Genomic DNA, 86,206 nt, shown 5'->3' with positions numbered 1-86,206 from the left:
TCAAGAGCCCGGATATAAGCACGCAATCACACTAATAATGCTAAAAGTGGCTTGTACAATTGGAGGAGTCCATATAAGGTGGTTTACCCGCCGATGGCTTGATTTCCTTTTGATGACAGTGAAGAACGTACATGTACATCAAAACCCGTTTCAACACTCGCTCCCAGCAGATACACAGCGTTAACTCTCATTGAAGTTTTGTATTCTTTCTTTAATTTTAGTGCTAGAAATTCCTTGGGTATAAGAAATATAAACAACCCGAATATTTTGTGGTGCTAAAGCTGCTTCCAACGCTTGCCAGCGGGGCGTGTGTTGCCATTCATCACCGCAGATCACAAGGTTTACACTTTGTTGTGCGATCCAGTGCGCTGCTCGCTCAGTATCGGCCATTGGTGCACCGACTAAAACCGCTTTATCTACGCATGCTAATGCCTTAATAATACTTAAGCGCTCGTCTTGATCCATTATTGGCGGTCGCCCCTTACTTTTTAACGCAAAAGCATCCGGTGCGACCCCAACAACTAAGTAGTCTCCGTGTGATTTCGCTAACGACAAATACGTTAAGTGACCAGGGTGAAGCAGATCAAAAAAACCAAGCGCTAAAACACGGCACGGCTGTTGTGATTTCATCTGCTTTTGTACGAACTGCATAAGATTTTTTAAAAGACCGTCATGAGGTTTGAATTGTAATAGCACCTTAAGCATGGCATGCATTTTTTTGAAGTTGCCTTTTTTCCACTCAGTGTAGAGGTGAGAGTAGGCATAACAGTAATATAAGTAGGAATCTTGCATAATATTCGGGGCGCAGACAATGGTATCAAAATTTGCGTCAGGTATTTTCCAATCCAGCCCATATAATGCTTGTAAGATTTGTTCTGGATACTGGGGATAACAAATTTCTCCAGCAGGTGAGCTGATGCTCACAACTTGAATAGCAGAGAAGCGCGTCACTCTATTCCAAGTAAAAGGTACGTCTTGCATCCATAAACCTGATATGGTGTCTCCAGTGCTTTGCTCTGTGGCATAACCGCAAAGGTCAAGCACTAAGCCTGATTGGTGGCGAAAACATCGAGGGTTTATAAGTCCATAGGATTGCGCTTCTTCCTGCCAGCCAAAATGCTGTAAATGTTCGATTGCGCTTTTCATGTGAGACCAGTCGATACCAATATCAACATCTTTATCATTTTCTAAGAGTTGACCTTCACGCTCTAACCCAAGCAAAGTGCCAGCCGTAGGAAAAGCATAAAATCCCGCCTTTTTTAAGGATGACAATGTTTGTAGTAATAGGTGTAATGCATTTTCAGGAGTTAGTTTAGTTGAGCTCGCGCTTTCATGTATTGGTACTTCGGATGATTGAACTGCTGCAATGTTTGTCAGTGCGTCATGCTGCAAGCGCCATCCTAGCGCTTGATAGAAGGTTTGAGCGGCGAGTGGTAGTTGTCTGTTTTGTTGATAACTGCGAGCGAGAATATAATAGCTATCTGGTACATCTGGGTGTTTATGTAGCAGAGCTTCAAGTTGTTCAATCCATTCACTCCCGGCTTGTCTACGCTGCGCCAATTGTGCGAGATATAAAATGACCTGCTGGGTGGGCTGCTGTTGGTATAGTTGCTGAAATGCTTGCTCTGCTGCTTGATCTTGGCCCGAAGTAAAATACTCGATGGCCTGTGTCATCTTTCTATTAAGTTGTGACTGTTTAATTGCTGTGTCTTTCTGCATCGAGTAAATACCTTGTTGTGCTGCTTTTAGTTTTTGTAGTCACAGAGTCCATATTTTGATGACCCACTTTAATGGATTTGATGTGTTTAATGTGAAGTCGCTAGCGGTTTTATACTTCTGCACGCTCGGGCATTTTGCTAACCGGCGGAAGCTCCACTATGATTACTTTAAATCAGGAAATCGGAGAGCGAAAGTGCTACCAGTTTTAATTATTGTTTCTTCTCTGACAGTACTCGCCCCTGATGAATTGTTTAAGACATTACAGGTTATTCAAGATTTAAACATCTCAAACCCAACACAAGCAACTCGAGTATATGAAGCTGCGTTACCCAAACTTCCAGAACAGCCCTCTAAAGGTATCTATGAGTTACATCGCGCCGGTTTAGAAGCTGCAATTAAAACAAACGATACGATCAGAATTCGTGAAATAGTAGCGCTATTTTCCGACAATACTGAGTGGCTTGCGTATTTGCAGTCCGAAAAGGGGCAAATTGCAAATTACCTCGCGATTTATTATCGCCGGATCGGTAAGCCTGCGCTTGCGCAAAAAAACTATGAATGTGCTCTTAAGTACTCAACTCACGAGCAAAGGCCACTTATCGTTAATAATCTTGCCGTTTTATATCGAACAACAGGGCAGTTAGAAGAAGCAATCAATATTTTAGCGCCGACATTGTCTGAGGTGAAGGATGAGCAACTGGAAGCGGCACTTAACAATAACTTAGCTAATGTTTATTTTGATATGAGTAAATATCAGCATGCTGCGAGACTATATAGGCAAGCTTTCCTCTATCATCAAAAAGCAGAGCAAGCTTACGAAGCGAGCTATACGGGGTTAAATTTATTAAATGTTTATTTGCTTGCCAATCAGTGGAAAAACTTTAGGCGCTATATGAATACAGTGAAAACTCAGCTAAGTGCGGTAGAGGATAAAGAATTATCCATTGTGTTTACTTGGCAGGAGCTGATTTTTCAAAAAAGTAGAAATGGCATACAGCCAAAAGGAGATCAAGTTGAGTTTCTTATTTCGACTTTACCCATATTGCTCCAAAGTGATTACGGCAGTAATATGGAGAAATATGTTTATACATTGCAACTCCCAGAATTGATAGCGTCATATAATACGTTACTGTCTGAGCAGCAAAAAGTGGCCGCCAATGTACCGCCGGATACTTCGCTACCGGAAGTTGCACTATCTTGGTGTAAGCACTAATTCATCACAAAAAACTATTACCACAGCACTACTCTTTATACTTTGAATAGTAGATGTATCAGGTGAGGCTGATAAATAATGAGTACCTTTGACTCAACCATCACAGAGTAATACCAATTTACTTAATTAAGTGGTCTATTTTGAGGCAAAAAAATCTTGTCGATAGCCCGGCAAAAATTTTGCTATTTAGTTGTTCTAAATGATAAATTTTTAACACAGCTAGCGTCAGATTTAATTCCTCAAATTGAACAAGTATTAAGTTAAATTGGTATAACATCAAAGGTCAAAAGCAAGTTTAGAGTTAGAAAGTCCACGCTAGATGTAGCTGGGGAACAGATTCATTGGTATCTGTGCCAAGTTTGTTACGCCAATATTGCCATTCAACCCCTAACATTAACTGATTGTCAGGCATACCTACCGCGTTGCCTAGATCCCATTGTAGAATTGGCTGCGCGAGCAACCAGCCTTTTACGTCATTACCCAACTCGTTTTCTCGCTCGCCAATATATTCTACGTGACCTGTGAGATAGAACTTCTGCTCGCCAATTGTAAAGGGGTAACCCCAAGCGAGATCTATCATCCAGCTATCACTTTCTTTAGGCGCACCGCCATGACTAATACCTTGGCTATCGTCTTGATAAAGTGTGAATGTAGAAGAGAAAAAATTGAACCCATCAAAATTCCAATTTACTTTGACACCAGGTAAGTATTTCATCACCTTAGCGTCTCCGGCTGCATTGAAACCCATGGTTAAGCTAACGTCAGCTATGGCGTCGAAAGAAGACTTAAAGCCTGCAATCTTTGACATCGACAAGCTCGAATACCACTCTCCATAAAAGTCACCGTCTTGGTAACCATCACTAAGGTCATCTTTGCTGTAATCGATAAAGAAGAAATTATCGCCGTAGCGATATCCAGACGCATGTTGTAATGAGTAAACCGTTGCCGTTGCTTCGTTTCTGGTAAACGGGTTTTTGAAATCACCGCGGTTTATATGTAGTTGCGTTGTACTCCAATCAGCAGCATAACCAAATGTGCTAAAAGCGAGTGAGGAGGAAATGATGAGCGTGTTGATTTTCATTTATTAATTCGGATAGCGTTAAAAATGAAAGTATAACAAAAGCGCCCAAAGTTGGGCGCGTAAACCGAATAAATTATGCTTTATTTCTTCTTAGACAGATAACGGTAATGGCGGTGAAAGCCAAAATGAAACAGTAATAAGAAGAGCTAGATACATCCCAAGGGCTGATTTTAAACGTGGCCCCGAGTAACAGTGCTTGTGCACCATAGGGTAAAGAGCCTTGCATAACACACGCGAAAATATCTAATAAGCTTGCCGAGCGCTTAGCTGAGATCTTTCCATCTTCAGCCAGTTTTTTAGCAACAGGGCCTGCAACTATGATACTTACTGTGTTATTTGCGATACACAAGTTACTTGTTAACACTAGTGCAGCAATACCGAGTTGATCAGCTACTTGACGGTGCCATTTCGCGATAATGCTGGTAATTTTTTGGATCTGTTTGGCTAAAAAATCTAGGCCGCCATTGATACGAATAAATTCAGATAAACCACCAATGAACATCGACAGCAAGAAAATCTCCTGCATATCACTAAAGCCTTTATAGATATCGTTTAAGAACGCAGCGCCTTGATAGTCACCGGCAAAACCCATACAGCCAGCAAAAACGATACCACTAAAGAGCACAACAAAAACATTGATACCAATCACCGCCAAGACCAAAATAAATGCGTATGGTAAAACTAATAACCAATCAAACGGCTTGGTTTCTACAACCTGCGGCTCTGGGGTTAAAAACACCAAGAGTAAAACAGTCAGCAGCGCAGCTGGTAGGGCTATTTTTAGATTCTCTCTAAATTTATCTTTCATTTCACAGCCTTGCGTTCGCGTTGCTGCAATTGTGGTATCGGAAATAATAGATAAGTTATCGCCAAACATTGCGCCCGAAACGATGGTACCAGCCATCAGTGCCGGATCAATTCCGGTTTTCATCGCGACGGCAACAGCAATAGGTCCAATTGCACCAATTGTGCCCATGGAGGTTCCCATTGCGGTAGAGACGACAGCAGAAATAAGAAACAAGCCGGGTAATAAAAATGCCGGAGGAATAAGTGATAAACCGGCGTTAACCACAGCGTCCACACCGCCAGTGGCACTTGCAACCGCAGAAAAAGCACCTGCTAATAAATAGATGAGGCACATGGTGATAATATTGCTGTGTCCAGCGCCTTGAATAAAAGTTTCGACACTGCGGTTGATGGTATCTTTATTAAGTAAAAAAGCGAGAACGATGGCTGGTAGAATCGCGACAGGAGCTTTTAATTGATAAAACGCATAGTCAACGCCTTGCGATTGCAAATACAATCCTGCGCCAAGAAAAATCCCTACAAAGGTCAACAGCGGCAATAATGATAGTTTCGCCTTTGTTTGATTGTAATTTGGTTGCATAGCACTCCCCAACAATAAAGCACAGCCAATAACCAGCTGCAAAACCGCACAACACACCTAATACCAATTGTATTAATTCTCCAACCAATTTGAAGGGGGAACTAGCATATTAGCGTCGTTAAAAATTTCTCATTTAGAACAAATGAATCGCAAAATTTTTGCCTAGCTACTAAAGCTATTTCTCCGCTTCAAAATAGCCCATTTACTTAATGCAATTGGCATAAGATGAAAATCTCTCAACTTCAATAGGTGAGCGAGCGCGGCAGTTTATATGTTTAGACGTCTAAAGTCTAATGTTTTATTATTTTCAACTTAACTGACTATGACACACAGATACGGTAAACTCTACTCCCGCAAAAACACACTTCTATTATCCGGTTAGCCATCGTTGCTGCCTTTTGGATAATCAACATCGCAAATAAAAAAGGGTAACGTATGACAAGAATAGGTATTTACGGTGCGAATGGCAGAATGGGGTTAGCATTGATTGAAGCCTGTTATTTGTCGCAACAAGTAGAGCTGGCCAACGCCTTTGTACGAGATAATTCACAATATCTTGATAAAGCAGTTAATCAATTGCAGCCTCAAGCAGACGCAAATATCTGTTTTAGCTCCGAGCAAAGTAAGCTTGAAAATGTTGACGTATTAATAGACTTCACTTTGCCAGAGGGCATGAAGCAGCATTTATCAGCTGCAATTGCCGCTAAAAAACCGATGGTGATCGGTACTACTGGACTGACAGCAAGTGAAATGGCGCTGTTGGTCGAAGCCGCAAAAGATATCCCAATTGTGTTTTCTCGTAACTATAGCGTTGGCATTAACCTGCTACTGAACCTGGTACAAACAGCCGCACAAAAGCTGGCTGACGACATGGATATTGAAATTTTCGAAGCGCACCACCGCAACAAAATCGACGCACCCTCAGGAACTGCACTCGCTATCGGAGAGGCGATTGCAGAAGCAAAAGGCTGGCAACATGATGAGGTTGCGGTTTACGACCGAAGTCAGAGCCACGAAGCGAAATCTCAACAAGAAATCGGTTATTCGGTCCTCAGAGCGGGAGATATAGTAGGTGAACATACGGCTTACTTCTCGACAATGGGGGAAAGGCTTGAATTAACACATAAAGCAGCGTCGAGATTGACCTTTGCGTCAGGTGCTGTAAGGGCTGCGCAGTGGTTAAAAGATAAACCAGCAGGCCTTTATGATATGCAAGATGTGCTAGATTTAAAGAAGTAAGTATAACATTTTGAGGCTTTAAAGCAAAAAAAGAGTTTAATGGCTTATTTTTATAATTTTTGCGATTTGTATTAGACGAAAAGGTATTCATGCTGTAGACTATAACGAATTTGCCAAAATTTTAATAACTGCGTGTTACCAAGCGCTTTGTAGACGGGATGTTGAGCGTTTTGCTTTCGCCCGTTTTTTACTATTAGGAGGTTAACTTGACTAAATCCGCTCTGTTAGTCCTTGAAGACGGCACGGTGTTTCGCGGTACTGCTATCGGTGCTGACGGTATGTCAGTCGGTGAGGTGGTATTCAATACGTCAATGACGGGGTATCAAGAGATCTTAACGGATCCTTCATACGCGGAACAAATCGTTACGCTTACTTACCCACATATCGGCAACACCGGTACTAACAGCGAAGATGAGGAAGCGGACAAGATCTGGGCAAAAGGCCTAGTGATCCGTGACTTACCACTGCTTGCGAGTAATTTCCGTAACGAACAATCATTGAGTGATTACTTGAAAGAACGCAATATCTTAGGGATCGCAGATATTGATACTCGTAAACTAACTCGCATTTTACGTGATAAAGGCGCTCAAAACGGCTGTATCATCGCAGGCGACGAAGTAGACGAGCAAAAAGCGCTAGAAGCGGCGCAAGCATTCCCTGGCTTGAAAGGGATGGATTTAGCAAAAGTAGTAACAACAGAATCTCAGTTTGAATGGCGTGAATCGAGCTGGACTCTAGGCGAGGGCTTTAAAACGCTTTCTGCTGAAGAAGAAAAATTCCATGTTGTTGCGTACGATTTTGGTGTGAAAAAGAACATTCTTAGAATGTTAGTTGATAGAGGCTGTAAGTTAACCGTTGTTCCAGCAGAAACCTCCGCTGCTGACGTACTTGCATTAAACCCTGATGGCATCTTCCTATCAAATGGCCCTGGCGACCCTGAGCCATGTACTTATGCCATTGAAGCAATCAAAGCATTTTTAGAAACAGATACACCTATTTTTGGTATTTGTTTAGGCCATCAGTTATTAGCACTTGCTTCTGGTGCGAAAACAGTAAAAATGAAGTTTGGTCACCATGGTGGTAACCACCCGGTTAAAGACTTAGATCGTGATGTCGTGATGATCACTGCACAAAACCACGGTTTTGCTGCTGACGAAGCAACGCTTCCTGATACGCTACGTGCAACGCACAAGTCACTGTTCGATGGCACACTGCAAGGTATTCACCGTACTGATAAGCCAGCGTTTAGCTTCCAAGGTCACCCTGAAGCAAGTCCTGGTCCACATGATGCGGCACCGCTATTCGACCATTTCATTGAATTAATGCAATCTCGCAACGCTTAATTAGACCGGAGTAATAATGCCAAAACGTACCGACATAAAAAGCATTCTGATTTTGGGCGCAGGCCCAATCGTTATCGGCCAAGCATGTGAATTCGATTACTCTGGTGCTCAGGCCTGTAAAGCGCTTAGAGAAGAAGGCTATAGAGTTATTCTTGTAAACTCTAACCCTGCGACTATCATGACTGACCCTGAAATGGCGGATGCAACTTACATCGAGCCTATTCACTGGGAAGTGGTAGAAAAGATCATCGAAAAAGAAAAGCCTGATGCGGTGCTGCCGACTATGGGTGGCCAAACAGCTCTTAACTGTGCGCTAGACCTAGATAAGCACGGTGTGCTTGCTAAACATGGCGTTGAGCTAATTGGTGCGACTGCAGATGCAATCGATAAAGCAGAAAACCGTGAGCGTTTTGACGCGGCGATGAAAAATATCGGCTTAGAATGTCCTCGTGCTGAAATTGCACACTCAATGGATGAAGCGCACGATATCTTAACTCGCATCGGGTTCCCATGTATTATTCGTCCTTCATTCACGATGGGCGGCACCGGTGGTGGTGTTGCGTATAACATGGAAGAGTTTGACGAGATCTGTACTCGTGGTCTTGACCTGTCACCAACAAATGAGCTGCTTATCGATGAAAGCCTATTAGGCTGGAAAGAATATGAGATGGAAGTGGTTCGTGACAAAAACGACAACTGTATCATCGTATGTTCAATCGAAAACTTCGATCCAATGGGCGTACACACTGGTGACTCAATCACAGTTGCACCAGCACAAACGCTAACTGATAAAGAATATCAAATCATGCGTAACGCCTCGATGGCGGTACTTCGTGAAATTGGTGTTGAAACGGGTGGTTCAAACGTTCAGTTTGGTGTAAATCCTGTTGATGGCCGTATGGTTATCATCGAGATGAACCCGCGTGTATCGCGCTCTTCTGCGCTTGCGTCAAAAGCAACGGGATTCCCGATCGCTAAAATCGCAGCCAAGCTTGCCGTAGGTTATACGCTTGATGAGCTTCAAAATGACATCACAGGTGGTGCAACTCCAGCATCATTTGAGCCGTCAATCGACTACGTAGTGACTAAGATCCCTCGTTTTAACTTCGAAAAATTCGCAGGTTCAAACGACCGTCTAACTACGCAAATGAAGTCGGTTGGTGAGGTAATGGCAATTGGTCGTAACCAACAAGAATCATTACAAAAAGCACTACGAGGCCTAGAAGTGGGTGCTACGGGTCTGAACCCAATCGTTGCACTAGACGCGCCAAACGCAAAAGAAACGATCATCCGTGAATTACGCGAGCCAGGTGCTGAGCGTATTTGGTACATTGCTGATGCGATGCGTCACGGTATGTCTGTTGAAGAGGTATTTGAACTCACTAAAGTTGACCCTTGGTACCTAGTGCAAATCGAAGACATCTTAAAAGATGAAGCGACAATCGCTGAAGTGGGCATGGCAGGTCTAAACAAAGACTTCCTGCGCCGCTTGAAGCGTAAAGGTTTCTCAGATGCTCGCATTGCCGAAATCGCAGGCGTATCAGAAAAAGAAATTCGCAAGAAGCGTCACCAGCTTGAAATTCTGCCTGTTTACAAGCGCGTAGACACATGTGCTGCAGAATTTAGCTCAGACACAGCTTACATGTACTCAACGTATGATGAAGAATGTGAAGCGAATCCTTCTGACAAAGACAAAATCATGGTTATCGGTGGCGGTCCTAACCGTATCGGTCAAGGTATCGAATTCGATTACTGCTGTGTACACGCAGCCCTTGCTATGCGTGAAGATGGCTATGAAACTATCATGGTTAACTGTAACCCAGAGACGGTTTCAACAGACTACGATACGTCTGATCGCTTATTCTTCGAGCCAATTACACTGGAAGACGTGCTAGAAATTGTCCGTGTTGAAAAGCCAAAAGGCGTGATCGTTCAGTATGGTGGTCAAACTCCACTTAAACTGGCACGAGATCTTGAAGCGAATGGTGTGCCAGTGATTGGTACTTCTCCTGATGCTATCGACCGCGCAGAAGACCGTGAGCGCTTCCAACAGCTTGTAGAGCGTCTAAACCTACTACAACCAGAAAATGCAACGGTAACCTCACTAGAAGAAGCGGTTGCTAAATCACAAGAAATTGGCTTCCCATTGGTTGTTCGTCCATCATACGTACTTGGTGGTCGTGCAATGGAAATCGTGTACGATGAAGACGACTTACGTCGCTACATGACAGAAGCGGTGTCTGTTTCTAATGAAGCACCAGTACTACTTGACCGTTTCTTAGATGATGCAATTGAAGTAGATGTTGATGCTATCTGTGACGGTGAGAACGTGATCATTGGCGGTATTATGGAGCACATCGAGCAAGCAGGTGTTCACTCGGGTGACTCGGCCTGTTCATTGCCTGCACACACGCTGCCGCAAGATATTCAAGACGTGATGCGTAAGCAGGTCCGTGATATGGCGCTGGAGCTAGGTGTTGTTGGCCTGATGAATACCCAGTTCGCGGTGAAAGACGGTCAAGTTTACTTGATTGAAGTTAACCCGCGTGCTGCTCGTACAGTACCATTTGTTTCAAAAGCAACAGGCGTTGCACTTGCAAAGGTTGCTGCACGTTGTATGGTTGGCCAGTCTCTTGAAAGCCAAGGTGTAACGAAGGAAGTTATCCCTCCATATTACAGTGTAAAAGAAGTGGTATTGCCATTCGCTAAGTTCCCAGGTGTTGACCCAATGCGTGGTCCAGAGATGCGCTCGACGGGTGAAGTAATGGGTGTTGGTGAAAACTTCGCCGAAGCATTCGCAAAAGCCCAATTAGGTGCATCAAACACTTTACCACGTGGCGGCCGCGCGCTACTATCTGTGCGCAATGGTGATAAGGCACGCGTAGTTGAACTAGCTAAGACAATGAAAGCAATTGGTTTTGAGTTAGATGCAACGAATGGTACGGCGAAAGCGCTTGAAGAAGCGGGTATTGAAGTACGTCGCGTAAACAAAGTATTCGAAGGCCGTCCTCATATTCTTGACCGTATCAAGAATGGTGAGTACAGCTATATCGTTAATACTACCGAAGGTCGCCAAGCTATTGAGGACTCGAAGGTGTTACGTCGTGGTGCACTTCAGCATAAGACTAACTACACCACTACGCTAAATGCAGCGTTTGCAAACTGTACAGCGAATGAAGCTGACGACAGAAGTTCTGTAAACTCTGTTCAAGAACTACACCAGCGTTTGAACTAAAAAGAACAAGGCCAGAGCGTCAGCTCTGGCAATGAGTGAGATACTTATGCAATCAATTCCGATGACAGTACGAGGCGAAGAATTGCTTCGTGATGAACTGAATCATTTAAAAAAAGTTGTTCGCCCGAAAATCGTTGCAGATATTGCAGAAGCGCGTGAACACGGTGATTTGAAAGAAAATGCTGAGTACCATGCTGCACGTGAGCAGCAAGGTTTTTGTGAAGGCCGAATTCAAGAAATTGAAGCTAAGCTTTCGACAGCACAAATCATCGACGTGACTAAAATGCAGAACAACGGCAAGGTTATTTTTGGTAGTACTGTGACTATTGTGAATGTAGATACAGACAAAGAAGTAACTTATCGTATCGTTGGTGACGACGAGGCCGATCTTAAGAACAACTTGATTTCTGTTAATTCACCGATTGCACGTGGATTAATCGGTAAAGAACTAGATGATACAGTGAATATTCAAACACCAAATGGTGCTGTTGAATATGAAATCATTGAAGTTGAATACAAGTAATCCTTTCTTTTAAAGCCCGCATCCGCGGGCTTTTTACTATAACAATCATTTCTACTTTTGCTGCTGTAATGCCGTGTAATTGCCATTTCTCTATATTCTTATAGCTTTGTGTTATGCCTGTATATTTTTTGGTACAAACATTTTTAGGAGAAAAGGATGTCATTTGAAGTCGAGCAATTCAAAACAGAAGGGTTTGAATTGTTTATATCGAGTTGGAAATCTAAGTTGGCAGGCGCTGGCGCGCGGGACCTCTCCCTGAATCAACATTGTTTTTGGCGTACCATGCGTAGTCGCTGTGCGATTGACCTTAGTAAGCAGAGTGAGCTTTTGCAAGGGGTGAGCTTAGCGAGATACGATACCTACCTTATTCTTACTGCTTTGTTGTATACCAACAGTTTATACGCAAGCTCTGATTTAATCATTGGCTATAACCTGTCAGGCCACTTTTTCACCAGTGAAAGCTCAGAAGCTCGACACAGTTTTTCTCGTGAGTTACTTGATTCGCTCAAGCTTACTCAGCCCTTGTTCTTGGTTGATGAGTATTTTGAAAATTTTGAGTTCAATACGATTGCTTATGACAAGCTCAATGAGGCGAATCCCGTTTGGCACGATATAAGCAGCGAATTAGGCACTTTACCCAGTTTAGTAAATACCACCCGCTCAGAGCACCAGCTGTCCTTGAACCTATTACACTTTGTACCGAAGCTTTTCTCTGGTAAGCAGCTTGCCGAGCAACTAAATTATTTAACCTGAGCTTCGAATAATTAATGCCTTTCTAGCAGCTAGTTTTAGCGCTAACTGCGTTGAATTCACTGCCAATAGCCAGCTATTGGTGCGTAAATTCGCCTGGTTATCCCTAAAACTGTCTGGCTAGATAAGGGGATAATTTAATGTGCTATTAAAAACAATGAGTTGGCTCATTCCTTATCCAAACCTCAGGTTATTTAGCTGAGATAGAGTAGGGGTCATACACATCTGACATAGTTTGAAACGAATTTGATTTAGACTTTTAGTGCGAGCTTGTTACACTCGGATTGTTCCCAAAACCAATCAGGCACCGGTTCATAAATGATATGTTAGTATGAGCCGGTATCTTTATCAGGAGAATAACCATGAGTTTATTAAAAAGCGCATTGTTTAAGACGTTGAAAAATAAGTCTACTCAGCAAGTCGCTTCAGTGGTATTGGATAAGGCTATGAAGCAGGGAAAAGAATACCTAGATTCAAGAAACACCAGCAGTGGTAACGATACAGATGAGTTGCTGTTAGGGCTACAGCATTTATTAGCACAAAAACCAAATGACGGTGTTTATTCAATCACGCTATCCACTTATCGAGTGAGAGTAAAAATCACTTCTGGCGCCATTTCCCATATTGATAAGATCTAATCTATTCCACTCACTATAAATTTTTATTCCTTCTTTTCGTCAATTGGTTGGACTTTTAATCATAAAGATCAACCAATTGGATGAATTTATAACCAACGACCTTCCCCCTTGGATACCCGCTTTTAAGATTATGGTGGCTTTTCCGTCGAGCCACTATTCCATAAAGTTATATAAAATATATTGTATACATTGTAATTTTAGTGTTAAAAACCTATAACCCAATCGGGTTTGGATACACAACAGGAAAGGTAAATGATGAAAATTACAAAACTCACTTTGGCGTTATCTGCGCTTACAGCGATAAATTCAGCCAACGCACATCAAGAATCACAGCGACTCTTTAAGCCGCTCGATGCATCGGTTCAAGTGGAAACGAACATTTCCCATGGCCATGAGCACAAAAATTTGCATGATAGAGCACCCGTTGCACATACACCAACTAGGAGCATGCCGCTGTTATCTGCTAAACACACGCCATTATTGCAAGCGATGGCAGTAAGCCAAAGTGAAGCGATTGCTGCATGTGATTTAAATAGCTTAGCAAGTGCGAGCAGTAGCCAAATTGTTACTGAAATAAAGCAACAGGGTACGAGCTGTATCAATGCTTTGTTCTCCGCTGACAGCAGCATCCAAACACAAGTATTCACTTCAGATAAAATGTACGCTGCGGCGCAAAATGCCAAATCGCTTTCGCAAAGCTATTCAGGCAACGGCAGTGCCGACCTCGAAGCGCTTTATTTATTTATTCGCGCTGGCTTTTATGTTGAGTTTTACAATGACCAGGTGACTTTTGCTACTTGGGTTAAGCCTGCGGTGAAAGATGCGTTGGATGCTTTTGTTAGTAATAGCCATTTCTACGACGACAATGATGCTCATGGTAAAGTACTCGGTGAGGCTATTACTACAATGGACTCATCGGAACTACAGGGGCACTATCTGCCAGTTGTAAAAGCATGGCTATCTAAATGGAATGAAAGTTACGCTCAAAAGTGGAATATGCGCAGTGCGGTAAACGGCATTTTCACTATCTTATATCGAGGTCAGTGGAATGATAACTTTGTCGCTTTGGTTAAAAACGATCAACAATTGGTGAGTTTACTAGGGAGCTTCACCGCACAAACTTGGATGGTAAATTCAGACTCTGAATATCTAATCATCAATGCTGCGAGCGAATTGGCTCGACTTAAATTATACAATGGTGCAGCTATTCAAGAGTCAGTCGACACGCAATTAACCGCTTTATTCTCGCGTTATAACAGTTATGGTTTTGGCGATGGTGTCTGGTTAGCTGCGGCTGATGTCGCGACCTATTATGCTGATTGTGGCCAGTTTGGTATTTGTAATTTTGATAAAGAACTTGAGAGCAAAGTACTTTCTCAACAACATAGTTGTAGCGATACAATAAAGATTAGAGCACAAGCACTCACCGCTCAGCAATTGACTTCAGCGTGTCAAACCATGGAAGCGGAAGAAGGGCGATTCCACACTATGCTGGAAACAGGCCGCTTACCGGTTGCCGATGATAACAATGATTTTCTGCAAGTGAATATCTTTAATAGCAGTGCAGACTATAAAAAATATGCCAAAGCCATTTTTAAAATCAGCACCGACAACGGTGGTATGTATTTAGAGGGTAATCCTAGCGATGTGAATAACGTTGCTAATTTTGTTGCATACGAGGCCAGTTATGCAAAGCCGGATCATTACATCTGGAACTTAGAGCATGAATACGTACATTATCTTGATGGGCGTTTTGATCTTTATGGTGACTTTAATGCTCCGACTAAGCCTATCGTTTGGTGGAGTGAAGGGGTGGCTGAGTACATTGCAAACCTCAATGATAATCAAGCCGCAATAGATACAATCAAAGATGGCTCAGTATATACGCTAGCCGAAATATTCAGTACGACGTATGACGGTTTTGACCAAGATAGAATTTACCGTTGGGGTTATTTAGGGGTGAGATTCCTGTATGAAAAACACTTTGATGAAGTGCTCGCAATGCGACAGGAAACGCGACAAGCAAATTGGAATGCGTACCAAGCCCGTATGGACCGCCTCGCATCACAGTATCAATCAGAGTTTGTTCAATGGTGCAACGAGCTTGCTGCTGGTGGTCAGAATAACGCACCTACTTCAGAGGTTAATGGGCCATACTCCGGTGATGTTAATCAAGCGATACTATTTTCAAGCCAAGGTAGTGTCGACCCTGATGGTGATGTACTCACTTATCTGTGGCGTTTTGGTGATGGTAGCCAAAGTAATGAAGCCAACCCCACGCACAGTTATGTGCAAGCAGGCGAGTATCAAATTAGCTTAACAGTGAGCGATCCTAGCGGTTTGAATCACACTAGTAATACAGTGGCTACTGTAAGCGCAACGACTTCAAACAAACTACAGTCTGGCGTACCTGTCACGGTTGCGGGCGAGCAAGGTGAACAAGTTGCATTTTCAATCGATGTCGCTGCTGGAACTGATAAATTAGTCATCAGCACGTCTGGAGGTACAGGTGATGCCGATCTTTACGTTAAGTTAGGCTCGGCGCCAACGTTCAGCGAATATGATTGCAGACCATACCAATCCGGTAACGAAGAGGTATGTGAAATCACTACACCTACCGCTGGCACCTATTACATTATGCTGCATGGTTATAATCGCTTTGAAAATGTGCAGTTGTTAGGAGAAATCGTAACAAATTCAACAATAGAGGACGTATGTCAGTCGCAGGGTAGTGTCTCTAATGGTAGATTAGCAGCGGATGAAACAATTTGCCTTGGAAGCCAAGAGCCTATGTGGTTTAGCCTTGAGAATGTAAGTGGTCAACAATCGGTGGTGATCAAAACAGCTCATGGTAGTGGTGATCTTGGGCTTGAATACAGCAATGCAGGATGGCCAAATGGCACTAATGTGGATGCAAGCTCGTTCAATCAAGGTAACCAAGAGTGCATTGAGATAAGTGCGCAATCTGAATATTGGGGATACTTGAAAGTGTCAGGCGCACCAACGGGGGCAGCGCTGAAAGTGTCTTATAACAAAGATGGTTGTCAGTAATTGCCTAATACTAAGGCAGACATAATGAAAGTAATAAAACGGGTGATAGAGATCACAGTTATTACTTGTTCATAATTTGTTTTTGTTATATTTTTGTAAAGTAAGGGGCCTTTGGTCCCTTTGTTCATTTAAAAACATGCAAAAGGAATTAACGGATGTGCCGAGAAGGAGCTAGGCTGTATTTTTAAACTGTATTAAAAGTTTAGGTTAGACACGAGGCACTCAGTGTTAAAAAAGTACTTTATTGCCATTGCCATTTCCATTTGGTTAATGGTGGCCTTTTCAGTGACAGCCGCTGAAACCCAAATTCTTTACGTATATCATCATAAGCCGCCCTATATTATTGATCTAGAAGCGCAAAAAGGTCTTTATTTTGATTTAGCAAAACTGATTAATGCCGTGCAAAAAGAGCTGCAGGTCGAAGTACGTTTCGTACCACGTAAACGCTTAGATAAGCAGCTCGAACAGCAAACGCTCAAAGGTTTTATTTTGGGTGTAAACCCGGCTTGGTTTGATGACCGCAAAAAACAAAAGTATTTGTGGAGCGGCCCGTTAATGTATGACACGGACGAATTCGTCTCGCATGTAGAGCAACCGTTTGAGTATTATCACCCTAGCTCATTGTACGGTAATCAAGTTGGTGCCATTGCAGGGTACTACTATCGCCACTTGGATCAAGGAGTGGAGCAAGCCAATATCCAGCGAGTGAACGTAAATTCCGAAGAAGCACTATTGGAGATGATCCTCAAAAGGCGGGTGAGTATTGCCATTGTCAGTCGCTCTACGACAGAATATCTTGTTGCTAAAAATGGTTGGAAGCGAGTGTTTCACTTTTCTCAAAATCCCCATGAAACCTATTTTAGAGCAATATTGGCGCCTAAAAATTCAGCATCGGATTTTGAGGCGCTACAACGGGTGTTAGATTCCAAGCCTTTCAAAAAGCAATTGGTGAAATTGCTTAAAAGCTACCATCTTGCTTATTAAAGTAAGGGGAAAAGGAGCGGTAGTTATTCTGATTCCAGGTTAGATACATCGCTCCGGTGCTTTAGTGATTATCAGCAATTATTACCAACTACCCGTGTTTTCCATTGACTGCCAAGGCTCAGCTGGAGGCAACGCATCACCTTGTTGGAGTAACTCGATAGAAATGCCATCTGGAGACTTAACAAATGCCATGTGACCACAGCGGGGTGGTCGGTTGATCACCACACCTGCATCTTGCAGCTTTTGGCAAAGTGCATAAATGTTTTCTACGGCAAAGGCCAAGTGGCCAAAATTACGACCACCGCTATATTCTTCCGGATCCCAGTTATAGGTAAGTTCGATAGTAGGAGAAAAGCTTTGCTGCGCCTGCTCAACTTGATCAGGGGCGGCGAGATAAATTAAACTAAAGCGGCCTTGTTCACTGTCATAACGTTTCACTTCAACGAGACCTAAGAGGTCGCAATAAAACTTCATTGATTCGTCAAGATCACGTACACGTACCATGGTATGTAAGTATTTCATTATGTATTCCGTTTAGACTCTAGTCAGCAAATTTTAAAGTGTTACACATCAGATTGAAAGGTCAACAGACCTCAGGCACCTAGATGACCGTATAAAAAAGTAATTGATTTCTGGTAATTTTTAGTACTGCTAGTTAAGCTTTTGTGAGATTGAGAATTAATGTTTCAAAAGGGCGCTCAATGATGGCAGAACTTCCTGAAGTAATAGATAGCATGACAGATATCGTTTCGTGCTTAAACACCAGCGAATCTTTGGAGCACTTCTTGTTGAATGTGCACTGTATTGTGCAAAAAATTACTTACGCGGACAATTTCTATGTGGTTTTGCAAAGACAAGATGACGAGTTTGAGTTTCCCTATTTCCATGATGTCAAAGACAGTATTTCGCTCGAGGAATTAAACAGTCTAACTAGCACCGAAATAGACAAAACGCTCACCAGTTATGCGCTGCGCTCTGACAGTGTAAAGAACTATTCCGAACACGCTTTGATGGCATTGACCGAGAAAGGGGTTATTGAAATGTTAGGCAGCTTCCCCAAGCAATGGTTGTGCTTTCCGCTAATCAATCGCGACAAGCATTTAGGCGCGTTTGTGATCCAATCTTACCGTCGTAGCGATGAATATTCAGAAGCCATGGTGGATTTGTTGTATACCGTCAGTCATGTTATTGCCTCTGCGATGGATGCATTTGCAAACCAGCAAGCACTCATTGACGCGAATACAGCACTTAGAACCCATGAGCTTGAATTGGAAGCAATGGTAGAAAAACGCACCCATGAACTTAGTGTGAGTTTAGAAGAGTTAAGAGCAGAGGTTGAAAAGCGCAAATCACTTCAAGAAAAGCTAGAGTTTGATGCCTACCACGATAATCTTACGCAATTGGCGAATCGAAAATACCTTTTTAACGAGCTGAATAAAATGTCTGCTCGCTCGATGCGACAGCCGGTAAATGTATATTTAGGGTATCTCGATTTAGATAACTTCAAGCCGATTAATGATAATCATGGCCATCATAGTGGTGACGAGGTTTTGGTACATGTAGCAAGACGTCTACAAGAAGCGTTACGAGAGTATGATTTTGTTTGTCGTATTGGTGGAGATGAGTTTGTCTTTGTGATTAATGAAAAAATTGCCAGAGACTTGCTTGAAAGCTTAGCAAATCGCCTTTTGAGTGTGATAAATGAAGATATCTTGCTTACCAATGGTGAGTTGGTTAATGTCGGGTGTAGCATCGGCATGGCGGTTTCTGAGGGCGTGGAATTCAGTGCGGAATCGTTATTAAAAGTAGCGGATCAAGCGCTTTATGAGTCGAAAGGAAAGGGCAAAAACCAAGTCTCATTTAACTTCAGATAACACTGAATATAAGATTAATATTTTGTTATTTATCATGTTTTTATAAAATTTCATGATATTGCTCGTTGCCCTTTGCTTTAAGCAGATGATTGATTTAGGATCAGGCTTTATAGTCAGAAAAACATGGACATTATGATCATCAGGCTGATCCTTATTGCACTGTTTTGTGTTGCTATGACGGCAAAAGCAGTAGAAGTTCAAAATTTATATGAAGCCTCGCTGAGTGTCAGCGACAAATCTCGCGCAACGCGAGCGCAAGCGAGCCAACAGGCATTATTAAAAGTGTTGCAAAAGCTCACAGGTAAAGCCGATGATTTCTCTCACCCTTCTATCCAAGCGAGCCTTAAGCGCATCTCAGATTACATGCTGAGATATGAATATTATGATCGACAAGGCGTTACCAAAATAAAGGTGGAGTTTGAGCCAGGTAAGGTCGAAGATCTAGTCAGAGAAGCTGGCTTACCGCTTTGGGGTAATCGCCGTCCTATGGTCGCGATTTGGATGGTGATTGAAGATAACTTCCGCCGAGAGTTTGTTACGCAAGAAAGCTACCCTCAACTCGAACGCCTAATTTATGACACCGCAGACGAATGGGGCGTGCCAGTGGTTGTTCCTTTGATGGATCTTGAAGATCGCAGCAATGTGAGTATCGCAGAGGTATGGGGAAACTTTTCTAACGAAGTAGAGGAAGCGTCATTGCGTTATGAGGCGGAGCGCGTTATCACCGCACGCTTGTTCCAGCCTCGCCATACAAATTCTTGGCAGCTAGATTGGCGCTACACTGATGCCGAATATTTTGAGCCTGAGCAATATGTCGGTGACAAGCAGCAAGTTATTATTGATATGGTGAACCAGTTATCTAGCACCTTAGCTCAGAAATATGTTATCGATCCTAATCTCACTTTAGAAGCCCATCGAACTGAAATTGTGGTTGAGCAATTACAGTCATTTACGGATGTAGAAATGGCGAAGCGTCGTTTGCTATCTATGAGTACCGTGGTGGATGTTGATGTGATCTACCGTGCGAAAACAGCTGTGAAATTTGCGATTGAACATAGCTCAAGCGTATCAGACTTGCGTAAAACCATTGCATTGGAGCAAAGCTTTAAGGCGTACGAAGACCCGAGAGCCTATTATCAAATCGCAGACGACAACAACCTTAAATACAATTGGGTGGGTAAATAGGATGGAATCGCCACGTCAAATGGCGTTGCCAGTGACGCTGCCTGATGACGAAACCTTTGCCTCGTATTTTGGCGGCGAAGCTTCATTGGAAGTAAGCCACTTAAAAAATGGTCTTGCCCGTCGTTTAACCGGATTTCAGTACACTTATCTGTGTGGGTTGGCAGACTCTGGCAAGTCGCACTTGCTTTATGCCACGTGCATTGAAGCGCAAGAGCTTGGACTCTCGACTATTTTATTGTCGATGCGAGAAGTGTTGGATTTTGGTCCGTTAGTGTTAGATGGGCTCGATGCATTGGATGTAGTTTGTATAGACGATGTGCATTTGGTTGCAGGAGATGAAGCGTGGGAAAAAGCCTTATTTAACTTTTTCAATCGCTTTAATGAAAAAGGCAAATGCCTTGTGGTTACTGCCGATCTGTTGCCCAACATGCTGAATTTGTTACTGCCAGACTTAGAATCGCGTCTAACCTGGGGAACGACCTTTCAGATCCGCTCGATGAGTGATGATGATAAAGCCGAAGCCTTAGTAAAAAGAGCACACATGCGTGGCCTTGAGCTCTCCGATGAATGTGCGCGATTTTTGCTCACGAGATTGAGTCGTGATATGCGCGCTTTACTTGATGTGTTGGATAAACTCGATCACGCATCCATGGCTGCGCAAAGAAAGTTAACAATTCCTTTTATAAAAGCCACTTTAAAGCTGTAACAGGGCTAGAATATCGCCTTGCAATTCAGTTATCATAAGAGATTAAATAACAGCAAATTACCTCAGCAAAGATCAGGTAGACAATGAATTTAGAAAATATTTTAGCGCAAGCGCTTGAAGCCGTTGAGCAGGCAAGCGAAATTGCGCACCTTGAGGAAGTTAGAGTTAACTACCTTGGTAAAAAAGGTGAGATCACAGGTCTTCTTAAAACGCTAGGCAAACTAGCACCAGAAGAGCGTAAAGATGCAGGTCAAGTGATTAACCAAGCTAAGACCCAAGTACAAGATGCGATTACGGTAAAACGTGAAGCGTTAGCCAATGCAGCACTTGAGCAGAAGCTAGCAGCTGAGACGATTGATGTGACGTTGCCGGGTCGTACAATGCCAGCTGGTGGCCTTCACCCAGTTACTCGCACCATTGAACGTATTGAGCAGTTTTTTGGTGAGCTAGGATTTGCTGTTAAATCTGGCCCTGAGGTTGAAGATGACTTTCATAACTTTGACGCGCTAAATATTCCTGAGCACCACCCAGCGCGTGCTGATCATGATACTTTCTATTTCAATCCTAAATTGGTACTACGTACACAAACCAGTGGCGTTCAGATCCGTACTATGGAAGCTGAGCAGCCGCCTTTGCGAATTATCTCGCCGGGTCGTGTATACCGTAACGATTACGATCAAACACATACGCCAATGTTCCACCAAGTTGAAGGTTTGATGGTCGACACTAACGTGAGCTTTACAGAACTTAAAGGAATTTTGCACGATTTCCTACGCAACTTCTTTGAAGAAGATATGGAAATTCGCTTCCGTCCTTCATACTTCCCGTTTACAGAACCTTCAGCTGAGGTGGACGTAAAAGGTAAAAATGGTAAATGGCTTGAAGTACTAGGCTGTGGCATGGTGCACCCGAACGTATTACGCTCGGTAGGCATTGACCCTGAAAAATACACTGGTTTCGCCTTTGGTATGGGGGTTGAGCGTTTGACGATGTTACGTTATGGCGTAACTGACTTAAGAGCTTTCTTCGAAAACGACTTAAAATTCCTAAACCAATTCAGATAAGAGCGACAAAAGTATGAAATTCAGTGAAAAGTGGTTACGCGAGTGGGTCAATCCAGCAATTGATACTGATGCGCTATCTGAGCAATTATCAATGGCGGGTTTAGAAGTTGATGGTGTAGACCCAGTTGCCGGTGACTTCCAAGGTGTGGTTATCGGTGAAGTGGTTGAATGTGGTCAACACCCAGACGCTGACAAACTTAGAGTAACAAAAGTAAATGTAGGCGAAGACGGACTACTAGATATTGTCTGTGGTGCCGCTAACTGCCGTGCCGGTTTAAAAGTGGCTGTTGCTAAAGTGGGCGCAACGCTTCCAGGCGATTTCAAAATTAAGAAAGCTAAACTTCGCGGTCAGCCGTCTCACGGTATGCTATGTGCGTTTGAAGAGCTTGGCATGGCGGAAAGTTCAGACGGTATTTTAGAGCTCCCTCTGGATGCGCCAATCGGTCAAGATATTCGTGAATACTTCGGCTTAAACGATGTAACGATTGATGTCGATTTAACGGCTAACCGTAGCGACTGTTTAGGGATCAAAGGTCTGGCTCGTGAAGTTGGAGTACTAAACAGCATCGACGTAACCGAAGTTGCTATCACGCCAGTTACGCCAACGATTGATGATAAAATCTCTATTGAATTGGTAAACAGCGAAGCATGTCCACGCTACTTAGGTCGTGTGATCAAGGGCGTTAATGTTAAAGCAGAGACCCCGTTTTGGATGGTAGAGAAACTGCGCCGCTGCGGTGTACGCTCAATTGATCCAGTTGTTGATGTTACGAACTACGTATTGCTTGAGCTAGGTCACCCGATGCACGCGTTCGATTTAAGCCAAATCGAAGGTGGAATTAAAGTACGTAATGCCTCTGAGAATGAAGAGCTGGTATTGTTAGACGGCAACACGGCGAAGCTTAATCCATCAACACTACTGATTGCTGATGATAATAAAGCACTTGCGATGGCAGGTATCTTCGGTGGTGAACAGTCGGGTGTTAGTGACGAGACAAAAGACATCTTGTTAGAAAGCGCGTTCTTTGCACCGCTTGCGATTGCAGGTCAGGCACGTAGCTACGGTTTGCATACCGATGCATCGCACCGTTATGAGCGTGGTGTAGACCCAGTACTGCAGCGTGATGCGATGGAAAGAGCAACAGGCTTGCTACTTGAAATCGTTGGCGGTGAAGCAGGACCGATTGTTGAAGCTGTGTCAGAAACTGATTTACCAAAAGAGCGTCAAGTCACTTTACGTCGTGAGCGTTTAGACCGCGTGATCGGTTATCATATCGAAGATGCTAAAGTGTCAGACATCTTAACGCGTCTGGGCTTAGCGGTAACATTTGCAGGTGGCCAGTGGCAAGCTCAAGTACCAAGCTATCGCTTCGATATTAGTATCGAAGAAGACTTAATTGAAGAAGTTGCGCGCGTATTTGGCTACAACAATATTCCAAATGTGGCACCAACCGCTGCGTTAAAGATGACAGATCATCAAGAAGCACGTTTGCCTGTAGCGCGTTTTAGAGATGAGTTAGTAAGCCGTGGTTATCAAGAAGCCATCACATATAGCTTCGTTGATCCAAAAGCACAACAGCAGCTACACCCAGAAGCAGATGCATTAATTCTTCCGCATCCAATTTCGGTTGAAATGTCAGCAATGCGTGTAAGCCTGATGACAGGCTTGATCAATGCGGTTTCTTATAACCAAAACCGCCAACAGTCACGTATTCGCTTATTCGAAACGGGCCTTAAGTTTATCAAAGACGACAACGCAGAAAACGGCGTGCGTCAAACTGCTGTGATCGGTGGTATCGCGTATGGTAACACGCATAACGAACATTGGTCAGTGCCTTCACGTAAAGTTGATTTCTTTGATGTGAAAGGCGATGTAGAAGCATTACTTGCGCTTTGTAACGACAAAGCACGCTTTAGTTTTAAAGCAGAAGCGAGCGATGGTTTGCACCCAGGTCAATCAGCTGCAATTTATGCAGACGGTAAAAAGGTTGGTTTCATCGGTGCAGTTCACCCTCAGCTATTAAAGCCGTTAGAACTTAAAGATACGCCATATGTATTTGAAATCGACATGGCTGCTTTAGAAAATCGCTTGCTTCCAGAAGCAGTTAGTATCTCGAAATTCCCATCAAATAGAAGAGATATTGCTATTTTAGTTGCAGATGACGTAAAAATAGGCGATATTTTAGAGTGCATTGAGAAAGTTGGCGGAAATCAATTAGTTGACCTAAACTTATTCGATGTGTACAAAGGGCAAGGGGTTGAACCTGATCATAAGAGTTTAGCCATTGCTCTAACATTACAAGCGGTTGATAGAACGCTCGAAGAGAAAGACATCAGCGCGGTTGTAGAAAACGTGGTGGCCGAACTGGCCAAACAATTCAATGCATCGTTGAGGGACTAGATATGGCGCTTACTAAAGCCGACATAGCTGAACACCTATTTGAAAAACTGGGGATCAATAAGAAAGATGCCAAAGACTTAGTTGAAGCGTTTTTTGAAGAAATCCGCTCAGCGCTAGAAAACGGCGAGCAAGTGAAGCTCTCCGGGTTTGGTAACTTTGACCTTCGCGACAAGAAGGAACGCCCAGGTAGGAACCCAAAAACTGGGGAAGATATTCCTATCTCTGCGCGACGCGTGGTAACTTTTAGGCCTGGCCAAAAGTTAAAAACCCGTGTTGAGGTCGGCACAAGCAAAAACTTGTAATATAAGAAAGCCTTGGTGGTGATACCAAGGCTTTTTTTATATTGAAATAGTTTTGTCACATATTCAAGCTACACTCTGCGCCTGTTTGCGTTCCGTGGAGTGAGGAGCTTATGCGAGGAGCACACTCCTTAAGCAAGTTGTTTAAGAATATCTTTATTGCTTGGTTGTCTTGCACCTTTGTATTTTCAATTGTGGCTGCCTTCACTTATGTGCATCAAAAAGAGACCGCTAAATCCAATCTTGTCACCGTAGCGAGTCGAATTGTATCTGACATCAACAAAGAGTTTGTCGTTGTAGACGATACCTTAAAACACGCCATCCACCTTTCTCCAAATTGCGACCCTGAGGGTTTACACCACATGCGTCGATTGGTTTTTGAAAACCCTGGCATGAGCGAGATAGGGATCGTAGATAGTAAAGGGAAATTGGTCTGCAATTCTTTTGGGCAACTCACTCCACCTGTGAATACCAGTGCCCCAATAAAAAAGCCCGGACTTAGATACTATGGCCCAATCATTACCGACTATTTAGAACTTCCAGCCTTTGTTTTAGCGCGCACGAGAGACGATGGTTATGAGGTAAATGTGTTGATGCCGGATCATTGGCTAAAGAGTATGCTTGATATCTCGGCTCATCATAATACCGATTTTGCTGCCTTGGTTGACAATAGCACGGGTGTGCCGGTTTTTTTAAATGGTAAATATGCTTTGCCAATCCGCCAAAAACTATTTCCAACTGCTAATAGCCGCGCAGTAGAAGGACTCTTTGATGATGAAAAGGTAAAGTTTGCGTACGTTGCAGCTATTCCGAGTTTGCCGCAGATGAGCTTAATTATTGCAAAAAATGATGAGCAACTAGTGAGTCTAGGTTGGCTGTGGCTAGTACTTTGGAGTGTGTTGTATTGCGCCTCTTGGGTTGGCCTCACGTTGTTATTAATCAGTTATGACAAGCGCCAGCTAAGCAGTAAAACACAAATATTAAGAGCATTGGCAAATGATGAGTTATTTAATGTGTATCAGCCTCTTGTTAATGCAGAGGTGCCATCGATAGTGGGCGTGGAAGTACTCATTCGTTGGCGTCATCCACTTGAAGGAGTGCTCGGCCCCGCTTACTTTGTGCCAGAAGCTGAGCGTGATGGTACTATTTTAGATATCTCGATAGCGCAAGTCGAAAATGCTGTGCGAGATTTGACGGACATCTTAGCCGCTCAGCCAGACTTTAAGGTGTCGTTTAACGTTAATGGTTTACTTCTAGGCTCTAAACGCTATATCGATGCCTTACTTGCTGCAAAAAACCAAATATCCTCGTTGACTATTGAATTAACTGAGCGTGATGTGCTGACGCAGGCTCAAACGAAAACGGTACTAACCGAGCTCAAACGTGCTGGAATAGAAATCGCGATTGATGATTTTGGCACGGGATATAGTGGTTTGCAGTACTTACAAAGTTTTCCGATCGACCTGCTGAAAATAGATCAGAGCTTTGTTGCATCAATTGGCCTAGATACTTTGCAATCCCCGGTGTTATCGGCAGTGATTGATATGGCGGAAAAGCTGGATAAAAAACTGATAGCTGAAGGGGTAGAAACCCAAGCTCAAGCTCGTTATCTCAAAAGTCGAGGGGTGAATGTGCATCAAGGTTGGCTTTATTTCAAAGCACTGGAACTGCCGCAACTACAGCGTGAGATAGGTAAAGTGTTAGATAACAAAAGAGCGGCTTAGCCGCTCTTATTTAACCAAAGCTCAGAAAAAGGCCCAACTATTATACAACTTCAGCGAAGTAGCAACCAAATGCATCAAGAGTTAGTACATTTGCGCTTGCCGTGCCACTTAGGTGCTTCAGGTCACACTGTGTTAATGCAACTTCAGGAAGTGTCACGCTTTGTTGAGTAGCTGCTAAGTTGAATGCGCACAGCAGTGTCTGGGTTTGTGTTTTACGGTAAAAAGCTAACACCGGCTCTGGGGTATCAATAAACTCAATGTCACCTGTTTTTAGTACAGGTTGCGCATTTCTCCACTGTAAAAAGGCTTGATAGTAGCTGAGCGTTGAATTGCTATCTACTGCTTGTTCGTCTACTGCTCGTAGAGCATGTGCTTCAGAAACTGGTAACCAAGGCTTAGACTCTGAGAAGCCAGCATTGGTTTTTGCCTTCGTCCACGGAAGCGGAGTTCTACAGCCATCACGGCCTTTAAAGTTTGGCCAAAAGGTAATGCCATATGGGTCCTGCAGCTCTTCGAAGGCAACGGCGGCTTCGCCAAGTCCTAATTCTTCGCCTTGATACATACAGACGCTACCGCGCAATGAACCGAGAAGGGCGGTGAGCATTTTGACCTGTGTATCGTTTACCTTGCCATCTACACTCCAGCGACTTGCTACCCGTTCTACATCGTGATTTGCAAACGCCCAACATGGCCAACCTTCGGTCATGACTGACTCTAGGCGAGAAACCGTTTCTCTGATGTACTTTGCACTATAGTCGTTAGTTAGCAGCTCAAAGCTATAACCCATGTGTAGCTTGTTACCATCGGCCGTGTACTCTGCCATTGTTTGCAAAGAGTCTTCTGAGCTTATCTCACCTAAGCTAACTGTGCCTGGGTATCTATCTAATAAGGCACGGATCTCTTCCATGAACAGTAAGTTTTCAGGTTGAGTATTGTTGTAATAATGGTACTGAAAAGCATAAGGGTTGTCTTCGCTAAAGCCACGACCTTGACGAAGCTCAATAGGCTTAGCTGGATTATCCCTAAGCTGCTTATCGTGAAAACAGAAGTTGATGGCATCTAGTCTAAAGCCATCAACGCCTTTTTTAAGCCAAAATTCGACGTTGTCTAGCACGGCTTTACGTACTTCAGGGTGATGAAAGTTAAGATCCGGCTGCTCAGTGAGGAAGTTATGCAGATAATATTGGCAACGTCTAGGCTCCCACTGCCAGGCGACACCGCCAAAAATGGATAGCCAATTGTTTGGTGGACTGCCGTCTGGATTGGCATCGGCCCATACATACCAATCTGCTTTGTCGTTTGTTTTGTCTTCACGACTTTCGACAAACCAAGGGTGTTGATTTGAGGTATGACTAAGTACCTGATCAATAATGATCTTAATATCACGGTTATGTGCTTCGCTGATAAGCGTGTCAAAATCGTCGAGTGTACCAAACATAGGATCTATATCGCGATAGTCGCTAATATCATAGCCAAAGTCTTTCATTGGTGACTTAAAAAATGGTGAAATCCATACTGCATCAACACCAAGCGATTTAATGTAGTCTAGTCGCTGAATAATACCCTGTAAGTCGCCAATACCATCTGCATTACTGTCCTGAAAGCTACGCGGATATATTTGATAGATAACCGCGCCTTTCCACCATTCATTATTTGCCATGCACTTTCTCCAGGCTATGTGCGTGTTTGTTTTGTGGCAGTGCTGAGTATCAAGTAAATACTATGCTAGGCACTTTCACCACTAATTTTGCCAAAGAATACGCCATGCTCATGGGGCTGTAAAAAACCTGCATACGTATGCAGGTTTTGTTGGGTAAATTTATGATAAGTCATTTACATAATTTTATTTTATAAAATAAATTTACCAATATTGGCCTTTAAAAAGGAATAACCAGATAAATAAAGCTTTTCGAGAGAGAGCTTTTGGTAAGACCAATTTAACTTGGGTATGACTAGTGATGACATGTTGAGGATATTTTGATGCTCAGCCGACAATAATAGCCCATGAAAGTTAAAATTTAGTGAAATTAAAGAAGGTAAATAAATGCCGTCGGTCTTATGACCTTAACTAATAAAAATATATATTTATCATAAGGTTGAGTTTTGTTCCTGTAAAAAGCCTGTAAATTTCGTTGAAATGCACTAGCTTTGAATACGTATGCATAAAGTTGTTTACAAATTTAATCAGCCGCTAGTATTTGACTGACAACAACTGTGCTCGTTTGTTTTTTCATCATTTTGCACGCCTGATGAACAAATCGCACAATATAATATGGTTAATTGGGATAAAACATTATGTCTAAGTTCAAACCTAGTTTACTCACGCTGGCATTAATTTCCGCAGGTATTACTAATGTCGCGTACGCAGAAGAGCAAGCTACCAAAGCAAAAGATGAAAACGAAAAGAAAGTAGAAGTTATCGAAGTGAAGGGCTTCAGAGCGAGTGTTGTTCAATCTATCAACACTAAGCGCTTTTCGGATGAAGTTGTAGAATCGATTACAGCTGAAGATATCGGTAAATTACCAGATTCATCAATTGCAGAGTCAATCGCTCGACTGCCAGGTTTGACAGCACAACGACTTGATGGCCGTGCAAGTAAAGTTTCAATACGTGGTTTCGGTGAAAATGAAAGTGCTACGACGTTTAATGGTCGTGAGCAAGTCTCTATCGGTGATAACCGAGGCGTTGAATTTGACTTATATCCATCGGAAATTATGAGTGGCGTAACTGTTTATAAAACGCCAAGTGCAAGTTTGGAAGCCGAAGGGATCGCGGGTGTAATAGACATGCAAACTGTGAAGCCCTTGAGCATTGATGAGCGTGTTGTGCAAGTAAACCTTGGCTATGAAAAAACAGGGTTTGATAAATTAAATCCAGATGGCAATGACGATGGTTTACGTGGCACTTTCTCTTTTATTGATAAGTTTGCAGACGATAAAATAGGGGTTGCATTTGCACTGACTACTATGACATCTCCAAACCAAGAAAAACGCTGGAATGCGTGGGGATATCCTGAATTTAAAGGTAGGGATGGTAATACCTATTCTATTTTAGGCGGTGCTAAGCCCTTCGTTCGTTCGTCAACATTAGAACGCGATTCAGCAATGTTAGTGGTGGAAGCTGCACCGACCGACAGGCTGTCGATGGTATTTGACGCACTATACGTCGACTTTAAAGATGAAAAGATTCTCCGTGGTATAGAAATTCCATTTGCTTGGGGTCAAGGGACAATCTCTGCAGCCGGTGCTACCGTTGACCCAGAGTCTGGTTTTGTTACTAGTGCGGTGACCCAAGGCCAGCGTGTCGTTGTGCGCAATGACTATGAAGACCGAGATGCAGAATTAACCTCTTTTGGTTTTAATGCTGCTTACGATTTAACAGACACAATCCAACTTGAGTTTGATGCCAGTCACTCAAATGTAGATCGTAAGATTTGGAGTTTAGAAAGTTACTCAGGGACAGGTCGAGGCGATGCTCGAGGTGTTGCAGATAACTTAGGTTACGCATTTACTTCTGGCAATACGGGCGCGGTATTTTCTCATCAGCTTGATTACAGTGATTATGATCTGATTAAAATCGGTGGTCCGTTATCATGGGGTTGGAGTTCAGCACTAAATGAAAAATATGGTGTTGTGGGAACTGACTACGAAAACCAATTACAAGATGGATTTATTAACGCGCCGACAGTTGAAGATGAACTGACGTCATTGAAATTGGCTGCAAAGCAATCAATTGATAGTAGCTTTATTAAGTCAATTGAATATGGCATGTCTTATCGTAATCGAGAGAAGACGAAACAGTCTGAAGGTTACTTTATGACTATTGGGAGTTTCTCATACCCTGATAATCCAGGCATGATGACGGTTCCTGAAGAATATAGATTAGGCACTGCTAATTTAGACTTCATCGGCATGGGTAATATGATTGCATATGACTCACGATCGATGGTTGCTGATGGTATGTTTGGTTTGCTTGCTGAAAGCTTAACCAATTCAAGCCATGCTACCAAATCGTGGCAGGTTGAAGAAGAGGTGATAGCAGCCTATGTTCAGGTTGGTATCGACTATGAGCTTGATGGAATGCCGCTCACGGGCAACGCTGGATTACGCTACATAAGAACTGAGCAAAGCTCTAAAGGCAACGCATTTGATACTATTGATGGAAAAGTTGTAACATCTCCTACGGATGCAGAGCACGATTATTCCCATCTATTACCGAGCCTAAACTTGTCGCTTAAAATTGATGATGAGCAAACAGTGCGCTTTGGTTATGCAAAAACTATTTCTCGTGCCCGTCTAGATGAGATGAACGCTTCATTTAGTGCTACTTACAACCAACAACCTGATGATAATGGTAACTACTGGAGTGTATCTGGTGGCAATCCGTTATTGGAGCCAAAAGAGGCAACTGGTTTTGACTTGACCTACGAAAATTACTTTAGCCCTGAAGGTTATTTTTCTGCGGCTGTATTCTACAAAGATATCACGCAATGGATTTTTGATGGTAACTATGAAGTCGATTTAACGGGTGTAGCAGATCCTGCTACGGGTGTTGTACCACCAAACAGCATGGGATCTGGCAGTGGTAAAGTTAACGGCGGTGGCGGTGATCTCACAGGTTATGAACTTGCTGTAACACTACCATTCAACTTATTCCACAATAGCTTAGAAGGTTTTGGTTTAATCGCAAGTCATACCGGCGTTGACTCAGATATTCAAGACCAAAATGGTAATGACTATGAGTTACCTGGTTTATCGAAAACAATCCAAAGCTTTACACTTTACTACGAAAACTATGGTTTCCAATTCAGAACCAGTATGCGTAAGCGTAGTGACTTTAAAGGCGATGTTTATGGTTTAGGTTTTGATACAGTACAAGTAGACATTCTTGGTGAAACCATTTGGGATGCGCAAATCGGCTATGACTTTGCTGATGGAGGCTTCGATAGCCTAGAGGGATTAACCGTTAACTTCCAAGTTCAAAATATCACTGAAGAGCCATTTACTGCACTTTCTGGCGATAATGCTCTACAAGTACGTGATTACCAAGATTATGGTCGCACCTATATTCTTGGTCTAAGCTATAAGTTCTAATTAGAGCTTATAGCTACAAAGCCCTTGTCTATTTTTGCAAGGGCTTTTGCGTATTTAAGGGGTAAACAATTGTGGCATCAAGTGAAATAAAAAATGTCGTAATTTTGGGAGGCGGTACTGCGGGGTGGTTAAGTGCGGCGCTGCTGTCTAAAGTGATGAGTGATATTGTCAAAATTACGGTTGTTGATTCTACCAAGATCGGAGCTGTTGGTGTTGGTGAAGCAAGTATTCCTCCTTTGGTTGATTTTAACCGTGCGCTTGGTATTGACGAGCGTGAGTTTATGCGTAAAACCAATGCGACCATTAAACTTGGAATACAATTCGAAGGATGGGGACGAGCGAATAATAGTTATATGCATGCCTTTGGACAAATAGGTAAGCCTTTTCCGTTTTGCGACTTTTATCACTTTTGGTTGAAGTCGCAGCAATTGGGTGAATCGAGCAGTTTTTGGGATTTCTCTCTTAACTATCAAGTCGCTAAAGCAAATAAGTTTGCACCGCTTACGAAAATTCCCAATACCTCACTTGCTGGTGTTTCTTATGCTTACCACTTTGATGCGAATCTTTATGGCGAATTTCTAAAGTCGTTATCACTTAGCCGTGGAGTGGTACATATCGACGCAAAAGTGGAATCAGTAAGTTTATGCCCAAATACGGGGTATGTCACAACACTATGCCTTGATGATTCCCAACAGGTTTCAGGAGATCTATTTGTTGATTGCAGTGGGCTGAATGCATTGCTGATTGATGGAGCATTAAACGTTGGCTATGACGACTGGTCTCATTGGTTAGCTGCAGATAGTGCTTACGCGCTCCCAACTACGCTCTCAAGCGATGATATTGCGCCTTATACTCGATCAATTGCTCATGCTATTGGTTGGCAGTGGCAAATCCCTTTGCAAAATCGTGTTGGTAACGGTTTTGTCTTTTCTAGTCGTTTTACGGATGACCAAGCCGCACTAACAGCACTAGAGGCAAATTTGCAAGGAGAGCCTCTGGCAAAGCCAAAGCTCATCCGCTTTAAAACAGGAATGCGAAGAAAGCAGTGGCATAAAAATGTGTTTGCAATTGGGCTGTCGAGTGGTTTTCTTGAGCCACTTGAATCAACCAGTATTCATCTTATTCAAACTTCAATTGTTAGGTTAATTAAACACTTTCCTAAGACCGGCTTTGACGATGTTCAAATTGCTGCAAGCAACGCTAGCTTTACTCGAGAAATGGAGCAAATTCGTGATTTTATTATTCTACATTACAAGGCAACTACGCGCAGTGATAGTGACTTTTGGCGTTGGTGTAGACAAATGGAAATTCCATCGCGACTGCAAAACAAGCTCGAACTGTTTGAGCAAACGGGCCAATTAGCTCGTGATGAAGAGGACTTGTTCACAGAAGCTGCTTGGCAGCAAGTGTTAATTGGGCAGGGCATACAAGCCAGAAAATGCCACCCGTTGGCAGACCAATTAACGGACACACAGCGACAAGAGCTGTTCTCTAGCCTTAAGCAAATTTATCAAAACATAGCGCACGAGCTACCGACACATCGCGCTTTTTTAAGAAGCTATTTAACATGAATCGAATAAAAAAAATAACAGTAACAACTCTCATGGCATTTGGGTTTTATGTAAATCAAGCTAGTGCCATTGATTTGAAAGTAGAGCCGCAAAACTGGTGGGTTGGTATGAAACACCAGAAAGTAGAGCTATTGCTTAAAGGTGACAATATACAAGGTACAACATGGCAATTAGTGCCTTATGCCGATGTAAGCTTGTCGAGCGTTAGTTTCGGTGATAGTCCAAATTACGCTTTTGTCACACTGAATATTGGTGAGGATGCAAAACCTGGTGTTCTAACACTAAAGAATCAAGACCTCAATCTCTCATTTAATTATGAGTTACAAGCACGAGTAGATGGGAGTCGAGAGCGTGTCGGCTTTTCAAGTGAAGATGTCGTCTATTTACTAAACCCTGATCGTTTTGCTAATGGTGATCTTAGCAATGACTCTGTGCCTGCAATGATTGAAAAAGCACAGCCTAACTTTCGAGGCGGTCGTCACGGAGGTGATATTCAGGGTGTGATCGATCATCTCGATTATCTTGCTGATATGGGTTTCAGTCAAATATGGATGACTCCGGTACGCGAAAATAATATGCCAAGCTACTCCTATCATGGTTATGCCATGACAGATTTTTATCGTATTGATCCTAGAATGGGTAATAACGCCCTCTACAAGACCTTAGTTGATGAGGCTAAAAGCCGTAACATTGGCATAATCATGGATATGGTACTCAACCACAGTGGCAGTGAACACTGGTGGATAAAGGACAAGCCAACATTGGACTGGATAAACTTTGGTGGGGAGTTTAGTAGTACAACCCACGCTCGGCAAACAGTGCAAGACCCCCACGCAAGTGAATATGACAAAAAGCAGTTTGTGGAAGGCTGGTTTGTACCAAGTATGCCGGATTTAAACCAACGGCAACGACATATGTCTAATTATCTTATTCAAAATGCTATTTGGTGGATTGAGTATGCTGGGCTAAGTGGTATTCGAGTCGATACCTATTCCTATTCTGATAAGGCCTTTTTATCTGAGTGGACTGAACGGATCATGGAGGAATATCCAAATTTCAATATAGTGGGTGAAGAGTGGACGCCAAATTCTGCTATTGCGAGTTATTGGCAGCGTGGCAAACAAAATCGCGATGGCTATATGTCGAGTTTACCAAGCGTGATGGACTTTTCATTGCAAGAAGCACTTATTCAAGCGTTGAATGAAGAAGAGAGTTGGAACACAGGTTGGATAAAAGTTTATCAATCCATCGCCAATGATTTTCAGTATCCAGACCCAGATAACCTCTTAATATTTGCTGATAACCACGACATGAGCCGAGTTTATAGTCAATTAAAGCAAGATTTGAATAAAACCAAATTGGCAATGTCGCTGCTATTAACGACTCGAGGTATTCCGCAAATTTACTACGGCACAGAAGTCTTGCTTGATAATACCCCATCGGATGACCATGGTGATATTCGTATCGATTTTCCAGGCGGTTTTCCTGAACATAAGCAAGACGCTAAAACAGGACTAGGCCTCAATAAGTCTCAACAAGAAATGCAAGCACACTTGCGTCAGTTGTTGCAACTTAGGAAGGCAAATCCAGTGCTGCACAAGGGGAAGCTTGTTCATTTTAGTCCTTTCGATGGGATCTATGCCTATGCACGTATTCAAGATGAGCAGCAAGTATTGGTGCTGTTGAATAAGAGTAAGCAAAAGCAAAGCGTAGTATTAAGCCGATTTGGTGAGTTTTTAAAATCGGTATCGCAAGGAAAAGACTTATTGACTGGCCAGATGATGAGATTACAAGACACTATTGATGTAGCACCAATGAGTACGACGTTGCTGTTACTGCAGCATTAAGGTGAGATGAATTAAAGTCTGAATACGTATGCAGATGGTTCAATGCACTTGGATACGCAAGTAGACTCTTTTAAAACAGCATTATGACAACACTATGAAAAATAAATCTCTACTATTGGCTGTGTCAGCGCTTTTGGGTGGTGCAGTAAGTTTAAGCGGCTGTGGCCCCAAGCCAGTTGATAAAAAAACCGAACAAATGACATTGCAATCGGAAGTGGCACCAGTGAGCAAACCCGTTGTTTATCAAGTCTTCACAAGGCTCTTTGGCAACACCAAAGCGGTGAACAAACCTTGGGGAACGCTAGAGGAAAACGGCGTAGGCAAGTTTTCTGATTTTACTCCTACGGCATTACAACAAATTAAGGCGATGGGTGTGACCCATGTTTGGTATACCGGCGTGCTCCATCACGCTGTAGTGACGGATTATAGCAAGTATGGGATCAGCCAAGATGATCCTGATGTTGTAAAAGGCAGAGCGGGTTCACCTTATGCAATAAAAGATTACTACAACGTTAACCCTGATCTTGCTAACGATCCTTCTGCACGACTGGCTGAATTTGAAGCCTTAATCAAACGCACACATGACGCCGGCTTAAAAGTGATCATTGATATTGTGCCAAACCATGTCGCTCGTAACTATGAGTCACTCGGTGCGCCTAAAGGAACTGTCGATTTTGGCGCGAATGACGACACGCAAGTTGCATATGCTCGGGACAATAACTTTTATTACGTGGTTGGTGAGGAATTTACCGTACCAACGAGTGAAGGCTATCAGGTGTTAGGTGGTGGATCTCATCCATTGGCGGATGGCAAATTTGCAGAAAATCCAGCAAAGTGGACCGGTAACGGAGCTCGTGCGGCAAAGCCTGATATTAATGATTGGTATGAAACCGTCAAAGTGAATTACGGGGTGAAGCCTGACGGTAGCTACGATTTCGACCGCTTGCCTGACGATTATGCTCAGCAGGATTACCGTGCACATTTTGAATTTTGGCAACACAAGCAATTGCCAGATAGTTGGTACAAATTTCAAGCCATTACCCACTTTTGGTTAGAAAAGGGCGTAGACGGTTTCCGTTACGATATGGCGGAAATGGTGCCAGTAGAGTTTTGGAGCTTCTTAAACTCGTCGATTAAAACAAAAAATCCTGAAGCTTTCTTGCTTGCTGAAGTTTATAACCCCACTTTATATCGCCCGTATATCAAGCAAGGGAAGATGGATTACCTTTACGACAAAGTGGGTTTCTACGACACCTTGAAGGCGTTAATGCAAGGCAAAGGTAGTGCCCAAGCGGTGTTGGATATGCATCAATCGGTAGCCGATATTGCCCCCCATATGTTGCACTTTTTAGAAAACCATGATGAGCAGCGTATCGCAAGCCCTGAATTTGTAGGCGATCCGCTAAAAGGTAAACCCGCAATGGTGGTTAGTCACCTGATAAGCACAGCGCCATCGATGATCTATTTTGGACAAACATTAGGGGAAGACGGCTCTGAGCAGGCGGGGTTCGGCAGTCCAAGCAGAACCAGTATCTTTGACTATATTGGTGTACCCGAACATCAAAAATGGATGAATAACGGGGAATTTGATGGCGCGCTACTTTCAAATGAGCAAAAGGCACTTCGTAATTACTACGTCAAATTACTCAATCTTGCAAAGCAGCCGGCGATTGCGGCTGGTGAATACCAGCAAGTCGCTCTGAGCGCTGAGATGTCAAGCAATGCTGAAACAGTCATGGCATTTGGCCGTAAATTAGGTCAACAAAAGCTGTTGGTCGTGAGCAACTTTAATGCAGAACAAGAACAAATAGTCACCGTCAATCTGCCTAAAGAGTGGCATGGTGTTTATAACGATATTTTAGAGTCACACCCGACTTTACATTTACAACCAACGACTGATGGCGAGCACGCCAACGCAACGATTACGCTAGCACCGCTTGCCAGCGTGGTTTATCAATTAGAGAAGTAACCTATGCAACAAGAACAACAAAAACCACAACTCAGTTTTTGGCAGATATGGAATATGTGCTTTGGGTTTCTTGGGATCCAATTTGGTTTTGCACTACAAAACGGCAACGTGAGTCGTATTTTTCAAACCCTTGGTGCCAAGGTCGATGATATCCCTATTTTGTGGGTTGCAGCGCCCTTAACGGGTTTAATCGTGCAGCCAATTATCGGCTACTGGAGTGATAGGACATGGGGAAGACTTGGACGTAGAAGACCATTTTTCTTGTGGGGGGCTATTCTCACCACGCTATCGCTTTTCATCATGCCCAATTCTCCAACGCTTTGGATTGCGGCGGGTATGCTGTGGATCATGGATGCGTCAATTAACGTCACGATGGAGCCGTTTAGAGCATTAGTAGGTGATAATCTGAATGAAAAGCAACGTGCAACAGGGTATGCGATGCAGAGCTTTTTCATTGGTGTTGGTGCCGTGGTCGCGTCTGCGCTGCCTTGGATGATGACCAATTGGTTTGAGGTGAGTAACACAGCTCCTGCAGGACAAATCCCTGACTCGGTAAAATACGCATTTTACTGGGGGGGAGCTATTTTGTTCATCTCCGTATTGTGGACGATTCTAAAAACGAAAGAATATAGCCCTGAGCAACTCGCTGCTTTTGAACAAGCGCAAACGAATACGCAAAGCGCAACACTGTCAGACCTAACTGTGAACTTTTTAAAAGGCAGTGTGGTGAGCGGTTTCATTGGCGTTATTGTGTTGCTTGCCGTTGCACTTCTTGGCCTTGAAAAAGAGCTTTATTTGCTTAGTGGGCTGCTTATCGCTTTTGCAATTGTATTTGTCATTGCGCATGTGATGCAGCAAAAACAGACTGTAAGTAATGGTTTTTATCATGTTATTTTTGACTTATTTACGATGCCAAAGACCATGCAGCAGCTTGCTGTGGTGCAATTTTTTAGCTGGTTTTCGCTATTTGCCATGTGGATCTACACCACCTCAGCGGTGACGAGCCATCACTATGGTACGTCAGATGTAACGAGCAAGCTTTATAACGACGGTGCTGATTGGGTCGGGGTGTTATTTGCAGCCTACAATGGCTTTGCTGCTATTGCTGCGATGGTGATCCCATTCATGGTTAAGCGCATCGGCCTCAAAGGGGCACATGCAGCTAACTTGTTTTTTGGTGCAGTGTCTTTAATTAGCTTCAAATTTATTGGTGATCCCACATTACTTTGGTTGCCAATGGTGGGCATTGGCTTTGCTTGGGCATCTATTTTGTCATTACCTTACGCGATGTTAAGTAACGCTTTGCCAAGCAACAAAATGGGTGTATTTATGGGGATCTTTAACTTTTTTATCGTGATCCCACAATTACTCGCCGCCAGTATTCTAGGTCTAATTCTGCGTCATGGTTTTGATAACCAACCGATATTCGCACTTGTCATCGGAGGCGTGTCATTTTTACTCGCTGCATTAGCTGTTTCAAGAGTCACGATAAAGGCTCAATAAGGAGAACGAGATGATTAAACTATCAACAATCGCACTAGCCTTGGTAAGTGCTGGCCTCATGGGTTGCGGATCACAGCAATCTGGCAGTGAAACCCTGACGGCACCAGGTGCACCTGGCGTTAAACCTTATTGGTCATACTCTGGAAAAACGGGGATAGGTACATCGTATGAAGCCTACGAAGACGGCAAGTACAGCGATTCTACGGCTACTAAAGCAGTTTCAAAGGTATGGTTTTCTGTTGCAAAAGGGATGATCACAGAGACCATGTTTGGACTTATTCACCAAGCGCAGATCAAAGACATACAATTTATCATCGTGGGTGACGGCTTTGCAGTGAAAGAATCTGATACTGACGCCCTTGATGTCACGATTGACTATCTTTATAAAGATGCCAGTGGACGACCGTTATCGTTGGCTTACAAAATTTTAAGCAAAGATAAACAAGGTCGCTTTACCCTTGAAAAGCACATTTTTACCGACCCTGATGGTCAAACCTTGTTTGTTAGAGCAAAAGTAGATACTGATCTCAAAGATGTACAGACTTTTGTGAACGTTAATCCATACGTGAATAACAATGGCTTAAACGATTTTGCGAAAGTGACAGAACAAGGTCTGTTAGCATGGGAAGGTAAGAACTATCTCTCTTTGCAGAGCAAAACTGGCTTTGTTGAAGCATCTGTTGGTTTTACTGGCACCAGCGATAATTTAGCGGCACTTGAGTCTACAGGACATATAGCCCAAGCGTATGCGTCTACAGGTAAAGAGAGTGGCAACGTTAATTGGTTGGCAAACTTAGGGCAAGTAAAGGGCAGCAGCACCTTTGATCTTACCTTGAGTTTTGGTCATTCTCAGCAGCAGAGCTTTGCTGAGGGGGCTGCCACATTAGCCAAAGGTTACGATAAAGTACTGGCTGATTATAATGGCCAAGGCGAAGCGACGGGCTGGCAAGATTATCTCGACAGTTTAGTGCCGCTAAAGTCCATGACGGCAAATACCGCAGACAACGGCAAGTTACTTTACACCAGTGCGCTTGTGCTTAAGGCGCAAGAAGATAAAACCCATGCCGGCGCGCTGATAGCATCGTTGTCAAATCCGTGGGGTGACACAGTGCCAGCAGAGCAAGGCCATACCGGTTATAAAGCAGTATGGGTGCGTGATTTTTATCAAGTAGCAATGGCATTTTTGGCGATGGGAGATACACAAACAGCACTCACTGCTTTTGAGTATCTAGAAAAAGTGCAGGTTACGGATAAAACACCGGGTAACCACGGTGATACTGGCTGGTTCTTACAAAAAACGCATGTAGATGGCGAGCTTGAGTGGGTTGGTGTACAACTTGACCAAACTGCAATGCCGATTATGCTGGCATGGAAACTGTGGCAAGCGGGTGTGCTAAGCGATGATAGACTGGTTTATTGGTACAATAAGATGTTAAAGCCTGCGGCTAATTTCTTAGTTGAAGGAGGACTGGCTAAAATCTTGTGGAATGACACGCAAATCACACCGCCTGCGACGCAACAAGAGCGTTGGGAAGAGCAAAATGGCTATTCACCATCGACTACCGCGGCAATCATTGCAGGCCTGGTGACGGCGAGCGACATTGCTAAATTGGTCGGTGATAAAGCAGGACAAGAGAAATTCCTTGCGACGGCGCAGCAGTACAATCGTGATGTTGAGTCATTCATGTTCACAACCAAAGGTAATCTGCAAAGCAAACACAGTGACGGTCAATATTTCTTCCGTATTGGACAAGATGAAGATCCTAATTCCAGTACGACCTTAAATGCCAATAATGGCCGCAGCGGAATGGATAAGAAGCAGATCATCGACGGTGGCTTCTTGGAACTTGTGCGTTACGGGGTTAGAGGGGCTGATGCCCCGAGCATTGTGGCTACCATGCCTGAATACGATGATGAGTCGATAGCTGAAAACTTAAGAGTAAAATATAGCTTTAAATTTGATGGTGATGTTAATAGTTATCCGGGGTACCGCCGTTACGGTAACGACGGTTATGGTGAAGACGAGAAGCGTGGTATCAATTATGCCGAAAATGGTCAGAATACCGATGGTCAACGCGGTCGAGTGTGGCCTTTCTTTACCGGAGAGCGTGGTCACTATGATATTGCGCTGGCGCTGCTTGATGGTGAGTTAAGTGCGGATGAACAGAGCAAAATACAAAATACCTATGTGAAGGGGATGGAGCACTTTGCTAATGAAGGCATGATGTTACCAGAGCAAGTATGGGATGGTGTGGGTAAAAATACCTTTGGTTATCAACTTGGCGAAGGAACCAACTCGGCGACGCCTTTGGCTTGGACACATGCTGAATACGTAAAGTTAGTACGCTCTCTTAATGAAAAACAAGTGTGGGATCACTACCCAATCGTAGAAAGTAAACTGAAATAACAAGCAGTAAGTAAACACATAAAAAATGCCGAAGATGAGTTCGGCATTTTTTATTCGATTCCGCTGAAGATCTAGGGCCTGTTTATCTTTCAAGTTTGTTTTTGCAGCAAACAGCAAAGGTCAAACAGGCCCTAGCTATCGCGAAGATTGTCTAATAATAAGTTTGGGCGGCAAGAGAGTAGAGGCTACTGCTTCACCTCGGATAAGCGTAAGTAAGTTATCGACCAGCATTTGTCCTGCCAATGTGGTGTTTTGCTGCACAGTAGTTAAAGAGGGAGAAACATAACCCGCCGCGGCAATGTTATCAAAGCCAACGACATGTACATCATGAGGGACGCGAACGCCTGCTTCTTGAAGCGCCTTAATCGCGCCAATAGCAATGAGATCGCTAGCTGCGAAAAGCGCGTTAAATTTAACATTGTTGGCGATTAAGGAGCGAGTTGCATGATACCCAGAGTCTTCTGTGGAAATCGCATTTGCCATCTTACGGTCGCTCACCTCAATACCTTTTGCTTTAAGGGTGTCTCTAAAGCCTTTAAAGCGCGCAAAAAATTCTGGGCTGTGATCCGAAGCATCGCCAATAAACGCACAATCTGTTCTGACCATATCGATTAAATGCTTTGCAGCCAATACACCACCACCGTAATTGTCGCAGCTCACAGTTAGGTCTGGACGGTTATCAACCGTTGCCCCCCAACAAACAAACTTTGTGTGGTTGTCGAGTAGAGTTTGTAACTTTGACTGGTAATCGATGTAATCACCATAGCCTAGTAAAATTAACCCGTCAGCACGATGGCTGTCCTCGTAATCGGCATGCCAATCACTGCTCGTCGATTGGAACGATACTAAAAGGTCATAGCCTTCTTTTGCGCACGCTCGGGTAATACTGCCAAGCATGCTTAAAAAGAAAGGATTAATTTGTGACTCGTCTTCTGTGGGATCTTCAAATAACAGCAAAGCCAATGTACTGCTTTGCTGAGTGCGCAGATTACTCGCGTTTTTATCGACCTTATAGTTAAGCTTTTTAGCAATCTCATGAACGCGACGACGAGTTTCTTCGTTAACCAAAGGGCTATTTCTTAGGGCGCGCGACACCGTAGATTGCGAAACGCCAGCATAATGGGCGATATCAAATGAAGTTGCTTTACCTTTCATGTTCTTCTCAACGCTTAAGACAGTGACATTGTCAGCCATTCAATTTTTTTTTCAACCAATTTCACCGAATTTGCAAATTTTTATTGATACAGTCTGACACCGGTGTCATAATGTCGATGTTTTATCATTTTGTTGTCAAAACGTATTTGGCTGCCCTATGCCAAGGGCAGCATTTTTTTACCAAATTAACAGAATAACAGGTAAGAGCAAAAGCCAAGGCGTGCAAATTTTGGCGAGTTGAGACAGTAAATTGCAGGACGTGTGCTGGCAGCCCTGATGTTAGCCCAAGCATAATCGCAGTGATAAAGAGATAATAATATGAGCCAGACAACAAGCCATTCATCCGTGCCGTTTGAGCCGATTGTCGTTGCCGACATCGGGGGAACAAACGCCAGATTTGCAATCGTGTCAGATTTTGATACGCGAACTAACCATTTTGTAATTACGCATCAAGCCACTTTTCCTAGTGCTGAATTCCAGTCTTTTGAATCCGCTATCCAAAAATATTTAACTGAGCTACCTGTTGCGCAGCCAAGCCGAGCCTGTCTCGCGGTTGCCGGTCCTATCAAATCTCAGCAAGTTCATTTAACTAATTTAGGTTGGCATTTTAATTCCGAAGACATCAAAGCCCAGTTCGATTTTACCGAACTTGCCGTGATCAACGACTTTGCTGCCTTTGCCTATGCGGCGCCCTACTTAGCACTAGAGAAAAACCTAGTGATTAAGCAAGGCCAGCCTGAATTAGGTGCAAATATCGGCGTAATGGGTCCTGGCACTGGATTTGGTGCTGCTTGTCTTGCTAGAGATATTAACGGCAGCGCGGTGATGAGCTGTGAAGCGGGACATATCTCGCTTGCACCGGTTACCGCCTTAGACAAAGAGCTGTTAACGGTACTGCGCGCGAGTATTCAACATGTCTCAGTCGAGACGGTGTTTTCGGGCCCAGGTATTGCGAGACTCTACAAAGCCATGGCAGAAGTGCGTGGTGAGCAAGCTAAAGATCTTAATGCGGCGCAGATCAGTGCGCTTGCGAAAGAATGTAAAGTGTGCGACGCAACATTGAGTCACTTTTGTGACTGGATGGGTAGTGTGGCTGGCGATTTAGCACTGACTTTTGGTGCCTTAGGTGGTGTTTATATAGGTGGTGGGATCTTGCCGCGGATGAAAGCGCGATTACAAGCAAGTAGCTTTGTTGAACGTTTTACCGAAAAAGGCATGATGTCACAGTACACGAGCCAAATTCCAGTTACTTTGGTGGTACAAGATAATATCCCACTGATTGGCGCAGCAGCATGTATTCATGAGCGACGCCGGGCTTAAGGGAAAATCGATGAAAAAAGTAACTATTAATAGCGTTGCCGAATATGCCGGAGTGTCTAAAAAGACAGTATCTCGGGTATTAAATAACGAGCCAAATGTTAGTCCAGCAACGCGGGAAAAAGTCCTGAAGGTCTTTGAAGAGCTGAATTATAAGCCTAACCCTATCGCACGCGGTTTGGCACAAAATCGTAGCTTTATCATCGGTTGTTTATACGACAACCCATCAAAAAGCTATATCACGCGAGTGCAAAGTGGTGCGCTGGAAGCGTGTCAGAAACATAGTTACAATTTATTGATACATCCTTGTGAGTTGCGCGGCCAAGACCTTATCGACAATGTTGATCAGCTGCTTACCACATCGAGACTTGACGGTATTGTGCTTACTCCGCCGTTTTCAGACTCCAATGAGCTTATTGCTTTTTTAAAGCAGCGCAATATTCCTTATGCACGCGTTGCTTCTGCCATTGAAGGCGATGACTCAATTTCAATTCGCAGTAATGACGAGCAGGGCGCTTTTGAGTTAACTGAGCACTTGATTAATTTAGGTCATACCGAAATTGCCTTTATTAAAGGTCACCCTGATCACAGTGCCACAGAAAATCGTTTTTCTGGTTACCAAAAAGCACTGGCAAAGCATGGTATTGAATATCGAGAGCGGTTAGTTGCAGAAGGTAACTTTAGTTATCACTCAGGTGCAGACAGTGCAAAAGCCATATTGGACTTAGAGCCAAGACCAACGGCTGTATTTGCATCAAATGACTACATGGCTGCAGCTGTGTTAAAACTTGCTACACAGCGAGAGATCAAAGTGCCCGAGCAGTTATCTATTGCTGGGTTTGATAACGCACCTATCGCAAGGCATATTTGGCCGGGTTTGACGACGATAGCACAACCTGTGGAAGAAATGACTCGGATAGCGGTAGAAGAGCTGATTAAGCATATATCTCAACCGCAAGAAGCACCGTTTCAGCAAGTTTTAGAAGCTAAACTCATCACTCGAGAGTCGACGAAAGCGCGCTCGAATTCATAACTTTTTCAATTTTTATACTTGCCCCAAAGCCCAACGCTTAGCCGTTGGGCTTTTTATTTTCGCAGCTACTAGGGAAACGTTGCGGACTAGATAAATGCGCAGATTTATGTCGCGATAATCAGGCTCGCTGACCCAGTGATTGAAGGTCACGTTGCCAAGTTAAGGCTCATTGTAAACTCCCTACCAAATAATGATTTCGCTCAATCATTAATATTATGCTTTTTGTCATAATAATTACTAATAAAATCAGTTAGGTAATGATTTTAATACCGTAGATATCGGCAAAGTTTTAAGCGGTTATAATTTGGTCATTTTAAAAAGTTAGACTAAATTTATAAGAAGGGTTGACACCGGTGTCAGCTTTATGCGTAAATATAGTGACACCGGTGTCAGGTTGGGGTGAGAGACAACCTGATAGCGTACCTTTGAACGGGTAAATCAAAGCAGCTCTGTACAAGGATTACCACGAATGCTGGTAATCGTGCAGAGCCTTTTTCCTCTAACACTAGAGAGTCAGTAATATGTTGCATCCACGAATTCAGGAAGTCACCGAACGCGTCATTGAGCGAAGCAAAGCAACACGTCAAGCCTATTTAGCTCGAATCCAACAAGCAAAAAAACAAACGCGCGTACGAGCGGGCCTGGGCTGTGGAAACCTAGCACACGTAATGGCTGCTTGCTCAAGCAGTGATAAGGCTCGCCTAAAAGAAGACGAGCAACCAAACCTAGCAATTATCAATTCGTACAATGACATGTTGTCTGCGCACGAACCTTATAAAGAATATCCAGATTTAATTAAAGCAGTGGCAAACAAGTTTGACGCGACTGCGCAAGTAGCGGGTGGTGTACCTGCTATGTGTGACGGGGTTACCCAAGGCCGAGATGGCATGGAACTGTCTTTGTTCTCTCGTGACGTCATTGCCATGTCAACAGCGGTGGCGTTATCACACGATGTCTTCGATGGGGTTTTCTGTCTTGGTGTATGCGACAAAATTGTCCCAGGACTATTAATCGGTGCTTTGTCTTTTGGCCATTTGCCCATTTTCTTTTTACCTGCAGGTCCAATGCAATCAGGGATCCCGAACAAAGAAAAGGCACGTATTCGTCAAAAGTTTGCACAAGGCTTAGTCAGCCGCGAAGAGTTACTGGAAGCTGAGAGTGCTTCATACCACAGTGCAGGTACTTGTACTTTCTACGGTACGGCGAACTCGAACCAGATGTTAATGGAGATCATGGGTCTTCATTTACCTGGTAGCTCGTTTATCAACCCATACACTGAATTAAGAGATGGCTTAACGGCGAGTGCGGTTGAAACCATGCTAACTCAGCTACTTGACGGTAAAAGCGGCAATGCACTTGCGGATATCGTGAGTGAAAAAACCGTGATCAATGGCTTGGTCGGCCTTTTGTCTACCGGTGGTTCTACCAATCATGCCATTCACTTAGTTGCAATGGCAAAAGCGGCAGGCGTTCAAATCACTTGGAAAGACATGGCGGATTTGTCTGAAGTAGTGCCGTTATTAACGCGTATTTATCCAAATGGTCATGCCGATGTAAACCACTTCCAAGCGGCTGGTGGTATGGGCTTCTTAATGCGTGAATTAAGAGATGGCGGCTTCTTACACAATGACGTAAAAACGATTGTGGGTGAAGGACTTGATGCTTACACGATGGAACCGCTACTGGATATCAACAACAATGTGATCATCAGCGATAATCAAGGTCCTGCCAAAGTGAAGTGGGTACCAGTACCTGAGAATTCACTGGATGAAGAAGTACTTCGCCCAGTAGCAAATCCATTTAACAAGCAAGGCGGCTTGCAACTACTTAATGGTAATTTGGGTAAAGCGGTGATTAAAGTGTCTGCGGTACAAGAGCAGCACCAAACGGTGACTGCACCGGCGAAAGTATTCAGCTCTCAAAGCGAATTACAAGAAGCCTTTACTGCTGGCAAGCTTAACCAAGACTTTATTGCCGTGATCAAAGAGCAAGGCCCTAAAGCGAAAGGTATGCCTGAGTTACATAAACTGACACCTGTCATGGCTACATTACAAGACCAAGGTTTTAAAGTGGCGATTGTGACTGATGGTCGTATGTCTGGCGCTTCGGGTAAAGTACCTGCGGCGATCCACCTTGCGCCGGAAGCGGTTGAAGGTGGTGCAATTGCAAAAGTACACGAAGGTGATTTGATCACCTTAAATGCACCAAAAGGCGAATTAGTGCTACATGTTTCTGATGAAGAAATGGCACAGCGCGAATTACAGCTTTCACCGCAATCGCAAACATTTGGTACGGGTCGAGAGCTATTCTCAGGATTTAGACACGTAGTGAGCAGTGCAGATCAAGGCGCATGCTCATTTGGCATCGAAGAATAATAACAGTGGGAATGAGGGTGAGCATGAGTATTAAAGAGATATTGTCAGCAGCACCAGTGGTTCCGGTTATCGTTATTGATAACCTAGAAGACGCGGTGCCGCTTGCTACGGCATTGTTTAATGGTGGCTTAAAAGCACTTGAAGTGACACTTCGTACACCGGTGGCAGCGCAAGCGGTAAAAGACATTAAAGCGGCCTTACCAGACGCCTATGTTGGTACTGGTACGGTAGTGGATAAGGCAACCTTTAATGCCTCTGTAGAAGCCGGCGCTGACTTCATGGTAAGTCCAGGTGTTAATGACGAATTATTGGAACTGGCTAAGTCGTCAAGTATTCCATTTCTTCCAGGTGCTGCAACGCCAAGCGAAGTGATGAAGCTTGCAAGTCACGGTTTTGAATTCTTAAAGTTTTTCCCAGCAGAAGCTGCAGGTGGTGCACCAATGCTTAAATCCATTGGTGGACCAATTCCACAAGTTAAATTCTGTCCAACGGGTGGTATTTCGTTGGCAACTGCACCTAAGTATCTTGCACTCGACAATGTGGTATGTGTGGGCGGTACTTGGATGCTTGATAAAGCACTTATCGCAAACAAAGACTGGCAAGCCATTGAAGCGCTTGCGAAACAAGCAAGTGAAGTAAAATAGATTAGGGGACAGTTATCATGATTAATATCGCAATTAATGGCTATGGACGTATCGGTCGTAACGTACTTCGTGCACTGTACGAGTCAGGTCAGAATAAAGACATCAAAGTCGTTGCCATCAACGATCTCGCGCCTGCGAACGTAAACGCGCATTTGACCCAATTTGACTCTGTACATGGTCGCTTTCAAGAACAAGTTGTTCTTAACGACAACACACTCGTCATCGGTGGTGACGAAATCACGCTAACGCAAGAGCGTGACCCTGCAAATCTTCCTTGGAAAGCACTAAACGTTGATATCGTGCTTGAATGTACTGGGTTGTTCACGTCTCGCGAAGCTGCGGCTAAACACATTGAAGCCGGTGCGAAAAAAGTGATTGTATCTGCGCCGGGCACAGATATGGATGCCACGGTTGTTCATGGTGTTAACAGCGAAGTGCTAAATGCTGAATCAACCATTATCTCTAACGCATCTTGCACCACAAACTGTCTTGCGCCTATTGCAAAAGTATTGAATGATACTATTGGTATTGAGCAAGGTAGCATGACAACCATTCATGCCTACACCAACGATCAGAATCTATCAGACGTTTACCACCCTGATTTATATCGTGCGCGTAGTGCCACTCAGTCGATGATCCCGACGAAAACAGGCGCGGCAAAGGCGGTTGGGTTAGTGCTTCCTGAACTTGCTGGCAAACTAGACGGTATGGCGGTTCGTGTGCCAACCATCAACGTATCACTGGTTGATTTAACGTTTGTTGCCAAGCGTGACACTTCAAAAGAAGAAGTGAATGCAGCAATCAAAGCGGCTGCTGAGGGCGCGATGAGTGCAATCCTTGAGTACAATGAATTACCTTTGGTTTCTATCGATTTCAACCACAACCCGGCTTCTTCAGTGTTTGACTCAACACAAACCAAAGTAGATGGAAAGCTGGTAAAAGTGATGGCTTGGTATGATAACGAATGGGGCTTCTCTTGCCGCATGCTAGACCAAGTTAAAGCACTAGGTGCATTTTTATAATCAGGATTAATTTCTGACCAAAAGCTCTGCAGATAGCGGAGCTTTTTTGTTTTTGACGGAAAAATTGCCATTCTTCCTTATCAATTAGTATAAGTTCCTTGAGGATCGGCACCGTATATGGAAAAATTCACCACACAAACACCAATAACTCCAAACGAGGATTCAATTATGCGCATCATCTTGCTAGGCGCGCCGGGTGCAGGTAAAGGTACTCAAGCTCAATTTCTAATGGACAAATATGGGATCCCTCAGATCTCTACAGGCGACATGTTACGTGCTGCTATCAAAGAAGGGACTCCGTTGGGTCTTGAAGCGAAAAATGTCATGGATGCAGGTCAACTAGTATCTGATGAAATCATTATCGGCTTGGTAAAAGAGCGTATCGCAAAAGAAGATTGTGCAAATGGCTTCTTGCTTGATGGCTTCCCACGCACAATTCCACAAGCAGATGCAATGAAAGAAAATGGCATCAAAGTTGACCATGTTATCGAATTTGACGTAGCAGATGAGATCATCGTTGAGCGTATGAGCGGTCGTCGTGTACACCCAGGTTCTGGTCGTGTTTACCACATCGTTTATAACCCGCCTAAAGTAGAAGGCAAAGATGACGTAACGGGTGAAGACCTAATCATTCGTGATGACGACACTGAAGAGACAGTCCGTAAACGTCTAGCGATTTACCATGAGCAAACTAAACCACTAGTAGACTACTATAGTACGGAAGCGGATGCTGGTAACACGCAATATCACAAACTAGATGGTACACAAGCTGTTGATGCGGTAAGCAAACAGTTAGGTGAACTATTGGGTTAATATTCGCGATGATTAGGAGCCATATATGGCTCCTGTTCTATTTTTATTAATGAGTTGAGCATTGACTCATTATTACCTTTCTAGCTGTCTGGTTTAATATTCCCCACGTTAATTATGGCCAGCTGAGTAAATTTGCCCTGTTCAGCGTTTGGGTAGGTGTTCGCTGTCAATTCGCGACACGTTTGTAAGCGCTTGGGTTTAGCCTCCAAGATCCCTAAATGGCTTCATTAGGCTTAACTGTTGTTACGTTTGTTATCATTGAGACTTTTATTTATTCCCTATTTTCTATACAATTCTTCGCTTTTAAAATTGCGGACAAATTAGAATGGATATCAAAAAGCTAGCGCTAGTACTGTTGCTCGGAAGCTTCCAAGTAAAAGCGCAAATGAGTGTAAAGCAGTTTAGCTGGTCGCCTTCTGTCATTGATGTTGGTGAAAGCACGACTTTCTATTGGAATGTTGAAGGGGCAAAGTATTGTCAGGCATATCCGCATAGTAGTGGAAATACGAGTCCGAGGGCTACCTCTGGGCGTTCAGGACCGCACCGATACACGAGTGCAGGAGCGCACACGACGCATTGGTTTTGTGAGGACTACCAAGGGAATCGTGTAGATTTAAGAGCAACAAGGGTCGTTCGAGAGCCACTTCCTCCTAGGCCGTCATATTCACCAGTGGCGAGTCCTGCTGCGAGTTACCAACCGGTAAATCAATCTCTTACTATTAGTTGGGGGGCAGTGTCTGGCGCTACTTCTTATCGATTATATCAAGACGGAACCTATATCTATGGTGGCAGTGGTAGAAGCACTGTCGTAAAGCTGAGCAATTATGGGCATCGCTACTATAGCGTTGAAGCGTGCAATCAAGGAGGTTGTGCGTCTAGATCACAGGCAATTCCAGTTTTTTTCTATACTACACCGGGCGCTGTAAGCAACCTAACGGGCTCAGTTAATACTGCAAAAGTCGGAGCAAAGGTACAGTTAAATTGGGGCCATGCAGGAGGGGAAGTTCCTGGAGTGGTTTACGCGGTAATTGCAAACGGAAGAGAAGTGCAGCGAAGCTCAGCGATGAGTGCATCAGTTGATGTCACCTTAGTGGGTAACAATAACTATGAGGTAGTAGCTTGTAATCCTCAAGGGACTGGGTGTGGTACATCCAAACGCCACACGGTAATAGGTACAATGGATCCACCTAGTTCTTCACCTCAAGTTAGCTTTAATGCCGGCTACCAGCCTGTTAATCAGCCAATAACGGTTCGATGGGGAACGATAACTGGAGCGGATAGATATCGACTATACGAAGACGATGTTCTAGTGTACCAAGGTAGTGAAAGTAACAAGAGTATTAACCATAATAACTATGGTCGTCGATTTTATAGTGTTGAAGCGTGTAACCAAGGAGGCTGCGCGCCTCGCTCACAAGCACTTCCTATATTCTTTTATACTACGCCAGGCGCTGTAAGCAACTTAACAGGCTCAGTTAATACTGCAAAAGTCGGAGCAAAGGTACAGTTAAATTGGGGCCATGCAGGAGGGGAAGTTCCTGGAGTGGTTTACGCGGTAATTGCAAATGGAAGAGAAGTGCAGCGAAGCTCAGCCATGACTGCATCAGTTGATGTCACCTTAGTGGGTAACAATAACTTCGAGGTGGTAGCTTGTAACCCACAAGGAGCGGGGTGCGGTACATCCAAGCGCCACTCTGTAATAGGCACGATTGATCCTCCAAGTACTTCACCTCAAGTTACCTTCGATGTCGGTTATCAGCCTGTTAATCAGCCAATAGCGGTTCGCTGGAATACGGTAACAGGTGCGGATAGATATCGACTCTACGAAGACGATGTTCTAGTGTACCAAGGTAGTGGTAGTAGCAAGAGTATTAGCCATAACAACTATGGTCGCCGATTTTATAGCGTAGAGGCATGTAATCAAGGAGGTTGCGCGCCTCGCTCACAAGCACTCCCTATATTCTTTTATACCACGCCCGGCTCTGTAAGTGACTTCGCTGGCTCTGCTAGCTCAGCAAAAGTTGGCTCACAGGTACAGCTCACCTGGGGTTCTGCGGGAGGAGAAGTTCCAGGAGTGGTTTACGTGGTATTTGCAGATGGAAAAGAGGTTCAACGAAGCTCTGCTAGGAGCGCGCTAGTAACTGTTTCTCGTGTAGGTAAAAATATCTATGAGGTAGTCGCTTGTAACCCTGAAGGTACAGGATGCGGTACAAGTCAACAATTTGTTGTGTATGGAATGGATGTAGTCCCGGTTGAAAAGCGCTTTGAATGGTCTAAAACACGCTTTGATTTAGGTGAAGTGGGTACATTCTATTGGGATATTGAAGGTGTACATTCCTGCAGAGCTATAAAAGAGGGTGTACCAGAAGAGAATTGGCGGGGCCCTAAAGGTGATAACGGCAGGCATCAGTTTGTTGAATCTAGAAGTTATCCAACACAATGGGAGTGCTTTGTTGACGAAGCCAAGACTCAACGCTTTCCTGCCAATCCTTCAGAGTATTTGACCGCTGATTTGGTTGTATCAAACAAGTTAGTTAATCCTGTAATACTTCAGGGCGAAACATCAATGACAATAAGTCATCCTATCACGGACGCCGAATTGAGTTATGCCATTGTTGAAAAAGCAACGAGTTGCAACGCGGCTAGCGTGACATGGGAGAAGTATATTGCGGCCATCGTCATTGATACCAATAGCACTAAACCAAAACTTTGTGCCAAGGCTGTTTTTAATCAACAGTATACTTCCTTTGCGGAAAAGGTATTTCTTCCAAGTGCCAAAAAACTCATCTTTATACATACAGATTTATTAGGGAGTCCGGTGGCAGAGAGTGAAATAAAAAATTAGGACTGTGATATTTCGATTTATATAGATAATTAACATGTGTTTTTGGATAATTGAAAAGGTATATTAGTTTTTATGATTCAAAGTAAGTACTTTATTTTCTTAAGTGGGCTAGCGATTGCATTTGCAAGTGTAAGCGCTCATAGCTCTTCACAGCTTCCTGATTATGGATATAACTATAAAGATTTCACATCTAACAGTACAGATGTTGAGACGCTGACCACGGACTTGATGGGAGACACCGTCGATTACGCTACTGGAGGTCTTAATTTTTCTCAACGTGATTTAGTGATTACCGTTAACGGAGGACTAACATTTGCCATTGAGCGCACGCACTCGGATACTGACTCTTTAGCTGCACAAACACAAGATTTTGCAGATTGGAGCTTGAAACTTCCTCACATCAGATCTAGTTACGTAGAGATTTTTTCATCAAAAGCAGTTCGACCAGATTATAAGTCTCATGGTGGCCATGATTGGGTTGAAGGTAAGGCATGTAGTGGTGGTATTGGAAAGCCTGATGTTGGATTTTCATATGAAGGCAATAGTTATGAAGTTAATCACGCGCAATATTGGGCGGGAGATACCTTATCATTGCCGAATGAGCCATCTTATATTTTACTTGAGTCTGAGCGAGGCAAGTTTGATCGGGTGACTACAGGCAATCACAAGATTGAATGTATTCAAAACAATACAACTAAGCGAGAAGGCTTTAAAGTCACGACTGATCAAGGGATTACTTACACCTTAGATATTGAAAAGACAATTCAAGATCCATATCAACGCTATGCGGCATATAGTGGTAATGAAGGTGCTCCAGAACGATGCACTTGGGATTGTCAAATACCTCAACCACCAGAAGGTGGTGATACTACACCAATCAGCCTTTACTATAATAAATTTAATATATTTATGTTGCCGTCTAAAGTAGAGGATAAATTTGGAAATTATATTAATTTTGAATATGCAGATGGTAATATTTCAAAAATATCAACATCTGACGGCCAGGTTGTAAATGTGACGTGGACTGATGGTTTTATTAGTAGTATAGATTTTAATGAGAGGGTGTGGTTCTATAGTTATAGTGATAAGAATGAGGGGATATATTATAACAAAAAGAGTCTTTCAAAAATTACACTCCCAAATGAATTGTTCTGGGAAATTGAAATGCCGAACTGGTCTCGTTACTCATCTTGGAAGAGAAATCAAAGTAATGAAAGCAGTTTTAGATCTAATACATGCGCTCTCTCTATAAATGTGCCATTTAATAAATTTATTGATAGTGATTTATACATTAAAATAACGCACCCCAATGGAACAGTGGGATCATTCTGGAAATCAACGAACTGCTTAGCTCAGTCTGGTGTGCCAGAAATTAATATGTTTCACAATGTTCACGATGGACATGGTGGCGTTGAGCGTGTGTGGCTCCCTCGCGCCACATACACTAACAGTTTGGTCGGCAAATCTATTACTCTAGACTCGGGTGAATCATACGTATGGAAATATACGTATGAAAATGGCACTTCTAGTTTTATAAAGGCCACTGATTTTAAAGATAATAGGGATAAATCACCATCAGATGAAGAAAAAAGAGTAAGTACTATATATTTTCCAGATGGTAGTAAGAAGTCATATATATATGATATGCGTTATGGCTCGACCTATAACAATCTACTCTCAGAGGTGACTTATAAAAATGATGGTGTGAAATTTATGTCGGTTGACTATGGATATAAGTACACATCTAGTTATGGATTTGACTATATGTATCCATATATTCCTAATTCAAGAGTGCCATTTGCTCCTGTTAGGATTAATTATACTTCTGACATAAAGCTGCTAAGTAAAAAAAAGGCTTACACTTACTTTGATGACGATGGTTCTGGTGCTTTATCATCATATACTTATGAGTCAAACATTAAATATTTTGATGAATATAATAAACCCAGTTATATAATTGAAAAAAGTAGTGGCGGCTCTGAAAGACATACAAAACTAACCTATTTTAATGATCTTAAAGCTCACCACTTAAGTCAGCAAGGAAAGATACAGATCCATAGTTCTGCAATTGAAAATGGTGCTGATCATATAGCAGCAAATGTCACATATAAAGCGTTCAACGGTGTTAAATCAGTGCAAATGCCAGAAAAAATATATGTACATGGTCAACTAAAAAAGACATTTAATACCTATCACTCCACAGGTAACGAAAAGAATGTCTTGTATCAGGCATCAATGCTTAATGATAAATTGAGGTTTATGACTTTTGAACAGTATAAGTGGAATACACCTCAGCATATTACTGTATCCAATCGATATGGCACTGGCGCTACCAGTTTGCATAAAGCAATCAACGATGATGGTTGGGTTGAAAGTATCGAAGATTTTAATGGGAACAAAACGACTTATGGATATGATAGTGTAGGCCGTATCACATCAGTTAATTTAGCTGGTGAGTGGTTAGACTCAAAATTTGTATGGGATGATGTAAACAATACCCGTACCATCAAGCGTTGTACGTTAAATCAATACAGTAATTGCACTGAAGCAGCACCTCTTATTGAAACAGTAGAAACCTACGACAATTTACTGAGACTCACCCAGACTAAAACTATAGATGACACTGCAAATGCAGATGCAACAACCAGTGTTCGATATCAAAACTTTGAGTATGACTATCAAAATCGTCAGACTTTTGCTTCATTTGTTAGCACTGATAGTACTGAGTCAAAAGGGAGCAGCACGACTTATGATGCATTAGGCCGCACAAAAACAGTAAGTGTATCGGGCCTTGGTGAAACTAAGTATGAATACCTCGCTGGCAATAAAATTAAAGTGACGGATCCACTCTCGAACGTTACCACAACAACATACCGTGCATTTGGGGCTCCAGAATATGAAGTTGCCACCTTTATTGACTCTCCCGAAGAGGTAGATACAAGTATAGCCGTTAACCTATTTGGGAAAGTGGAAGCTATTACACAATCAGGGTCTAGTAGTGATGGAACGGCGGTTTCAGCTGTAGAAAAGCGAGTTTATGATAGTAACCAAAACCTTTGTGTAATAACACGCCCAGATGTGGGTAACACAATATTTGGATATAATGCTCTAGGGCAAATGATTTGGAAAAAAGAAGGGGTTACAGATACTGATTGTGTCGCAACAAAACCAGCTGATGCAATTGAGTATGTTTACGATAACGTTGGTGACCTATATAAGATTAACTACCCTGAAAACAGTAATACACCTTCAGTTACCTATACCCGTGATAATAATGGTAATGTGACAGGGTTGACTGCAGGTGATGTCACGCATAGCTATGTGTATAACAACCAAAACTTACTAGAGGTAGAGCAGCTTCTAATCAAAAGTCAACTCCCTTTAGAAATTGATTATGGTTATAACGCATTACAGCAACGTAGCCACTTGGCCTATCCTGACGGCACAACAGTGTACTTTAATCCAAATGGGTATGGTGAGCCGACACGCGCCGTGACCTATAAAGCAGGCACAGATGACGTCGAACTCACATTTGCTACAGGTGCCAGTTACTACGCGAATGGGATGTTAAAGGGCTTTACTTATGGCAATGGAGCTACACATAGCTTAACCCTTAACCAAACTAGCCTACTGCCTGATGTGATCCAAGACAGCCGAGATACTAAAAATATCGTTAAGTTAGACTATAGCTTTGATAAAGGGGGTAATGTCACAGCTATCTTGGATGGGGTACAACCTACTTATAATTTAACTAACCTTAGTTACGATGGTCTACATAGATTGACCTCGGTCACAGGTGGTACGGCCATTGGTAATAGTAGTATTAAATATGATGCGCTAGGAAATATCGAGTCGTACACAAGTAAAGATAGAAACCTGACCTACACATACAACAGAACGACAAACCGTCTATCTAGCGTTAAAGGATCAGGCACCAACGGCAAATATGCAAACTTAGGTTATGATACGCGCGGTAATATCATTAATAACGGTGCTTACCAGCTTAACTTTAACTTAGCAAACCAGCTTACTTCAGCGAAAAATAACACCTATTTATATGACGGACATAATCGCCGCGTTAAGCAAGTAGAGCAAAACGGAACGAGTTATAGCTTATACTCGCAAGATGGCACTTTGCTGTATCGCGAAAAGGGCAACACCATAACGGGTGATGGCGTTAACTATATTTACCTGGGCAAAAAGCTAATTGCCAAATACGGCGACGTAAAACCAACGTCGGAAGCTGATAGTCGTCAACACTACCGTCCGTTTGGTGAAACGTTGGAAACGCCAAAAGATGATGTAGGCTATACCGGCCATAAGTTTGATAAAGAGCTTGGTCTAAGTTATATGCAGGCACGATACTATGATCCAGTTATCGGGCGGTTTTACTCGAATGATCCGGTTGATACGGTTGGACACTTCAATACTCCAAATGGTATTCATGGATTCAACCGTTACACATATGCGAATAATAACCCATATAAGTATACTGATCCGACAGGTATGAATTCTTATAATCCACAAGGGCTAATGATTACCCCTCAGCAAAACAGGGCACTGAGAAATGCAACTACTGTAAGTGCTGGGCCAGCGATAGGCGCGCGTATTGGAGTCAAAACACCTCATGCTACAGTTAGTGTTGGTGGGGAGTTGTCGATGCAGGTAAGAAATGGAGATAATGGGCCTGAAAACGTTACTTCAATTGAGGTTGCTGCCAAAGCTGAATCCGCAGCATTCGAAGCAAAAGCTCAAGTTGTTAAGGTTGAAGAAACTTCAGATAGTAGTTCAGGGGTTTCTCGAGTTACTTCACAAGTTGTTGAAGGGCCAAAATTAGCAGCACAAGTTAACAATGGTAATAGCTCAATGGCAGCTGAGGGTAATAAAGTTAAGGCAGAAGTTACAGCCGCTTTTGTAAAAGTTTCAGTCGAAGTGGATTTGGATAAGTTGAAGTGAGAGATTTAAATATGGAGTTAAGAAAAATGAAAGTATTTTGGCTTCTCTTAATTGTGTTGCAATTTACTTTATTAGCAACTTTTTTAGTTGTTTCATCTTTAGAGCCAGCAAGTTCAACTGTACATCCTATCGTTGGTTTTTTGATCAGTGCTGTTTTTGTGGTGCTGCTTGTAGTTCCTTTATTCGTTTGTATTAAGCTTAAAAAGAACTTTTTTGTTGCTATTGGAACCTTGCTGTTTCTGAACGTTATAGGGAGTGTAATTTTATATTTTTTATACAAAAAAGAGATGGGAAAAATTTAGCTGAATTTCGCTGAACAGAACTAAATGGACAGGCACTCAAACTTGAAACCTTGAGTGCTTTGTCTAAGCTTTAGTTTCTTTAAAATCATTTCAAATTCTGAGTTCAAGGAGTGAACGATGGGATTAGCAAGGAAGCGGCAAATCAGCTTGTCGTGGAATTTAACGTGGACACCCACTCCAATTTGCATGTTGGGGTGGCTTGTCTAAGCTTTTAGTTCTTCAAAATCATTTCAAATTCTAAGTTCAAGGAGTGAACGATGAGATTAGCAAGGTAAAAGATAAGTGGCACCTACTTTAATTTGATTTTGTGTAAATCCTTTTGTAATTTATATTGCCTCGCTATTATGAGGCTTTGTTATACTTGAGCTAAGAGTCATTAATTTTGAAATAGCAGTGAACATTCTTTTTCTTTGCACAGCTAATATCCACTGTATATCCCTGATGAATTTCAATACTTCCAGCGTGAGTTGGTACTTTTACTGTTAGAGCGCCTGACTTAGAATGAACGTTTTTTCTTGTGAATATTATCAAGAAAGTCGAAAGTTAGTCTGCTTAAATAGAAAAAGCGACGCTTTCTCCCAATGTTTATATTCTTCTCGCAATAAGAATTGAATGCTCAACTATAAAAATTTAGGATATTTATTAATAATAATGAAAAAGCGTTTTTATGACTAGGCACTACGGATAATGCTCGCTATTTTTACGCGCAAAAACACGTGTTTTCAAGGAGGTGCTGATTTATTTTCATGTCTTTATAACGAAATTATAAACCACTATAAAATCTTTCCCTTTAATGTTAGTTGGTTACACCTCTCATTTTGATGTTTAGAGCTGTTCAGTTTTAACGACTGTTCCATTCTCATCATCCGCTTGGTTCAGACAAAATTATTGGTGGTTCAAATAAAAATGCGTAGTGGTTACGGTCGACCGGAATATGCAACTGCATAGTCCGGTTGATTGAACCACCAGATCCACTCTACCTGGAACAGAAGAACAATAAAAAGACATTCACTTTATTTCTTCTCAGTTTATGCTGATTTGGTTCGGCTAGCCTATGCATCAAAAAGTCAATATTCAGGTTTGACTACTTCAGCCATTTTTCGATGAGTATCACTCTTATTATATTAAATTAGGGTGGCTGAGTTTTACAAAAAAATATATAATAACGAGATATATAATTTCTAGTCTATAAAGGTTGAGTGATGTGTTATATATCATTTTTTCTGTATGGATTTGAAATGACAGTCGAAAGTAATTCAAAGGATATTTCATGATAAAAGGTGTATTAGCTTGGGGTGTGTTTCTTTTTGCAGCCCTGTTTTCGGTGTATACTAGTGCAGCACCATCAACACCTAAAAATGTAGTCGCGAGTGTAAGTAACAACAATTATATTACTATTCGGTGGGGGAGTGTTAGTGGTGCAGCTAAATATATCCGCGAAGCTAAAGTTGGAACCGGTTCTTGGATAAACCCAAACGAGTATGTAAGCACCTCGGTTTCATTTTCCAACGCCCGCCCGGGTCAATATCAATATCGAGTTAAGGCTTGTGATTCTAGTAGTTGTTCTGGCTGGCAGTATTCAAATACAATAACGGTTTTTGATTCCCCAACAGCACCTGAAAGTGTATCAGCAATAATTAAAAATTTAGATGATCTGGAGATCCGCTGGTCGAAAGTTCTCGGTGCGGACTATTATATTCGGGAAGCTAGTGTTAATTCAGAGGCATGGATTAACCCAAGAAAGTATTCAGGCACTTTTGTTTCCTTTAATAATGCTGAGCTGAATAAATATCAATACCGCGTAAAAGCATGTAACTATCTAGGTTGCTCGAAGTGGACCTACTCTAATATTATTAATGTGGTTAGGCCTCCCTCAGTTCCATCTCAAGTAATAGCCGAAATTCAAAATGGAAATGATGTCAACATATCATGGTCCAAAGTTAGTGGTGCCAGTTACTATGTTCGAGAAGCGCAAGTTGGTAACGGTAATTGGATACATCCGTATGAATATACGGGGACCTCGGTTTCATTTTCCAACGCCCTCCCGAATCAATATCGATATCGAGTTAAGTCTTGTAATACTAGTGGTTGTTCTGATTGGAAGTATTCAAATACAGTGACTGTGTTAGCTATACCACTAGTGCCTTCGAGTGTATCAGCAACAATTAAAAACTTGGATGTTGTGGAAGTGAGCTGGTCGACTGCTTTTGGCGCGGACTATTATATCCGAGAGGCCCGTGTTAATTCAGGGGCATGGATCAATCCAAGAAAATATTCAGGCACTTTTGCTTCATTTACAGATGCAGTGCCGAATCAATACCAATACCGTGTAAGGGCATGCAATAATCGGGGTTGCTCGAATTGGGCTTACTCTAATACTGTTAGTGTGATAATTTCAGCCAATGCTCCTTCTCATGTAACCGCTGTAATTAAGAATGAGAATGATATTTATCTATCTTGGTCAAGTGTAGATAGAGCGGCATATTATATTCGAGAAGTGAAGATTAACGACAGCTCTTGGTCCACACCTAAAGAGTATTTGGACACTCAGGATATATTCAAGGATCTTTCTCCAAACAAGTATCGATATAGACTTAAAGCATGTAATACCCACGGTTGTTCAAGTTGGAGCTACTCAGAGATTGTCACTATTATTAGTTTGCCGCCGAATCCAGAGAAGGTAACGGCGGTGCTCAAGGGTGAAAATGATATTGAGGTTACTTGGTCGATAGTGCAAGGAGCATTAAGCTATGTACTTGAGGCTAGGGTGGACAATGGAAAATGGAGCAATCGCAAAGTATATACAATTAATATTGCAACCAACGATATCCTAGAACCAGGCTTGTATAGTTACCGAGCTAAGGCTTGTAATAATGACGGATGCTCTGGTTGGAGCTACTCAAATGAGGTAAGCGTAAAAGAAAAACCTATTCAATCTAAGGGAGTTGTTTTTATTCATACCGATCTATTGGGTAATCCGGTTGCTGAGAGTAGCCAATAGTTAAAAAATAGCGCCATAGGCAATAAAATTAACTTACTTGTACTTACTGCAGAGCTGCATTGGAATTTAAGCCGAGTTATTTTGATACTCGGCTATGTCCCAAGATGAAATGGGTGATGCTACTGTTACTTTGCTGATCTGATTTAAAATTGATACCTTGCTCAGCCAATTGCTCACTTAAGTTTGTTGGTAAACAACTCTTATCTGAGTTAGCTCAGTCAAATTGACTGATTTTGGCTTAAAGCTTATCTATTTATTCGGAATTGCCTTTACCTAACAGGCTCTCATAAGCAAAAGTCATTGCTGCAAATTACAAACAGTTCTTTTGCTATGTGGAGATTTGATTTGCATGAATGTTATACCCTCCTGCTAAATCAGGGACGGTGTTATCACCGCTAGCAGCCAATGTCCCTTTAGCTTTAAATTCAGGAGAGTGGTTTCTACATTTTCTAGCCATAATTCGTTTCCATACTTTTGGTTACTATAAAAACAGAACAATCACGTAAAGTCATGTCAAAAAATTGGGGGCCAGCTCTTTTCGAATCGGTTACCCCCAGCGTTTGAGTAAAGCCTTTTAATATGGAAGCCTGGGCTTTTCTAACTTATTGGGTTTCAGCGATAGGGCTACCAAGTAAGTCCGTATGAATGTATATTATTTTTTTCTCTTTCATGTCAGTGGCGTAGCTCCACTGTGTACAACTGTTTTCAAGAAAGCACGTTCTTCCACGATAAATATAGTTACCATCAAGAGCATCATCAATTGTATAACTTGTTGCTGTCGCAATAATTCCGTGGATTTCTAACCACTCTCGCTGAATAGAGCTGTTGCAGTTTGCTTTGGAACTGCATTTAGCACGCTGTAACTCAATTTTTTGTGCGCCTGAAATAGCTTTCCAGCTGACGACTTTATCTTTTAAGGTAATGGCAAAGCGTTCATTTTTTACAGTTAATACGAGCTCAGAGGCAGCTAAGTTGCTGCAAATATTCCTATTCTCCCCAGTAAGGCAGGCTTGTACATAAAATTTGTATATTCCCGCTTTAGTTAAATTGTATTTGTAACTCAAAGCTTGAACATTTGAATCAAATTCTCCTAGCAAGTTTAAGTTATTGCTGCCAGGTTCACGCATATATAATGAATATGTAGCATGCTCCTTGAACAATTCGTGGATCTGCCAGTTTAGGAAAATGCTTTGTTCTAGTATAAAGTGCTCAGGAACGTTTATAAATGATACGTTTGGCAATTGTGAATCGTATATTCTATAACTTGTTGATACTTTTGAGCCACAGCTGCCGTTTTGCAAGCAAGGTTCTACTTCAACGATAATAGCTCCACCAACTCTGTAGTTGGGTCCGCGCTGTAACTGAGTACCAGTAAAGTTGCTTTGCCACAAGAATGTTTCATCGGGTTCTCCACTTATAGTGCTTGGCTTGGAGATATAAACATTGTAAGTTAACGGCGCAGTAATACTCTGAGGCTTTCGCCAAGAAATATTTACTGATTCACCAAACTTGATCGTTGATTTGTCAACTTGCAAGTCTGCGACTGTTATTGCCGCCAAACTATCTGTAACTGATACGGTAACCCAAGAATTAGACTTATTACTACATGTGGGTGTCGGAAGTGTATCGCAGAGTTCGAGATAAAAAGTATAAGATCCAACGCCGTTCAATGGTGTGCCCTCATCGTATTTCACGAGCGCTGATGTGGATGGCTTTTTGACCCAAAAAGTGGGTCTAATTGTCTCTTTATAAAATTCGGGGAGTTGCCAAGAGAATGTAGGCCACTGTCCTTGATAGTAGATATTTTTATCAGTAGAAAAAGTATCTGGATCCGGTAGTTTTCCACCACTCACTGTATATTCCACTCGTGTTTTTTCACCACACTTCTGATCAACAGTACATGGAACAACCTCAACGATAGTTTTACCTAAACGATAATTGGGTCCTCTATTGAGTGATATATCTGTCGTATTGTCGTGCCAAAGGACCGTCTCGGTTTCACTACTCCCTGTTGCCGATGGCTTAGTGATATAAACATCATAAACAAATTCGTGACTTATTCCTGCTGGCTTCTGCCAAGAAATATTAACGTATTGATTAAGTTCAATCGTAGGCTTATCGACTCGCAGGTTTTCAACAACTAATGGAGTGACATCCAATTTGAACTCGGTGTCTTGCTTTTTATTACATATCGTGGGGGTGTTAACTGTACAAACTTCCAGTTGGAAGAAATGCGGCCCTCTGGTGCTAAGCTTTGTGCTCGGGTCAAAGCGACTATATTGATTTGTGTTTGGGTATTTGACCCAAATTTGATTTGTAACAGCCTCACTGAAGTTAGTCGGCATCTGAATATCAAAACTGACTGGAAATCCAACATAACCTTTGTCAGCTATGGTTTTAAATTGAATTGGCTGTGGTAGCGAATCTCCAGATAAATCATATGTGACGGACATTGGTAAACCGCACTCGCCAGTGATAAGGCATGGGACTACTTCTATTTTTGTTTTACTTCGCCTAAAAATAGGGCCTCTAGTAATATAATTTGTAGTTAGGTTATCTTTCCAAAGAAAGTGTTCATCTGGTTCTGTCGCAATTGCGCTGGGTTTCGTTATATAGATGTCGTATACCAGCTGGTCGTCAGAAGTATAGCCTTCGGGGCGTTGCCATGAAGCGGTTATGCTGTCACCGTATTCTATCTCATATTTATCAAGTTTTAGGGCTTTTACGACAGATGTTTCTATTGTGGGCAAAACCTTGATTTGAGTTCTGGTTTTTGTTCGGTCACTACATTCTCCATAACTATTGCACATAGCAATCGATAGGTAGCGATAGCCTAGGTTGTTCATTGTATAGTTTAGCGAATGAATATCGCTGCCATTTGCTATTCGAACATCGCCATCATACACGCTATAGGTGACGGGCTCATTGTAGTAGATGTGATTTGACCAAGATAAGTAAACACTTTCGCCTTGCTTTATTTGCTGATTACTTACGCTGAAATTTGGTTGTGGTAATTCTCCGCTTACAGTAAATGAAGTAGTGCTCATTGGGCCACATTGATTGTACTGATTACATGCTCTCACTTGTATTTGGGTTGTTCCCCTGCGATAGATGTTTGTCCGAGTAGCACTGGTCGCGGTTGTATTATCGAACCATAAAAAGTTCTCTGAGGGGCTACCAGCTACACCTGGTTTAGTGACATACACATCATAATATACAGGGAATCCGTTCATATTATATGGAGCAGACCAGCTAATTCTTACTGAATCACCATAACCTACATTTGTTCTACTTACATTTAACCCTGCAAGGAAACCGGGACTTGGCACCGGAGGTGGGGGTTCGACAACAGTAAGCGAAACTGAGTTTGAACGAGAACATTGAGATACAGAACATGCTTCGATATAGAAAGTATGTGTGCCAACAAAGTTTATATTACGTCGAGGGAATGAAGTGCTCGTATAGCCGCTTCTGAAATTAGCGCTGACTCCATCTGGTTTGATAACCCAGAGATTATAGTGCGTGGCTCCACTTGGAGCATTCCAAGATAAATCGACCCCACCTCCTTTTTCGATTATGGATTGGTTTATTCTTAAATGGGGTGAGTTTAAAGCAAAAGCTTTAAGGCTGATGAAAAAGAGGCTTAATAAAAAGATTGATTTCATGTTGGCAAAGATTCCAGATTAAAAGACTTGAATAATGAGCCTTCTATTTTTTATTTGTAATTGATAATGTTAGTAAATTTGGCGGTGTATCATAATAAGGAACTAACGTAACATCAATTGAAAATTAACAAAAGATGCAGGTAGCTCTTGAATTGCAGAAAGTGAGTGGGATGTAAGAATTGATACTCTATTTTTTATCAAAAAAACAAAAGCGTCGAATTTTTACTTCAAATACAAGTGTGGTCTTATTTTTACTGAATAACATTACATTAGTCCCCAAAAAATTTTTGATTTTTACCTTTTTATATAATTCACTGCTTTTAAGATTATGGAGAAATTAACATGGATATTAAAAACCAAGAGCTGTTACTTGGTAGCTGTTAAGTATAAGCATAGGTGAATGTAAACAGTTTAGCTGGTCGACCTCAGTCTTTGGTATAGATGAAAATACGACTTTGTAACCCCCCCATAAGCAGAAGCAGTTTATTAGTAGAATTTCTCGTAACAACTGCATTATTCGCAAGGATACATCATTGCGGTTTTTATTGGAAAAGGTACAATCCGTAGCTTTTAATGCACCCAAAAAATCAATAACAATTAAGGCTCTTGACATTTTATGGACAGAATTACTTATTTGAGAAAAGTGTTTTATTTCATTTTTCTCACTTTTGGACTTAGCTTGAAGGCATACAGTGCGCCAGGTGTGCCAAGCATTTGGGCACCATCAAGCAACACGACAGGTTATTACAGCATTAGCTGGAGTGCCGGCTCCGGTGAAACACCTGACAGCTATGTGGTAATAGGTGAAGGCTTATCGGGCGGTGTTTACTCTGGCCCAGCAACCTCTTCTAGTCGTGGTCCACTAGATAGTGGTACTTACTATTACCGTGTTAAAGCTTGTAAAAATGGAGTCTGTAGTGGTTTTTCTTCGGTTGTATCAACACGTGTAACTAGACAATACCCACCTGGCACACCAAGCATTAGCAGTCCATCAACGAGCTCAAATGGGTATTTTACCGTCAGTTGGTCGGCAGGCTCAGGAGCTAGTCCTAATTATTATGAAGTAATTGGTGAAAACCTTTCTGGGTATGTTTATTCAGGTGGTGGCACATCTTCAAGTCGCGGACCGCTAGCAGATGGCACCTACTACTATCGTGTACGTGCGTGTAATTCGGCAGGATGTAGTAGTTACTCACCAACTACATCTACCACCGTTTCTAAGCCAAAAATTCCAAATACGCCAAGTATTAGTAGCCCGCATACAAATGATACAGGGTATTTTACAGTCACTTGGTCTGCAGCCTCGGGCCCGCAAGCGACACGATATGAAGTGATTGGTGAAGGGGCTTCAGGCACTATTTCAGATAATATGAGCACTTCGTCCAATCGAGGGCCGCTTACTAACGGAACGTACTACTACCGTGTGAGAGCTTGTAACTCATATGGTTGTAGCGCTTACTCACCAACAACCTCAACGACGGTAGAATTACCTCCACTACCAGGAAAACCACAACTCACAGTACCGACATTGAGTGAGACGGGTAGCTATCAGATTTCGTGGCAAGCTGATACGCAAGGCGGTGTGCCAGCGCGTTACGAAGTAGTTGGTGAAGGTCAATCTGGCAACTTGTATACAGGATCGGCAACCACACTATCACGTTCGGGTATTCGTGAAGGGGACCATTATTACAAGGTGCGAGGGTGCAATATCTCTGGATGTGGCGATTACTCAGATATAAAAGGTATCAAAGTGAGATTACCTATCACCTTACCTAGCTTTATCAAGGCTGAGCAAGAAGGTAGAGGCGTGCTAGTGTCTTGGCAAAAAGTTGATTCAGCGGTGTCTTACATGCTGCAGGTTAAGTTTAACAGCACTGAGTGGCAAAATTATAAAGAGGTTGCACAGCCTAGCGGGTCGACAGCTAGCTATCAGTTGAACAATTTAAATGACGGTGTTAGGGCTTTTAGGGTGTCAGTGTGTACTGCATTCCACTGCTCAGAACAATTTACGCCAGCCAGCAATATCGTGGTTATTGCACCACCTGCAATACCTACTTTAACTGTACCATCATCAAGCACAACAGGTAACTATATAGTGAACTGGTTGAGTCGTTCTGGCACAAAACCAATTACATATCAACTGATTGGTGAGCAGCAAGAAGATTATTTATATGTAGGAGAAGGAACCTCGCTGGTACGTCAAAACTTACCAGAGGATGACTACTACTATCGCGTAAAAGCATGTAACTCGGTCGGTTGTGCTGAGAGTTCAGTTGCTAGTATTAATGTTAGATTGCCCTTGGCATTACCAAACTATATTCAGGCACAGCAACAAGAAAACAACATTGAAGTGTCGTGGCAGAAAGTCTCCTCGGCGAGCTCATACACACTGCAAGTTAAATTTAATAACCGCGACTGGCAAGAAGTCATCAAAGTCCCGCAGCCATCTGAGGGGGATGTCGTTAAGCACCAATTTACTGGCTTATTGGACGGTGCGAGAGTGTTTAGAGTTACTTCATGTTCAGCACTGCGTTGTATGAGTACCTACACGGCCGCCAGTAATAGTGTGGTGATTAATACCCCGACACCAGGTATGCCATCAAAGCCTGCCGCGACGACGGTCGCCGATACAGTCACACTGACTTGGCCGCGTGTAGCATGGGCTAGCTATTACAAGGCACAAGTACAATTCAACGCCTTCCCAGCGAAATATTTTGCTGGTAATACCGTGTCTCAAGTCAGCCAAGATAAGTCAACGGTTTCATTACAGCTAGTAGGCCTTAATGCTGGTACGCGTGTTTTTACGGTGCAAGCGTGTAACTTGTACGATCAATGTTCGTCTTTTTCTGCGCCAAGCAATCAATCTGTTGTTCAAGCTAGCGTGCCAGAAGTACCAGAGAAGCCAACTATATTGGTCAAAGGAAATGATATAGAAGTGACATGGGCAAAAGCACCATATGCAACTTCTTATAATGTTCAGGTGAAATATGGCTCAGGAAACTGGACACTTGTATCAGCAGGTACAGGGGTCGTGCAGCCATTTAGAGAAGCATTAGCATCGGTAACATTTTATAACCTGTCTAATGGTAGCCGACAATTCAGAGTGCGAGGTATTAACGACTTAGGTGAGTCTGAATACTCTGCTGCCAGTGATGTTGTTGTAGTGTTCGCACCAGAAAACAAAGGTGATGAACTAATATGGGAGCAAGTTTCTGGTGCAACCAGCTTTGTGATAGAAAGTGTTTTGTGTGCAGAGAATTGTGAAGAGCTGCCTACTTTAAACTGGCAGCCGGTAGTTACCTTACCTGGCAGTAGTAGAAGTTATGCCATTAAACCGGTAGAAAACAAGATCTATAGAATTAAAGCGTGTTTGGGTAACAGCACATGCAGTCAATGGATATACATTGTGAAGTCTAGTCCAAAGAAACGCATAATCTTTATTCATACAGACTTATTGGGCAGTCCGGTTGCCGAATCAGTGCTTAATGAATATTAGAACAAAATTCCTTATCCAACACTGTTGGATAAGGAATTTAACTAAATACACGAGTGCTTTAGGGAAAAGATTGTAAGTTCAATAAGTGGGAAACAACATCCAAGTTAGCTTTATTGATAGCAAATAGTACCTCTGATCACGGTGTATTCGCCGCACATTTTTGTGTGGTGGAATTACGGTAACGGACAAAAGTCATGAACATTGGGTGTAATGGGTAAGTTACACATTTTAATCTAAACAACCCTAGGGCTGTTTTTTTTGTCCCTGTTATATATAATTTCTTTCTCAGTCGGTAGTTTAGCTTTTCACTGAACTATTATAAATTTAAAGGATTTAATCATGTATAAAAAATATTTGAGTTCAGCTCTATTTTGCGTTTCTGCAATTTCCACTTCAGTATATGCTGCCGCACCCGCTATGCCTAGTAGCGTCTTTGCTACTGTCAATAACGGCAATGATGTTCATCTTCAGTGGTCAAGTGTGCCTGGTGCGCTTAGATATATTAGGCAAGTTAGAATTGATTCAGAACATTGGAGTAATCCAGAGCTAGCTTGGAAAAATGGAAAATTATATGAAACAACTTCTGCTAATTATTACAATATCAGAGCAGATGGTTACCAATATAGAGTAAAAGCGTGCAACAATGATGGGTGTTCAAATTATACTTATTCTAACAAGATAATAATTAATGGTGCTCCACAGGCTCCAAAAAGCGTGACGGCTACAGTGCAAAATGGTAATGACATCAACATTTCTTGGTCGGCTGTTTCTGGTGCGAGTAGTTATATCCGTGAGGCGAAAGTCAACAGTGGTGATTGGATTAATCCCAAAGCATATGTAGATACATCAGCTAGTTTCAAAAGTGTGTCTGCAAACAGATATCAATACAGAGTTAGGGCGTGTAACTCTGTAGGGTGCTCTCTTTGGACATACTCAAATTCGGTTGCCGTTTATTAATACGAAACGCGAGTTTAGATGTTGGCCTCATTCTTTAGAGTAGGCCAACATCAAGCTGAAATGACTTAGAGCCGATTATTGTTTGAAAATATATTACTCAAGCCTTCGCGATAAATATAGCACGGAGCGGAGCGGGGTAGCCTTCAATGGTTTTGCTGGTGTCATTTGGATCTAAGAAATCAGCAAGCGACTCTGTTTCCATCCAAGGGGTTTGGCGCTGCTCGTCTAACGATGTAACGTCTTTGTTTACCACTTTGATATCTTTAAAGCCCACACGCTCAAGCCATAATGTTAATGCGTCGCAGCTTGGAATAAACCATACATTGCGCATCTTGGCGTAGCGGTCGGTCGGCACTAATACTGTATTTACATCGCCCTCAATGACGAGTGTTTCTAGCACTAATTCGCCACCTTTTCTTAGCTGAGACTTTAGCTGCGCTAAAAAGTCGATTGGTGAACGACGGTGATATAGCACGCCCATTGAAAACACAGTATCAAATGCTTTTAACTCCGGCAGTTGCTCTACACCTAGTGGTAGTAAATGCACGTTTGGATCGGGGTTAAAGTGTTTAATCGTTTGGAATTGGCATAAAAATAGATCGGAAGGATCAATGCCAACAACAAGCTCTGCGCCTTCACCGCGCATACGCCACAAGTGATAACCAGAGCCACAGCCGATATCCAATACATTACGGCCGTGAAGGTCGCTAATATGGGGGAGCAGTCGGTCCCATTTCCAGTCGCTGCGCCACTCAGTATCAATATGGACGCCATGTAAATGAAATGGTCCCTTACGCCATGGCATCATGCGTTTTAGTAAATGTGTTAGCTGCTTTTGATGACCTTCATTGACGTCTTCGCCAGTACCTATCTCAACCTTGGTTTTTATATCAACATGCGTGGTTGAGATCTCTGGTAGATTTTTAATGACTTTTTCCCATTTCGGCCAGTCGCCATGTTGGGCTTCTTTTTGCCAATGGCTAAGCTGCGCAGGCAACGTTTCTAGCCAATGGCTCAAAGGGGTTTTCGCAATGGTTGCATAAAAGTCGGTAAACCAATGATTCATAATTGCCTCTATTTTATTGCTACCATTGAGCAGAAGTTAAAGCACTGATACCACACTTGAGTTTGATTAAAGCCAATATCCTCTAATCTTGTCATATGGGTACTTAATGAGTCCGTGCGCATCACGTTTTCAATCGCGGTGCGTTTTTGGCTGATCTCTAATTCTGAGTAGCCATTGTGGCGTTTAAAGTCGTGGTGAAGGTCGATAAGTAAGTTGTCTTTAGTACCGTTTTCACCGCGGATTTTTTCACTTAATAGCAGTACGCCACCAGGTTTTAAACCCTGATATATTTTTTCGAGAACTGCTTTGCGGTTTTCTGGTGGGATAAACTGTAGGGTGAAGTTCATCGCAACGACAGATGCATTGCTAATCTCTATTTCATTGATATCACCTAAAGTGACCGAGACTGGGACGTCAGATTTAAAGCCTTTTAAATGCAGTTGGCAACGCTCTACCATAGGCTGTGAATTATCCACGGCAATGATATGACAGTTTTCTTTATCTATATTTCTACGCATGCTTAGCGTGACCGCGCCTAAAGAGCAGCCTAAGTCATATAAGTTTGAGTTACTTTGCGCGTAAGTACCCGCAAGTTTGCCCATTGTGCTTACTATTGTCGCGTAGCCCGGCACTGAGCGTTGGATCATATCTGGAAACACTTCGACGACATTGGCGTCGAAAGTGAAATCTTTTACTGCTTGCTCAGTGGCATAAATACTGTCTTTGCCCGTCACATTAAATCTCTCTTTGAAAATAATCTCGCTATTTTAGCATTTTATGCTGGATAGTCAGTGATAAATTCAGTAGCTTGGCTACTATTAATAATAAGAAGTAAATATGAGACCAAAAATGGCGAAAAGCAAAGTGATTAGCACAGAAGATATCCTCTCAACGCTATGCCACTCAGTAACAGAAGTTCTGTCTTCGGCAAGCGGCAACCAAATTAACTATTCCGCGATGGTACAAAAGATCACTCGTACCTGTATGAGGCCTGACATCGGCTGTTTCGTATTGTTTGATGGCGGCTTTACCGGTTTAGTCGTAACTAATTTTACCGCGCAAGCAGCAATGGAGGTGTATACCGATTACATGCGCAACATGGGCATGCCTGAAGAAGAAATTGCGCATAGTCATTTGTCCGATGACGTTGCCAACGTTTTGGGTGAGTTGATGAACCAGATTGTTGGTGATTTCACCAACAAAGTACGTGAGCAGCTACATACCTCTATCACGCAAAACCAACCTAAGATGATGGCTATCAACAAACAGGTGCAGATCTCGGTAGACACAACGATGGATCGCCCGCAGGCGAGACGCGTTACCTTTACCACGCAAGGTCAGAATATTTTCTATCTTGAATTGGCAATGGATAAAACTGAATTCATTAAGCTACATGACTTTGATATTGCGGAGTCGGTAGACCCAGATGACATTATTGCAAGTCAGGCTGAGAAGAAAAAGCCAGCGAAGCCGCAGGAAGAAGATGTTGTAGATGACGACTTTATGGATCAGTTAGGACTGTAAAACCGTTTTCTTGGAGCACGTAATTAGAAAGGCCACCTCAGTGGCCTTTCTATTACGTTAAAATCTTCACTTCGCCCTAGGATAAAAATAGCAATGGCACTAATGCAGAGCGCCTTTTCCTGCATTAAGCTCAGGTGCTTCTTCTACATGCTTTATGGATGTTAGCATCATAAAGGCTTCATTGAACTCAAAGCGGGCGATGGCGGTTTTTAATTTCTGTAGTTCTGGTTCAGTCAAATAGCTACTTACTGAAATTGAGTCTACTAGCTCTGTGGCTTGAGTATCATAATCTCTTAACGCACACGCAAGCTGGATAAGTTCCTCTAATTGACTATTGCCACCTTTTTCTTCGTTGTTTTTCGTTACATTTTTTACCTGATGAGACGCTTCTTTTTTACGACGTTTTTGGCATTGTTCCAGTGCATATTTGACGTATTTAATCAGCTCGTCAATTTCGCTCGCATTAGGTGGGCGGACATTAAGAGAAGCTTCAATGTGCTTAAACTCTTCAGTCAGCCTAACAATCGAAAGATTAGCACTAGCACCTTTTAATGCATGTAACATGCTATGTGCCAGTTCAAAATTCTCAATGGCTAAAGCCTGTTTTAAATTGATCAGCTCTTCAATCTGCTGGGATAGGAACTTTTCTAAGATATCGAAGTAAACCTTTTGGTTGCCAGCTGCTCGAGCAATACCTTCGGCAATATCAATGCCTTCAAACTCAATGACCTCATCAACTTCCTCTCCTTCTGTAGTGACTTCTGGTTGGTTTGCTACAGGCGTTGCTGAAAGGTTACTGGTCTCAGCGCTTGCATATTTCAAAATACTTTTAACGAGTTGCTCTACGTCGATGGGTTTGGTGACGTGGTCATTCATACCAGCATCGATGCAAGTCTGGATGTCTTCTTCCATGGCATTGGCGGTCATCGCGAGTATAGGAAGCGTATTTTTATCGAACTCTATACGAAGGTTTTGCGTCGCGGTAATGCCATCCATCACTGGCATTTGCATATCCATTAAAACAATATCTATATGTTTGCTATGAACTTGCTCAATGGCTTCTTGCCCATTATCAGCGACCGCCACTTGAGCTCCGAAGCTAGATAAGATCTCCACTGCGATTTCCTGGTTGACAGGTTGATCCTCCGCAACCAAAATCGATATGCCATTGAGTGCTTGTTTACTAATCGTTTGTTCTTTTTTGGTGATAGTGGTTCTTATTTCTGGTGAGTCAAACACGGCATTTTGAATAACGTCCACAAGATTTGACGGATTAATCGGCTTTAAAAGTACACCATCGACTAAACTGGCTTGGCTATCGTTGAGGTTTAATTCTCGACCATAAGCTGTGACTAAAATGAACTTACTTTGCGACACATCGATTTGCGATTGCAGCTTGGTGATCAGCTCGATACCATCTAATTTCGGCATATGCCAATCGACGAAAATAAGATCGGGTAAATCTTGAGTCAGGACGAATTGATTTAACGCCTTATGAGGGTCTAAATAAGAGCAAACCTGCATACCAAAGTTTGTTAGCATACCGCTTAACACGTCCAATGCGTGTTGGTTATCGTCAATAATTGTTGCTGATAACTCTGATAAGTGGGTAGAGGCCATTTTCGCCTGACTCAGCTCGTCACTGACTTCCATTTCTAATGTGAAATAAAACTCCGAACCGACGTTCTCCTCACTCTCAACATATATTTCTCCCCCCATAAGCTTGACCAGTTGCTGCGAAATCGTGAGGCCAAGCCCAGTACCGCCATATTTTCGGGTGATTGAATTGTCTGCTTGCGAGAAAGATTGAAATAGGTTTTTTTGCTGACGTTTATTCATGCCAATACCGGAGTCTTTGACGCTAAACTTAATTTTCGCTAACCCTTTTTCGACATTGACGAGGGCAACACGAATAACAACCTCGCCAGTTTCTGTGAATTTAACCGCGTTACCCGCTAAATTGATGAGTACTTGGCTTATTCTAAATTGATCGCCAATCACGCAGTAGGGCGCTTGTGAGTCTAAATCAAAGACTAACTCTAGTTGTTTTTCTTGGGCTTTTACACTGACGATGGTGGCAACACTGTCGAGTAGCTTTTCTGTTGAAAAAGCCTGATATTCTAATTCGATTTTGCCAGCTTCGATTTTTGAAAAATCGAGTATATCGTTGATCAGTCTCAGTAATTGCTTTGCCGCAGTATCTATTTTTGATACGTAGTCGTGCTGTTTAGCATTTAATTCGGTCGCAAGTGCGAGATGAGACATACCAATAATCGCGTTCATTGGGGTTCTAATTTCATGGCTCATGTTGGCGAGGAATTCGCTTTTCGCTTTTGCCGAGTTTTGAGCCAAGTCTTTTGCCTCTATTAGCTCACGTTGCAGTTGGTTCCTCTCCGAAACATCTAGGTACATGCCAACAATCCCAGCTACAGCACCATTTTCATTAAAAAATGGCGCTTCGTATACAATCAGTTCCCGCGCCTGCTCTTGGCCATCAAGCAATAGTACTTCGTAGGTTTGCTCTTGGGTTGTGGTGATAATTTCGTGGGCTTTGGACTCAAATAGGCTGGCTATTCCTAAATCAAAAATTTCGTCTAGTTTGGCGCCAATCACATCTACTTCAAATTGATCTAACAGTGCCAAAAAGGACTTGTTTACCCCCATAAATACACCGTCAGTAGAACGGTAGTATGTAGGGTTTGGGATAGCATTGATAATGTGGTGGGTAAGCTCAAGTTGTTCGCTTAAGGCCGATTCTGTCTTTTGTTGTTTTTCGATATTTTCATTAATAGCAAGCGCGAGGCTTAAGTCCTTACACAAGTACTCAAGCGCTTCAAATTGGCTGTCTATCAATGCCTGTGCACTACCGACTAACAGCACATAAACTACATGATTACCGATGGCTAGTGGAAAGCAATAACGGCTTTGTAACTTCACTTCAACCTCTTCTTCTTTGAGCCACAACGGTTCTTGTTGTACTTGTGGTTCATTATTTGTTGCACAAAGCGCTATCGTGGATGCAATAATTGAGTGGCTTGGTGTCACTCCATGGCTTTTCACTAATGACAAGGTGTCGTCTTCTAAATTGGCATAGAGACAAACACTCGGTGCATTGAACTCATTGGCAATAAACTCTAGTGCGTGGCGCACGATAGGTTCGGAGCCGGTAATGGATTTTAGTTCGCGATTATAGTTTTCGATAATTGCGGCTGACGCCAGCTTTTGGCTTTGAGAGGTGGTGGCAGCATGGATCGCTTGTGTGAGCCGTTTTACATCAGCGTCGCTGTTTGTGGGGGCTACTGAAAGAGGGGAGCCGTTTAACGCTTGTGCACGTAGCGTATTGACGATGCGGTAGAGCGGGGAGAAATGTTTAGTGCGCATAAACCAAACATAAAAGCCTAAAAATAGTGTTAACACCGCGAAAGCAAGGCCAGTAATTAACAGTATTTTAAGTTGTTGATTGGTGCGTGTTTCGAGTTCAGCGTTTGCAATGAGAGGCAGTTGCGAGATGGCGTTTTGATAACTTTGAGGTAAATCGGCTTGTTCAACCATGTTTGCTAAAAATCGAGATTTTAATCTTGCTTGAGCTTCATAAATTTGTTGTAGCGGTAGTGGCAATGAGTGACTTGGTGCAGATTTGATGTCATCGAGCCATTGGGCGTTTTTATCTTTGCTATACATCTCAAGTGAGAGGTGGTTGTGATAAGCGGTATTAACGTCGGTCGCGAGTGTGCTATGAGTGGTTGTTGAGTAGTAGATAAGCGTTGCGCTTCCTAGGGCTGCCATCAAGGCGAAAAGTGCGATCCAACTTAGTAATGCTTTTGAGGACATAAGTTATTATTTACGCGTGAAAATTTATATATAAACATAGTCGCGATATACAATTTCTCAAGCTATGCTGTAAAAAGTGTCTATCTTAAGGACTTGAGTAACATTACATGTCAGACATTTTAATTGTTGACGATATGCCGGAAAACCTCCAAGTATTGCAGCTCATACTAAGAAAGGAAGGATATAAAGTATTGGCAGCACGAGGGGGGGACATTGCCTTAGGTATCGTTAAAAAGCATCAGCCTGAACTAATTATTACTGATATAAAAATGCCAAATATGTCGGGGATTGAGCTATGTAAAGTGCTTAAGTCCGACAATTCAACGGCGGCCATTCCGGTTATTTTTGTGAGTGCTTATGAAGACAGCGAGAGCTTGGTACAGGCATTCGAGGTCGGTGGTGTTGATTACATCACCAAACCCTATAAACCCGCTGAAATCATAGCCAGAGTAAACACCCAATTTAAGTTAATTGAAGCGCAAAAGTTAGCGGTAAAACAGCAGCTATCTAAAGCCATAAACCAAATGGTGATGGGGATTGCACACGAAATCAATACCCCGCTTGGTACCAGTATTACGTCCAACACCTTTTTAGAAGGCGTCATGCAAGAGCTACAAAGTGCACTTACCGCAGGTACGCTTACGCAGGATGGGTTGGTTACGGGGTTTGAACAGATCAAAGACAGTAGTGCGCTGTGCAGCCGTAATCTAGAAAAAGTGGCTAAGTTTGTCAGCTTATTAAAATCGGTCTCTCAGTCTGAGCGAGATAGCAGCTGTGCTGACGTTAAATTACAAGAAATAGAAACAAGACTGAAAAAAGATTTTTCCAAGCAAGACGTACAAATCCAGTTTGTTGGTAACACAACAACTGAGGTTTACGTGGATGGACAAGCTCTGGTTGAGGTGTTGAGCAACTTAGTTGAAAACTCTATTGCGCATGCCTGGATTGACCATGATCACCTTGCGACTATCACCTTCACGCACTCGGGTAACAATTTACATGTGAATTATACTGACAATGGAATAGGGCTTAGAGGAATTAGTACACAAGAGTTATTAAAACCATTTGTTACAACAAAAAGAGGTAATGCAGGCCATGTTGGGTTAAGCGCAAATTTAACTGCCAACTTGGTTTCAGGGGCACTCAATGGAGAGTTTAGCGTGAAAAATACACCGCAAGGATTGGAGTGGGATATCCAAATACCGATAGATGCCCCCGATAATGCTTGATCTGCATCAAAAGTCTCAGGTCCTATACATAAAAGCGGACATAAGTCCTTATATCATTTGTCCTAATTCAATAAGCTCGCTCGCTGTTAAAACGTAATCTTTAAAAAGTATTCTGCTAACCATGTAATTAGCTACACTTTTTGAAGAATTATCGACAACACGATCGTATAAGGGCTTTTTAGCCTTTGCTGTTGCTGTTTTTAGTGAGGCTAGTTAAATACAAGTTTACTGCTTAAAAACAACCCCCTAGGTTAACAGACCCGATAACATACGCCTTACCTTCTACTAGGTACGCAGTGTTGAGATGACACGGGAAGTGCGTTATTTACTCCAATGTGCAATTGAGTAAATAACCATGAATTACTAATAATTTTGGTGGAACCATTATGCAACAGTTACCTACCGTAGACTATCAATCGCCAAATGCTGCGAAAGAATTTGTAGAATCTTTAAGAAACACGGGTTTTGGTGTACTAAAAAATCACCCAATCCCACAAGAGTTGGTTGAATCAATCTACAAACATTGGCAAGAATTTTTTAATTCAGAAGAAAAACACGAATTCCTTTTCAATAAAGAAACCCAAGATGGTTACTTCCCACCAGAAGTCTCTGAAGTTGCGAAAGGTTTTACTGTAAAAGACATTAAAGAGTACTTTCACGTTTATCCAAAAGGTCGCGTACCGGCTCAATTAGAAGCAGAGATTCGTGAATATTACCGTTTAGCGAGCGAGTTTGCTCAAGAGTTGCTAAGCTGGGTACAAGCGGAAGCGCCTGCAGATGTGAGAGCGAGATTCTCTATTGATCTCAAAGATATGATCAAAGAATCAGAGCAGACACTACTGCGTATTCTTCATTACCCACCAATGACAGGCGATGAAGAACCAGGTGCAATTCGCGCCGCAGCTCATGGTGATATCAATCTACTTACTGTATTGCCTGCGGCAAATGAGCCTGGCCTACAAGTGCAAAGACAAGATGGCAGCTGGTTAGACGTACCATGCGACTTTGGTTCGCTAATTATTAACATTGGTGACATGCTGCAAGAGGCGTCGGGTGATTACTTCCCATCGACAATTCACCGTGTGATTAACCCTACGGGCAAAGCGTCGACGAAATCTCGTATTTCATTGCCGCTATTCTTACATCCAAGACCGGATGTTGTGTTGTCAGAGCGTTACACTGCAGATAGCTATTTGCAAGAGCGTTTAAGAGAACTTGGGGTTAAGTAATCTAGACTTACGATAGCGAATAACCTGAACGATAAGGTTAAATCGATAAAGCGACTTGATGTAATATTGAGTCGCTTTTTTATTATGTGTCTAACAATCCCTAATCTCTGTTAGTCCTTGTAATTTGACGATTATTGCAATTTTTCACTGACAATCCTCACAATCTGTGCAATATTAGTTTTTTTCAAAATGAAGAAATTTCTTGAAAAATTTAATGACAACGCTGTCATTTGTTGTGTAACATCAATTCAACATGAATGAAAAACCGTGTCTAACGAAAATAATAACGCGGTCTAATCCAGAACAAGGTAGGGGTCTTTACATGATGGCTAAACAGGTTAACCAAGACCAACTATACATCGGCGTCGATGGTGGTGGAACAAAATGCCGCGCTACAATTTATTCTCTTCAACATGGCGTTTTGGGTACGGGTCTAGGCGGTCCTGCGAATCCCCTACATGGTCTAGAGCGCACGCTTGAATCCATCATGGTGTCGACACAAATGGCGTTACAAGACGCGGGTCTTCGTGTTGAACAAGTACATGAGCTAAATGCAGGTCTTGGCCTTGCAGGTGTTAACTTACCCGCGCTCTATGACAAAATCATGCAATGGGAGCATCCCTTTAAACAAATGTTCCTTACCACAGACTTACACACCGCGTGTATTGGTGCTCATGAAGGTAGCGATGGTGCCGTGATTATTACGGGCACCGGCTCCTGTGGTTTTGCGTTAGTTGATGGTAAAACAGTGAACTATGGTGGTCATGGCTTTGCTCAAGGCGATATGGGCAGTGGCGCATGGATGGGATTAGAGGCGGTAAAAGCTGCATTGCTCGATCTCGATGGCCTTGGCGAAAAAACGACATTGAGCCAAGTGTTACTTGAGCACTTCAGTGCGAAAGGGGCAATGGGTATTGCAGAGCAAATGGCGGGACAACCGTCTAGTGGTTATGCAAAGCTGGCTCGTTATGTATTAGAGCAAGCCAAGCTAAATGATGAAATTGCTCTTTCTATCGTAAAGTCTGGTGCGGAATATATTAGTCGTTTAGCTAAGCGTTTACTTGAACTAAACCCACCTAGACTCTCTATGATCGGCGGATTATCAGAGCCGCTACAACCTTGGCTCGACCCAGAAGTTGCAAAGCAAGTCCAATTACCGAAACAACCTCCTGAAATGGGGGCAATTTACTTTGCAATTCAAAGTGCAGGTCAAGAATTAAAAAAGGCGAACTAATGACGACTCAATGTTATTTTGCTCCAGAATTTTTTGATGGTGAAAATTTTAGAAAAGACGTTTATTTCGAAGTAAACAACGGCCAAATTGGTTATATTAATGAGTCGCAAGCGACCAATGTATCCAAGTTATCGGGACTAGTTGCACCAGGTTTTATTGACGTACAAGTTAATGGTGGTGGCGGTGCATTTTTTAACGCCGAGCAATCCACTGAATGCTTGGCGATTATGGTTAAAGCACATGGCCAATTTGGTTCCACGGGACTAATGCCAACCCTTATCACTGACAAAATTGAAGTAATGCAACAAGCGGCAGCCGCAACAGCAGCAGCTATAGCAGCTAATCAGTCAGGGGTGCTTGGGATCCACTTTGAGGGCCCACACTTATCTCACCCTAAAAAGGGTACGCATAGCGAAAAGTTCATCAGACCAATCTCAGAGCAAGAGTTTGCGGTATACGCGCGTCAAGATTTAGGTATCAAAATGGTGACTTTAGCACCTGAAACCGTGCCACTTAGCGATATAGAACGCTTGATTTCACTGGGTGTGAAAGTGTGTATTGGCCATTCAAACGCGGACTATGACACCGCTAACGCTGCACTCAATGTTGGCGTGGATGGCTTTACGCACCTATTTAATGCAATGTCTGCGTTTACTTCCCGTGAGCCGGGCGTTGTCGGTGCCGCGCTTTGGAATGACAATAGCTGGTGTGGTTTGATTGTTGATGGCCACCACGTTCATCCATTGTCGGCGCAACTTGCGATTCGTACTAAGCAGCGTGGCAAAATGATGCTAGTGACGGATGCCATGCCTCCGGTTGGGACAGATGATACGGAGTTTGACTTTTTTGATGGCAGAAAAGTTATTCGTACCGGTGATCGGTTAAATTCAACAACCGGTGAGCTTGCAGGTAGTGTATTGGATATGGCAAGTGCGGTGCGAAATACCGTCAATACGCTTAACGTGAGTCTAGCGGAGAGTTTGCGCATGGCCTCTCTTTACCCTGCGCAATATCTTGGCCTGTCTCAAAAGGGGCATCTAAGATCGGGTGCTGATGCTGATTTCGTGGTGCTCAACAGCGATTTGATTGTGAAGCAAACCTATATTGGTGGTCAGTTGCTGTAATTGATTTGCAATTGAATAGTGGACGGAAACGGCCGCTTAAGTTTCCCTGATAAAACCCCGCAGCAGTACCGCGGGGCTTTGTTTTTTAAGCTTAGCCGGTATTTGGTTAAGCATGGGTGGATCGACAACTCAGGAAGTTAATGTCGTGTGCGTAATGATAGAGTCATGATTGCAACGCGCATCAAAACTAACCTTGAGTCAAATGGATTTGCTTGATTGAGCGATCCATAGTTAATGTTTTCACGCGGATAAATAACAATGACAACGAATAATAAGCCAAAGCGACTTGCGTCTTTAGATGCCTTACGCGGCATGGATATGTTCTGGATCTTAGGTGGCCAGTCTATTTTTGCGGCACTGTTTGTATTGACCGGATGGCAAGGCTGGAAGGCGTTTGAAGCGCACACGCTGCACAGCCCTTGGCATGGCTTCACTTTTTATGATCTTATCTTTCCACTGTTTATCTTTTTATCGGGTGTGGCGATGGGCTTGTCACCTAAACGTATCGACCATCTGCCCTTTAATGAACGTAAACCGTTTTATCTCAAAGCACTGAAGCGGCTTTTGTTACTGTGTGCTTTTGGCGTGTTATACAACCATGGTTGGGGAACTGGGATCCCAATGGATCCTGACGGTATTCGCTACGCCAGTGTATTAGGTCGCATTGCGTTTGCTTGGTTCTTTTGTGCTTTACTGGTTTGGCATACGAGCTTGCGAACCTTGGCTTATGTGGGTGTAGGCATATTGATATTTTATTGGTTACTGCTTTGCTTTATCCCGGTTCCTGGTGGGCAAGCGGGGGACTTGAGTGCAAATGGTGTTGGTAGTTGGAATGCGTTCATTGACACATATTTACTGCCAGGGATCAGTTATCAAAATCGTCCTGTTGACCCAGAAGGTGTGCTGTCAAGCTTACCTGCCATTGTAAACGCTATCGCAGGTGTATTTGCTGGTCGTGCTATTGCTAATGCACAAACGCAGGGAGAGTGGAAAACCGTTGGTATTTTGGCAGGCTCAGGTGTACTCGTCTTAGCACTAGGTTGGCTTTGGGACATGCAATTTCCAGTTAATAAAGAATTGTGGACAAGCTCATTTGTGCTAGTAACCGTCGGCTGGAGTGCAATTCTACTTGCAGTATTTTACGCGATAGTAGATGTACTGAGTTTTCAGCGTTGGGCGTATCCTTTTGTTATTATTGGGGCTAATTCCATTATTATTTATTTAGCGTCGAGCTTAGTGAATTGGACCTTTATTAGTAAAAGCGTATTCGGTGGCGTGATGGCCGCTGTGCCAACTGCGTGGCAACCATTAATTGCTGTTTTTGCGCTACTGGCGGTACAGCTTTTAGTGCTGCATTGGATGTATAAACGCCGTATTTTTGTAAGTGTATAATATTCACCAGCCTCCTTTCAAAAAGCCCACCGTTGTGGGCTTTTTAACACCTTTCGATTGCATAGAGTAAAAAATATCCATATTTTTTTTCACTTTTGCTTTACAAGCGAATTATTTCTGATAATAATGACAGCGTTGTCATAATGGTAATAACCTAATGTTGTGTATCCCAATTAGGTTCGATCTGACCTTGCTTTGATTGCACGCGAGGCAAGGCTCAGATCCCATTTTATTCTAATCATCTCAACATTTGGTTAATCGTATGCAAGTAGTCATTTTAAAAGACGCTGCCGAAGTGGCAGCATATGGTGCAGACATTTTTACAACGCAATTAAAGCGTAAAGCTAACTCTGTGTTGGGATTAGCGACGGGTTCAACACCGGTCGCTTTGTATCAAGAATTAATTAAGCGTAACCAAGCGAACGAAATCAGTTTTGCTGAAGTTACCAGCTTTAACCTAGATGAATATTTAGGCTTAGATGGCTCGCACCCACAAAGTTATCGTTACTTTATGCAGCAGCAGCTGTTTGACCATATCAACATTGATAAAAGTAACACGCACGTACCACCGGGGGATGCAAAAAATCCAATTACGGCGTGCGGCGAGTATGAAGCGCGTATTAAATCTGCTGGTGGTATTGATGTACAGCTATTAGGTATTGGCAGAAATGGCCATATTGGCTTTAACGAGCCGTCTTCTGGCTTAACGTCACGCACTCGGGTTAAAACTCTAACGAAAGCGACGATTGATGATAATGCTCGTTTTTTTAAAGCTGATGAGTATCAACCTCACTTGTCAATCACAATGGGTATTGGCACGATTTTAGACGCTAAAAAAGTCGTGTTATTAGCGACGGGTGAAAATAAAGCCGATGCCGTTGTTGCTATGGTGGAAGGCCCGTTAACTGCGGCGTGTCCGGCTTCGGCACTACAAATGCATCGTGATGCTGTGATCGTCATCGATGAAGCTGCGGCATCTAAGCTAAAAGATATTGAATTCTATAAGCATATTGAAAACGAAAATCAAAAGCTGTTGGACTATCTTGCCTCTCTGTAGTGTGAAATCACACTGTAGTTTTCAAAAGCCCATTTATGGGCTTTTTTTTTGCCTGTACCTTTGTGCTATGGTAGTTTTAAGGTCTCACCGAGGTGGATAAAATGTTCCAGAACACGAAGGAATAGGGGCTTGCTGTATTACACGCAAATGACGTTAGACAGAGCGTCTAACGAAAGAAAAGATCAAAACTGGTTATTATCTCAAATGGGTGACAATAGTCGCTGGTTATTAATTCAAGACGACGCTAATTTAGTGCGTGCCCGAGATAATGAATTACATTATCTTTCTCGCAGAGAAGTCGCTGATTTAGCGCTCCAAGACGCGATATTCTTAGGCCGTGACGAAGCGCACAGCTATTTTGCGCTTGACGTCTCTAAACAACGAGACAAGCTTTCTTTTATTGACACCGAGTCAGAATTCATCGATATGCGCCAAGTGGGTCGTAACTTACCAAAGCAACAAGGCTCAATTGGCGTGCTTGCACGAGGCTTATGCTACTGGCATAAAACCCATTGTTTTTGTGGACGTTGTGGGCAACCCAATAAAATGGTTGAAGCAGGTCATGCAAGACGTTGTGTTAACCCTGAATGTCGCCATATGACGTTTCCACGTACAGATCCCGCCGTTATCATGCTTGTCACTCATGTTTTCCCTGATGGCGTTGAACGCTGCTTGTTGGGCCGTCAGGCTGTTTGGCCTGAAGGCGTATTTTCGACGCTGGCTGGGTTTGTTGACCCCGGCGAGTCGTTAGAGCAAGCCGTGATAAGGGAAGTGATGGAAGAGGCGGGTGTTGAAGCATACGACGCCACTTATATTGCCTCACAGCCTTGGCCGTTCCCGTCATCACTTATGCTTGGGTTTATCGCGAAGGCGAAAACCACGGAGATTTTTGTCGAGCAAGATGAGCTTGAGCAAGCTAAATGGTTTTCACGGGCGGAGCTTAATACATTTTCAGAGTGGGGCGATACAAAGCCCGGCTATAAACTCACCAGAGAAGACTCGATCTCCAGATATTTAGTTGAATACTGGCGTGCACAATCAGAAGAGTAATTATGAAAAAGCATACTAAAATCGTTGCTGCTGGAAGAAAAGCAGAATATACCAAAGGGGTAGTAAACCCAGTTGTTCAGCGCGCCTCTACCGTAGTTTTTGAGAGCGTTGCCGAAATGCAAGAAGCGATAAAAGGCCGTGGACATCGCACTTTGTTTTACGGCCGCCGTGGCACCAATACCCATTTCGCCTTGCAAGATGCCATTACTGAGCTTGAAAATGGTGCGGGTTGCGCCTTATATCCGTCTGGTGCTGCTGCTATCGCACAGTCACTACTGTCATTTTTAAAAGCAGGCGATCACCTGCTGATGGTAGATACAGCGTATGAACCAACCAGAGATTTGTGCGATAAGCTGTTAAAAGGCTATGGTATCGAAACCACTTATTATGACCCTATGGTTGGCGCTGGTATTGACGCGTTAATTCAAGACAATACCAAAGTGTTGTTCTTAGAGTCTCCAGGTTCAATCACCATGGAAGTTCAAGATGTGCCTGCGATGGTTGAAGTTGCAAAGCGCCGTGGCGTTATCACTATGCTTGATAATACGTGGGGTAATGGCTGGCAGTTTCGTCCGCTCGATCATGGTGTTGATATCAGCATTCAAGCGGCAACCAAGTATATTGTTGGGCATTCGGATGTCATGATGGGGGTCGCTGTTGCAAACGAGCGCTATTGGCCTGAGCTTAGAGAGCACTCGTATTTGCTTGGTCAATGTACGTCTGCAGATGATGCTTATTTAGCACTACGTGGGTTACGTACTATGCCTGCGAGGTTAAAACAGCACGAGCAGTCGGCAATGACGGTGGCGAAATGGCTCGAAGCGCATCCGCTCGTGGATCACGTTAGACATCCCGCTTTTGAGACTTGCCCAGGCCATGAATTCTTCAAGCGAGACTTTGATGGTAGTAATGGTTTATTTTCAATCGTAATGAAAGAAGGTAGCCAAAAGGCGATTAACCGCTTCTTAGATGCTTTATCCCATTTTAAAATGGGTTTCTCATGGGGCGGCTATGAAAGTTTAGTTACAGCCAATAAAACCATGGAGCATTTGCGATCAACCACAGGTTGGGCATTGGGCCCCGTGATCCGCCTTCACATAGGTCTTGAAGACGTAGAAGACTTGATAGAAGATTTAGAACACGCACTTAAGGTCTACGAGCAAAACCTCGGCAAATCTTAAAATTTCGGTTCGACTTATTGGTATGGGGTGCTTCATTTTAAGTGAGGTACCTCAGATTTATTGAGCCACAATAGCTGTTGGATCAAGACTGAAAACTGTAGAGAACAATACCAGTTTGGCGCAGTTTAAGCGTAAAGCACAGGGAACCTTTAGAGGGAGGTTATGTCTAATAGCGACGTCATGAAAGTATTGCAAACTGAATTCAAGGAAAGGTGATGAAGTTAAACAGACTGATTATGTTACCGATAATCTCACTCAGCGCTTGTGTAGTAATGCCTGTGCAAGATACTGCTCACACCAACAAGTGCGAGATTTCATCGGATAGAAAAACCCTAAAGATAGTCGATGTTGCAGATGAAACCAATACCTATTATTCCGTGAGTGGAATTATATTAACGCCGATACTCGTTCCTACTACCGCTATTATTTCGGGAACTTATGTGCTGGCAAATAATGCCTATCGTCTTGGGGAAGAGACGATAAAATGCGAGAACAAATCTTAAAACCAACTACAGATTTGTATAATTGTTGCGTCGTGTGTTGGTTTAAGCACAGCGCAACGCTCCAAAACCACTTGTGCGAGCTCCTTGGTTTGCTGAATTTTTACTTTTCTTAAGTATTTAGCCTTCAGCCTACAAATATCTCCTTTTTACAACTGTTTTCTAATAAATTGAAAAATATAGATATTTTAATGCTTTTAAGTTGTTTACGTTTAGTTTTCCCATTCAGAGCGAACGCCCATATATGTCACTTATTTTCTCCTTATTTTCCTCTCAAATAGGCTAACGCGTTAAGTGCAATTTTTTGTGTGTTGATAGCCACATTTCGTTGGTTGGCAAGGAAGACTAAAAATTGTGTAACCTCTTCCGTTCCCATTGTCTCAGGGTGACGCTTGTGGTGAAAGTTAATGAATGCCTTAATCCAATATAGGTAGGTTTTTTCTGTACTAATGCTGTAACCACGCATACGCATTTCTTCCTGAAGACCTTTCAGAAATGGGCTTTTTAGACTCATGATAACTGCTTACCTTATGTGGCTGTGTACATATACAGTGTTATCTGAAGTTCTCGGATATCAAGGAAAATAATGAAAAAAATTTTGCGCGTTTACGGATGAATAAATTAAAAAATGTTATTTTTATCAATAGGTTATTTGTTTTTTATTTGAGATAATAGGTTTGGGAAACGCGCATGCGCATTTTTCCAGATGGTATATTTAGCAGAATGCTGATAAGTTCTTTGCATACTGATAGTTAACTGTGCGCGTTTTCATTGGTCCAATGAGGTAACCGCGCATGCGCACGAATAAAATGTTATAAGCCCAAAGGGAATTCAGTGAAACTTAACCATACATATCAAAATGTCACTGTAAATGAAGTACACGTAAAAAGAGTTGGAAGTGAGTTTGAGATTACGCTTTCATTCAGGAATCAAGCTGAATATCTAAATGTTGTGCTTAAGGGCATCCGTGAAATTGATAACATCAGTGACTTGTTAGAAGCGGATCGGTTATGGGTCGAAGAAAATGATACCAATCAAACAGAGTTTGGTAATTTTACATTAGGTATTTCAAGTGAATGCTATTCAGAAATATTTTTTGATTCAATGTGTTAAGGGCTTATAACAAGTTACTCAAAAGGACGCAAAACGCTTGGCTTGCGCTCCTTCGTCGCCAATTTTAGCCAAACATTTATGCGCCCATTAGTAAGGCGTTGAGGCTGTAGAATTACTCTTTTCAGGTACTGGATTGTTGGTTTTGGATTGACTATTTCTTAACCTTGAATCGAGTTGGTTACTGTGATCTAATAGCTATTATTCACCCACGGTAATCTGTTATGGCCAACTATAAGCCAGACTTATCCCGCCAAAATAAATTCATTCCAATCAATTTCGCTGAGCAAA

The 86,206-nt window shown here is 42.7% G+C and carries 55 protein-coding genes and 2 pseudogenes; 45 read left to right on the top strand and 12 right to left on the bottom strand.

The window, feature by feature from the left end; translation table 11 throughout:
- Positions 1-180: 180 nt before the first annotated feature.
- Positions 181-1,719 carry an adenylyltransferase/cytidyltransferase family protein gene (locus EXT48_RS10060; protein WP_130164380.1) on the bottom strand — a complete coding sequence of 513 codons (1,539 nt, stop codon included), beginning with the start codon at positions 1,717-1,719 and terminating at the stop codon, positions 181-183.
- A 193-nt stretch (positions 1,720-1,912) separates the two neighbouring features.
- Between EXT48_RS10060 and EXT48_RS10055 the strand changes: the two genes are divergently transcribed.
- A complete protein-coding gene (locus EXT48_RS10055) occupies positions 1,913-2,932 on the top strand; it encodes a tetratricopeptide repeat protein (protein ID WP_240703372.1) in 1,020 nt (339 codons plus the stop codon).
- Positions 2,933-3,233: 301 nt separating this feature from the next.
- Here EXT48_RS10055 and EXT48_RS10050 read toward each other — a convergent pair whose 3' ends face one another.
- Both EXT48_RS10050 and EXT48_RS10045 read right to left on the bottom strand, forming a co-directional pair.
- Positions 3,234-4,013, bottom strand: a complete 780-nt coding sequence (locus EXT48_RS10050) for a nucleoside-binding protein (RefSeq protein WP_130164378.1) — start codon at positions 4,011-4,013, stop codon at positions 3,234-3,236.
- Positions 4,014-4,086: 73 nt separating this feature from the next.
- Positions 4,087-5,400, bottom strand: a complete 1,314-nt coding sequence (locus EXT48_RS10045; RefSeq protein WP_010604026.1) for a Na+/H+ antiporter NhaC family protein — start codon at positions 5,398-5,400, stop codon at positions 4,087-4,089.
- A 435-nt stretch (positions 5,401-5,835) separates the two neighbouring features.
- Between EXT48_RS10045 and dapB the strand changes: the two genes are divergently transcribed.
- The 8 genes from dapB to EXT48_RS10005 all read left to right on the top strand — a co-directional run bounded on the left by dapB (position 5,836) and on the right by EXT48_RS10005 (position 17,163).
- Positions 5,836-6,639 (top strand): 4-hydroxy-tetrahydrodipicolinate reductase, encoded by an 804-nt coding sequence (gene dapB, locus EXT48_RS10040; protein ID WP_010604027.1) that lies wholly within the window; start codon positions 5,836-5,838, stop codon positions 6,637-6,639.
- 206 nt (positions 6,640-6,845) lie between these two features.
- Positions 6,846-7,982, top strand: a complete 1,137-nt coding sequence (carA, locus tag EXT48_RS10035; RefSeq protein WP_010377970.1) for a glutamine-hydrolyzing carbamoyl-phosphate synthase small subunit — start codon at positions 6,846-6,848, stop codon at positions 7,980-7,982.
- Positions 7,983-7,998: 16 nt separating this feature from the next.
- Positions 7,999-11,217, top strand: a complete 3,219-nt coding sequence (gene carB / locus EXT48_RS10030; RefSeq protein WP_039495519.1) for a carbamoyl-phosphate synthase large subunit — start codon at positions 7,999-8,001, stop codon at positions 11,215-11,217.
- Positions 11,218-11,263: 46 nt separating this feature from the next.
- Complete coding sequence (greA, locus tag EXT48_RS10025; protein WP_010377973.1) at positions 11,264-11,740, top strand: transcription elongation factor GreA; 477 nt, start codon at positions 11,264-11,266, stop codon at positions 11,738-11,740.
- 156 nt (positions 11,741-11,896) lie between these two features.
- Positions 11,897-12,493: a hypothetical protein gene (locus tag EXT48_RS10020; RefSeq protein WP_130164377.1), complete on the top strand. Its 597-nt coding sequence runs from the start codon at positions 11,897-11,899 to the stop codon at positions 12,491-12,493.
- A 359-nt stretch (positions 12,494-12,852) separates the two neighbouring features.
- Entirely contained in the window at positions 12,853-13,128 is a 276-nt protein-coding gene (locus EXT48_RS10015; protein ID WP_039495521.1) for a hypothetical protein, read from the top strand.
- A 252-nt stretch (positions 13,129-13,380) separates the two neighbouring features.
- Complete coding sequence (locus EXT48_RS10010; RefSeq protein WP_130164376.1) at positions 13,381-16,179, top strand: collagenase; 2,799 nt, start codon at positions 13,381-13,383, stop codon at positions 16,177-16,179.
- 225 nt (positions 16,180-16,404) lie between these two features.
- Positions 16,405-17,163: an ABC transporter substrate-binding protein gene (locus EXT48_RS10005; RefSeq protein ID WP_130164375.1), complete on the top strand. Its 759-nt coding sequence runs from the start codon at positions 16,405-16,407 to the stop codon at positions 17,161-17,163.
- Between the two features lie 81 nt (positions 17,164-17,244).
- Here the strand turns inward: EXT48_RS10005 and EXT48_RS10000 are convergent, their stop codons facing one another.
- Complete coding sequence (locus EXT48_RS10000; protein WP_017219233.1) at positions 17,245-17,685, bottom strand: VOC family protein; 441 nt, start codon at positions 17,683-17,685, stop codon at positions 17,245-17,247.
- Positions 17,686-17,864: 179 nt separating this feature from the next.
- Between EXT48_RS10000 and EXT48_RS09995 the strand changes: the two genes are divergently transcribed.
- The 7 genes from EXT48_RS09995 to EXT48_RS09965 all read left to right on the top strand — a co-directional run bounded on the left by EXT48_RS09995 (position 17,865) and on the right by EXT48_RS09965 (position 26,416).
- On the top strand, positions 17,865-19,037 hold the full coding sequence (locus EXT48_RS09995) for a sensor domain-containing diguanylate cyclase (protein WP_130164374.1): 1,173 nt from the start codon (positions 17,865-17,867) through the stop codon (positions 19,035-19,037).
- A 123-nt stretch (positions 19,038-19,160) separates the two neighbouring features.
- Positions 19,161-20,222 (top strand): DUF2066 domain-containing protein, encoded by a 1,062-nt coding sequence (locus EXT48_RS09990; protein ID WP_130164373.1) that lies wholly within the window; start codon positions 19,161-19,163, stop codon positions 20,220-20,222.
- 1 nt (position 20,223) lies between these two features.
- A complete protein-coding gene (gene hda / locus EXT48_RS09985) occupies positions 20,224-20,928 on the top strand; it encodes a DnaA inactivator Hda (protein ID WP_130164372.1) in 705 nt (234 codons plus the stop codon).
- Between the two features lie 83 nt (positions 20,929-21,011).
- Entirely contained in the window at positions 21,012-21,992 is a 981-nt protein-coding gene (gene pheS / locus EXT48_RS09980) for a phenylalanine--tRNA ligase subunit alpha (protein ID WP_010604038.1), read from the top strand.
- 13 nt (positions 21,993-22,005) lie between these two features.
- A complete protein-coding gene (pheT, locus tag EXT48_RS09975; protein WP_130164371.1) occupies positions 22,006-24,393 on the top strand; it encodes a phenylalanine--tRNA ligase subunit beta in 2,388 nt (795 codons plus the stop codon).
- A gap of 2 nt (positions 24,394-24,395) precedes the next feature.
- Positions 24,396-24,695, top strand: a complete 300-nt coding sequence (gene ihfA / locus EXT48_RS09970) for an integration host factor subunit alpha (RefSeq protein ID WP_010377997.1) — start codon at positions 24,396-24,398, stop codon at positions 24,693-24,695.
- 110 nt (positions 24,696-24,805) lie between these two features.
- The gene (locus EXT48_RS09965; RefSeq protein ID WP_069021097.1) at positions 24,806-26,416 is read left to right on the top strand and encodes an EAL domain-containing protein; all 1,611 of its coding nucleotides are present in this window, start codon (positions 24,806-24,808) and stop codon (positions 26,414-26,416) included.
- Positions 26,417-26,456: 40 nt separating this feature from the next.
- On the opposite strand, the gene EXT48_RS09960 is transcribed toward EXT48_RS09965, so the two are convergent.
- Complete coding sequence (locus EXT48_RS09960) at positions 26,457-28,076, bottom strand: alpha-glucosidase family protein (protein WP_130164370.1); 1,620 nt, start codon at positions 28,074-28,076, stop codon at positions 26,457-26,459.
- 635 nt (positions 28,077-28,711) lie between these two features.
- Between EXT48_RS09960 and EXT48_RS09955 the strand changes: the two genes are divergently transcribed.
- From EXT48_RS09955 to EXT48_RS09930, 6 genes are all read left to right on the top strand, one after another.
- Entirely contained in the window at positions 28,712-31,510 is a 2,799-nt protein-coding gene (locus EXT48_RS09955) for a TonB-dependent receptor (protein WP_130164369.1), read from the top strand.
- Positions 31,511-31,581: 71 nt separating this feature from the next.
- Positions 31,582-33,081 (top strand): tryptophan halogenase family protein, encoded by a 1,500-nt coding sequence (locus EXT48_RS09950; protein WP_130164368.1) that lies wholly within the window; start codon positions 31,582-31,584, stop codon positions 33,079-33,081.
- Between the two features lie 32 nt (positions 33,082-33,113).
- Positions 33,114-34,928, top strand: coding sequence for a glycoside hydrolase family 13 protein (locus EXT48_RS09945; protein WP_130164382.1), 1,815 nt, complete (start codon positions 33,114-33,116; stop codon positions 34,926-34,928).
- A gap of 94 nt (positions 34,929-35,022) precedes the next feature.
- Positions 35,023-36,897, top strand: a complete 1,875-nt coding sequence (locus tag EXT48_RS09940) for an alpha-amylase family glycosyl hydrolase (protein ID WP_130164367.1) — start codon at positions 35,023-35,025, stop codon at positions 36,895-36,897.
- A 3-nt stretch (positions 36,898-36,900) separates the two neighbouring features.
- Positions 36,901-38,400, top strand: a complete 1,500-nt coding sequence (locus EXT48_RS09935) for an MFS transporter (protein ID WP_130164366.1) — start codon at positions 36,901-36,903, stop codon at positions 38,398-38,400.
- Positions 38,401-38,410: 10 nt separating this feature from the next.
- A complete protein-coding gene (locus tag EXT48_RS09930) occupies positions 38,411-40,807 on the top strand; it encodes a glycoside hydrolase family 15 protein (RefSeq protein ID WP_130164365.1) in 2,397 nt (798 codons plus the stop codon).
- A 135-nt stretch (positions 40,808-40,942) separates the two neighbouring features.
- Here EXT48_RS09930 and EXT48_RS09925 read toward each other — a convergent pair whose 3' ends face one another.
- The gene (locus EXT48_RS09925; RefSeq protein ID WP_010378014.1) at positions 40,943-41,962 is read right to left on the bottom strand and encodes a LacI family DNA-binding transcriptional regulator; all 1,020 of its coding nucleotides are present in this window, start codon (positions 41,960-41,962) and stop codon (positions 40,943-40,945) included.
- 318 nt (positions 41,963-42,280) lie between these two features.
- Between EXT48_RS09925 and glk the strand changes: the two genes are divergently transcribed.
- The 10 genes from glk (at position 42,281) to EXT48_RS09875 (ending at position 60,270) form a co-directional block, all read left to right on the top strand.
- On the top strand, positions 42,281-43,282 hold the full coding sequence (gene glk, locus EXT48_RS09920; RefSeq protein WP_039495541.1) for a glucokinase: 1,002 nt from the start codon (positions 42,281-42,283) through the stop codon (positions 43,280-43,282).
- 10 nt (positions 43,283-43,292) lie between these two features.
- On the top strand, positions 43,293-44,312 hold the full coding sequence (locus EXT48_RS09915; RefSeq protein ID WP_010378018.1) for a LacI family DNA-binding transcriptional regulator: 1,020 nt from the start codon (positions 43,293-43,295) through the stop codon (positions 44,310-44,312).
- A gap of 521 nt (positions 44,313-44,833) precedes the next feature.
- A complete protein-coding gene (gene edd / locus EXT48_RS09910) occupies positions 44,834-46,687 on the top strand; it encodes a phosphogluconate dehydratase (RefSeq protein WP_130164364.1) in 1,854 nt (617 codons plus the stop codon).
- 23 nt (positions 46,688-46,710) lie between these two features.
- Positions 46,711-47,331 (top strand): bifunctional 4-hydroxy-2-oxoglutarate aldolase/2-dehydro-3-deoxy-phosphogluconate aldolase, encoded by a 621-nt coding sequence (locus tag EXT48_RS09905; protein ID WP_010378022.1) that lies wholly within the window; start codon positions 46,711-46,713, stop codon positions 47,329-47,331.
- A gap of 17 nt (positions 47,332-47,348) precedes the next feature.
- Complete coding sequence (gap, locus tag EXT48_RS09900; RefSeq protein ID WP_010604051.1) at positions 47,349-48,353, top strand: type I glyceraldehyde-3-phosphate dehydrogenase; 1,005 nt, start codon at positions 47,349-47,351, stop codon at positions 48,351-48,353.
- Positions 48,354-48,521: 168 nt separating this feature from the next.
- Positions 48,522-49,166: an adenylate kinase gene (gene adk / locus EXT48_RS09895; protein ID WP_130164363.1), complete on the top strand. Its 645-nt coding sequence runs from the start codon at positions 48,522-48,524 to the stop codon at positions 49,164-49,166.
- Between the two features lie 325 nt (positions 49,167-49,491).
- On the top strand, positions 49,492-52,011 hold the full coding sequence (locus EXT48_RS09890; RefSeq protein ID WP_130164362.1) for a hypothetical protein: 2,520 nt from the start codon (positions 49,492-49,494) through the stop codon (positions 52,009-52,011).
- 72 nt (positions 52,012-52,083) lie between these two features.
- Entirely contained in the window at positions 52,084-56,967 is a 4,884-nt protein-coding gene (locus tag EXT48_RS23860) for an RHS repeat domain-containing protein (protein ID WP_130164361.1), read from the top strand.
- 26 nt (positions 56,968-56,993) lie between these two features.
- Positions 56,994-57,269 carry a hypothetical protein gene (locus tag EXT48_RS09880; protein ID WP_130164360.1) on the top strand — a complete coding sequence of 92 codons (276 nt, stop codon included), beginning with the start codon at positions 56,994-56,996 and terminating at the stop codon, positions 57,267-57,269.
- Between the two features lie 1,270 nt (positions 57,270-58,539).
- Positions 58,540-60,270 (top strand): fibronectin type III domain-containing protein, encoded by a 1,731-nt coding sequence (locus EXT48_RS09875; protein WP_130164359.1) that lies wholly within the window; start codon positions 58,540-58,542, stop codon positions 60,268-60,270.
- Positions 60,271-60,526: 256 nt separating this feature from the next.
- On the opposite strand, the pseudogene EXT48_RS23855 reads toward EXT48_RS09875, so the two are convergent.
- Positions 60,527-60,727 (bottom strand): annotated as a pseudogene (locus EXT48_RS23855) (IS3 family transposase); the annotation flags it as partial.
- Positions 60,728-60,872: 145 nt separating this feature from the next.
- Entirely contained in the window at positions 60,873-63,935 is a 3,063-nt protein-coding gene (locus tag EXT48_RS09870; RefSeq protein WP_130164358.1) for a hypothetical protein, read from the bottom strand.
- Between the two features lie 679 nt (positions 63,936-64,614).
- Here EXT48_RS09870 and EXT48_RS09865 point away from each other — a divergent pair.
- Positions 64,615-67,431, top strand: a complete 2,817-nt coding sequence (locus EXT48_RS09865) for a hypothetical protein (protein ID WP_130164357.1) — start codon at positions 64,615-64,617, stop codon at positions 67,429-67,431.
- A 339-nt stretch (positions 67,432-67,770) separates the two neighbouring features.
- Positions 67,771-68,388 carry a chitinase N-terminal domain-containing protein gene (locus tag EXT48_RS09860; RefSeq protein ID WP_130164356.1) on the top strand — a complete coding sequence of 206 codons (618 nt, stop codon included), beginning with the start codon at positions 67,771-67,773 and terminating at the stop codon, positions 68,386-68,388.
- Between the two features lie 97 nt (positions 68,389-68,485).
- Here EXT48_RS09860 and cmoB read toward each other — a convergent pair whose 3' ends face one another.
- Together cmoB and cmoA are read right to left on the bottom strand one after the other, a co-directional pair.
- Entirely contained in the window at positions 68,486-69,454 is a 969-nt protein-coding gene (gene cmoB / locus EXT48_RS09855; protein ID WP_017219248.1) for a tRNA 5-methoxyuridine(34)/uridine 5-oxyacetic acid(34) synthase CmoB, read from the bottom strand.
- 8 nt (positions 69,455-69,462) lie between these two features.
- On the bottom strand, positions 69,463-70,188 hold the full coding sequence (cmoA, locus tag EXT48_RS09850; RefSeq protein WP_010378032.1) for a carboxy-S-adenosyl-L-methionine synthase CmoA: 726 nt from the start codon (positions 70,186-70,188) through the stop codon (positions 69,463-69,465).
- Positions 70,189-70,303: 115 nt separating this feature from the next.
- Here cmoA and EXT48_RS09845 point away from each other — a divergent pair, with 115 nt between their 5' ends.
- On the top strand, positions 70,304-70,978 hold the full coding sequence (locus EXT48_RS09845) for a DUF3334 family protein (protein WP_010378035.1): 675 nt from the start codon (positions 70,304-70,306) through the stop codon (positions 70,976-70,978).
- A gap of 99 nt (positions 70,979-71,077) precedes the next feature.
- Here EXT48_RS09845 and EXT48_RS09840 read toward each other — a convergent pair whose 3' ends face one another.
- Positions 71,078-74,809 (bottom strand): response regulator, encoded by a 3,732-nt coding sequence (locus EXT48_RS09840; RefSeq protein WP_130164355.1) that lies wholly within the window; start codon positions 74,807-74,809, stop codon positions 71,078-71,080.
- Positions 74,810-74,916: 107 nt separating this feature from the next.
- On the opposite strand from EXT48_RS09840, the gene EXT48_RS09835 reads away from it, so the two are divergent.
- From EXT48_RS09835 to EXT48_RS09795, 9 genes are all read left to right on the top strand, one after another.
- Entirely contained in the window at positions 74,917-76,038 is a 1,122-nt protein-coding gene (locus EXT48_RS09835) for a hybrid sensor histidine kinase/response regulator (protein ID WP_039495550.1), read from the top strand.
- A 386-nt stretch (positions 76,039-76,424) separates the two neighbouring features.
- Positions 76,425-77,267: an isopenicillin N synthase family oxygenase gene (locus EXT48_RS09830; RefSeq protein ID WP_017219251.1), complete on the top strand. Its 843-nt coding sequence runs from the start codon at positions 76,425-76,427 to the stop codon at positions 77,265-77,267.
- Positions 77,268-77,589: 322 nt separating this feature from the next.
- Positions 77,590-78,501, top strand: a complete 912-nt coding sequence (gene nagK / locus EXT48_RS09825) for an N-acetylglucosamine kinase (protein ID WP_130164354.1) — start codon at positions 77,590-77,592, stop codon at positions 78,499-78,501.
- Positions 78,501-79,625 (top strand): N-acetylglucosamine-6-phosphate deacetylase, encoded by a 1,125-nt coding sequence (gene nagA / locus EXT48_RS09820; protein ID WP_130164353.1) that lies wholly within the window; start codon positions 78,501-78,503, stop codon positions 79,623-79,625. The genes nagK and nagA overlap by 1 nt, the downstream gene beginning before the upstream one ends.
- A 258-nt stretch (positions 79,626-79,883) precedes the next feature.
- Positions 79,884-81,017, top strand: a complete 1,134-nt coding sequence (gene nagX / locus EXT48_RS09815) for a transmembrane glucosamine N-acetyltransferase NagX (protein ID WP_130164352.1) — start codon at positions 79,884-79,886, stop codon at positions 81,015-81,017.
- A gap of 262 nt (positions 81,018-81,279) precedes the next feature.
- Entirely contained in the window at positions 81,280-82,074 is a 795-nt protein-coding gene (gene nagB / locus EXT48_RS09810; RefSeq protein ID WP_045988699.1) for a glucosamine-6-phosphate deaminase, read from the top strand.
- A 147-nt stretch (positions 82,075-82,221) separates the two neighbouring features.
- The gene (nudC, locus tag EXT48_RS09805; RefSeq protein ID WP_130164381.1) at positions 82,222-83,124 is read left to right on the top strand and encodes an NAD(+) diphosphatase; all 903 of its coding nucleotides are present in this window, start codon (positions 82,222-82,224) and stop codon (positions 83,122-83,124) included.
- Positions 83,125-83,126: 2 nt separating this feature from the next.
- A complete protein-coding gene (locus EXT48_RS09800) occupies positions 83,127-84,305 on the top strand; it encodes a cystathionine beta-lyase (protein WP_130164351.1) in 1,179 nt (392 codons plus the stop codon).
- 215 nt (positions 84,306-84,520) lie between these two features.
- Complete coding sequence (locus EXT48_RS09795; RefSeq protein ID WP_095727881.1) at positions 84,521-84,808, top strand: hypothetical protein; 288 nt, start codon at positions 84,521-84,523, stop codon at positions 84,806-84,808.
- A gap of 271 nt (positions 84,809-85,079) precedes the next feature.
- On the opposite strand, the pseudogene EXT48_RS09790 reads toward EXT48_RS09795, so the two are convergent.
- A pseudogene (locus EXT48_RS09790) lies at positions 85,080-85,319 on the bottom strand (site-specific integrase); the annotation flags it as partial.
- A 320-nt stretch (positions 85,320-85,639) separates the two neighbouring features.
- Here EXT48_RS09790 and EXT48_RS09785 point away from each other — a divergent pair.
- Positions 85,640-85,918: a hypothetical protein gene (locus EXT48_RS09785; protein WP_130164350.1), complete on the top strand. Its 279-nt coding sequence runs from the start codon at positions 85,640-85,642 to the stop codon at positions 85,916-85,918.
- Positions 85,919-86,206 lie beyond the last annotated feature (288 nt).

Source organism: Pseudoalteromonas sp. CO348 (assembly GCF_004208845.1).
GTDB lineage: Bacteria > Pseudomonadota > Gammaproteobacteria > Enterobacterales > Alteromonadaceae > Pseudoalteromonas > Pseudoalteromonas maricaloris.
This window is presented reverse-complemented; position numbering and strand designations above follow the sequence as displayed.

Bases quoted from the DNA above. Each gene is read 5' to 3' on its own strand.
- EXT48_RS09990 (WP_130164373.1), top strand. From the start codon at position 19,161: ATGGACATTATGATCATCAGGCTGATCCTTATTGCACTGTTTTGTGTT.
- EXT48_RS09925 (WP_010378014.1), bottom strand. From the start codon at position 41,962: ATGAAAGGTAAAGCAACTTCATTTGATATCGCCCATTATGCTGGCGTT.
- EXT48_RS09845 (WP_010378035.1), top strand. From the start codon at position 70,304: ATGGCGAAAAGCAAAGTGATTAGCACAGAAGATATCCTCTCAACGCTA.
- EXT48_RS09795 (WP_095727881.1), top strand. From the start codon at position 84,521: ATGAAGTTAAACAGACTGATTATGTTACCGATAATCTCACTCAGCGCT.
- nagB (WP_045988699.1), top strand. From the start codon at position 81,280: ATGCAAGTAGTCATTTTAAAAGACGCTGCCGAAGTGGCAGCATATGGT.
- EXT48_RS10020 (WP_130164377.1), top strand. From the start codon at position 11,897: ATGTCATTTGAAGTCGAGCAATTCAAAACAGAAGGGTTTGAATTGTTT.
- pheS (WP_010604038.1), top strand. From the start codon at position 21,012: ATGAATTTAGAAAATATTTTAGCGCAAGCGCTTGAAGCCGTTGAGCAG.
- EXT48_RS10050 (WP_130164378.1), bottom strand. From the start codon at position 4,013: ATGAAAATCAACACGCTCATCATTTCCTCCTCACTCGCTTTTAGCACA.
- EXT48_RS09880 (WP_130164360.1), top strand. From the start codon at position 56,994: ATGAAAGTATTTTGGCTTCTCTTAATTGTGTTGCAATTTACTTTATTA.
- nagA (WP_130164353.1), top strand. From the start codon at position 78,501: ATGACGACTCAATGTTATTTTGCTCCAGAATTTTTTGATGGTGAAAAT.
- cmoB (WP_017219248.1), bottom strand. From the start codon at position 69,454: ATGAATCATTGGTTTACCGACTTTTATGCAACCATTGCGAAAACCCCT.
- EXT48_RS10010 (WP_130164376.1), top strand. From the start codon at position 13,381: ATGATGAAAATTACAAAACTCACTTTGGCGTTATCTGCGCTTACAGCG.
- EXT48_RS09835 (WP_039495550.1), top strand. From the start codon at position 74,917: ATGTCAGACATTTTAATTGTTGACGATATGCCGGAAAACCTCCAAGTA.
- EXT48_RS09890 (WP_130164362.1), top strand. From the start codon at position 49,492: ATGGATATCAAAAAGCTAGCGCTAGTACTGTTGCTCGGAAGCTTCCAA.
- EXT48_RS09915 (WP_010378018.1), top strand. From the start codon at position 43,293: ATGAAAAAAGTAACTATTAATAGCGTTGCCGAATATGCCGGAGTGTCT.
- pheT (WP_130164371.1), top strand. From the start codon at position 22,006: ATGAAATTCAGTGAAAAGTGGTTACGCGAGTGGGTCAATCCAGCAATT.
- EXT48_RS09930 (WP_130164365.1), top strand. From the start codon at position 38,411: ATGATTAAACTATCAACAATCGCACTAGCCTTGGTAAGTGCTGGCCTC.
- EXT48_RS09875 (WP_130164359.1), top strand. From the start codon at position 58,540: ATGATAAAAGGTGTATTAGCTTGGGGTGTGTTTCTTTTTGCAGCCCTG.
- gap (WP_010604051.1), top strand. From the start codon at position 47,349: ATGATTAATATCGCAATTAATGGCTATGGACGTATCGGTCGTAACGTA.
- EXT48_RS09960 (WP_130164370.1), bottom strand. From the start codon at position 28,076: ATGGCAAATAATGAATGGTGGAAAGGCGCGGTTATCTATCAAATATAT.
- EXT48_RS09830 (WP_017219251.1), top strand. From the start codon at position 76,425: ATGCAACAGTTACCTACCGTAGACTATCAATCGCCAAATGCTGCGAAA.
- EXT48_RS09995 (WP_130164374.1), top strand. From the start codon at position 17,865: ATGATGGCAGAACTTCCTGAAGTAATAGATAGCATGACAGATATCGTT.
- EXT48_RS09840 (WP_130164355.1), bottom strand. From the start codon at position 74,809: ATGTCCTCAAAAGCATTACTAAGTTGGATCGCACTTTTCGCCTTGATG.
- EXT48_RS10015 (WP_039495521.1), top strand. From the start codon at position 12,853: ATGAGTTTATTAAAAAGCGCATTGTTTAAGACGTTGAAAAATAAGTCT.
- nagX (WP_130164352.1), top strand. From the start codon at position 79,884: ATGACAACGAATAATAAGCCAAAGCGACTTGCGTCTTTAGATGCCTTA.
- edd (WP_130164364.1), top strand. From the start codon at position 44,834: ATGTTGCATCCACGAATTCAGGAAGTCACCGAACGCGTCATTGAGCGA.
- EXT48_RS09935 (WP_130164366.1), top strand. From the start codon at position 36,901: ATGCAACAAGAACAACAAAAACCACAACTCAGTTTTTGGCAGATATGG.
- EXT48_RS10000 (WP_017219233.1), bottom strand. From the start codon at position 17,685: ATGAAATACTTACATACCATGGTACGTGTACGTGATCTTGACGAATCA.
- nagK (WP_130164354.1), top strand. From the start codon at position 77,590: ATGATGGCTAAACAGGTTAACCAAGACCAACTATACATCGGCGTCGAT.
- EXT48_RS09860 (WP_130164356.1), top strand. From the start codon at position 67,771: ATGTATAAAAAATATTTGAGTTCAGCTCTATTTTGCGTTTCTGCAATT.
- glk (WP_039495541.1), top strand. From the start codon at position 42,281: ATGAGCCAGACAACAAGCCATTCATCCGTGCCGTTTGAGCCGATTGTC.
- ihfA (WP_010377997.1), top strand. From the start codon at position 24,396: ATGGCGCTTACTAAAGCCGACATAGCTGAACACCTATTTGAAAAACTG.
- EXT48_RS09955 (WP_130164369.1), top strand. From the start codon at position 28,712: ATGTCTAAGTTCAAACCTAGTTTACTCACGCTGGCATTAATTTCCGCA.
- hda (WP_130164372.1), top strand. From the start codon at position 20,224: ATGGAATCGCCACGTCAAATGGCGTTGCCAGTGACGCTGCCTGATGAC.
- EXT48_RS09800 (WP_130164351.1), top strand. From the start codon at position 83,127: ATGAAAAAGCATACTAAAATCGTTGCTGCTGGAAGAAAAGCAGAATAT.
- greA (WP_010377973.1), top strand. From the start codon at position 11,264: ATGCAATCAATTCCGATGACAGTACGAGGCGAAGAATTGCTTCGTGAT.
- EXT48_RS09965 (WP_069021097.1), top strand. From the start codon at position 24,806: ATGCGAGGAGCACACTCCTTAAGCAAGTTGTTTAAGAATATCTTTATT.
- EXT48_RS09870 (WP_130164358.1), bottom strand. From the start codon at position 63,935: ATGAAATCAATCTTTTTATTAAGCCTCTTTTTCATCAGCCTTAAAGCT.
- dapB (WP_010604027.1), top strand. From the start codon at position 5,836: ATGACAAGAATAGGTATTTACGGTGCGAATGGCAGAATGGGGTTAGCA.
- nudC (WP_130164381.1), top strand. From the start codon at position 82,222: ATGACGTTAGACAGAGCGTCTAACGAAAGAAAAGATCAAAACTGGTTA.
- carB (WP_039495519.1), top strand. From the start codon at position 7,999: ATGCCAAAACGTACCGACATAAAAAGCATTCTGATTTTGGGCGCAGGC.
- EXT48_RS09945 (WP_130164382.1), top strand. From the start codon at position 33,114: ATGGCATTTGGGTTTTATGTAAATCAAGCTAGTGCCATTGATTTGAAA.
- EXT48_RS10045 (WP_010604026.1), bottom strand. From the start codon at position 5,400: ATGCAACCAAATTACAATCAAACAAAGGCGAAACTATCATTATTGCCG.
- EXT48_RS09905 (WP_010378022.1), top strand. From the start codon at position 46,711: ATGAGTATTAAAGAGATATTGTCAGCAGCACCAGTGGTTCCGGTTATC.
- EXT48_RS09940 (WP_130164367.1), top strand. From the start codon at position 35,023: ATGAAAAATAAATCTCTACTATTGGCTGTGTCAGCGCTTTTGGGTGGT.
- EXT48_RS23860 (WP_130164361.1), top strand. From the start codon at position 52,084: ATGATTCAAAGTAAGTACTTTATTTTCTTAAGTGGGCTAGCGATTGCA.
- adk (WP_130164363.1), top strand. From the start codon at position 48,522: ATGCGCATCATCTTGCTAGGCGCGCCGGGTGCAGGTAAAGGTACTCAA.
- EXT48_RS10060 (WP_130164380.1), bottom strand. From the start codon at position 1,719: ATGCAGAAAGACACAGCAATTAAACAGTCACAACTTAATAGAAAGATG.